Consider the following 115,343-nt stretch of genomic DNA (forward strand, 5'->3'; position numbering starts at 1 on the left):
CAACCCGGCAGTCTGCGCACCCGACGACGAAACGCAGGGTGGAATGATGACTATATGAGCCAGCTTTTAACCTGCGTCCGCGAAAACTGCCGGATGGCAGTCCTCTAAATTTGATGCGTACGCCCTGGATATATAGTAGCTCTGCCTACGCCGAGCAACTTACCAATTTCTGCTACTGTTTTATCCTGCTGTAGATAGAGCGTTTTGGCTGCTTGAGCTTTGGATAAAGCTTCTTTAGATAAGCCTTTAGGGCGGCCGCCCTGACGTCCTCTAGCACGAGCTGCCGTGAGTCCGGCTCTTGTCCGTTCACGGATGATATCTCGCTCAAACTCGGCCAAAGATGCAAACAAGTTGAACATAAGCCGGCCTTGGGCAGTAGTCGTGTCTAAGTGGTCCTGCAGGCTAATGAAGTGCACACTCTGCTGCTGAAAACTGGTAACTAGTGTAACTAACTCTTTCAGCGAGCGCCCCAGTCGATCAAGTTTCCATACGACGAGTGTATCGCCAGATCGCAGCTGGGTTAGCAGACGCTGTAGGGCGGGACGATCTTTTCCAGAAGATGCTTTTTCCTGCACTACCTCAGCGCAGCCGTAGGCGTTCAGAGCGTCGGTTTGCAAATGCAACTGCTGATCTGCAGTACTCACGCGGGCGTAGCCAAAAATCATCTGAAATATTCTCAAGAAGTCAACGAGCACTAAGATAACGAGCCATTGATTATTGAGAACAAGAGATGAGACATAATCTGGGCAAGCTGTGCGACAGCATTAAGATAGCAGGTAGGGTGCTACAAAAACGTCCGTATTTTGAGACAGGCGCTCACGATGAAATAGCCTAACATATCGTCGTTACAAACAGATATTTTAGTCACTTAATCTACCCAGTACACTCGCCAATCGATCTCCTTACTTAGTACGTACCGAAAGTTTTAGTGGCAGCATAGGTCCACAGCCGTCATACTTCCATTAGAACTCATTAGGCTTGACACAACCTATAAGCAGGTTATTACAGCAATTGAATAAGCTGTGTGAACAATCAATTACAGCCAAATAATTTTATTATTCCTATATAACATATTATTTCGCCCGTACTATTGATGATATATCACTGTAGTATCTCTCTAAAATATTAGAATACACTTATATGTATTTCCGCTCCTCGACGCTTGACGACTTGTTACATCAAGCTATTACAGAACTTCTTGCGCTACCTATTAGTGTGAAATCTACGCGGGGAAACTCCAGCGAACTTTTAGGCGTCATGCTACATCTGGAAAACCCACTGGCTCGCTTGAGTAGAACAGAGACTAAGGGAAAGCCATTTAGCGCTATAGGTGAGTTGCTTTGGTATCTCTCAGCTAGTGATGATGCTAATTTTATATCCTATTATATCGAAGCGTACAAGGACGAAACTGTGGATGGCAAAACTATACACGGTGCCTACGGCCCTCGTCTATTCAATTTCCGGAATCAGTACAATCAAGTGCAAAACGTGCTTGATATTCTGAGAAGAAAGCCTTCGACTAGGCAGGCAGTAATCCAGCTACTTGATGCCTCAGACATCGCAGCCAAGCGCAAGGAAGTCCCCTGCACCTGCACCCTACAATTTTTTGTAAGAGAGCAGAAACTTCACATGCTTACACACATGCGTTCTAACGACGCATTTAAAGGATTACCGCATGACGTTTTTGCATTTACCATGATGCAAGAAATGTTAGCACGTGAGCTTTCATTGCAGCTAGGTGATTATAAGCATTTCGTAGGCAGTTTACACTTATATGAATCTGATATAAACAAAGCCAAGGAGTATTTATCAGAAGGGTATCAATCTGCTTCCGGTGATTTATTCATGCCCAGTATTCCTGATGCACAGCCTTTAGCTGTACTCCCCTACCTCCTCGAAGTGGAACAGGAAATTAGAAATGGAAATATCATAAATCTAGACAATATTAATGTAAACGATTACTGGAAAGATATTATTAGATTATTATTAGTATTTAGATTAATTAAGAATAAAAATAAGGATAAAAATAATTTTCATAATATCATCGAAGAAATGAACACTGATGTATATAATACGTATATTTATAAAAGAGTTGAAGCAATAGAACGACATGAACAAATTCAACATAGAAATAGAAAATTTGATCAAAAAAATGAATAGCATTGAATTTAATAATTCAAGTGCTATTACATTAGCTTGCCCGGTGCCCTATTTCGGCAATATACATAACGCTAAAATTGCAACCGTCGGTATCAATCCCAGCAATTTAGAATTTCTAGATAACAACAACATAGAGTTAGGCAGGTGGAATAGAAGATTTCCTACCCTTACCTCACTAGGACTATCTAGCTGGGCTAACGCTAATGAGAGACATTTTGATCTGATAGAAGAGTCTTGTACGAATTACTTCAAAAGCAATCCATATGATATGTGGTTTAAGAAATTAGATCACATTATATCTGGCTCTAATTACTCATATTATTTTCCACTGGAAAATGCTTGTCATTTAGATTTGATTCCTTATGCCACAAAACAAAAGTGGTCAGAACTCAGCAACGCACAGCGAAACTACTTAATTCATATCAGTGGTGACATTATCAGATCAATGATAAATAAGTCATCCGTCACTCATCTTATATTGAATGGAAAAACTGTAATTAATCTATTTAGCCAGATGTTTAATATTGAATTAACAGAATTGCCTATGGTAAACTGGAGTTTACCTAGGAAAACGACTGATAACGTCAAAGGAATAAGTTACGTTGGCATCTTACGAACAACTAATAAGGACCTCACTAATCGAGATATTATAGTTTTAGGTTACAACCATAACATTCAAAGCAGTTTCGGTGTAACCTCACAGGTTCAAAAAGAGATTCGAAATTGGGTTTCCCATAATGTTATCACAGGATATGAGGCTGAAAGACAAGTCGCTTGCTAATGAATTACGAGAGAAGCTTACCAGCTTCTCTCACAAACCTCTTCTGGGCATTCAGTCATCAGAAAAGCTTAACTGCCTGATAGGGCAACTCGTGGATAGCGTTAGAAGAGTAAAATATGTTACTACTATACTTCGGCGAGACGTAACGGATGCAGTAGCTGACCCTAACAGTATCGCTTTTGACCCTATTAAAGCTGCTGTTTGGCATATCACGCATGGTGATGTCAATGAAGCATTCTGGTTGTCATTTTTATCCGTGCACTTTGGCAAGCACAAAGACAGTGAGTGGAATTTGGCAAAGGCTGTCTATGGGGCACTTGGTTCTTCGCGCATTTGGACGTGGAACAAAGTCAGCACCGACCTTGAGGCCTTCTTACTCTGGCTAGCAGAAAATGCAGATCAGATTAAAGCTCAAGGCAGCTTCGGCAACCACCGTAAATACGAAAGCATTTCACCTCGCAGAGCACATGGAACGGCGGACACAATTGCTGGATATATCCGTTGGGTAGGAGACGATGCTGATCACCGTTCCCTTGTACAACGTGCAATAACAGAGGCAGGAGATAATCCGCGTGAGCTATTCAAATACTTATACAAATCGATGAGCTCTGTACCTCGTTTTGGCCGGATTGCCAAATTTGACTTCTTGTCCCTTCTGGGCAAACTACAGCTCATGCCTATTGAGCCAGATTCAACTTATATGAATGAAGCCACAGGTCCCTTACGAGGTGCCCGCTTGCTATTCGATGATGATCTAAATTCTACTTCATCCCCAAATGCTTTAAACGCTGTACTCCATCAACTGGAAGCCCACTTAGGGCTGCCCTTTGGCATGCAAGTCCTCGAAGACGCTATTTGTAACTGGCAGAAGTCACCCGCACATTATCACCACTTCAGAGGATGAGAAGATAAAGTCTCATAGTTTTCAGGCCTAAACTTAAAACCCCTTTCCATTTTGTCCGAAGAAGTTACGGTGTGACTGCACCCACTTCTTGAAACCCCGAAGGCCTCCACGCCTCCGGGGTTTCGCCATTTATAGGCAACCGACGTTGACGAGGTGGATACTGTGCGTTAAGTATAACACACAGAAATCCGCATTTATGGTCTATAAATGCGGATTTCTGTGTGTTTACTAATGATTTATAAGAGGTGCATTATAGCATCTGCGACTCAGGTGGAAGCGGGTGCTTGCTCAACGGATTCCACGAACTTGACGAGCGCAGTAACGTTCCTAAAAATCAGAAAGCTTTCCTCTCGATTCAGTAGTGTATTATCGTGGGCCAAGCTGTCATTGTTACGTACCGCATTGAATGAGGACAGCAGAGTGATGGAATATTTCAGAATGTTCAGTGACATTTCTGACTTAATTTTTCCTGCTGCACGCAGCCCATTTACATACTTCCCAAATACAGCGTTTAATGGCTCATCCTTATTGGTGGAAACACCATGCTTGTAACACAACTGCCGGAAGTATTTGATTAGGAAGGTGTGTAGCCGGTCTAAGCCTACAGCTGGCTCGCCTTTTTCAATACTTTCTACTACTTGACGAGCCAGTAGTTTGAAATTATCATCGTAGGTAACAGCCTTTAGTTCCTGAAGATGCTCAGTACCTTCGACACCTAACAATCGCTCGCAGGTCTGCGTGGACGCTGTAAACGCTTGTTGCTCTTCCTCGGAAATCTCCTCGCCCATGACTTGCTGGGTATGAGTCCAGAACTCCGGAACGGCCGCCAGCAAATCCCTAGTCAAAGTCCCAACAACATGATCAGATTCTAAGCGCCAGAATTCCCGAAGCCTGTTGGCCTTTGATACGCCCTTTGCGCTGTATTTCTCATCCTGAATATCCAACCCTACACTGTCAGCAACCAGGGATCGTAGTGTACCATTTGTAAAGCCTAGCACGAAACCAGTACTCATACGGAACAGCTTTTCGAGTTTATTTTTTTCTACGATCCCAAGGCTGGACATACGCAAGCATAATCAGATTAGGCCAACGGGGCCGACCCAAATCTAGTCATTAGATGACACCTTCCGGTTATTGGGTAATCGCGCGTCCTGCTTGTTGAGCTTGAAGAAATTACTGCACGTAGGCTGGCACTGAATAAGTGCCTTATAGCCTTTACATAAGAACTACCTCCCCAATTGCAAGCACATCTATTGGGCAACTAAGACAATTCTTTTATTATACAGCCTTTACTAATTCTCCCACTGATATCTTCTCTTATAGGTATTCAGCTGTTTAGGCGTTATACGTTTACTAAACTGTAATTGTCCTACTACTATACCAGGCGAGACCCCTACTTCCATAGAAAAGCCGACTATCCCTTTTTTAGTTAATGGAATTCTTTGCATTCTCTGCCGAAACTGTTCTGGGATCAATACTTCAGCAGAAAACCTGTTAGCCTCATCCTCTCGATGATCTAAGAAGTCTTCTGCTTCTCCCTCTAAGAAAAGGTTATTCCCATGAAGCAATAGGTGCCCTGCTTCATGGAAGAACGTAAACCAAAATTGATCGTCAGAGAGGTACCGAAAGCTCAATTGCATCACGGCTTTATCTGCGCTAATAAACTTGGTTGCTCCGCTAGCAAAACATCCAGTGGGCGTACGTACAACAACTACTGCTACCCCACATGTCGCACACAGATCAATTAGCTTTGGCAAGAATACACCTGGGTCTTTCTGGCGCGTCAACTTGCGGATTTCTGATAAAATATTCCTAAAAGCTATCGCATTCCAAGGTTGGCAATTAATGTGAGCAGCTTGTATTTCTCCTTGCCGTATCCAAGCTGCAGTAGCTGCATACCTTTCTTTAAAAGCTAAACTTTTACGGAATAATGCAGTACCTAATTCAGCTTTATACTTTGCATCCCATGATTCGATATTATCGACATCAAAAAACGAGATTAAATCCGAGAATTTATCTCCTACTTGACTTAGCCAGCCAAACTTGAGCATATCTCTGACTGGTAGTTGGCTCACCCAAACCTTTCGTTCTAACTGCTGAACTGAAATAATAGCCTCTTGGTATTGCAGCTCACGCTTAATCCAAAACTCAGTTGAAGCACCTAAATAGCTTGAAAGTTTATTAGCAATGTCGCGGGTAACCGATCTACTCCCTTGCAGTAACTCATTAGCATGCAAAATTGATAAATTCATCATTGCAGCAAAAGCACTTGGTGGAATTTCCTGCTCTTCAAGTATAGCTGCTATTGTATTACCGGGTGGGGAAACCCAATTAGGGCTAAAATTACTTAATTTATTCATCACCCTTGAACATCAATGATTATTAATTTACGAACTTTTTCCCAATTTATAATACCACTCAACAAAGTTGGTGTTTTGATCGGATTGCAGCCAACTAATAACTTATAGCCGTTTGCAAGATTGATCTGATATTTCTGGCCTGCCGAACCTAATATTTCTGTAGGACTTCCAAATGGCAAATCAAAAATATTATTAGCGGCCATTAAATCAGACAACATACTCTGTAAAGATTTAGCTACTGAAACGCCTAAAATTTCTTCAGCAAATAGTTTATCCTCGCAGATTTTTCTCATATGTATACTATCGAAAGCTAATTCCAATGCATTGCAGTTTAAGGGTAGATGCCTCTAATGCAGATGTATTAATCCGGTGAGTTTCGGCTTTGTCTGCGATACTCATCTAGAGTGGGGTCACCCTCTGTTGCAACACGAATAGCCATCACAGCTACTTGGATTGCCTCTTTGACTACGCGATCCCATGACTCATCTAGTAAGGCTTTAGCCAGTTCGCCTACTTCTTCTGTTAGGGCGGTCATGCTGCCTTGTGGGTTGGGAAATTTAAGCCGCGCGCGGGCTAACTCTTCGTGAATAGCAGTGAAAACTGCTGCATCAGGCACTTTTTTTGTCATGGACGAAACGGATTGCTTGGCCAAAAGTAAGACTTCTTTCGCTAGCCAAGATAGAGAGGGTGAAGCATCTACAGAATTAAATGTTGTAGGCATAATCTGCTATATACAATAGTATAAATGAGACACAATTAGAGTATCCCTAGTCTTACGAGGTCATGCTGAATCGCTGAAAACGCCTATTTGCATTGATTTTGCGATGATTAGCTACTACTACAGATTCATACCAAAATGGCATGGCTTATACACCCTACAATCAGAGAGTGCAAGCGATATGGTGCTACTCCGTAACATTAAGGAATCGCCTAAGCCTGGATTAAAATAATTCAGACGCTCATACAAGTATCGCCTTGGGAACAGGTAATGCCTAGTCTTCAAACATTCTCTTAAGTGTTACGTGTTACCGGTCAGCACTAGTATGGTGGAGATAAAGCATATAGTAACAGACGTTACATGGCGCTAACGCACCTCAAAGTAATATTCTAGTAGTCTGCTTTTTTATCCTTTGCTGTAGACTTAACAGCAGGTTCGTTCTTTGATAACTTACCTAGGCTGAATGATCCTTTTATAAATACATTAAATTTATCTCCTATTCCATCGACGCCTACACCAATCATAGAGGGAAAATTAAAATTATTATATACAACTGCCTCATCCATTACATTGAACATTACACCGGGACGCAATTTTGTATTTTTAGTAATATTTGATTGCATTACCAAATACGGGATAGCATTAAGTTTCCACAAAAAAACCGGATATGAAACAGTAAATCTAACTTGATTTACATTGTTTTTTAAAGTCCCATACCTCCCTTTGAATTCATTAGCAGCCACAATATTAGGTGTTGCAATAGCAGGCCCGATATCTTGAAACTGCATTAAATCATCATCGTTCCAAGTTCTTTTATAAGCAAAACGAAGTGAGACTATCCTTCTAAAGTGCCACTTGGAATTACTCTGTTGTTCTTTATAGAAGTAGTTATAGTTTGCTTCAAACCCCAGCGTCCATGGGTATTCTTTTGATACTTTTTCAGTCTTAGAGTTATAAAAATTGAAATTATCAAAGCTTCCAATAACACCAAACCCAAGAGTAATCGTCCCGCCCGTTCTATCAAGTTTATAAATGGTATCAATCGCAGACTGATATCCTAATTTCAATTGAAGCCCAGGTGTTTTTAAGACCTGAGTTAGAACTGGCGTTTCACCGGAATTAAGTAAAGAAATACGTGTAGAAACACCTCGAAGTTTATACATAGTAGTAACTGTATCTCTAGAATCATTTGTATAAAAATAACGAACCCGCCATCTTGGCCAAGAAAATGCCAAACTTAATGGTTCATCAGAATCGATATCAACACGATAATTCTTCAAAGCATAGTAATTAAAGACAGTCTCTCCCTTACTATCAATGCCAAGTTCTTGAGCATTCGCTTGAAAGCAAATAAAAAAAACAATCCAAAAAACATGTAAAAATTTTCTCATGGATTTATATTTTTTTTGAGTGTTTTTGCGAACACAACAAATGCTAATTAATATTTTGTATATATTGTTTAATCTATAAAAACATCTACTTCAATTATTTTAGTTGATATATTTTTGAACCATAATTCTTGAAGTTGCACCATTTCATTAACAATCAATGAAGCTTCACTTTCAGAAAATTTATAAAAATTCATTAGATACGAAATACTATTATAATCATTTCCACCCTCAATTTCCTTATAATTAAATCCCATTTCTTTTAAATTTAAACAAACCAATGATAAACCTATCACAAAATGCGAAGGAATAAGAGCTAATTCTCTCAAGAAATTAGAAACTCCCGCTGCCCAATTTGTAATAGGAACCACCACATCTAAGTTATTTCTTAATTCGATTAAGGGCCTATTTGCTTCCAACAATTTACCTATATACAAAATTTCATCATGCCGCTTTGAATAACTCAATGCACGACACATTGCAAATGCAATTTCAATCTTTATACATTCAACTTCTTCGCAACTTATTTTTCTTGTTTTATCAAATATAAAACCAGTAAAAATATCCTTCGATTTAAGTTTACTAAGTACTTCTGTTGCAGAAATACCGTCATTAAAATTATCATAAGCATTTTCTGATAAAATCGATACAGGTTTTCTTAATATCAAATTATCGGTAGCCATATTTAATTTTAAAATATCGTCCAAAGCATCAACAATAAATTGAACAGCTAAAGCGGCATTTTTCAACGATGATTCCACCTTTTTACCAGAGATGGGTTCTTGGCTTTTAAGGATATCTGTAAAGGCACTTGCATGACCGTAGCCTATGTCTAACTGGATATGACCTTTCCAAGATTCGAAGAAACCTGGCAAGTTATACGATGTTTCAACTTGGTTGTAGAAGTCACAGCATTGTTTATAATATGATGCTGTAGATTCTTGGAAGTATGCTACCATAATATGTGCAAGCCAGTCATCTTCAGCAAGTCGCAACATCTGCTGATCAATTGCTATTGATGAAGGTAGAGGCACGTAGTTTTTAACATCATCAGAAGTTATACCTAAACGTTTATCATTGATCATATAATAATATTCACAATGAGGATACTCCTCTAAAGCGCTTTCTAAGAAAACTTTTCGTACATCTGGACGGCTAGAGAAAGCAGCACATCTTGAAGCCGTAACTCCAGCCGATCTTGACAAATGATAATTATGAAGCACCCAAGCAATAAACCCACTCTCACTTAATTCTCCATTGCGCAACTTATCCCATATAGGGTGCGAATAATATAAGGCATGCCAAATTGTAGACATAATCTCGAATACCTCTAGCACTTCATATAATTTATATATTTCCTTACGCTTGTGCGCAAACATTCCTATTTCTTTAAACAAATTTAATAAATTGGCAACCTCTGTATCATTAATATCAACTATACTGGCAAGATATCTTTTAGCAACAAAGTCATTCATACCCTCAACGGTATCTAACTTCCTTTTAGGCACCTGGAATTGCCAGAAAGCATAATCTAAATATATTGTTTCCAATTTCTCATGTACGACTACAGATTTACGCAGGTATTCCATGATTAGTCTTTGACAATTAGGTTAATTTATCAATGCCATTTTCGCAGTCAATTCGCTATAACGACCTTTTTTCTAACTCAACTTTGGTTCTCAGTACATATATTGATCGTACAGTGTACCTGTTTTTATAGTGGCGTTTCCAACCGTGTACTGGGTTAATGGAGCATCATAGCATAGGCTTCAACCTGAGACTATTCATATCTGCATTAACTCATTCCAGTGGAATGTTTAAGCAGTCTCAGGCTGAAGCCCATATTACATTGTGTACACTGTTGTTTCTCGGGGCCGGTTAAAAACAAACTCTGCTGTTTACCGAACAACCGAAGACGACACCTGCACTATCACCTTAGCAATAGTGCCTTCGGGAAGTTGAAGTACTTCCATGATGCTTCGTAGCTTTTCAGGCGACTTGTGGATATCGCTAGCGATTCCCGACAGTTTCATAGAAACTGTCGGCACCTCAGATTCTCGTGTCCGAAATTCGATCTGGGTGGTTGACTCATTTTCCTTAGATTCCATAGTAGTAAGATGTTATAGTGATTTATAATTATATATATATTTTTTATAATTATCAAGATTTTGAGAGTATTTCTAGTAATGAAATCTTGTTCTGACTAGCAGTGGTATGTTATTCCAGTATGTGTACTAAGGCGATGTGCATGGTTTGCGTAGTCGACAACATTCAATGTGTGTGCTATGCATCCAAAAGGCGCTCACCGACAATAGGTACTCTGTCACCTCTACTTGCTACCTCGCAACTTTAAGCCTGCACCAACAACAGTATAATTTTTAATGACCATAACTATAATGCATACTTGGACTTCTGTTACGCGCACTTGCTATGTTCCTCTAGCCTCGATCAATTTCCCAAACAAGGTTCTCATTAGCCTTAATTATTACTTCGCTATTCTCAAGATGCATTCCAAAATCCTTTGAAATGACGGTTCTCATTAGTCATGCGTAGGTTGGCAAGAATTACTGATTCATACCAAAATGGCACGTCATGCATATCTCGCATTAAAGGAGTACTAGTAATATGGTGCTGCTTCATAATGCTAACGAACCGTCTAGGCCAATCTTCAAGTAACCACGAAGCCTGCAAAAGCATTGTTCTCCGAGCTGCTAGTGACCAGTCTTCTAGCATTCTTTCTCGGGCGTTAGGAATTACTACAGGTCCAAGCTCCGCTCTAGTATGGTGACATAAGGCTTCTTGCAATGAGCGGTACATAGCGCTGTTGCCCCCCAACACTGTAGCTAATCGGCGTAAAACCACGAAGTATAGGTGTGGAAAGGGTACAGTTGGCTTCCATCCCTGACGCAGAATGCGATACCATTCATGCTGTGCAGTAATAACGGTTTTAGGCGCTGCTTCTGCTGTTGTTGCGAGATTGAATCCGCAGTGGAAGCAGTAGGAAAGTGGTCTATCTGCTAATGCAGATTTGTGTCCTAGCTCTCGTCGAAAAAAGATAATAGGTTGCTCACACTGAGGACATCGATCCTGCAAGTAGAGCTTGCAGCGAGGACAGGCAATACTAATAGCTAAGCGCCATCGGGTACGGAAATAAGGTACTGGTCCATCGCGACGCAGACAACCTGGACAAAATAACAGACCATGTCGCCGCCGGGTGCGGTGATAGATGCCTAAAGGCAAAACCCACTCCGTGTTTCCATATGCATTGTGGTGCACGTAGAGCTGTCCTTCGTAACGTGTAATTAAGAGTTGAAAGAGACGCCGCGGGCGTATACCCGTATACCGGCTGATTCCGTGCAGTAATTGAGGTGAAGCGCTTCGATCAATATCCCGATTCCAGACACTAATGGCCGGAAACAACAATTTACAGAAGGTGTATACCTTAGTATAGTGAGTATCGGCTAGACGCGTTAGCCAGCTGGAGAGCAGTTCATCAGGAAACGGTGCTGTCACCAAGGGCAGGCGTACGCTTCTCATCCTACAAGGGTGCTAGCGGCTGGGGGAAGCCAGCCGCCGAGAGGCATTTTCTCAATCTGTTTGACTTGTGCTAAGCTGATACACTCTTGCCCCGTGACAACCGCGTGAACTGCCAAGCGCTTAAGCCACTTAACAAGGCCACCGATGGTGCCTTGGCTTAGTGCTAAGAGTTTAGCGGCCAAGGGCAGGTCTATTAAATTGGAGGGTTTACGTAAAGGGAACAAACGCTCTAGACTGGATAATAGACGAAGATATTCGTCGTCCATTTTCCATCTAGGCAATTCTAGCCGATCGCAACGATCATGCATCTGCTCATCATGCATAATTACGTTTTGCGCTGTACGAATGCCCGCCAACACTAATGGAATACGCACATCATTCGAAAGTGCTTTCAGCATGTTAAGTACTTCCCGCTGCTTAGTTTGGGTGCAAGCAAGCACGTGTTGTACCTCGTCTAAAATGAGGACGCGCACTTGCAAATCACTTAGCAGGCGTTTAACAAGATGCTGTTTGGCATCAACTCGCCCTTGCTCTGCATAGGGAGCGTGCAAGGCAACCAAGATTGCATGATATAACCTACGTTCATCTGGCACCGCTGGTGCCTGCAGGTATAGCACCGGCCATGCTTGCGGCTGCAGACTAGGTTGCTTCCTCGGCTGAAATTGAGGCTTATTTGCGTTCGCATAGTATTGTAACAGCCTTGTTTTTCCATTCCCAGTATCCCCATACAAAAGCAGGTTCGGCATTCGATCGACCGCAGGATGTGCTTGCAGGAAAGCCAAGTAATCAAGTACATGCTGCGCAAGTGTATAAACAACCCACTTGTCCACTAAAATAGCGCGGATACGTTCGGCATCTGGTTTATCCAGCCAATCAGCAGTAGAAGAGTTCAGATGCTCCATCGTCTATTTTTTCAAAAGGTCGAATGGTATTTTCCTTGTTTAAAACCGCAATATTGGTCACCACACCGACAGCTTCTTCTGGTGTTTCGGACGGTGTGGTAGCGTCGTTCTTGGCTCTTACTTCCTGCCTATGCCGGCGCTGGGAGAGCGTCATAGGCTTTTTTGTACTTGCTTTCCGGCCTTGGGCTCGTTGCTGTACCTGGAGTTCCTGAGTGTGTATAGCCTGGATTTCTTTCAGCAATAAATTTCCTGATACACGTTCTGCTGTGGATAGCTTGTCTTTTACTCGTCGTAATGCTTCACGTTTGGTGTAAACAGAGAAATCACCGCTGGCCATGTCAGCCAAAGGAATCTTATGGTATTCACGCGTATTAGGATCCAGAAAATAAACACAACTTACATTGCGCGGGTCTAATCGAAATACATATTTGCGACCTGCGGCATTTACAGGGGTTTCACCTACTCCATATATATAGCTACTTAAGACCGGATCATAGTACTCTAGGTGCCCTATGCGGACGCCATAGCGCTGAATAGTTCGTTCCACATAGGGCATAAAGTCTAGCTTGACTTGCAACTCGTTTGCTAGCCGATTAGGAATTGGGCAGCCTGGATGATCGCGATTGCCCAGCATGCCCTGTCTATAACAGTCGAGTGGGCTTTGCCTCAGTTCTGAATGTATCCGTTGGTGATAGAGGCAAACGATGTATGTCCCAATCCACCGTTGGAAATCAGTAAGAGTGAAAATGGCGCATTTACTAGGCCGATAAACCTTACTCTTATTTTTGCTTTTGAAATAAGCACCTGGCAAATGACGAATCCGCCATTTTAGGGTTTTGAAAAGTCGTTCGATATGCCCTCCATAGTTTGGCTGGCGAGGCGGCCGGAATTGCAGTTGAATTCCGTACTGTTCACAAGCGCGCGCCAGCACAGAACCCCGGAATTCCTTTGCATTGTCGGTATACAGAATCTGCATTGTTCCCCAACAAGGCCAGGCCCCATCAATATCGTGACCTGCTAGCCACGTTTCTTTAGGCAACAAAGCATGGGCTAGACATAAGCCCGTTCCACAAGAGCCAGGTGTCTCAAACCCTAGATGAAACCCCACCACCATACGTGAATACACGTCTAAGGCTAATGTCAGCCAAGGGCGACATAATGAACGTCCTGTATCTTCATCTATGAGCAGAATATTTAATAAGCTATGATCTAATTCGACGACATGTAACGGATAATTTGCTTCTAGTGTGTTTTGCCGAATATGTCCTAATTGCTCACGCGCTGTTTGACGCCCTAACCGGCGTTGAATACTTAGCTTTCTTCCTAGGGCCTTAATACGTCGATGTACTGTTGGCATAGAAGGAGCAATTATTCCCTCAAGTGCGCACCGCAGTTTAATTTGCTCTAGTGTATAAGTTACAGAAGCCTGCTGCTCAGTATAGTAATATTTTTGAAGACACTCTTGTAGAATTTGCTCAGCCCGGACGGCTAATCGCGATTTTTTTTCCCTCTTTCCTTTCTGTCGCAAAAGGCCAGGCAAGCCGCTTTGATGATAAGCATGAATCCAGCGGCGTAGAGTAGCGGTGCTTACGTTGTGACGTTGCACTGTATCCGTCAAGACATGCGCAGGTATCCGAATCCCTAATAGTGGTTGAATAATAGCAAAACGCTTGAGCGCTATATTCCGATCAGCTTCCTTAACGAATTGATATGCGTCACATTCTGCTCCACTTGGTGCGTCTATGGGACACACATCGGCTATGCACACGCGCACGAGTTGCTCTGTTGGCAGTTCAATAAGAACCTCCTGCAAATTGAGTACACGGTTAAGTTTAACCACTTGACCTTTGTACTTACAAGTAGTTCCAGGAGTAAGTGAAACCACAGCCATAGTCAGCCCTCCTTACTGGCACCTGTCTCCCCTTTGCTGCACACGATGCCACGTATAAATGAGCAGCCAAACTGTAATTATAATTTACTATTATTTTCTGATTAAATACAATGACTTTCTCTGACCATTGTTACATTTAATTCCACACAATGTGGCGTTTATGATCAAAAAATGTGATTACATCATTCAGATAATCGGTCAATTTTGATCATTATATGTGTGATTTTACAAATCCGCAGCCGGGGGAAATCTCGCTGGCCCACAACGGCGTGCTGTTCCTGGATGAGTTACCGGAGTTTAAGCGTACCGTATTGGAAGTAATGCGGCAACCTTTGGAAGAGCGCCGGGTGACAATATCGCGGGCTAAGCTCAGCATTGACTTTCCAGCCAACTTCATGTTGATAGCCAGCATGAACCCCTGCCCCTGTGGATATTATAATCACCCGGAGAAAGAATGTGTGTGTGGGCCCGGCGTTGTGCAGCGCTACCTAAATAAAGTAAGTGGCCCGCTGCTCGACCGCATTGATCTGCACGTGGAGGTAACGCCCGTTACGTTTGATCAGATGACGGAAACGCGGCGCTCAGAAAACAGCCAAGACATTCAACTACGCGTAGAAAAGGCCCGAAAACAGCAGGCAGCGCGCTTTCATGAGTTTTCCGATATCCACTCCAATGCCATGATGCCGTCGCAGATGGTGAAGGATATCTGCCGGATTGATCAGGCGGGGCTTTCGCTGCTCAAAACCGCCATGGAGCGTTTAGGCCTCTCGGCTCGGGCCTACGACCGCATCCTGAAAGTAGCCCGCACTATTGCTGACCTTGCTGGCGCTGAGGAAATCCGTATCGAGCACCTGGCCGAAGCCATTCAATACCGCAGCTTAGACCGCGAAGGGTGGGCCGGGTAAGTAAAATTTTGAAGTGGTGGATTTTATGTTTCAGTAGTGAGCCTGACGTAGTCTAAGCCACTTTCACAGCAAAGTCACTCATTTACTGTCTTCACCCATTCACTATACCTACCACTTCACGAATTCACCCTTAGCTTTGCAGGGCTATGTATAAAGCTCTGCTGAAACCCCTGTTCTTCCAGCTCGATGCCGAACGGGCCCACCATTTGGTATTCGATAATCTGAAGCGGGCGCACCAGTTGCCAGGCACAGCGTCCTTGATGCGAAGCTTGTACGACTTTCGCCACCCTGGGCTGGAGCGTGAGGTCTTCGGCCTTAAGTTTCGCAACCCGGTAGGCCTAGCGGCTGGGTTTGACAAGAATGCGCTGCTCACGGATGAGCTGGCGGCCCTGGGGTTTGGGTTTGTAGAGATTGGGACGGTTACGCCGCGGCCCCAGCCCGGCAACCCAACGCCGCGCTTGTTCCGACTGCCGCAAGATGAGGCTTTGGTAAACCGCATGGGCTTCAATAACGAAGGTGCCGCCGCCGCCGCTGTCCGCCTGCGCCAGCGCCGCTCTGACATAATTATTGGAGGCAACATCGGGAAGAACAAAGACACGCCTAATGACCAGGCTGCTCAGGATTACGTGGCTTGTGTAGAGGCTCTGCACGAAGTGGTAGATTACTTCGTAGTGAATGTTTCCTCACCGAATACACCTAACCTGCGGCAGTTGCAGGAGCGCGAGCCGCTGATTCAGCTGCTGCAGCAGGTACAGGCACGGAACCAATCGTTGCCCCAGCCTAGGCCACTGCTGCTAAAGATTGCGCCTGATCTAACAGACGGGCAGCTCGACGATATTCTGCTTATTGCCCGAGAGACTCAACTGAGTGGCCTAGTAGCCACCAATACCACCATCAGTCGCGACGATTTACAAACGCCCGCCGGACAAGTGGCCGCCTTAGGGGCTGGTGGGGTGAGCGGCCGCCCACTGCGCCGCCGTGCTACGGAGGTAATCCAGTATTTGCACCGCAATAGCCAAGGTGAGCTGCCTATCATCGGGGTAGGCGGGATTCACTCAGCGCAGGATGCGCAGGAGAAGTTGGCAGCCGGCGCCTCCTTAATTCAGCTTTATACGGGCTTTATCTATGAAGGCCCGAGTTTGGTAAAGCGAATAAACCAGGCGCTGGTGCCAGCTTGACAAAGCCATCTACTTGCCGTAGCTTAGTTGATAGTCAGTTTCACCTTTAATCAACTACTAGTTATGGGCAAAGGAGACATCAAGACCAAGAAAGGCAAACGCACCAACGGCAGCTACGGAGTACACCGCAAGAAACGGCGCGCCGCCAAGGCCGGGCCCCCAAAACCCGCTGATAAAAAGTAACACGAACGCCCTGAGCCACGCCTGGTCTCAGGGCGTTTGTGTTTGCTGGGCACTTTTACTAGCCTACGCAGCCAGTGGGCGGTAGCGGCACTGCATCCAGATCAGAATAGGGACCAATACCAGCGTAGGCCACAGGAAGTTGAGCGGAAAGGGAATGAACTTCAGGCTAGTTACCGAGAATGCCGAAACCGCGGCAATATAGGAGCCCACAAAGCCCGAAATGTGGTTTCGCAGCCATTGCCCGGCAGGCCATGGCCCAGGGTGCAAATAGCTTCGTAGCTGCCGGAGGGTCGTCATCAGGCCGATGCCGCCAAACACCAGAGGCACGGGATTAAAAGGCCGACTTAGTATTCCGTAGGCTAGGGTACCAGCAAAAAGCAACAGGCCTACTGTTACTATACCCCAATCATACACCGCTGGCTTTTGGTCGAGGCCCATGCGCTTGTGGTACAACGAGCGGTAACCGAACTGTGCCAAATATAAGCTGAATACGCCCGTTAATAGCAGAAAAGTGAGACTATTGAGGCTCGCGGAGATAATAGCCGTGGTGCCGGCCACCAGCATGGCCCAGAAGAAAACACGCCCCCAAAGTCGGTGAGCGGGCCCTCCTTTCCGAACGGCCAGTGCAACGGGAGCCACAAAGAAACCGGTGAAACCAGCCGCAATGTGCAGCCATCGATTCAGATGCAGAAACGTTTCCATGAAGCGCAAGATGTTGAGGCGGAGTTTTGAAGAACGTCCTCAAGATTGCGCGTGCAGTGCCCACTTCAAACTCCCTGTTCCTCAACCAGCATTGTGATTGGTTGAACTGTCTTTTCTGCTCACTGAACTGTTTTGCTCGCTACAGCCGCACACCCAACCGGCACTCTATTACGTCGGCAGCACCACGGTGTACTTTCAGATCAATGTTGCCGAACAGATGCTCTGTAAATTGGTATTTCAAGCCCAGGCGCTCGTAGTAAAACTTGTTGGACTTGTAGGGATTGTAGACATAGAAACCCAACTGTGACACAAACGCCAACCGACCGAAAAGCAGCTCATGCCCAAAGTAGGCACCCGCTTTCTTCACATCCGGCAGCTTCTCGGTGGCGCGGGCAGTGTCGCGCAGCTCGGCGCGAAGGCTCCGGTCGTAAAATCCCTCTAGGCCTACTACGAGGTTGCTTTTGCGATTCACGCGGCGGCCGGCAGCAATAGTGACTGAGTTCACCCAATACTTGTTGCGGTCCGTTTCGTTGCGCTGCTTCACGCCGGCCGTACCGCTTATTTCCACAAAGTTGCGGCCCAAATCAGGTGGGGCAATAGCCGACTCTCCAATGGGTAAAGGAGCAAAGGGGCGTTGCTGATGGTAGTTGAGGCCAAGCAGCACCGTGGGCAGATTAATACCGAAGTTGGGTTTGGTGGTAGCCCCGTTGGAATAGTGGTTGAGCCCCACACCCAGTAACAGGCCTAGATGCTCTGATAGGGCCACATCGTACTCAAGCCGCGTTTGGATAGTAGCGTTGAGGCGGGAGCTGACAATGGTATTCTTATGGTTGGTTTCCTGATTGTAGCGGATGGGGAAATAGCCTAGGCCAGTCCCAATACGGAAGTTGAGCTCCTGCCGCTGCGTGCGTAAAAATGACTTATTGATATACACAGTAGCGGCATACGACTTACCCAGTACCGGATTGTGGTAGTCGTAGTAGACGAAGGCCATGCCCACCTTGGGGTAGCGGTACCAGGCATGCCACGGTGCTGAGCCGTTAGTTTGCCGCTGCAGATTCAGCTCCACTCCCGTGGGGTGCGAAATTGCGAGGTGCTTAACGGCAGGTGTGTGCGCAAGTATAAAGCTCCCCTGCGCGTAAGCTCCCAGTACCAAGGGCCCTTCGGGCGGCAGAGGCCTAGTACGCTGCTCCTGAGCATAGCCTACGCAGGTAGTTGCGAGTAGGCCACTCAAAAGCAATACAAGTCGAATCGTCATAGAAAACATGAGGCAAGCAGGCCAAAATTAACGAAATCAGCCTGATCAGTAGTGAAAGCTCACGTTTCACTAGCTCTCGATAAAGTACTACTACTGTTGAGATTGTCTAATAAAGATGATATTGAATAGACTTTTACTACTAATAAAAACCTGGCTCATCCGCAACCCTGGCCTACTGCTTTACGGTATGACACCCTGTGAACCACGAAGAATGTGGCTGCATCGGTCCGTGAAGTGGTCAGTATAAGTGTCTTCCCCATCCCCATCCCCATGAAAAAAATTGCAGCTCTCACTTTGGCTTTAGCTTCGGCTGCCTCATTAGCTCATGCCCAAGACGCCGGCGGCTTCCGCATTGGTCTGAAGGCTGGTGGTACGTACTCTAACGTATCAGGTGATGACGTAACTCAGTTTACTGGGCCTAATTACGAAACAAGCATTGGCAAGTATAAAATCGGTTACAATGGAGGTATTGCACTCCAAATTCCATTAAGCAGCGACGGGTTCTTCTCTTTTGCGCCCGAGCTTTTGTACAACCGTAAAGGCTATCAGATTGAGTCTGACGCGAAGAACGTAGCTGCTAACATTGAAAAGCAGGAATATGAGCAACAGCGTGTACTACATTACCTCGACTTACCTCTCTTAGCCCGCATTAACGCTGGTGGGTTGTTCTTCGAGCTTGGCCCACAGGTAAGCTACCTGTTTGGCTCGCGCACCAAGACCCAGGTTACTACTAAATACACCGACGGAACGAAGGATAAATCAGAAGATCGGAGCGATTTTGTGGATTACCTAGGCGGCATCCGGAACGAGAAGTACAAGGGTGACCTCTCGAACGTAGACATTAGCGGCGTAGCGGGTATTGGCTTCCAGAGCGAAGCAGGTGTGAGCGTAGGCTTGCGGTATGCCCGCGGCTTCAACTCCCTCATCGACAGCAAAGACACCGACAACGAGCCCAAAGCATTCAACAATGCTTTCACGCTGCAGTTGGGTTACTTGCTTCCTACCAAATAGATGGCTAGGCCTGATTAAAACCGGAGCCACTTCCTCAAGGGAGTGGCTCCGGTTTTTTATAACCACCCTGCTAGTTCACGGTTCTTAGTAAGCATTACTCGCTATCACTATCTACTCCGCCCTTTCACACTTCTTTTCTATCACATCATGAAAAAAACAGCCTTTGTAGCTGGTGCGCTGTTGGCAGCGGCTACGCTTACCTCCTCTGCAGTACACGCCCAAGGTGTGCGGCTTGGCATTAAGGGAGGTGCTAACCTCTCCAACCTTTCCGGCGACCTCACAGACGAGGATCGGTTTGAGAATAAGTTCGGCTTTCATGGCGGGCTGATGCTCAATGTAGGCCTCATTAATGATGGTTTCCTGTCGCTGCAGCCGGAAGTGCTGTTCTCACAGAAGGGCTTTAAGTACGCCGACAGCCAGTTTAACATCGGCGGAAACACCGTTAAGTACGAAGGTGACCGAACCTACAATTACATTGATGTTCCGGTGCTATTGAAAGTTAATGCCGGCGGGTTCTTTGTGGAGGCTGGCCCCCAGTATAGCTACCTGCTGAAAGTGAAGGACGATTCCAAAGTCTCGATCAACGGCAATACCGCCACGCAGCGCAGTGGTACCAGCGACTTGAGCAACGTGAATCGGAATGAAATTGGGTACGCTGCTGGCCTAGGCTTTCAATCAGATGCTGGCTTGCTGCTAGGCCTACGCTACAATGGCTCTTTCACGGATTTTGGTAAGGATGGCTACCAAGACAATGATTTACGCAACGCCCGTAACTCTGTTTTCCAACTATCTCTGGGTTACTTGATTCCCAGTAAATAAGCCTTCCCCATTTACCTAGTAAAAGGCCCTACTCATGGCAGAGTAGGGCCTTTTGCATGTGAAGCTGGAGGGTAGTTGGCATACTTTTAGTTTATGCTGGTTCCGTGCACATTTTTCACCTTTAACTTCTGCTGCACTATGAACCGTAAACTGCTTACCATTGCTGCCTTGCTCACCGTAGCTGCAGCTTCTTCTGCTCAAGCTCAGGGCGTGCGTCTGGGCCTGCGTGCCGGCGCCAACTACTCTAACTTGGCAGGCAACGTAAAAAACGAAAACACCTACAACAATAAGTTCGGCTTCCTGGGTGGCGTGATGCTGAATGCCGACGTAACCGGCGACGGATTCTTCTCCATCCAGCCTGAGGTTTTGTATTCACAAAAAGGCTTCGAAAACAAGCCTACCGAATACACCAATACCATTCTGGGTGTAGGCTACACGGAGAAGCGCGAGGGCAAGGTGAACTACAATTACCTCGACGTGCCGGTGCTGCTGAAGATAAACGCTGGTGGCCTGATCGTAGAAGCTGGTCCGCAGTACTCTTACCTGCTGAGCGCCAACGACGAAACGAAAATCACCCGCACGCGCCAGCCCAACGGTACTCCTAACGTTATAGAAGCACAGGATAAGAAAGATGTAAGCGGCTTTAAGCGCAGCGAGTTGGGTTATGTAGCCGGTGTAGGCTACCAAGCCGACAATGGCCTGAGCCTGAACCTACGTTACACCGGCGCCTTCAGCGACTTCGTGAAGAGCGACAACGGCACCTACTTCAACGGCGACCTGGCCAACGCTCGTCACTCAGCCGTGCAGCTTTCGCTGGGTTATTTGATTCCGAGCAAATAACGCTTTGTAGGCCTGTTATTTCCTGCCGCCCGACTCCTACAAAGGAGTCGGGCGGTTGCATTTTCGTCCCTACCTCATGGTATGACAGGCACGCCACGAACTACAAAGGGAAGTATTTCAGTGTAGTTTCGCAGCCGTATCACCGCGTTTTTTGAGTATGTCTATGAAGAAAGTAGTTCTCTCCGCAATGCTTTTAGCAGGCCTAGCAGGTACTGCACAGGCACAAAGCAATGTATCATTGGGGCTAAAGGCCGGGGCCACTCTCTCCGATTTCACGGGCGAGCAAGCTTCCGCGTATAAAAGTATAGTGGGGTTTAACGTGGGAGTTTTTGCCAACATTGGTTTCACGCGCATGCTGGCTTTTCAGCCGGAAATCATGTACTCCCGCAAAGGCGCTAAGCTCGAAACTCCAGACATCACTACCCACCTCGACTATGTGGATGTACCGTTGGTATTTCACGTGAATGCCGACGGCTTGTTCTTTGAAGCCGGTCCGCAGGTAGGTTTCTTGGTGTCGGCCAAGAACAAAACTAGCAACGTCAGCACTGATGTAAAGCCCACCTTCAATACAGTGGATGCTGGCTACGTGTTTGGGCTCGGTTATCAACGCAAAACAGGCCTAGGTGTTGGGCTGCGCTACAATGGTGGCTTCACCAATGTGGTTAAGTCTTACACCGTAGGTAATACCAAAGTGCAAGACAACATCCGCAACAGCGCTTTCCAGCTGTACCTGACGTATTCGCTGAACGGACGCTAACAGTAGCAGAGGCATTTAATAGTACAGATTAAGAACTTATTCCTTAACCTGAGGAAGCTCATCCGTCATGAAGATTGTACTACTTTCGCGCATTCATATATATAAATCTTAATTAAGATGAAGAGAATCTTTTTGATTCTGTTAGGAACTGCTGGTTTAGCAGTAGGAGGCTACGCCCAGGGTGCACGCGTTGGCGTGAAAGCAGGTGCTAGCCTAACTAATTTTGTGGGCAAAGATTCTGACGGCTATGATGGCAAATTCGGTTTCCACGGTGGCGTGGTAGCTGAGCTTGGCCTCACCGACAATTTTGCTATTCAGCCTGAAGTATTGTATTCTATGAAGGGCGCTAAATTCGGTGACCTTGCAGAAGATCTACGCTTCAACCAAACCTACATTGATGTTCCGGTGCTACTCAAAGTGAAAGCCGATGGACTCTTTTTTGAGGCTGGCCCACAAGTAGGCTTTTTGGTGGGTTCTAAGCTCAAAGGCGAATCTGCGTCAGTAGACAGCAAAGACGCTTTTAACAAGGTAGACTTTGGCTATGCTGCAGGGCTTGGCTATGAAATCAGTAACGGCCCTATGATTGGGTTACGATACAACGCTGGCATCAACAAAGTGGGCAAAGACGCGAATGTAAATGGGGTTACTTTTGAGGCCGGCGAAGTACGCAACAGTGCTTTCCAGCTGTACCTGGGCTTCATGTTCGGGGGTAAATAGTTACCACGTTACACAGTAGCCACAAAAGAGGCTCGTCTGACAGCAGACGAGCCTCTTTTTGTGCTTCTAGGCCACTTGCTACTTCGCAGCGGCTGCCGCGTAGTTGCGGTAGAAATGCGGAATGGTTTCAATACCCTTCAGGAAGTTGAACACGCCGTAATGCTCATTGGGTGAGTGAATGGCGTCCGAATCAAGGCCAAATCCGAGTAGCACAGAATCTAGGCCTAGTTCAGTTTTGAACATGGCCACAATGGGGATAGAACCGCCGCCACGCGTAGGAATGGGGCGCTTGCCGAAAGTAGTTTCCATGGCGTCGGCAGCCGCTTTGTAGGCCACTGAGTCGGTTGGGGTTACTACGGGCTCACCGCCATGGTGGGGCCGTACTACTACCGTTACGCCGCTGGGCGCAATGCTCTCAAAGTGCTTCTGGAAAATTTCCGTTATTTCCTCAGAGGTCTGGTGAGGCACCAGGCGCATCGAGATTTTGGCAAAAGCCTTGGAGGCAATAACCGTTTTGGCGCCCTCACCGGTGTAGCCACCCCAAATGCCGTTAACGTCCAGCGTGGGCCGGATACCAATGCGCTCAACGGTGGTATATCCGGCTTCGCCGTAAGTATCGGGCAGTCCGATGCTCTGCTTGAACTCTTCGTCGGAGTGGGGCACGCGGTTAAGTTCGGCGCGCTCCTCCTCGCTTAGCACGGCTACTTTATCGTAGAAAGCAGGAATGGTGATGTGGTTGTTTTCATCGTGCAGAGAGGCAATCATCTTGCAAAGCACGTTGATGGGGTTAGCCACTGCGCCACCGTATAGGCCGGAGTGCAGGTCGCGGTTGGGGCCAGTTACCTGTACTTCGTGGTAGCTCAGGCCGCGTAGGCCTACCTCAATGCTGGGCTGGTCGTTGCTGAGGATGCCAGTGTCAGAAATCAAGATCACATCGGCCTTGAGCTTCTCCTTGTTTTCGCGCACGAAGATGGCTAGGTTGTTTGAGCCGATTTCTTCTTCGCCCTCAATCATCACCTTCACGTTGCAGGGCACGCCACCGTCCTGCTGCATCATTTCGAAGGCCTTTACGTGCATATATACCTGGCCTTTGTCGTCGCAGGCGCCGCGGGCGTAGATCTTACCGTCTTTAATAACCGGCTCGAAGGGCCCGGAAGTCCAAAGCTCATACGGGTCGGCGGGCTGCACATCGTAGTGGCCATACACGAGTACCGTGGGCAGCGCGGGGTCAATGATTTTTTCGCCGTACACGATAGGGTTGCCAGCTGTAGGGCACAGCTCTACTTTCTCTAAGCCTACTTCCTCGAAGCGGGCCTTCAGGTATTCAGCGGCATGCAATACGTCGCCATGAAACTTAGGATCAGCGGAAACCGATGGGATGCGGAGCCAGTCCATCAGTTCACTCAAAAAACGCTCTTGGTTCTGTTCGAGGTAAGAAGCCATGCGGCGGTGGGGTTAGTTGGAAATGCGAGGGTAAAGGTAGTAGGACAGGCCTAGAATAGTACGTAGGTCAGTACCTGAACTGTGCTTCGCTATTATTAGTGTTGTAATGGTACCCAGTCATTTTTTATAAAGAACACACTACCGAAATGGCGAGATTCGAACACTAGATAAAAGTGTCCCTTTTGCCGATAAACAGTAGGGTTAGAAGCAAGAATATGGTGAGTGGGTTGCTTCATTCTCACAACTAACCGGTGCGAGCTGTAAGGTTTAACAGTGGAAATCTCGCCGAGATACGTTTTAATGACAGTACTTCCATTCGTCTGATGAAAGGTAATTCGATCATCACTTGTGATTTCAAAGCGGAAGTGGTTGTACTGCCAATCAGCTTGCCTACCAGGAAACTTACTACGATCAATTACATACTGACCATAATAGTCTTCTTTTTCTAGTTCACTTTTGGGCGTAAAGAGGTGAATTAGCCAAGCCAAGGCTATCAATCCAAACACGACGCCCCACAAACCAACTAGTACCTTAAGAAAAAATGGTTTTTCTGTAGCGACTGCTAACCAAATTAAACTCGCTGTTCCAGGTAATAGGACCAAGAAGAAGAAAAGGTTAAACCCAAACCCCATAAGTATTATTATTCAAAGATAGCTGGGCCGCAACCTACAGGAATACAGTTTACTTACTTCTTATCCCACGGCATTGGCACGCGGCTTTCCGTGCCGGCACGTAAGCGGCCGATATTAGCGCGGTGGGTGTACACCAGTAGCACCGCCAGCACGAAGCCAAACCACACTAGCAACTGATTGTCGGGCCGGAACTGGGGTAGTAGCTGCAGCACGGCAAACGTCACGCCGGCCGTCATGCTGCTCAAGGATACGTAGCGCGAAATTAGCAGCGTGACGATAAACACCAGAATACATACGCCTACTGTAGCCGGCGCGATGGCCAGCATCATGCCCAGTACGGTAGCCACGCCTTTGCCGCCCCGGAAGCCCGCGTAAATTGGGTAAATGTGGCCTAGCACGGCCAACACCCCGCAGGCAATCTGGTAGTACAGCAGTTGCTCCGGCAGAATGGCCCCCTGATTCAGCATCACGGAAGCCAGCGAGGTGGCAGCCCAACCCTTCAGCACGTCAATGGCCATGACGAAGGAACCTGGTTTCTTCCCCAGCACCCTAAAGGTGTTGGTGGCGCCGGAGTTGCCAGACCCATGTTCCCGAATATCAATCCCGAAAAACAGGCGCCCCACCCATAAGGCGGTCGGGATGGAGCCAATAAGGTAGGCGGCCACTAAGAGGCCTAGAACGAGGGGGAGATTCATGCAGGAGGTGAGTAGAAATCGAGCTATGGGGTAAAGATACGGTTCTGATGTCGCGGCGTTGGCCGGAAGAGTTGCCGGCTGGCTGAATGTTCTGCTAGTGGGCCTGACTCCTGGCCCCCTCTCCTTCTGAGCGGAAATTCAACCTCTAGCTGTTGGCGCTGCATCTACAACTACTAGATTTTACTTGCCCCACGTCGGCACGTCATCCTGACGAAGGAAGGACCTTAGTACGTGAGCACAAGACGCTAGGCCAGTCGTTCTATCGTGAGAAGCCTCTTGCTTCATCAGGATGACTTACCGACGTGTAATACAGACGTCAACCACTGGCCTAGCGCTATAAAAAGGAACCGCCCCGCCAGAAGCTCTGGCGGGGCGGTTGTTTGAGGGGTTATTCTTCGCCGAAGGGGTCGTTGGCGTCCTTCTTCTTTTTCTTCTTCGACTCCTTTTTGGTGTCTTCCGCAGGAGCGTCAGCTGGCGGCGTAGTTTCTACTACCTCATCCTTTTTCTTCTTTTTCTTACCAGTGTCGGCAGGTTCGGCCTCTACGGGAGTGGCAGCTTCCACGGGCTCGTCCTTCTTCTTTTTCTTCTTGCCGGTGTCTTCAGCAGGAGCGGCACCAGCATCCGACTGCATGGCTTCTTCTACAGGGTCGAGCTTCTTCTTTTTCTTCTTCGAGTTGCCTTCCATGTTATCGAAGTTGCCGGTGCTCACGGGCTGTGTGGTATTCACCTTGCGCTTGCCCGACTCCTTCAGGTAGTCTTTGCGGAAGTGGTTGAGGAAGGTTTGCACCTCCTGATCATCTCCCAGGAAGAAGCCGTACTGCGTGGCGGTGTTGTAGTCGCCTTTCGCTTTCAGACCAATGATTTCGTCGAAAGAGCCGTGTTGAGCTTTGGCCAGCATCACGTTGTTGGAGTACTTGAGGTAGTACCAGGTTTGGGGCTCGGCCTCTAGGTACAGCTCTACCGCATCGCCAGTGCTTTCCTTCTTGATTTCAATGTAGCCGTCGATCAGTGCATTGATGTCCTTCTTGCCTACACTCACTAGGCCTATCTTGCCCACAGAGTACCACGCCCGCATCTTGTCGTTCCAGCGGAGGTTTACTTGGTTCAGTACTACCGTGTGCAGGAACTTCGGCGACACCTTCTGTAGGGGTGTGTAGCCACCTTTGCGGGTGCTGTATTCCTGAGCGCCTTTGTTACCAATGAACTCCGCCATTTTGTAGAGCTGCGCCTGAGAGCCAGTTAGTGCTTCTGGCAAGCCCTTAGCGTTGGTAGCTAAGTCGTTACCCATGGCTTCCACTGCTTTTTCGGGCAGTACAATATCAAAGGCCATGAAGGTATCGAGGTCGTAGATGGCACTGTCAGGCTTAGCGTAGCCTAGGCCTGCAGCAGTCAGCGTGTAGTCTTTATTGGAATTGATCAGGTTAATCTTACCCCGGAAGTTCATGGCACCGGTAGAGTCGTTCAGCGTCAGCACCGAGCCCTCGTAGATGTCAGGGTTGGTGATTTCGTGCTGGCTGATACCATACACCCGCTTCTTTTGGTCGTAGCTCAACGTGCCATCAACCTGGAAGATATTCTGGTCGGTTACGCCTGGCTTCGTGTTAACGAACAGTGGGTACACCTTACCTGAATTCTCCGACAGGAATAAGCCAGAGAGCATGGGAGTACCGTCCTCCGACTTTGGCTCATTGAGCTTAATCCGGATGCCTTTGGGGTCAATGCTATCCTGAACGGCGAACCACTCTGAGGCCCCGGCATTCTTCACAAATTCCAGCTTGGCCTGGCCATCAAAGGTGAAGCCCCGCTTCTGAGAGTTCATCTTCACGGCTCCGCGGTAAGCAATGCGGGGCGCCAGGTGAAACTTGTCGGTGGCCGCAATGGTGGCCACCGCGGTAGTTGGGGGCGCAACCGGCGAATCGTCCGGTCCATTTCCACGCTTCAACAACGATTTGCCCAGCTTGCTGGCTTTCGCCCCATTCATTGCCAGGGCTGCAGAGTCGGCCCTGAAGTTGGTGAATTTGATAGCAAATGAGTCGGCAGAGGCGTTCTTGTAGTTATACAGCGCGTTGCCCGTGAACGACGTGCGCGAATCAATCTTGATTTCGCCCTTGTACAGCGCATGATACTTGTGCAGGGTATCCATTACAATACCTGCGTTCTGGAAGCCGCGCATTTCAGCATTAGGCAGCACGTACACCTTGCTCGAATCGGGCATGATCCAGGCATCGGCGGCGGCAATGTGCGGAACGCCACCAGCTACCAGACGGTAACGGCTTAGGTCGTACTTACCCGTAGCGGCCTGAAACTTCAAGCCGCGCTGCTCTGGCTTGGTGCTGTAGAAGTATGAGCGCGAAGAGTCGGCGCCAGCTTCTACGCTGAGCTGCACAATCTTCTTTTTGAAGTCCCACTTACCACCCGAAAGTGTGGTGCGGTACTGCGAATAGGGCAGCTCAATACTAGACTTGTTGTCGCCGGCTTCGCGGGCAAACTCCGTGTTACCGGCTTTCAGATCATAGGTAAAGGCCACGTTGTTGGCCGTTAGAGCCGGCTTGTTTACCTCTGCTGACTTAACGCTTAGCGTGGCATTTTTACCTGTGTAGCGAGTGGGCTTGAAGACAAAGCCCGCCGAGCGTATAAACGACTGCGGACCATCCATGCCGCCGTTGCCGTATAGGCCACCCGGCGTATACGTCAGGGTGCCTTTGAAGGCGTACGTAGCATCGTACATCTTCAGGCCCTGCCCTTGCTGGCTGCTCAGGTACATAGAGTCCTGCTTCACGGCCCACTTCATTTGGTAGCCTGGCTGCAGCGTCACCTTGGCAAACTCAGTTCCGCTCAGCGGACCAGGGGTAATGAGACCCGCCTTGCCCACCGTCACAACGGAGTCTTTGTAGAAAACAAACTGGTCGCTGGTGAAGTCGCCGGTCAGGTATTTGATGTTACCAATACCTTGCAGACCCCGGTTGCTCATGGTCACTTTGTTGAACAAGCGCCCTTTGTTGCCATACAGCGGGAAGCCCTCCTTAGGCAGATTGTACACGAAACCAAGCGAGCCATCTTCCTGCAGTGAAAGCTTGGTTTTGAAGTCGGGCATAATGCCGCCCGATACAAATGTTCCCTTGAACCCTACTGCTCCTCGGTTCTTATTATTGAGCGAGTCGAGCCTGAAAGGCGGAATATCGAAGTACATCGTGGTATCGTAGGCACCGCCCAGTACCTCAGGCTTATCGAAGAATACGTAGGCCCCAGTGCTGGCATCAAAGGACGGATAAGCCCCCAGCTTCTTGCGGCCCGACTTATTGTTAGGCGCATTAATGTAAAGCTTACCCGAGGAGGTCTTCTTCTTGTTGGTGAGGGTGAAGTCCGTGTCCTTACGGGCTTTCATTACGGAGCCCTTCGAGCCTTTGCCCTTCACGATGATGGAGTCAATCTTCACCAGATCAATGAAGAAGCCATCGTAATCAAACTTAAACTCTTTGCCCTTGAAGATAAAGGCTGAGGCTACTACGGTGCCGTTAAACAACACACCGCGGTTTTTCTGAATGCGGATAACGCTGGAGTCTGGCTTCACAAACACCGTCACGGAGTCGTCGGAGAAGTTAAAGCGGTCAACGCCGCGCACCAGCAGGTCGTTAGTAGCCAGGTTTAGCGTGGCATTCTTGCCCGAAGGCGACAACGACTTGATAGCAATGTGGTCGTAGTCTTTCTTGCCCCGCGAGGAGTTTACGTAGTGCGAAGCCTTTGGGAGCAAGACTACCTGATCGGTTTGCGGGTACCACTTCACGTATCCGTCGCGCGCCAAGCCCGACATTGCCGAGCGCAGATTCTCGGGGCTAATCTTCAGCGCCGTCACCATGTCCTGAATAGTAAACAGGCGGGTGTTTTCGTGGCTCTGGCTGTAGCCCACTACCATTTGCAGAGGGTGCATCTTGTTGATGGACTTAATCTGCTGATAGCGGGTGTTGGTGTAAAATTCTTTCGATTCGAAGTTGGCAGTAACTTGATTTTTAGCCGTCAGAATAGAGAAATCGATGTTAGACGTCCGTAGCGGCCAGGTGAGCAGCTCGGTCGTGATTTCCATCTGGTGGTATGAGTCATAGTAGGGAGTATTCTTGTACATCCCTTCCTCGCGAGTGAGCTGCAGCACCTGCGGCCTCTTTGAGTACTTCAGCTTTACCCCAGGGTGCGTTAGCGAGTCCTGCTTGTCCTGGAAGATAGTAACGGCCGCGCGTTGGCTGCTGATGATCGAGTCGCCGAGTTCATAGGAAAGCGAAGCGGCCTTGAACTTAGGCTTACCATCTACTTCTACAATAATCCGCGACAACGCCCCATCGAGTGAGGCCGACATAGCCCGGGTGCCCGCCAGCGTAAAGCCACCGTAATAGCGAATATTTTCGCCAATGTTCTTTACCCGGGCGTCGTTGGTGTTCGAAATAAAACGCGGGTAGCCGGTATCCGAAGTAGGGGTTTTGCGCTTGAGGCTGCGGTAGGCCAGCCAGCCCTTCACGGGCGCTTCTAGCACAGCCGGATAGGTAAGTGTGGCGGGCTGGGCTGTGAATTCTGCCTTGGAAATATCAAAGTTATAGCTCGCCAGATCTGCCGTAACGGGGTTATTGTTTATCTGCCAGCCGTACTGGCCGCCATAGCCCACAAACCGGTTTTGCGGGGTGATGGCGCCACTGGTTTTGTGAATGATAACGGAGTCGCCGGCCGCGGCCATGAACAAGTCAGCATCCTTCAGAATAAGTACCGGGCCGCGGGTAGTAGGGGCCACATACGTGTCGTAGGTGGGTGCTAGGCTAGGGGCAGCAGCGGTGCCCGCATCGTCGGCGCCCCACATGTCGCCCGAGTCCCACCCGTCGGCCGCTTTTTTCTTGGCTGTGGCTTTGGTGTTGAGTGGCTTGGTTACAACTGCCGCCGAAGCTGGGGCCGCTGGCGCCACTGGAGGCGCCATGGAAGGCATATCGGTCTCGTTATAGGCGTAGCTGAAGGTACCACCATCTACGCGCAGCTTGTTGTAGCGCGAGCGGTAGAGATACTTGGTTTGCAGAAACTGCGCCGAGTTCATCAGAAACTTCTCCACCTCCGGCGCTTGCTCCCGCGTCAAGGCTTTGCCCACCACGTTCAGGAACTCCGTCATCTGGGCATCCGAGAAGTTCTGTACCTGAGTTCCCGCCGTAATAGACGTAAAGAACGCCTCAAAGTGGGGTTTGGCTTTGAACTTGCGCGCCAGCATCTGCTGCGACAGCGCCACAATGTAGGCCTGTTGGGTGGCCGTGAGGCGGTTACTAGCCCATACCTCCTGCAAACGAGCAGCGGCGGCCTTGCCTGATGCCACATTGGCGGTGGCCATCATTGACTGCACATCCACCATAAATTGCTGAGGGTCACTACTCAGCTTACCCGTGAAACGGGGAAGTGCAGGAGCCGCCGGGGCCGCTCCTGCGGGTTGTTTAGAGGGTTGGGATTTGGTCTGCTGCGCCCACGCCGGAGCACTCAATCCCAGCAGCAGCGCGCATACCCATTTAAAAGTAAAATGCTTCATACTAAGTCCGTCAGCGCCTAATTAATCGCCTACAATTTCGACAAAACCCTGCACTTTCCGCCATCTTCTCCCCTATCCCTCCAACAATCATACCCCACCTGAATTTTATACTATTTCCAGAGCACTTTCTTGGAACCTGGCAGCAAAACAAAAGGCCGGCTCCTCAGAACCAGCCTTTTAACACTGCAAACGCTATATATATTTCTCCGTGCAGAGGTGGCGCTTTTTCTAGACTGGCTGGCGGAACACGGCCGATACCCAATGGTTCTGTGTGCGGTGGCTTTCGTACTGGAAGCCGGCCTTTTCTGCGGCCTCCCGGATAAGCGGAAGGTCCTCCTCGTAGAAGCCCGAAAACAGGATGGGGCCGCCCGGCTTGAGGTATTGGGCGTAGGCTGGCATATCCTCAAGCAGCACGTTGCGGTTGATATTGGCCAAGATAATATCGAACGGCGCTTCTCCTTCTAGGGCAGTTACGTCGCCGAGGCGGGCTTCCACTTTGTCCTGCACGTTGTTTTCGGCAGCGTTATCGGCGGCATTCTCGGCAGTCCAGGGCTCCACATCCACGGCCAGCACGTAGTCGGCGCCCAGGTGCACGGCCATCACGGCCAAGATGCCGGTGCCGCAGCCCATGTCCAGCACGCGCTTGCCCTGGTGGTCGATGTCGAGTTGGTTGGTAATCATGAGGGCCGTGGTGTCGTGGTGGCCGGTGCCGAAAGACATGCGCGGCATAATCACGATTTCGTAGGCCAGGTCGGGGCGAGCCTCGTGGAAGGGCGCCCGCACCGATACCTTATCGGCAATAACCAGGGGTTGGAAGTTCTTTTCCCACTCGGCGTTCCAGTTCTGGCGCGTGATGACGCGGTGCGTGTAGCCCACTTCGCCCAGGCCTTCGTAGCGGCTCATGATTTCGGCTACGTGGTCGTGGTTAAACACGTCTTCGGTGGTGTAGGCGCAGAAGCCTTCGTCGTTGTCTTCGAAGGTATCGAAGCCAAGTTCAGCCATTTCGGCTACCAGAATATCAGATAGCTCGCGGGGAGCTTTTACGGTTACTTCTACAAAGTCCATGTGGAGCGGCAAGTGGTATCAAGAGAAAAGGAAATTGCCGCCCATCAAATCAGGACGGCAATTCCGGCGCAAAAATACAGATTTGGACTGGAGCTACTGGCCTAGGCTTTCAAGTCATGCCACAGTTGGCGGCGTAGGTCTCCCTCATTGCGCAGTACGCGCCGCACGGGCACCCAAGCAGTAAGTGTAACTACCGCCGCCAATGCAATGCGCGCCCACCACCACGGCATGAAAAACAGTGCTGCTCCAAATACTATACTTAGCAGGTTTATTAAGTTAGATGCATTACCTCGCATGTTAGCAAGGTCTAAGCTCTTGCCTATGGCCTTCGCCTTGTACAAACTACCCCACAGGCCTAACGCTAGCAACGTTGCGGCAGCTAATGGTAGTAGGCCTAATAACGGCCATCGATGTTGGGGAAATAGCGCTATGAGTAGTGTTACTGACACTAAACAATCTAGCAACAACACCGGGCCTACCAGCCGTATGTATAAGAGCAGTAGTCGCTTTGTAAGGCCTAAGCGAACAATTTCATTTGCCGTTACGGCTCCTATGGCTCCAAAGAGATTGTTATTGACATACGTAAAGCCAATGGTTGGCAGGAAGGACATCCAAAATACACCATTTAGCGGATCGCCATGGCGGCCAGCGGTCATTCTACTGCAGATGACAAGAATTATTAGTTTGAAGACCAGAGCAATAGATAGCGCCGGCCAGCACTTGCGCAGGTAGGCTTTCCACTCGGGTGATAGGCGAGCTAGGAGCTGGTTTTCGGGTTTACTTTCCGGGGCCGTGGTTAGGTAACGGGCGCTAAACTTTTCGCCTAGGCCACCCAGCGCTACACCCCACAACACCAGTGGGCCGGCTACTGCCAATACGGCCAGGGCGGTTGTAGCAAGCGGTTGCGCCACCAGCGTACTCAGCCAACCGGCCGCGGCCAACAGGCACAGCACATTAAGGGCAAACAGCGGGTGGCGCCAGCGGCCTATGGATAGCAGCAGCCGCAGATTGAAACTGGCGGTACCGGCACTCAGCAGCACCAATAAGTTGAGGCCTAATGGGCGCCACGCGTGCGGGGCACCCGCCAGCGCTACCAACAGAAACAGCAGCAGGATGACCCGGCGCACCGTAACCAAGTCCAGCAGAAACGCCGTGAGCAGGTTGAGCCTCCCCGACACCGGGAAGTGGTCGGGCAAGGGGCGCTGCACGGGTCTATATGATGGCATGAAGTCTACCAGCAGTGCCGAGACGTAGAAAATGCCGTTGAGCGCCACCACTAGCTTCTGGGCAAAGCTGCTAGGTATGGCGTTATCGTGGTTGAGCATGAACGCTAGGCCTGCCCCGTATAGCACGCAGATAAGCGCCAAAAAGATGAGGGCGGCGCGGCCTTCGCCAGCATCGGGCCAGAGCACGGCTTTGAGGCGGCGGCCCAGCAGGTAGGGCAAAAAGTGGCCTAGCGTTCCGTTGTGAGCCATGTTAGGTCTTGAGCGGAGGTGGAAGCTGGGTGCAGCAACTGGAGCAGGGCATCGTTGAGGTAGGCTTCGCGGCCCTGCAAGAAATCCGCCATGGGGCCCCAGTACTTCACCTCGCTGTCATCGAGAATCAACAGGTGCGTGGCTATCTTCTCCATGTGAGCCAGATTGTGGGAGGAAATAAACGTGAGACACTGGCCACGGTAGCTCCCCAGTAGCTCCAGCATGCGTTCAGCCGAGAAAATGTCGAGACCGTTTAGGGGCTCATCCAGAATGAGCAGTTCGGGGCGGTGCAGCAAGCACGAGGCCACGGCCACTTTCTGCTTCATACCCGTGGAGAAGGAGCTGAGCCGCTTGCGCCGCACGGTGTCGTACTCCTCCAGCAAGTGGCCTAGCAGGCTGTTGATGCGGGTGCTGGCATCGGGCAGTTCGTAGATGCGGGCCACAAACTGCAGGTATTCTTCTGCCGTGAGCTGCTCTACTAAGTGCCCTTGGTTGATGAGTGCCCCAATCTGCCGCTTTACGGCCACCGGGAAAGTTTCACCCAGCACTTGCCCATTCAGGCGTATTTCGCCGCTAGTAGGCAGTAGCACGTTGGTGAGCAGGTTAAACAGGGTGCTTTTACCGGCGCCATTACGACCCAGTACCCCCACGCAATAGCCAGTTTGCGCCGTGAGCGAAACGTTCCGCAGTACGGTTTTGGGCCCGAAGGATTTCGTTAGCTGATGAAGCTCTAATTCCATAGATGCCAAATAGAATACAGAAGATAGGATAAGCCTGGCAGCACCTGCGGCCAGGCTGCGGAAAGGTACTAGAATGTTAAGCGGGTTTAGCCATGCCCGTAAGGAAACCGCTAGGCCACTACCCACAGATTCAGCAACAAAAAAGCCCTTCTCACCATGAGAAGGGCTATCTGATGTGCTGTAGTAAGGCTACTGCTTCCGGCACCCGGCGTAGGTGCGCGACTTGGTAAACTGAATACTGAAGTCGGCTAGGTTGCGGTTGTCGGTGACAAACAAGGAGTAGTCGGCGAAGTTGGGCGAATCAGTAAGGTACCAGAGGCCTACCTTATCGGCGAAGAGCTTGCTGGTTTCCTTAAACACCATCAGGTCGGCAAAATCGGCCTCTGGCTCCATGTAAACTGAGCCGAAGCAGCGGCTTTGCCGGCGCGGATCGGTTTCCAGGTACACCGTGCCGAAGACGCGGCAAGGATCAATGGAACTAACCGAGGAGGCGACTAATGGCACGCGCGGAGCCGGCTGAAACGGATTCAGGGCCAGCAGGCCGGCAAGGAGCAGGGAAGAGAGCATAAGCAAGTAATCAGGAGCCTTTGCTGCTGGACAATTATCTGGCCGGGTTTAGTTCGATTGCCGGGCCAGGCCACTCCTTGAACTGTCCTTGAGACCGCAGGGAGGAATCTGAGACAACCGTATTACAGATTCCCCAGGTTCCTCCCTGCGGTCGGAATGACGGTTCAGAAACAGGCCTAGAACGACTTGATGATATCAGTAAAGTCGCGGGACTTGAGCGAGGCGCCGCCGATGAGGCCACCGTCTACGTCGGGCTGGCTGAACAGCTCACGAGCGTTTTGGGCATTGGCCGAGCCGCCGTAGAGAATGGTTGTATTGAGAGCAGCTTCGGCGTCGTAGGCGCGGGCAATTTGCTCCCGAATGAAGGCGTGCACCTCCTGAGCCTGGGCGCTGGTGGCGGTTTTGCCGGTCCCGATGGCCCAAATAGGTTCGTAGGCTATTACCACCTGATCGAACTCCTCGTTGGAGAGGTGGAACAGGCCATCTTTCAGCTGCTTGCTGATGAAGTTGAAGGTTTCGTCGGCTTCACGGGTTTCTAACGACTCACCCACGCAGAAAATCGGCTTCAGGCCGGCAGCCAGGGCAGCTTTGAGCTTCTGGCTCAACAGCTCATCGTCCTCACGGAAGTACTGACGGCGCTCGGAGTGGCCTAGAATCACGTACTCCACTCCTACCGATTGCAGCATGCGAGCCGATACCTCGCCGGTGTAAGCGCCGCTGTCTTTCTGGTGGCAGTTCTGCGCGCCTAAGTGAATCAGGCCGCCCTCGGGCAGGTGCTTGCTGATGGTAGACAGAAATGGGAAGGGCGGGCACACCACTACCTCCACATTGGAGCCAGTCACTTCGTCCTGCACCATGTTTACGATTTCGGAAATCAGTGCTTGGCCATCCTGGAGGGTGGTATTCATCTTCCAGTTACCGGCCACAATATTCTTACGCATAGCGGAAAGGATTGAGGTTGGGAGTTGGCGCGCAAGTTAGGAACATTGCACAGTGCGTAATGAACAATAAGGAATCAGCCGGGCGATACATGCGCCCAGCAGTTGATTTGTTACTTACTGCTTACTGCGGCTCTATTGCCCCACCAGGATAGGCCTAGGCCCAACACGGCAACTATAATGGCGGCTGCTAGAGCCATCCAAGCCAACACCTCAGTGTCGGGGGCCGAGCGGCGGGCTACGTAAATGCCTAACAAGCCCCAGGCCACAGTGGCGGGGTAGGCCAGCTCCGTAAAGCGGCGCGTAACGTTTAGGGCCAGCCCCGCCGTGATGCCCACCAGCACAATAGCTAGCTGCAGGGCTACCTCCTCGTCGGGATGCCATTTAGTGCCCAAGGCTAGAGTCACGTTCACGACGGTGGCCACTGAAATCCAGCCCAGGTACAGCCCAAATGGGATGCTACTATACCAGGGCGAGCTTGCGCGGCGCACCAGCTGGCGGGCCCGGCCATATACTACGGCCAGGCTGGCCAAAATGCCCAACATAACCAGCATGCTGGGTACTATCAGCTCGTACGCAAACACCACCAGCCATAGGCCGGTCAGCACATTGGCCCACACCAGCGGGCGGGCTACGGCGTCGGGTAGAGGGTTGCGGCGCTGGGCGGGCAGCAGTTGCCATACCGCGTACAGCAACAGGCTCAGGAAAATCAGGCCCCAAATGCTAAAGGCGTAGCCCGCAGGCGTGAGGGGTGTGGGGTACTTGTAAGAAACCTGCGCGTTGGTTTGCCCATTGAAAGGGAAGCGCTGCGAAACAAAGTTGATAGCAATGTTGCCAACAATAGCGGCGGCAACGGCCCAGCGCCAGGCCCTACCAGTGGTAGGAGCTGTAAGAGCAACAAAGGCAGGTTCAAGAGGAGCAGACATGAGCAAAGGAATCGGGATACGACTGCAAGTACGCACAGAAGCCACTACTCCGGCCATTGTTCAACCGAGGTAGTGGCTTCTGTGCTCTGCTTCATCTTATGTGGCTAGGCCACTACTGCAAAGTAGCAGATCGTCTTTTTGCTGCCTGCCTGCTAACAATAGCTCTAGGCAATGAGGCCATGACTGACGGCGTAGCGCATGAGCGCGGCGGTGTTTTTCACCTGGGTTTTCTCAATGATATTCTGGCGGTGGGTTTCAATGGTGCGCTTGCTGGTGAACAGCTTCTCGGCTATCTCGGCGTTGGTAAAGCCCTCGGCCAGCAGCTGCAGCACTTCTCTTTCGCGCTCGGTTAGGTCGCCGGGGCGGCGCTTAGTACCGGGAATAACCTCGGCGCCAGGCCGTTTTACCAGCCGCTGCAATAGGCTTAAGCCCATTTCGGTGCACATAAAAGGCCGCCCGGTAGCTACCATCCTGATGGCGTATACAAACTCCCGGCTTTCGGCGTTTTTCATTACGTACCCAGCCGCACCCGACTGCATCATGCGGTATACGTCGCTCTCATTGCCCAGCATCGACAGCACCAACACCCGCACCTCAGGAAACTGCTTCTGCAACAGCGGCATCGTGGCAAAGCCATCCAGTACGGGCATGGCCACATCCATCAGCACGACGTCGGTGGGTGTATCGGCCAGCAGTTCCAATAGGCTCTGTCCGTTATCAGTCTGCCCCACTACTTCAATATCGGGCTCGTGAGCAAGTAAAGCTTGGATGCCATTCCGCACGATAGGATGGTCATCCACCAGAAGTACGCGGATCATAGTTACAACACACTTAGTTCACCCTCTCTTGGCACTACCAAGCTCTACTCAAAAGAACGGAGGGGCACCAAGGTAGTACGTAACCGCGATTTTTTGGATGAGCTTGGCTCTCTGAGTTGTGGGCACTGAAACTACTCCTATCCATTCTCAGCCCACCTTTTCACAATAAAGTTTTGTACCCCGCTCATCAGCAACTTGAAAAGCAATCGGTTGGCGGCTACCTCTTCAGGCTTTCCTCCTATTCTCATTCGGCGTAATTTTATATATCATATCATAGTACAAACTAGCGTGGGCCTGACGCAATAGCACTGTACGCCCCGGCTACTTTACAAAACCAGCTTTGTCCTGAAGGGCCTCCATAGCTACCACTAGGTACACTAATGGCGCATTCCAGTTGATGGCTACCTCATTGGAAGCATACGAGCAGACTGCGTCGGCATAGGCCCGTTCAGCATCCTTGAATGGGTACTGGCACCCATCTTGCCGGCCGGGGTTGGGGCCGCCAACTAAAAAGCCCGGCAGGGGCTGCGCAATGCCATCGGCCTCGGAAAGGCGATGATGCGGGTGCTGGGGCGTTTTAGTACCATAGCCCGTCACGAAGGAATACCCCGTGGCATTACGCCCGAGCAGATAGTCGAGGTTGGTGAGGGCGCAGCGCAGGTACTGCTTGTCGCCGCTGAGGCGGTAGGCCTGGATGAGCGCAATACCTTGGTTGGCGGCCGTAGCATTGCTGCCCCAGATGAAGTTGGCGGTGCTCTTGGTCATGGCCGTTTGGTAGGGCTGCTGCTCGTAGCCCGCTTTCACCTCATCGGCCAACGCCAGTATATTTTTGCGCATCGTAGGCCACTGCTGAGCCATTGCTGGCAGCTGGCTCTGGAACCGGGCCAGCGTGTAGTACCCCAGCTCCTGCACCTGGTTCCAGGAAGGTAGCTTGGCTGCTTCCGTTAGCGCCGGCTGCAACGCTTGGTAATACTGGGGCTGGCGGGTGGTAACATACAGTTCGGCGGCAGCCCACAGCTGCTCATCGCGCACGTCCTGGTCGCCGTATTCGCCGGTGCTGATGTCGGGGTCCACCTGCTTATTGATTTCAGCCTGCCGATACAGCACCTGCGGGTTTGCCTGCGCCCACTGCCAGGCGCGCACGGAGGCCTGCAGGCAAGAGTCGGCGAGGCCGGGCAATTGGCGTGGGAACTGCTTCAGAATGCGGCTGGCCTGGGCCGTCACCGCCGCAAAGTCTAGTGCGGCGGCAGTGCTTTTCTGTACTACATAGCGCGGCTTGGTAGTTTGCACGGGCATCTCCATGCCATCGAAAGCCGCGTTGGTGAGCTTGTGATACACGCCTCCATCGTTGGGGTCCTGCATGGTCAGCATCCAGCGTAGGTTCCAGAGGGCCTCATCCAGCACATCGGGCAGGGCGTTGGCACTCTCCGGCACCTCTTCCCGAAACTTGCTGCAGTACTCCGGGAAGTCTTCGTAGAGCGAAAACAGCGTGCCCATGGTAATGCCCGAGTTAACGATGTACTTGTTGTAGTCGCCGGCATCGTACCAGCCCCGAGGTGCCGATAGTACCGTGCCAGCGGGCCGCTGGGTAGTAGCAGCGGAGGCATGCACCATCACCTGCGTATCGGGGTGGCCTAGGGGGCGGCTCCAGCGGCCAGCGTACTGAGCTGGCAGCGGCGTAGAAACGCGCTGGTAGTAGTAGCTCTTCAGAGCGGCGCGGGCCACACCTTCGTGCACCCGCGGCTGTATCTTGAACGCATAAGACACCCGCCCACCCGCGTCGCGCAGCACGTAGGTACCCGGCGTGGTAAAAGCCGAAAAGTCGGCCACTCTCACATTCTCGCCCGTTACCTGACTATGCTGCTCAGCGCTGGTTGTTCCTGTAAACAAGGGCCGCGCTGAGTTGGGGGCAGTAATTGAGAACTTCCCCGGCTTTGCGCCCACCAATGCTGCCACTTTAGGCGCTTTCGGATAAAACCCAACTTGGTTGAGCCGAATACTATCGGTGGCATTTTGAGCCAGGAGCGGCTGGCTGTATAGGCCTAGCGTGGCTGCGCCAAGTAACAGTGCGCGCAGGAATTGGTGAGTAAGCATATAAGTAGGTATAGATCGGCAAAAGATAAGGATAGCGAAATAAAAAAGTCGCCCTACCAAGAGGAGCGACTTTCTTATTCATCTGATGATTTGAGCTTTCCCGCCAGCTCCTCTGCCAACCTGCTAGGCCAGTCTGTGGAGGCTATTTCTTCTTCGCTGCTTTTTTACGAGCCGCAGGTGCTGGCGCGGGCTGCCGAACTGACGACTTGCGAACCACCAGCGTTGTGGGGAGTACCACACTGTGGTTATTAGCTATTGCCTGGTCGCTGGGCTGCTGCAATTGCTCCAGTAGAATATCAATCACGTTTTTGGCAATGCTCTCCACTGGCTGGGCAATCACGGTGATGGCCGGCGTGTAGAGCCGGAACAGGTCGTGGTCGTCGTAAGAAATTACGGCCAGGTCCTGAGGAATTTGCAGCTGCAGGCGGGAAATGGCCTCTAGCCCGTATATACTGAGGTAGTTAGTAGAGAATATAACGGCATCGCAGGTGCTGTTATCCTTAATGAAGCCGTGGATATCGGCAATGAGTTGCTCTGAATCTTTAGAGGCAGCTACCCGCTTTATCAATGGCGGTAACTGTCGTTCTTCCAGCGCCCTGACATACCCGTTCAGGCGCGCCTCCATTTGGGTTTGGGTTGAATCAGTGGTAACGAAGGCAATGTTCATGAAGCCTTGCTCTAGCAGGTGCAGGGTGGCCTCGTAGGTACCCTGGGCGCCGTCCACCACAATGTAGTTCGTGACGAGGTCGGGCAGGAAACGGTCGAAGAGCACCGTGGGCGTTTGCTCCCGCAAAATGGCGCTTACCTCCTCTTCAATTCCTTCAGAAGGCACAATGATAAAACCATCCACGTGCCGCTCCCGGAACATGCTGATCAGCTCCTTGCTTTTCGCGGGGTCGTTGTCGGTGCTGCAGTAAATAATGCGGTAGCCCCGCTCGAAGGCCTGCTTTTCAATCAGCCAAGCCACTGTGGCGAAGAATGGATTGGAAATATCTTCTACTACCAGCCCAATTACGTGTGTTTTGCCCGTGCGCAGGCTTTTGGCCAAGTGGTTGGGCTTGTACCCTACCTCCTGCACGTACTTAAGCACCCGCTCCGCCACGGCATCGCTAATTCGGCTCTGCTTGGCTTTCCCGTTCAACACCAGTGATACCGTTGCAATGGATACTTCCAAGTGATTGGCTATATCGTTGATCAACGTCCGTTTCTTCACTTTGCTCATGTTGGGGTATTCAAGGTACTTACCTCTCAAAGGTAGAATAACTCCTCACACCTTTCGTAGTGGCCTAGTCTTAGCGGAGCACTGGGCTTAACTCTGATCCACAGGATCTTTTTACTCTCTGATGCCCTGGTCGCGGGTATCCATCGGCATTTTATCCTATCTTTTCCAGCACTTTACCCTTACCAATAATTTTCTGGGATATAACGGGTTGATTCAACTAAGAACTTTCTCGCCTATGCTTCTACCTCCTGCTGCGCCTTTAAACAATAGCAGCCTTCAGCTCATAATCTCTTTCCTTGCTAAAACCTTTTACCAAGGATAAAAAAGAACTTACTACTTTAGAAGCAGTGGCTGGGGAGGTGTAGCCTGAGAGCAACACGCCTACTCGCCACTAGCCGACCTCCTAGCTCCTTTCCCTAGTGCCTCATCTCCCATCCATGCACTTACCTTTCTCCTTGCGGCGCATATTCGGCAGCGGACTTGTACTGCTCTTGTTTGCCACGCACACAATGGCGCAAACTGCCGCAAGCCGCGGCAAAACCACTACTCTGCTCAACACCGGCTGGCGCTTTAAGCAGGCTAGCAAGGAAAACTGGGCGCCCGCAACCGTGCCCGGCTGCGTGCACACCGATCTGCTGGCGACCAAACAAATTGATGACCCACTGTACCGCGACAACGAGCTGAAGCAGCAGTGGATTGGCAAAACCGATTGGGAGTACGAAACCACCTTTACCGTGCCCGCCGCCACGCTGCAGCGCAGCAACTTAGAGCTGGTATTTAAAGGCCTCGATACCTACGCTGACGTCACTCTCAATAACGTCGGCGTTCTGCACACCGATAATATGTTTCGGGAATGGCGCGCCAACGTGAAGCCCCAGCTAAAAGCCGGCGAGAACCGTCTGCACATCCGGTTTCGCTCCCCACTGAATGAGGTGGCTGGCCTACCCGCCAAGTACGGCTATAACCTGTACGCGGGTAACGATGAGCAAGCCATGGGCTTTGTGGGCGACAAAGGACCCGCCCTGAGCCCCTATACCCGCAAAGCTCCCTACCAGTACGGCTGGGACTGGGGTCCGCGCTTCGTAACGTCGGGCATTTGGCAGCCGGTGCAGCTGGAGGCCTGGGACGCGGCCAAGCTCACGGACCTTCACGTAATTCAGCGCCAGATCAGCCCGCAAGCGGCTCAGCTAGGCCTAGAGGTAGAGTATGAGGCCACCGCTTCGGCCGCCAAGCAGGAAGCCACGCTGGTTATTGAAACTATTGGCCCTGATGGTAAGGCTGTGGGGCAACGCTCAGAGCAGAAGGTTACACTGCAGCCTAACCGCCACACCCTCACGGCCGAGCTGCAGTTAAGCAACCCGCAGCTGTGGTACCCTGCTGGCTATGGCGCCCAGGCGCTGTACTCCTTCCGGGCGCAGCTGCTGCAGAACGGCCAGCCCCTGGATGAAGCTACCACCCGTACTGGCCTACGCACCCTGCAGCTGCGCCGCGAGCACGACCAGTACGGTAAATCCTTTGAGTTTATAGTAAACGGCATCCCCATTTTCGTCAAGGGGGTCAACTGGATTCCGGCCGAAATTTTTCCAACTCGCGTAACTCCTGCCCGGTACCACCAGCTGCTGCAAGCCGCCAAAGACTGTAACATGAATATGGTGCGAGTGTGGGGCGGCGGTATTTATGAAAACCAGTATTTCTATGACACCTGCGACGAGCTAGGCCTATTGGTGTGGCAAGACTTTATGTTTGCCTGCTCCTTCTACCCCGGCAACCAGGAGTTCGTGGACAATGTGCGCGCCGAAGCCACCTACCAGGTAAAGCGCCTGCGCGACCACCCGAGCATCTCGATTTGGGTGGGCAACAATGAAAATGAAATAGCCTGGCAGCAGTGGGGCATTCCGGAGAAAATGGGCGCACACAAGCTGGAAGTGTGGAGCAACTACCTCAAGCTTTACCGCGACCTGCTGCCCACAGTATTGCAGGAGCAGGACCCCAGCCGGCCCTATATGTCGTCGAGCCCCTCGGCGGAGTTTGAGGATATGGCCGGTTCCCAAACCAACGGCGACATGCACTATTGGGATGTGTGGGGCGGTACCGCCCCCCTCTCCGACTACGAAAAGCAGGTGCCGCGCTTCATGAGCGAGTACGGTTTTCAGTCGTTTCCGGAGCTGAAATCAGTGAAGGAATTCACCGTTGAGGCCGACCATGACATCACGTCTGCGGTGATGAAGGAGCACCAGCGCAGCGCGGCGGGCAACCCGCGCCTGAAGGAGTATTTGCTGCGCGACTACAAGGAGCCGAAGAACTTTGAGTCGTTTCTGTACGTGAGCCAGGTGCTGCAGGCCCAGGCCATCAAACTAGCGGCGGAGCACCTGCGCCGCAACCGCCCCCGTACCATGGGCTCCATGTACTGGCAGCTAGACGACTGCTGGGGCGTGGCCTCTTGGTCTTCCATCGACTACTACGGCCGCTGGAAAGCGCTGCAATATTACGCCAAACGCTTCTACTCCCCAGTGCTGGTGAGCCCCCATGAAGAGGGCGACAACGTGCGCTTCTACGTGGTGTCAGACAAAACCACTGCTACGCCGGGTCAGCTGCAAGTCCGCCTCCAGGATTTCAACGGCCGCACGCTATTCAGCCAAACCCAGAGCCTGCAAATCGAGCCTCTTACCAGCAAAGCGTACCTGGATATACCGCGGGCTAAGCTCCTGGGCAAGCAAGACCCCAAGCGGGTAGTGCTGAGCTGTGAGCTGCGGGTAGGTGGCGAGGTGGTGAGCACCAATACCCACTACTTTGCGCTGCCCAAAGACTTGCAGTTGCCTAACAGCAAGGTTGAGGCCGATTGGAAACAAACCAACGACAGCACCTTCCAGGTAACGCTCCAGAGCAAAACCCTGGCCCGCGCCGTGATGCTCACCCTAGCGCAGGCCGATGGCTTCTTTGCTGATAACTACTTCGACTTGTTGCCCGGCGAGAAGAAGACCCTCACCTTCCAGAGCAAGGCTCCTATTACGGTGGCAGAGCTGCGGCGCCAGCTGGTAGCGCGCTCGTTGGTTGATGCTTTTTAAGTATGAAACGCAGGATGTTGCCCTCAGCTTTTAACTACGAAGCCGTTGTGGCACACAGAAGCCCTAGGCAACTGCCCTCTGCAAAACAGGTACTTTACGCACCACAACGCTAGCTCCACGTGGTCCCTGGGGCTAAGCTGCGGGGCAGCAACTAGACTTTACTTCCTTTCCACTTCCCACCAACTCTATTCAATCTTCATGGCCTCGCCTTCTCCTACCACATTGCCCCCTATCTCCGCGGCCGGCACGGGCACGCAGCAGCGCTATACTTCGGCCCTGAGTGCCGTTACTACGCTGTTCTTTCTCTGGGGCTTTATTACCTGTCTGAACGACATTTTGATTCCCTACCTGAAGGCTATTTTTCAGCTTTCGTTTGCCCAGGCCAACCTGATTAACCTGTGCTTCTTTGGGGCGTACTTTCTGGTGAGCATTCCGGCGGGCAAGCTGGTGAGCCGGGTAGGCTACAAGCGCGGCATGCTGATTGGCTTCGGAGTAGCTGCCGTTGGTGCGTACCTATTTTACCCTGCGGCAACGCAGCGCGTTTATGGCCTGTTTCTAGGAGCCCTTTTCGTGCTGGCCTCTGGCATTACGGTTCTGCAAGTAGCCGCCAACCCCTACGTAGCTATCCTGGGCCCACCCGAGTCGGCTTCTTCGCGCCTCACGCTCACGCAGGCTTTCAACTCGTTGGGCACCACCTTAGCACCGCTACTGGGCAGCGCCCTGATTTTGAGCCGCCTGCCTAAACTAGATACGGCGGCTAGCGCAGCCTCTATTGATGTAACGGCGGTCCAGACGCCTTATCTTATTATTGGCTCAGCCTTGCTACTCATCAGCCTACTTCTGAGCCGGGTTAATCTGCCGCAAATTGTGCTTGCTACCGATGAAGTAGCCGCCGTTGATGCCAGCTCAACGCGGGCTTGGCACTACCGCCACTTGGTGCTGGGCGTACTGGGCATTTTTGCCTACGTAGGCGCTGAGGTAGCCATTGGCTCGCACATCGTTAACTACCTGGCCCTCCCCGACGTGCTAGGCCTAGACCCCGAAGCGGCGGGCAAACGCGTGACATTCTACTGGGGCGCGGCCATGGTAGGCCGCTTTATGGGTGCTTACCTACTCAACAAGATATCACCAGCCAAGCTACTCGCTTTCAACGCCGTGTGTGCAGTAGCTCTCATTCTTATCTCGATTAACACGTCGGGAGAAGTGGCCATGTATAGCCTGTTGGCTGTAGGCCTGATGAACTCTATTATGTGGCCCGTGATTTTCCCGCTGGCACTAGCTGGCTTGGGCCGCCACACCGAAGAAGGCTCGGGCCTGCTGTGTACTGCCGTGGTAGGCGGCGCAGTAGTGCCCATGCTTTTTGGCCTCATCGCCGACCATAGTGGCCTACGCCTGGCCCTGTTGCTGCCAGCATTGTGCTACCTGTATATCGTGTGGTATGGCCTGCGGGGCAGCCGTCGTACGGCAGTAGCTTAGCAGAAAAGAGGCCTATTTATGCCGGGTTACGGGAAATTAATTAGTCCATTTTGCGTCCAGTGTTGTTCTTTGGCACTGGCGCATTACGCCTTTCCCCTAACGCCCTGACTCATGTCGTCTTCCAGAAAGCAGCAAATCTCTCTTCGAGACTTAGCTAAACATCTGAATTTATCTACCTCCACTGTATCGCGGGCCCTAGCTGACCACCGCGACATCAGTGAGGCCACTAAAGACCGGGTGCGCCAAATGGCGCAAGAGCTTAATTACCGCCCGAATCAGCTGGCTGCCGCCTTACGCAAGGGCCACAGCAAAACGCTGGGCGTAATTGTGCCCCACATTAAAGGCTACTTCTTTCCGGCCGTTATGAATGGCATCGAGAAAGTAGCCACCCGGGAGGGTTTCAACGTGCTTCTGTGCCAGTCGAACGAAGACTCGGCCCGGGAAAAGCGCAACATTGAGGCCCTGCTGGCGGCGCAGGTAGAAGGTATTCTGGTGTCGGTATCGGCTACCACCCAAATGGATTTGAAACACTTTGAGCAGGTACGCCAGCAGGGAGTACCGCTCGTGTTTTTTGATCGAGTGCCGGACCTGCCCCAAAGTATGGCCGTTATTCTCGATGACTTTCAGGGAGCATACCAAGCCGTGCGCCACCTCATTGAGCAAGGCTGCACGCGCATTGCCCACTTGGCCGGCCCTCAGCACCTGAACACCAGCCGCAACCGCTTTCTCGGGTACAAAGCTGCCCTGGAAGCGCATGGGCTGCCTTATCAAGAGGAAGAGCAAGTATACTCTCTCCCAGCTCTCACGCATGAGGCTGGTCGCTTGGGCATGCAGCACCTGCTGGCCCTTGATCCGCCCCTTGATGGGGTATTTGCCGCCTATGCCATTCCCTCAGTAGGGGCTCTGGAAGTGCTGCGCGAAAAGGGCATCCGGGTGCCGCAGGATATTGCTTTTGCCTGCTTCAGCAATGAGCCTTTCACCACCATGACCCAGCCCCAGATGACGGTAGTAGACCAGCGAGCTGAGCAAATGGGCGAAACAGCCGTGCGCCTGTTTTTGCAACTACTCAAACGCGGCCCAGCTTACATGCCCCCGCACCTCATTCTAAAGCCAGAGCTCATTATCCGCGACTCGTCCCTGCATCTTTCCCACGAACCGCGTGAGCCGCGCTAACCACTAGTCATCCTACCCGAATGGCCTAGGCCACTCACCGGGTTTCTCTTACTCTTTCTCCCATTCCTTTCTTTCAACCGCTTATGAGTTCTGACCTGTCTAAGCAAGAGCTGTTTCAGCAAACTGAGCAACGCCTAAGCCAGCAAGGCTTCGGCATCACGAAACAAGACCAAACGCGCCCCTGGGGTGGCTTCTTTGTGCTGGATGAAGACCAGGCTCAAGAGTTTGCCAACACCTATTTCGATGGCCTATCGGTAGAGAACCTGCGCATTTCGGGTAAGTTGAGCCCGAAGATTCTGCTGGTAGCACCTCACCAGCGCCTCTCGTGGCAGTACCACCACCGCCGCGCCGAAATCTGGCGCGTGGTGAGTGGCACCGTAGGCGTTATCACCAGCCCCACCGATGAAGAAGGCGAGCTGAAAACCTACGGCCCGGGCGAGCAAATTGTGCTGCAACAAGGCGAGCGGCACCGCCTGATAGGCCTAGACGACTGGGGCACCATTGCCGAAATCTGGCAGCACACCGACGCCCAGCAACCCTCCGACGAGGAAGACATTGTGCGCGTGCAGGACGACTTCGGCCGCTAAACTATAAGCTACCAGGCTGATCCTGGGCAGGAGCCCGCAAGCTCATTTATAATACAAAAAGGTGGCCTACCAGCGTAGGCCACCTTTTTGTTTTGCATAGTGGCCTAGGCCACTTACAACTTCTCCGCCAGAAACCGAGCCGTGTGGTTGGTGTCCTTCAGCTTCACCATTTCTTCGGGGGTACCCTCGAACAGCAGGTGGCCACCGTTGATGCCACCTTCGGGGCCGAGGTCAATCACCCAGTCGGCACACTTGATGATGTCCATGTTGTGCTCGATGATGAGGACCGAGTTGCCTTGCTCCACCAACGCGTTCAGCGCCTTCATCAGCTTATTGATGTCGTGGAAATGTAGGCCAGTGCTGGGCTCATCGAAGATGAACAGGATCTTATCATTCTGCAGGGTGTTACCCTTAGTCAGGAACGAGGCCAGCTTCACGCGCTGGGCTTCCCCGCCCGAAAGTGTGTTAGCCGACTGGCCTAGGCGGATATAGCCGAGGCCCACATCGTCGAGGGGCTTGAGGCGCTCTACAATTTTGGGCTGATCCTTGAAGAACTGGATGCTGTCCTCAATGGTCATTTCCAGCACCTCGTTGATGCTCTTCTCCTGAAACTTCACGTCCAGAATATCCTGCTTGAACTTGCGGCCCTCGCAGGCTTCGCAGGTCAGGTAGATATCGGCCATGAACTGCATCTCAATCTTCACTTGGCCCTCACCCTGGCACACTTCGCAGCGACCGCCTTCAATATTGAAGCTGAAGTGCGACGGCTTAAAGCCGCGGGCCTTGGCCAGCTGCTGATCGGCAAACAGGCTCCGGATTGCGTCGTAGGCCTTTACGTAGGTGACTGGGTTAGAGCGGCTGCTCTTGCCGATGGGGTTCTGGTCCACGAACTCCACGTGGGTCACCTGCCCGTTTACGCCCGTGAGGCGGTCGAACTTGCCGGTGGCCTCGCCTGCCCCGCCGCCGAGCTGCTTGAGCAGGGCCGGCGCCAAAATGCGACGGATCAGCGTAGACTTGCCCGAGCCTGACACACCCGTTACTACCGTCATCACGTTCAGCGGGAACTTCACTGATACGTTTTTGAGGTTGTTCTCGCGGGCGCCGGTTAGCTCCAGCGCATTGCGCCAGGGGCGGCGGGTTGTAGGCACCACCACTTCCATCTTACCGCTCAGGTACTGGCCAGTGTACGACTTTATGTCCTTGAGAATATCCTCGTAGGTGCCCTGGAACTGCAGAATACCGCCACCGCTGCCCGCTTCGGGGCCAATGTCGATGATCTGGTCAGCTTCCTCCATAATCTTCTCCTCGTGCTCCACCACAATCACGGTGTTGCCGAGCTGCTGCAAGGAGCGCAGCACCCCAATCAGTTGTTCGGCATCCTTGGGATGTAATCCTATGCTGGGCTCATCAAGAATATACATGGAGCCCACTAGCGCCGAGCCCAGCGACGTAGCCAGCGAAATGCGCTGACTCTCGCCGCCCGACAGCGTGCTGCTCAACCGGTTCAGGGTGAGGTAGCCCAGGCCTACTCGGTTCAGATACTCCAGGCGGTTCGTTACTTCCGTTACCAGGCGCTCGGCTACTTTAGCTTCGTGCTCCGGCAAATCCAGGTTCTGGAAGAATTCCAGGGCCCGGCTCACGGGCAGCAACACCAGATCGGTAATGCTCTGACCTTGAATTTTGACATACTGGGCATCTTTACGCAGGCGCGTACCGCGGCAGTCGGGGCAGGTGGTGCGGCCCCGGTAGCGGCTTTGCAGCACGCGGTACTGAATTTTGTGGGTTTGAGTAGCTACCCACTTGAAGTAGGAATCGAGGCCTTCGAAGTATTTGTTCCCCTTCCAGAGCAGGTTGCGCTCGGCTTCGCTCAGCTCGTTGTAGGGCCGGTGAATGGGGAAATCGAAGCGGATGCCGTTTTTGAGCAAGGGCTTTAGCCACTCGCTTTGCTTATCAGTGCGCCAGGGAGCAATGGCCCCCTCGTACACCGTCATGGTCTTATCCGGAATAACCAGGTCCTCATCAATGCCCAGCACTGAGCCAAAACCTTCGCAGGTCTGGCAGGCACCGTAGGGGTTGTTGAAGGAGAAGAAGTTGACGCTGGGCTCCTCAAATACTTCGCCGTCCAGCTCAAACCGGTCGGAGAAGGTGCGGGTTTCGTCGTCGAGCTTTACTATGCAGGTACCGTGGCCCTCGAAGAAGGAGGTTTGCACAGAATCCGAGAGGCGGAACATCAGGTCCTCGTCGCCGGGCTGAATCACGGCGCGGTCAATCATGATGAACACGTCACCTTTTACCTCCGGTTGGCCTTCGGCAATCAGCTCTTCAATGAAAGCCGTTTCGCCGTTTATCACCATACGGCTGTAGCCTTTCTGCAGCAGCAGGTCCAGCTCTTTGCTCATGGGGCGGCCATCCTCACTGGGCAGCAGCGGGGAGAGCAACATCACACGGGTGCCTTCGGGCAGATGCATGAGGTAATCTACCACGTCGGCCACGTTATCCTTGCGCACCTGCTCGCCGCTGATGGGCGAGTACGTACGGCCCACGCGGGCGAAGAGCAGCTTGAGGTAGTCGTAAATCTCGGTGCTAGTGCCTACGGTGGAGCGGTTATTCTTGATGCTGACCTTCTGCTCGATGGCAATGGCCGGCGAAATGCCCCGGATGTAATCTACGTCGGGCTTATCCATGCGGCCCAGAAACTGGCGTGCGTAGCTGCTAAGACTCTCTACGTACATCCGCTGCCCTTCGGCATACAGCGTGTCAAAGGCCAGCGACGACTTGCCCGAGCCCGACAGGCCCGTAACCACAATAAACTTATTGCGCGGCAGCGCTACGCTCAGGTTTTTCAGGTTGTGCACCCGAGCGTTTTTTATCAGAATAAACTCGCGAGGGTCGAGCTGGTCAATGGGGTCGGCCGCGGGGGCGGCTACTTGCAGAACGGAGTTGTCGGCCATAGGTCGGTAAACAACGACGGCCGGGGGTTTGGTTTCAGGCCGCAGTAGTTTGAGTTGACGAAGGTACGGCGGGAGTAGCTGGCAACGTACAGCAAGCGTGAGTTATGGCAGGAAGCTATTAAGTACTACCCTGCAACAAGGGTAATTAATAATACCTACACTTCTATCTTGCGCTACGAAAACAATCTGTATTCGCTTAAGGAACTCTTAACATTTTAAACTTGGTAGATATTGAAATCCAAATTTACTTTTTAGGCATATTTAATTCCAATTCTTTCACCTCTATGTACAAGTTCGTCTCTTTCCCTACTTTGGGATTTATTAACTAACTAGACTAGCAAGGACAAAATACCTCTCTATTTTGTTGTTGGGCTTATGCTATTTGCTGCAGTTTGGCTAATTTTTGGAGAACTTCGAACAAAAGTAATTGTAGTTAAACTGGATTTCGACAGTATCATATCATCTATTTTTTGGCATTGGCACAGAAGAAGAATTTTCATTTGAATATCTTGATGGATTCGCTACTGCACTTCTTCCTTCGCAATGCGGCACTCACGAATACTTGTATATGATGAACGGCAACAAAAAAGTTATTAAGTTGTCAGGATTCTATCACGGAAATTATTCCGAGTTAAAATTAGAAATCAGCCGGAACAGCAAGTTTTTGGGCCATTAAAGATTTAGCTACTTAACCGAGCTTAAATAAATATTCATTTAAAACACTAGTACAACATCATGGATGGGTTCGCAGATAATTTTATGATTGCCTTTGTGTTGTTTATGTTATGCAATTTTATTTCTAGGCTGATAAATGAAAAGGCTAATAAAAAACTTGAACCAGAGCAAAAACTAATCTTATTAGAGCTGTTTTCTGGAGACAGAACTATCAGATTTGGCTTGTTAATAGCCATTATGGTTTTGTATTTCGCAATTCTTAGATTCACCAATCTAAATCCAGAAATAACATACACGGCATACATCGTAATATTGACCCTATTTGTCATTGTAACCGGCTTTCGATCTTACATAAAACTTAAAAACAATAGTTTTTCCGCATCTTATATAAGATCATATATCACCTCAACCACCATAAGCTTTGCAGGAATGATCATCTTCCTTTTAGCTATAATATAAAAGCGCATCGATCTATTGAGCGTTAGTAAAATGGGCTAGATGGTTTGTTGCAGCAGCTCATTGCCACCGGGAGCAACACAGACACCAATACCTTTGGCCAGCCAGATTGCGGGCTCACTACTTGGGCTAGTTGGTATACCGCCGGAGTTACGTTAGAAATTGAAGCTTCTACCGGAGTATAATTAACTCAGGAGCCTTGCCGATAAGAGACGATACTCCATTCACTAGCTTCCTCACCTCTAGCTTTTAACGAGTATGTGCTACCATGTCATAGATCACAGGCAGCAGCAAATTGCCGGCTAAGCTTGGTCTTAAGGCATAACCACTCTAACATATTTCTGTTTAATTAGATGTTTGTCTAAATATCTTACTAACATTACGCCATCACTTCACCATCCTTATTTTCAAGTATCTACCATTATGCTCTTGATTACCCGCCGCTTGTTCTGCAGTATCGCCGTAATTACGGCTACTACCCTTAGTGCCTCTGCCCAAGCTCCGACGCCACTTACTGGCAATTGGTCGGGGAATATTGCGGCCACTGACTTTATTTTTCACATTATGGAGCCAGCTAGCGGCCCCAAAACCGCTACCCTGGATATTCCGGCGCAGGGGGCACAAGGAATCCCGCTGCAGTTTGCTACCACCTCCGATAGCGTGTATTTGCGGCTGCCCCAGTTCAAGGCCCAGTTTGCCGGCCGCCGCGGCACCAATCCTCAGCAGCTCCCGGGCGAGTGGCAACAGAACGGCCAGCGCTTCCCAGTAACCCTGACACGGGCGGCCGAGGGCGCGGTAGCAGCGCCCCGCCGGCCCCAAACGCCCAAGGCCCCTTTCCCTTACTTATCTACTGATATCTCTTTTCCTAACGCCCAAGCCGGCATTAAGCTAGCAGGCACCTTCACCGTGCCACAGGGTAAAGGCCCGTTTCCGGCCGTAGTACTGCTGACCGGCTCGGGCCCCGAAGACCGCAACTCCACAGTTTATGGTCATCAGCCCTTTGCTGTGCTGGCCGATTACCTTACCCGCCGTGGCATTGCCGTGCTGCGCTTCGATGACCGGGGAGTAGGTAAATCGGAAGGCTCCTTGGTAACTGCCTCGGCGGCCGACTATGCCACTGATGCTGCCGCAGCCATGGTTTGGCTTCGCGCCCAGCCTAGCATTGATAAGAAGCATGTAGGCCTAGCTGGCCATAGCGAAGGTGGCACCGCTGCTATCATGGCCGCTACTCAGAAAGCCGGCCCCGACTTTCTGGTACTGCTAGCCGCACCAGGCCTCCCCGGCGACGAGATGATTGTGCAGCAGGTCTTGGCTATAAATCGACTGAAAACCCAGGATGCGGCCACCTTAGCGGCGCTTGAAAAACAACAGCGGCAGTTGTTAAACATCATTAGGCAAAACCCCGACAATGAGAAAGCTCATGCTCTTCTGCGCGATTTGCTGAACCCTACCCATTCTACGGATCCGCAAGTAGTGGCCGCCGTCAATAGGAACCTAGTACAGCTAACCTCACCAGAGTACCGCCATATTCTGGCCGACGAGCCCAGCAAGACCCTCCCGCTCGTGCACTGCCCTGTGCTAGCCTTGGGTGGTTCTAAGGATATACAAGTAGTCGGCACTCCCCACTTGGCAGCCATTGAGCAAGGCTTAAAGGCCGGTGGCAACCACGACGTAACCGTCCGAGAGTTGCCGGGTCTCAACCACTTATTTCAAACCGCTACCACGGGCAGCGTAGCTGAATACGCTACCATTGAAGAAACCTTCTCCCCCACCGCCTTACAAATCATCGGCGACTGGGTGACGCAGCACACGCGCAAGTAAATTTCGCGTAGGTCACCCATAACAGCAACGGCTGACGGCTAGCAGGCTTACCACCTGCCGGCCGTCAGCCGTTGCTGCTTTTCTAGGCCACTTACTTTATTAGGTAAGGCCCCACCACGCGCTTCCAAATGGCATAGCCCGCGGGTGTCATATGGAGGTTATCTTCTACGTATAGCTCTGGGCGGGGCTGACCGTTTTTGCCTAACATCGGCTTACCCACATCCACAAACCGCCAGTTCTTTGGATGTTTCTTGATGTACTGCCGAATTAACGTATTAGCCTGCTGCATTTGAGGATACAGCGCCCAGCGGGAGGGACTTGGCTTGATAGACAGATATACTGCCGGCGTAGTAGGCAGTTTAGCTCGCATCAGGCTGTCGAAGGTTAAGAATGACTGATACACCTGCTGCGGGGTAGCACCAGCCTCAATGTCGTTGTCGCCCTCATAGAGTACTACTTGCCGCGGGCGGTAAGCCACTACCAACTTATCGAAGAAATACAGCGCATCGGGGAAGCGGGAGCCACCAAAGCCACGGTTCAGCACCGGACGGCCGGCAAAGTCCTTACCCAACGTTTCCCATTTTCTGATAGAGGAGCTGCCGTAGAACAGAATAGGCCTAGCAGGCGGAGGCTGGAGACTGTCTTGGCGGGCAAACTCCCGTAACTCCCCCGTCCATTGGGTTGGGTTAATCGGCGGCGCTGTAGAGGTCTGGGCTTGACTCGTTAACCTAAGTAACGATAGGCCTACAAGCAGACCTGCATAGTGAGAGCGAAAAAATGCACCGAGCATAAGTAGACTACTAGAGTTCTAAGAGCCGCCGCTAGGCCACTCACTGCAAAAGTAAGGTCTACGAACACAGTCCGGCATCAGTTAAGTATATCCACTACAGTCGAGCTTTGCGGTCTGCTAGGCCAGGTTACCACTTGTGTATAGGAGTATATTAATATCCTTGCTATAAAACGTAAGCGGTGGAGCAGATGCCTAAGATAAATTTCCGGCTTTTTTGATATGTATAAGCACTTACTGCAGCTTGACCAAAACCTTCATTAGCAACTCTGCGTCAGGTTTGGTATTTTCCGTTCTTAGTGTGCCAATAGACGGTACAATGTCATCATTGGATTTGATTTTATGAAGAAAGCTCTACACGCGCTTGTCCTTCTTTTGCTCACTTTCTGGCTTCCCTTTGTAGCCATAGCCGGCGACACTCCTACCGCCGTTCTCAACGGTAAGTGGAAGGGCCCGCTTAAGGTCCCGGGTGGTACGCTTGATCTTATCATCACCCTAGTACCGCTTTCCAACGGCACCTACTACGCTGCTCTAGATGCGCCTCAGCAGCGCATCAGCCGGATGCCGGCGGAAGTGGAGCTCAAAGGCACTGATCTCACCATCCGGATTGAGCAGGCGGGTAGCCGCTTTGTGGGTAAAGTAAAGGATGGTGGAGCCCATCTAACGGGTACTTGGACGCAGCCGGGCCTTTCAGTGCCGCTGGTACTTACGCGAGTAGTGGCATCGGCGGCACCTCTCGCCACGGGCAGCAAAATGCGCCTTACCCCTCCTTACCGCGAGGAAGAAGTGATTTTCACGAATGCCGACGCCAAAATCCGGCTCTCGGGCACGCTCACGATTCCGGCCGGCCCGGGCCCCTTTCCAGCTGTAGCCCTGCTTTCTGATTCTGGCCCCCAAGACCGCGACGCGGAGCAGTACGACTACCGCATGTTTGGCATTCTGGCCGACCACCTCACCCGCCGCGGCATTGCTGTATTGCGCTTCGATGACCGGGGGGTGGGCAAATCGCAGGGCAATTACCTTACCGCTACTACCATTGATTTGATGGGTGATGCGCAAGCAGCCATGACGTTCCTGCGGGCTCGCAACCTGATCAATCCCGAGCAAATTGGCCTTATTGGTCATGGCGAGGGCGCTAACGTAGCGCTATTGGCGGCCGCTCAACCAGGACCTAGTAAGCCTGCTTTTGTGGTTTCGCTGGCCGGCTACGGACTTACTGGCCGCAATGTGCTAGTGCGCCAGCAGCTAGAAATCCTGCGGCTTATAGGCGCTAATCCTGCCCAGGTAAAGGCTGCCCTTGAGTTTCATGAGCGCGTAATTGACATCGTGCGCCAGACACCTAACGACAACCAGGCCCGCGGCAAAGTGGCCGCCAACCTGCGCCTCAACAACACCGACTTAGACCCGCAAATGGCGCGGGCTCGGGCTGCCCAGCTCACCTCGCCTTGGTCGCGTTACTTCCTCGACTTTGATCCAAGCCAGAAGCTACCTGATGTGACCTGCCCAGTACTAACCCTCAACGGTACCGCCGACTTGCAGGTAGACCCAGAACACAACCTTCCTATTCTAAAGAAAGGCCTCAGGAATGCCAAGGTGAAGTCGGATAGAATATCAGGCGTGAACCACTGGTTCCAGCCCGAAACCAAAGACTGGCCGCTGGTCAACGGGGTACAGCAGCCTACCTTCTCGCCTAAAACTCTAGATATAGTGCGCGAGTGGATATTCGACAACACCACCCGCCCGGCTCCTAGGCCTATCACAAATAGCGTCGACACAACGCCTAAACCCAAGAAAGAGAAAGTCAGCAAGAAGGTAGACAAAGCAGCTCAGGCCAGCCGCTAAGCTGCTTCTATTCTTCAAACAAACAGGGGCTCCCGCTTAGCGGGAGCCCCTGTTTGTTTTCCGTCTAACTAGCTAATTACATGCGTATGGCCAGTGGCCTAGAAGAATCATTGTAGCTATTCATACCGCTCATGTCCGTTCCAATCTTTCTCGATTTACTAGACCTTTCGCTTTTAGCTTGATTATTTCAAAAGATTTTGTTAACAACTACCTACTTATCCACACAGTTATCCACATTAAGCAGGTAAATACTTCTCTCTGTCGGAGCACTATGTAAGCTGCCTAGGCCTTAGCTGGCTGCGGAGTCATATCAAGCTTGCGCAGCTTATCCGCTTTGAATGCAGTAGCGGCCACCACTATCATGGTCATGATGCCCCCGAAGATGACGGAAGGTACTACCCCCATCAGCTTCGCCGCTGCTCCTGACTCAAAGGAGCCAATTTCGTTGGATGAGCCAATGAAAATGTTGTTTACCGCGGATACGCGGCCCTTCATATGCTCTGGGGTAAAGGTGTGCAGCAGCGTGGAGCGCACAATTACTGAAACAGAATCAAACACCCCCGTTAAGAAGAGTAAGAACAAGGACAGCCAGAAATTAGTGGACAAGGCAAAGCAAATGGTAGCTAATCCGAAGCCTCCTACAGCCCACAACAGCTTGCGGCCCGCGTGCCGACGGAGCGGGAAATACGTCAGGAAGGCCGCCATCAGCACCGACCCCACGGCGGGGGCTGCTTCTAAGTGGCCTAGGCCTGCCGCCCCTACCTTCAGAATGTCCACGGCGAAGACCGGCAGTAGCGCCACAGCTCCCCCAAACAACACAGCAAACAGGTCTAGCGACAGCGCCGCGAGTACTAGCTGGTTGCTCCAAATGAAGCGTAGGCCACTCAGCACGCTGTCTTGCAGGCCTAGCCGTTCGCCTACTAACTCCGGTAGTGGCCTAGAAGCAATAGCAATAAACTGCGCCAGCGCTACTACCAGCAATCCGGTAGCTACTAAGTACGAGTTGCCTACCCCGAGATGCGCAATAAGGTAGCCGCCCGCCGCCGGGCCTAGTACGGCAGCCGCTTGGTAGGTGGTGCTATTCCAGGTAATGGCGTTAGCTAGCTTATCCCGACTGGGCAGCAGTTGGGGCATAAAGGAAAAGAGCGCCGGGCCGAGAAAACCACGGGCTATACCGCTCACGAAAATCACGCTATAAAGCGGCAGCGTGAACAATGCGCCCTTGGTCAGCAATGGTAAACCTACTGGCGAGGCAAAGAAAGACAGTGCTGCCGCACACAGCACCAACGCCGCTACCGTCACCACAATAATATTTTTCCGGCGTACTGAGTCGGCTACGTGGCCAGCATAGAGCGATACGGCAATGCTGGGAATGGCTTCAGTAAGGCCGATGAGGCCCAGGGCTAAGGGGTCGTTGGTGAGTTTGAATATCTGCCAGCTCACCACCAGCCCCTGAATGCGGGTGGCTACCGTGAGAAGGATACGGGCAGAAATAAGACGGCGAAAATCAGGAATCCGCAGCGCGGCGTATGGGTCGTGGCGAGTAGCCGAATCAGGAGCAGACATAGCAAGAAGCCGAGGTAAAGCGACTGGGCACAAAGGTAGCCCCAAACCCGGGGCCGGAAGCTGGACGTTGGGAATTTCACCGGCCCTGCCTCTAGGCCACCCTCGGGTCAGTGGTAGGCCATTCAGACGTTGGGGCCGTATACACGGGGGTGTTTCCCGCCTCCCTGATGCGCCATGCCCCTGCCCATGTCTGACTCTACTTCGTTATCTCCGCCTGATTCCGTTGAGCTGCACTACCGCAACGACCTCCAAATTCTGACTGCCCGCTGGCTACGCCCTATTCCGGCACCCGAACTTGTGCAGAGTTACGAAGCAGCTTTATCCAAGGCCAAGCAGCACCGCGCCCGTTACTGGCTGCTAGACGTACGAGGCCGGGGCCCAGCCTCTGAAGACGATACTGAGTGGGTACTGACGGAGTTCTTTCCGCGCCTTCACGAGCAACTGGGTGGCCGGGTCTACGTGTGCTTCTTGTTAGCAGCCTCTCAACTTAGCGCCGCAGAGCAGGAAGAAGGTGCTCCGCTCGTCGCGAACGAGCAGTACCACGTACGCCTGTTCACGGCAGAGGCGCCTGCCCTGGCTTGGCTAAGCAGGCGTCAGGACTATGAAAGCGCTTAGGCTAGGCCTGCGTTTGCCAGTTATTTCCTACTTACCTCTCTCCTTCCCATGTCTGCTTCGTCTGTATTGCCTCGTCTGCTCTTCTGTGGCAGCCTATTGCTAGCCGCTGCTACCTCTAATCGTGCTGCTGCTCAGTCTATCAACTCCACTGTTCCAACTGTCGATCTGAAAGATGGGGCTTATCGCCGCAATGGCTTGGTGATGCGCCTGCAGGCCGGACAGGCCAGCCGTCTTTCTGCCCCTATGCAGTTCGATAATGGACTAACGCTCCGTCCCGATGGCATCATGGTGAGTAAGAACGGCACCCGCCAGCTTCTGGAAGAAGGCAAGGCGCTCAACATGCAGGGCCAGATCGTAAATCTGCGCGACGATATGAAGACCGCCGCTGACATTGAACGCCACGACCAGCAAGTAACCGGCGCCAAACCGACGGTAGTTTCTATGCCTGCGCCAAGCCAAACAGTGGCCCCGGAAGTGCTGGCTGCACTAAGCCGCACCGAGGCGCGGCTTGCCACGCTCCAACAATTAACTGTGCTATTGAATGAGCGTACTTCCAGCACGGGCAGCACCGCTTCGCAGACTCAAGCTCTGGACACCCGCATTCGAGAGCTTAACGCCAAACTTCGGCCCTAGGCCTCTTCTCCGTTCTGAACTAATGAAGCCCGTTTTGGCGGGCTTTTTGCTTTTTTAAATTTTTTCTACTTGATTATCAGATAAGATTTAGTGCTTTTGAAACATTAAATACTGTATTTAAAATATTTAATCCTTTGGTTTTCAATTACTAAAAATATTTTTTCAAGAAGCTGGTTACCCATTGTGTTTCGCCTGCCAGTTTTCTACATTTGATTTTAGCAAGCGCCCTTCATTTTTCCTTCATTCAGAGTCTTCACACCGCAACTGCATTCTATGGCCTAAAGCTCTACGCCCCTAAATTCTCGTAGCCTTTATGGAAACCATGCAGCCGAGCGACTCTGCTCTGATATCGCGTTACATTGCTGGGCAGGAAGAAGCGTTTGCTCAACTGCTCGATCGTCACAAATCCCGGGTGTTTACTACTATCATGCTTATCGTGCGCGATGAGGATGTAGCTGAAGACCTCTTACAGGATACCTTCATCAAGGCTATCCACACCATGAAAAGCGGGCGGTATAATGAGGAAGGAAAATTCTCTTCCTGGATTTGCCGTATTGCCCATAATTTAGCCATTGACTTCTTCCGTCGGGAAAAACGTAGTCCTTTGTTGAATCTGGACACAACAAGTCATGCCTTTAATTCGTTGTCGTTGGCAGAAGAGGGTGCCGAAGCTATTCTCACGCGGGAGGAAACTCACGCGCGGCTTCGGGAGCTGATTCAGGAGCTGCCCACGGCGCAGAAAGAAGTCCTGATCATGCGTCATTACGGCGACATGAGCTTTCAGGAAATTGCCGACGCGACGGGGGTGAGCATTAACACTGCGTTAGGGCGTATGCGCTACGCGCTCATCAATCTGCGGAAGAAGATGGCCGCACAACCCGTTTTCTATGATCAAAACCTTACCCCACGAGAAACTGCTCCGGTACGTATACAACGAATTGCCGGCTGATCAGCAACAAGAAGTAGAACAGTCGTTGCAGCACGACCCGGAATTGGCTGCTACCTGCGCCGATATTCTGCTGGCCCAGCGCTTGCTCGACGGCGTGCAGCGGACTCCTAGTAAAAAGACTACTGATTCTATTCTGCAGTACTCCCGCACCTTCCTGAAAGCGGGATAAGAGAAAGGGGAAGTATCCTATCATCCTGCGATACCTAGTCCGCGGCTCACTCCAGAGCCAGCAACTAGGCGTCGCAGGATGACGTGTTTTTGCCGTTTCTTTGCGGCTCTCTTTATTCTGCCCGCTGTATGCGCAAACCTGAGCGGTTCCGCCACTTCCTCGATTATTTCACCACCCATTTTCCGGAGCCGGAAACGGAGCTGGTGTACTCCAACCCCTACGAGCTCATTGTGGCCGTGGTGCTTAGTGCCCAGTGCACCGATAAGCGGGTAAATCAGGTAATGCCAGCCCTGCTGGAGCAGTTTCCCACGCCCGAGCATTTAGCGGCTGCCACACCCGAAGAAGTATTTCCCTTTATCCGGAGTGTTTCTTACCCCAACAACAAGGCGAAGCACCTGGCTGGTCTGGGTCGCTTGCTAGTGTCAGAATTTGGCGGTGAAGTACCCAGCACCATCGAGGAGTTGCAACGCCTGCCCGGAGTAGGCCGCAAAACGGCGAACGTGGTAGTTTCGGTCATTTACAACCAGCCCGCTATGGCTGTGGATACGCACGTGTTCCGGGTTTCGCATCGGCTAGGCCTGGTGTCACGCACAGCCACTACGCCACTGGCAGTGGAGAAAGAGTTGGTGAGGTATATCCCTGAAGCCTTAATCCCCAAAGCTCATCACTGGCTTATTTTGCACGGGCGCTATATCTGCGTGGCCCGTAACCCTAAATGCGGCATTTGCCCACTCAAAAGCTGGTGCAAGTACTATGCTGACGTAGTAGTGAAAGCAGCTTCAACTCCTAAAAAAGGCCTTTTAAAGGGCATAGACCCGGCTACCCTATCGCCTGAGAGCACAACATAGTTTATAACTGGTTATAGACAGTATAAAAACCAATAAGCATAGTTTCATACACGACAGACCGCATTTAGCGAGCTGCTGCCTGCTCCAAAACTCGCTGCATTTCAACCGCTAACTGCTGCCGGTCAAACGCCTCGTAGGCCACTCGTTTTCCGGCCTCTCCGGCCAGTTGGCGCTGCTTATTGTCCTGCAAGATATTGGCTACTCGGCTTGCCAAGGCTGGGGCATCGCCGGCCAGGGAGAACCAGCCGCAACGGTGGTGTTCAACTAGCTCTTTCGTCCAGCCCTGGTTCGTGACGATGACGGGAGTGCCCACTGCTAGGCTATCATAGAACTTCGCCGGAGAGTTGCTATCCAGCACAGGTAGGCCTAGAAACGACACGACTGATACCTCTGCTAGCCGAAACCACTTAAATACCTCATGCCTGGGTTGAGGCGGCACTACCCGGATAGCCGAGCAGCGTACTGCCGCCTCGCGCAAACGTGGCTCATCAAACCCATGCCCCATGAACAACCACACTACGTCAGGCATGCGAGGCGCCAGTTGCTCAGCAGCGGCAATGAGCGTCGGGATATCGTTGGCTCGCCCAAACGTGCCGGCGTAAAGCACTACCCGGCGGCCCACTAGGTTGTGCTCCGCCCGTAGCACGTTCGTGGCTTCAGGAGTAGCCTGAGCGGCCAAATCCAGGTCGGTGCCGTTCCAGATAGTCGTGACTTTATGCTCAGGCAGGCCTAGGCCACGCACGTAGCTCGTCATGTCAGGGGAAAGCGTTACCGTGTGCCGCGCCGACTCATATAGCCCCTTCTCTAGTGCAAACAGGCGCTGCTGGGCCAGCTTACTCGGCACTGCTCCCATGGCAATAGGGAACGATGGCCATAAATCTTGCACTTCAAACACCCATGGCACCCGCCGCCACCGCGCTACCTGCGCTGCTGCCCACGCCGCCGTGAGTGGCGTACTAATTCCCCAGATGACATCGGGCTTATCTATTTTGAGTCCTTCTTTGAACGCATACGCCGCGTACTGCCCGAAGGATAATACGCGGCGTGCTACGCCCATGCGGTTCTCATAGGCCACATCCGCAGCCCGCATTTCCACACCTTCTGGCAGCCAGGGATACTGCTGCGTCAGGCGCTGCGGCTCCCAGGTGCGTGTGGTAATAAGCGTGACGCGGTGGCTTTGGGCAATGTGCTTCAGCAGCGAGTAATGCCGACTGGTGGCGGGGCAGTCGGGGTTTGTGTGATACTGGCTGAAGACGGCAATGTGCACGAGCGGTCAGGCTAACGGAATAAAAGAGAACCGCACCGAGGTGCTACTACTCAAGTGGCCTAGCGCTCCGCACGGCGTGGCTTGGGCCGGTACTTCGACTCCGTTAGGATGCGCTGGGAGTTCTTTTCAGCCATCAGCTGCTTGAGTGTTACGTTAGGATGCTCGCTCATGTATTTGCGCACAATCTGCCAGCCCACCCAGGCCCCTACCCTACCGGGGCAGGTTTTATCAATTTCGGGGATGTTGGGCCGCTCGCCCACGTATTTCTGAATGGTAAAAGGAGCGGTGTTGTACAGTAGGTTCTTCTCGATGAAGTGCGCCCAAATCTTACCCTCGTTGAAAGCTACCCCAGCCATTTCCTTATCGGTATAACCTATCAGCAGGGAATCAGGCGTGCAAGGCAGCACCTTTTCCGCGAAGTACAGCGACTTGCCGAACTGCACCATCTCGCCCAGCATAGTTTGGTTGGTGAGCTGCTTTTGGTTGTATTTGCTGCTGATAGCCAGCGCTACCGTGGGTACCACGTAGGGCTTGGTGTAGCGGCGCAGGATATATCCGGGAACGTTAGGACGGTAAGCTGCTTTCGGCCCCACGAAGAAGTCAGTGCTAATCACTAGCAAGCTGTCATTCACAAACAGGTCTTGGCTGAGTCCGCTCACAAACGTCTTAACTGGCGGCACCTTGAAGTCGGGAAAGTAAAAGCGGATGTGCTGAAACATTGGCTTCAGGTCGGCGGCTAACGCGCCTGTATCCTGAAAGGCACTATCAGCTTGGTGGCCTAGCTTCTGTAGCCCAGGGTTGGTTGCCAGACGAGCCAATGTGTTGCTAAGCACTCCGGCTGGATACTGGCTGCTTTGCAAGAATTGCCGGGCAAATAGGCCGTTCTGGGCAATAAAGGCGCTGGCGTTAGCGGGCGTCTTAATTTGAAAAAAGGGCTTTTCTAACCGCTCAATCTGTAGCGGCACATCAATTTTCGCAACGTCTGGGTTTATTTCGCACTTCTCCGTTTTAGAGGTGCAATTAGGCAAAGCCAGCATCGTTAAACTCAGGACGGCCGCCAGCCAGGGGCGTATACGGGCAGGAATGTGCATCGCGCTTCTATCTTTACGGCGAAATTAGCCAAAACGAAACGGCGAAAGGCTGTCTTTCGTGTTTTGCTCATCGTACTTCTGCATTTGATATGAAAAAAGCACTGCTCGCCCTCTTTTGCATCGGCGCTTCGGCCGGGGCTGCATCCGCGCAAGTTGAAATAGGTCTTAAGGTGTCGCCATCTATTACGAGCCTTCGCACTGACTCACCAGCCCAACTTGGCTTTCAGAAAGATGGCAGTAAAATAGGCTTCGGCGGCGGCTTGGTAGTTGACTACTTCTTCGGCCAGAATTACGCCTTCAGCACTGGCCTACAGCTTACTGGCAAGGGTGGCAAATTCCTGTTCCTGGACCCCACTACGGGCCGACGGGTAGAGCAGAAACTAGGTATTCAGTACTTGGAGCTGCCCGTAACTATGAAGTTGTTCACTAACGATATTGCCACTGATACCAAGTTATATTTCCAGCTGGGTGGCACCCTAGGCGGCGCCATTGCAGCTAAGATTGATGGCAACAAGCGTTACACTGATCCTGCTACCGGCAAGGAAACCAAAGCCCTCGACCACGTTATTATTCCCGACGCAGCCGTATTGCTAGGCTTCGGTACTGAGTATCAGGTCGGCCAGAGCACTAAAGTATTTGCTGGCGTGAGCTACCACCGCGGCCTCGTCAACATTGAGAAATATTACGACAAGCAGCGTAACTTCTCGGAAGTGGTCTTCAAGAATAGCGAGGTTGCGCTGGACCTAGGCATCAAGTTCTAGGCCACACCGGTCGTCAAACAAAAAGCCCGCGTTGCTCTCAGCAGCGCGGGCTTTTCTTCTATCAGGAGGAGTTTTCTCGCAGAAAAAATCCGTCAGTCAATTATTTCAATTTCCCGGTCCTGCAACCGGCTCATGGCCGCCGCGGCTGAGTGCAGCTCGATTTCCTCGCCTTGCTCATCCTCAATGCGGTAATCTGTGAGGCCTAGACTAGTGTCTTTCATCACTTTTACCCACTTATAATACTTCAAATACCATTTCATCTGTCTGCTTACCAAACCTTTGGTGTAGTAAGCGTGCAGGAATGGGTGCACATTGAGCGTAATGCCCGACTGATTCTGGGTTATCAGCAGGTCCTCAATGCTATTTTCGATTTCGTCGGTTACCAGGATAGACGCCGAAATCTTACCCGTGCCGCCGCAGGTGGGGCAAACCTCACCGGTCACGATGTTTTCAACAGGCCGAACGCGCTGTCGGGTAATCTGAAGTAGGCCAAATTTGGTGATGGGTAGAATTGTGAAGCGCGCTTTGTCGTGCTTCATGATGTCGCGCACGGCATCTTCTACCTTCTTGCGGCTCTCCGCCGACTTCATATCAATGAAATCGACGACGATGATGCCGCCCATATCGCGCAGCCGGAGCTGGCGGGCTACTTCTCGGGCGGCCGCGAGGTTCACGTGCAGGGCTGTGGCCTCTTGGTCGCCTTCTTGGTTGCTCTTGTTACCGGAGTTCACGTCGATGACGTGGAGGGCTTCGGTATGCTCGATAACGAGGTATCCGCCACCGGGAACCGTTACGGTTTTGCCAAACAAGGTCTTGAGCTGTTTCTCAATACCTTGACTTTCAAACACCTTCACTTTGCCGGTGTGTAGCTTCAGCAGGCCAAGCTTGTCGGGCGCAATCTGCTGCAGGTAACTCCGCATTTCCTCGTACATGGGAGCCGCATCTACCGTGATGGCATCAAACGACTCGTTGAGCATGTCGCGCAACATGGAGCTCGTGCGACCTAGCTCACCCAGCACCTTATCATTCGGCTTGGCCGTACGCAGGGTTTGGAAGAGCTTGTCCCACTTCTCCACCATGTTTTGCATATCCTTGTCGAGCTCAGCCACCTCGCGGCCTTCGGCCACGGTGCGGATGATTACGCCAAAATTGTCGGGCTTAATGGAAGCAATGAGCCGCTTGAGCCGCTCCCGTTCCGATTTGCTGACGATTTTCTTGGATACGCTGATGGTATTGGAAAAAGGCACCAGTACCAGATACCGGCCAGCCATGGATATATCCGTGGAGAGGCGCGGGCCCTTGGTAGAAATAGGCTCCTTAACAATCTGAACCAGCATTTGCTGGCCCTTCTTAAGCGTGTTATCGATTTTACCGACTTTGTCGAGCGTCCCGTCAAACTGGAAAGTCTTCAGGGGCCCAACGGTTATTTTCTGCGATTGAACGCCTTTTACCCACTTTGTTAGGGAAGGATAATTCTCTCCCAGGTCGCCGTAGTGTAAAAAGGCATCCTTTTGATACCCAATGTCAATGAACGCGGCGTTCAGACCGGGCATAACTTTCTTGACCGTGCCCAGGAAAATGTCACCAACTGAGTAAGCGGTGTCGTTGCGGTCGAAATGATATTCGATGAGCCGCTTGTCCTGTAGCAGGGCAATCCGTTCTCCGTCCTGAGTAGAATTAATGATTAATTCGTTACTCAATGGATTAAGCGGTTAGAGTAGTATCTGGCAAGCCTGGCCTAGCGGTTATGCATTCCCCCGAAACCCGCAAAGGGAAGCCAGCGCACAAGGCACCGGCTTCCCTTTCGAGCCACGGGGAAAGCGAACATCTGGCCACTCTCTGGATACTAAGTGAGAGATAGAAGAGTGCCTTTCTAAGCTAGAAAAGCACCTACGAGCAAACCCCGGGAGGATTACTTCTTCTTGTGACGGTTCTTGCGCAGACGCTTCTTCCGCTTGTGAGTGGCAATCTTATGACGCTTTCTCTTTTTACCGCAAGGCATGATGTTGTGGGTTAGATGAGTGAATTGATTTGATTTCTTTTATTGTTGACTGCTCCTGTTCAGGTACTGATGCGGATACACCAGTTGCCTGCTTCGGAACAGCTAACAGTACTATTGCAGCTTCTGAAGTTGCTCATCTACTGAAGCGGCTAGGCCCGGATCAGTGCTGAGACTCTTGGCTTTTTGGAAAGCCTGACGGGCTCCCTCTTTCACGCCAGTTTGGGCTAACGCGACGCCAAGATAAAACTGTCCGTTGACGTTTTCAGGATTTACTTTAGTTAGCTCTTGAAAACGTTCAACCGCTTTGTCGAACTGATTGCTCTGAATAGCCAGCAAACCAAGGTTATACAGCACCTTTTCGTTGCGCGGATCCACGGCCAGCACTTCGCGCAGCAACGTGATACCCTGCACCGGGTTAGAGCTAGCCATCAGAGCCATACCTAGGTTGGTTTTGGCGTCGAGGTTGTCGGGGTTATTCTTCAATACTCTCCCGTACAGTTCCTCACACTTGGCACCCAGCATTTTCTGCCGCTCCTCGGTAGTTGCAAAGCTATACGCTTCGAAGTACTGGTCAGCAGCCCGCTTCCAGGCCTGCTCGCCGGGACGAGTCAGGGCCACCTGCTCCAAATAGTAGCCGGCGCTGTCAAAACGCTCAACGCCTTTGTACTTGTCGGCCAGTTCAGTAGCCAGCCGCAGCTTAGCGCCCAATTCTGCTTCCGCGTTGTACTTGGCAAGCAGCGTATTGATTTCTTGGCGTTTAGCCGGAGCCACCGTCATGTGCGGCTGCTCAGCAGTTGCACCTTCTGGTTTGCCCATGGCATCTACAGAAGCCGTAGAGGGAGCAGCTGCGCCATTATCGCGGTTGGCTGTACGGGCGGCGTCCTGAGCAAGTTCACCTTTTCCTACTTTGGGCTTCACAATCACCTTGGGCAGCAAAAACAAACCGGCCACAAGGGCCACCGCCAAAGCGAGAAGTATTAGTTGATGCTTAGAGGAGTTACGCGCCATTAGCAGGGAAAAACGCAGACCGCCGGGCCTCCGGAAAAGGACGCCCGGCGGCACTGCCGACATCGAATAATAAAAGCGACTTAGGCGTTAGCCAGTGCTTTGATTTTCTTGCTGTTCTTGATCTTGCCGATGAAGGTCTTGGACGGCTTAAAGCTCGGGATGAAGTGCTCGTCGATGATGATCGACGTGTTTTTCGAGATGTTGCGGGCTACTTTCTTCGCGCGTTTTTTGTTAACGAAGCTGCCAAAGCCGCGCACGTAGATGTTGTTGCCATCGGCCATCGAATCCTTCACAACTTTGAAGAAGGCTTCTACGGTAGCCGAAACGTCTGCTTTCTCAATGCCGGTTTTGTCAGCAATTTCGGCGATTACTTCTGCTTTAGTCACGCTGGTAAGTGTACTAGGGAGGTGAAAAAAAATGTGCTTGGCAAATGTTGCCTTCCTCAAAACGTAAGCACTTGCCCGGTAAGGCGTTGCTTATGTTTTGAGGGGCACAAAGGTAACCCCCTTTTTTGGTTTTACAACAGATTTCGCAGCATTCGCTACCGCTTCCTAGGTTGCATCCAACTATTTCTTTCTCAAAGCCTTGAGTTCAATTCTTTCTACCTCCTCCCATCCGTGGTTTGCACAACGTTTATTGGACTGGTACCCGCGCCACCGCCGCGACCTACCCTGGCGGAACACTCGCGACCCATATGCCATCTGGCTTTCGGAAGTTATTCTGCAGCAAACGCGTGTGAAGCAAGGCTTGCCGTATTACCTCGATTTCATCACCTCCTACCCTACCGTACAGGAGCTAGCGGCTGCCCCACAAGATGAGGTGCTGCGGCACTGGCAGGGGTTAGGCTATTATTCCCGGGCCCGGAACATGCATCATACTGCCCAGCAGGTAGCCGGAGAATACAACGGACAATTTCCCGGCTCCTATGTTGAGCTGCTGAAGCTACGTGGCGTAGGCCAGTATACGGCCGCTGCTATTGCCTCCTTTGCCTACGATGAGCAAGTAGCTGTGCTCGATGGCAACGTATTTCGGGTGCTGGCCCGCGTGTTTGGGGTTACGCAGGATATTGCTGCCCCCGCCAGTCGCAAAATCTTCCAGCAGCTCGCCGATAAGCTCATCCCGGCTGACCAGCCCGCGGAGTTCAACCAAGCTATCATGGAGTTTGGCGCTATTCAGTGCACTCCTGCTAAGCCCGACTGCCTGTTTTGCCCACTCCAGACCGAGTGCTACGCTTTCCAGCACGGCCTGGTGCAGGAGCTTCCCGTTAAGAGTAAGGCCAAAGCCGCCCGCACCCGCTACTTCCATTACCTGGTACTGCGCCACAACGACACGTTATATATGAAGAAGCGCGGCCCGAAGGATATCTGGGAAGGCTTGTACGACTTTGCGCTACAAGAAACCGATTCGGCGGAGCTACCTGCAGCTTCAATCGTGGACGCCATAGAAGGCTTGGGCGGCCGCCTTGCTATCAACCTAGCCGAAGAGCCTACTACTGCCATGCGCCATATTCTAAGCCATCAGAAAGTAGAGGCTCGTTTTCACCCAGTTTGGTTGTCGGAGCCCTTGGTGCCGGAGGCAGCCGTGGCAGCCGGCTTAGTGGCCTACAATGCTCTAGATATTGAGCGGTTACCTAAGCCCGTCATCATCACTAATTATATTAGCAATACCCGTTTTTAACATGCCAATTATATTGGAATTCAAGGGTGTTTTTTGTATCTTTATACCTGACAATTATCTCTCTTTCCCCTTCTAACGACTAGTTATTTACACCATGGCAAGCGTCAACAAAGTCATTCTCATAGGCCACTTAGGCAAGGACCCTGAGGTTCGTCATCTAGAAGGTGGCAACTCAGTGGCTAACTTCACCATGGCCACCAACGAGTACTATAAAGACAAGCAAGGCAACCGCGTAGAGCGTACAGAGTGGCACAACATTGCTGCGTGGCGCAACCTGGCCGAGCTGTCGGAAAAGTACCTGCGCAAGGGTCATCAAGTGTATGTGGAGGGCCGCATCCGGACTCGTCAGTACCAGGATAAGGACAACCAAACTCGCTACATCACAGAAATCATTGCGGAGGAAATCACCATGCTGGGCAATGGTCGTGCTGCTGGCGCAGAAGCTCAACCGGCCAACACAGCCGCTGCTCCTGCCGAAGAGCCTACCACTTTTCGTCAGGAACCAGAACTCAATCAATTGCCGTTTTAATGGCCTAGCGCCTTGCATTTCTTTAGCCCCGGCTTGGTGCCGGGGCTTTTTGCGTGATAAGAGCAATACCTACCGCGCTAGGCCTGTTGGATTAGCCTCCTTTCAAAAACACCGACAACTGACCTAGCCGCGTTGTACTGCTTCGCGCTACAAGTGTGCTACCTTTGAGTATTCATCTGATTTGCTTGGCATGGCCGATTTTCGAATTCTGCGCGGATGGGGCGCTGTGCTTACGCTGCTAGGCCTAGCGGCGAGTTGTACCTCTGCTCCTGACTTTACGCCCAAGCCGAAAGGCTATAACCGTATTGATTTGCCCCCGCACGCCTACCAGCAGTTGGCGCCCGGCCATCCGTACACGTTCCAGTACTCGCGCTACGCCAAAATCCTGCGTGATTCCTCTTATCTGGCACAGCCGCACTGGATCAATGTGTACTACCCGCAATTGCACGCCAACGTGCAGATTACGTACGCCGACCTTCAGCGCAACAAGCAGCTTAGCAATAAGCTGCTGGAGGACGCCCGCAAGCTTACCAGCAAGCATCAGATTAAGGCTACGGCTATTGATGAGAGCGTGCTAAAAACCCCCAACGGCATGCGAGTAGCCGTGTTTGAGCTGCAGGGCGATGTACCCAGCCAGTTTCAGTTTTACACCACCGATAGCACCAAGAACTTCTTCCGAGGCGCCCTTTACTTCCGGACGGCTACCGCTAACGACTCCCTGGCACCGGTCATTGACTACGTGAAGAAAGATATTGTGCAGCTGCTCAATACGCTAAAATATCAGTAAAGGAGCCTGTGAAGTGTGCTTCAGGTGGCCTAGATTCAAGTCTTTTCAACCGTTAGCTGCCAAGTGGCCTACAGCTTGCTGCTGATTCATGAGTAATTTCTTTCAAACCAAACTTGAGTATCTGCGCGGAGTAGGATTGCAGCGGGCTCAGCTCTTGCAGAAAGAGCTAGGCCTCTTCACCTACGGCGACCTTATTCAGCGGTATCCATTCCGCTACCTCGACCGCACTCAGTTTTATAATATCTGCGACCTGCACGACGACCTTCCCTTCGTGCAGGTAAAGGGCATTCTGCGCAACCGTGAGGTGGTGGGCGAAGGCCCCAAGAAGCGCATGGTAGCCAAAATTGCCGATGCCAGCGGTGAATTGGACCTAGTATGGTTCAAGGGCGTGAATTATCTGGAGAAGATCATCAAGAATCACCAGGAGTACATTGTGTTCGGCAAGCCCACAATGTTCAACAGCCGCCCGCAGATGGCCCATCCGGAGCTGGAAGAGGTGACGGAGGCCAAAGCCGGCCAGAGTTTCCTGCAGCCCGTTTACAATACCACCGAGAAGCTCAAGAACTATCACCGCGTCGATAGCAAGGCAATTGGCCGGATGGTTTCGGATCTGCTCAAGATTGCCCTGCCTCAAGTACACGAAAACCTCTCCCAGGAACTGATTCGGCAGTACGGACTAATGGATAAGGCCACTGCCTACCAGCAGATCCATTTCCCGCAGAGCACCGATCTGCTACAAGCGGCGCGGTTCCGGCTGAAGTTTGAGGAGCTCTTTTACGTGCAGCTTAAGCTCCTGCGCCAGAAAACCCAGCGCAAGGTGGAGCTGGCGGGCCAAATCTTCAAGGAGGTACCCTCTCTGGTTCACTTCTACAAGAACGTGATGCCTTTTGACCTCACTGGAGCCCAAAAGCGCGTAATACACGACATCTATAAAGATTTCTGCTCCGGCAAGCAGATGAACCGGCTGCTCCAGGGCGACGTGGGCTCGGGCAAAACAATTGTGGCCTTCATCAGCATGCTCATGGCCGCCGACAACGGCGCACAAAGTTGCCTGATGGCCCCCACCGAGATTCTGGCTGACCAGCATTACGTAGGCCTCAAGGAATACGCAGATTTGCTGGGCCTACGCATCGGCAAGCTTACGGGCAGCACCCGCACCGCCGAGCGCCGCGTGCTGCACGAGCAGCTACGTTCTGGCGAGATGCACATGCTGGTGGGCACCCATGCCCTGCTGGAAGACGTGGTGCAGTTTCGCAACCTAGGCCTCACCATTATGGATGAGCAGCACCGCTTTGGTGTGGCCCAGCGCTCTAAACTCTGGCAAAAGAACCCACACGTGATTCCGCACGTGCTCGTGATGACGGCCACGCCCATACCGCGCACCCTGGCCATGACGCTCTACGGTGACCTAGACGTATCGGTGATTGATGAGCTACCGGCAGGCCGTAAGCCCATCGTTACGGTGCACCGTTTTGATGCTAATAGGCTCAAAGTATTCCAATTCCTGCGTGACCAGATTAACGTGGGCCGGCAGGTCTATATCGTGTATCCGCTGATTGAGGAAAGCGAGGCCATGGCTGATTACAAAGACCTCATGGATGGCTACGAGAGCATTGCCCGTGCCTTCCCCGAGTTTCAGATCAGCATTGTGCACGGGCGCATGAGTGCCGCTGAGAAAGACGCTGAGATGCAGCGCTTTGTGAAGAAGGAAACCCAGATTATGGTAGCTACTACCGTTATTGAGGTAGGCGTGAACGTGCCCAACGCCTCCGTAATGGTAATTGAAAGTACCGAGCGGTTTGGCCTCTCTCAGCTGCATCAGCTACGCGGCCGCGTGGGCCGGGGCGCCGAGCAGAGCTACTGCATTTTAATGTCGGGCTACAAGTTGAGCAAAGACTCTCGCACCCGCATCGAGACAATGGTGCGCACCAATAACGGGTTTGAAATTGCCGACATCGACTTGAAGCTGCGTGGGCCCGGTGACCTAATGGGAACTCAACAAAGCGGGGTGCTAGACCTGCTCATCGCCGACTTAGCCAAGGATGGGCGCATCCTCACTGAGTCGAGGGCGGCAGCGCAGGCGTTACTGAATGAAGACCCTGGCCTAGAGCGTCCAGATAATCAGCCTATCCGGCGGCACATTGAAAGTTTGCCCGCCACAGCCGTTAACTGGAGCCGCATCAGCTAACCCTAGGTTAATAGCTCACCCTCCTATTGCCATTTAGGGTAGTCACAACAACGGCTTGCTGAGGGGTCTCCTCAGCAAGCCGTTGTTGTTATAAAAGTTTCAGGCACAAAAAAGGCGACCCTAATAAGTCGCCTGCCGAAAAACTACTTTAATGTAAGAGTGGTAGCACTCGACGTGTGCCACAAATTTCTATCCGTTTCGGGGCTTGTGCTTTTTGGTACTGATTGACCAATGAAGTAAGAAGCACTCCGAACGGGAGCTTGAATAGCCGAGCGAGCTGACTTAGCAGCAGTGTCGATTAGCACATTCGACTCCTTGGAAAGCTTACCGATGACGACGAGAGAAACTAGTAAGAAAAGGCGTAGTAAAGATTTCATAGCGTTCGTGCGGATAGTAAGTGGGCTACACGCAAGCAATTTTGAGGCCAGTTGGGCCGATGAGAAAGAAATACGCTGATGTAAACGGAACTTTTTGTTCCTCTTCACCTGCTTTACGGCTAGTATATGGAGGGGCCTACTGTCCAGTTCAACATGAAATATCCAATAAGAAGGATATATAATTAAACCAAAATATTCCCTCTATTATTCTAACACATTGACATTTTCTACTGCAAAGAAACGGTATTTATATCAGTAAATGACCTTCTTTAGCGTTAAGAAAGAGTGAAGAATTAACCCGGAGGACCGACTGCCCTGCAAGATCGACGGCATATACGGAGTCCCGCAGAAGTTGGATACCTTTGGAGAGTACATTTTTCATATTTTTTTCCTGTTCCTCCTAATTGACTATATCTGTGCGTTTTTCTTCTGCTGTAACCACTAGTATTCTACTGCTAGGCCTGCTTGGCGGCCCGCCTGTAGTACTAGCTCAGAAAGTCAAGTCGGCTCCGTTTAGCTATGTGCCGGAACAATCCGAAGATCGATACAACCAGCGGGTACTACGCAAAACGTTTCCTTTATCTGCTGGGGGCTTTGTTATCCTGGCGCATAAATCAGCCACTGAGTATGCAGTGGAACGCTACGATGCTGATTTGAAACGCACCTGGAGTACCGCCTTACCTATCACTGCGGAACAGGCAATAGATGGCTTTGCCATCTCCGGGAGCCAAGCCACTGTCATTGTCCACCAGAAGAGCGGACCTTCACAAACCCTTTCGGCGCTAACCTTTGAGTTAACCTCCGGCCAAAAGGGCCCGCTCAAGAAATTATTGGAAACTAGTGCCCGTGACCGGCGGCCGGGAGTGGCTTTTTCTCCGGATGGTACTAAACTGGTAGCTTGGCGTTACCTCACCCGCGATGTTCAGATTCGGGCCATCAATGCTTCAGTGTATGATGAGAAGTTGGTTAAGCTGAAAGAACGTACCTACGACTTTCACGACCAAGGCGGCTTCTTCTCTACCACTGTTCACATTGGCAACGATGGCACACAATACGTTACGCTAGTAGCCGACGATATGAAGAAGCTCTCGGTGCGGCGCTATCTAAACGCGTCGCCCGATATCAAAGTGATGTCGGTTGCCGTGGGCGGCACGTTTGGGGGCAAAGTCGTAAACGTATTCGATTCGCGCTTTTCATTACAGAGCGACAACACCTTGTATGCTGCGGCTATCTGCAATGAGCGAGAAACGGGCGTTTACCACAGCCTTAAAATGGTAAAGTTTGATTTCAACGGCGACGGTGACATGAAATTCGCGCCGGAATTCAAGTTTACTCCTGAGTATTTGGCTGCCGCTAACAAAGCCACCACCGCCAGTGCCAAACGCCTCGAAGACATCTATCTGACCGATTTATTGCTTACCGACGAGAAACAGTTGGTAGTATTAGCTGAGAAAAAATATGAGGAAGGCGGCGAAGTATCGCCGGGCCATACCCGTGAGCTGCACCTCTTTGGGTACAACGAGTACCAAGCGCCCACTTGGCACAGCATTATTGCTAAGGATCAGGTAGCGCCGGCGGCCGAGGGCTTTAGCAGCATTAGCTACCGCGCTGCCGTTTTTGGGCAGGATGTGCAGTTCGTCACGTGGGAGAAAATCAAGAATAAGTCCGACCTCTACTTACGGCGCGTCAATGCTCAAACGGGCGTTGTGCAGGAACCTAAGGCGCTAGGCCTAAACGTAGCCGCCGACCAGAACCCATCTTACGTAAAGGATTTTACCACTTGGCTTGACCCTAAAACGATTATTGGCGTAAGTCGCCCAAATAAGAAATCCGCCGCGCTGATGCTCAATAAGATTGTAGTAAAGTAGCTGCTAGGCCAGTATAGGCGATAGAAAAGCCCCTGCTTCTCACTGAAGCAGGGGCTTTTCTATCGCCTATACTGGCGCTTATGGGAAAATACCCAGCGACTGATAGCTCACGCCAATCTTCTCGATAGCCGCATAGAAAGCTGCTGTGCGTAGGTCCGTAATACCTTCTACCTCATCCATCACCTTCCGGATAGACTGGTAAGCGGTAATCATGGTATCCTCTAGGCCAGAACGTACGAGGTCAATTTCGTCGGCGCCGTGCACAATCTGTTGGCGCTCCTCGGGGGTAATGGCTTTACCGGTAGTACGCTCAATGGTAGCTACCAAGCGGCGCATAGCTCCTTCCTCGGCCCGCTTACCCATCCGGCCAAAGCGCACATTAGAAAGATTCTTGAGCCACTCAAAGTACGAAACCGTTACACCGCCAGCATTGAGGTACAGGTCGGGTAAGATGACAATGCCGCGCTGCAGCAGAATCTTTTCGGCTGCCTGGGTAGTGGGTCCGTTAGCTCCCTCAGCAATTATTTTAGCCTTGATGTTGGCCGCATTACCTTCATGAATCTGGTTTTCTAGAGCTGCCGGAATGAGTACGTCGCACTCATACTCCAGCAGATCTAGTGATTCGGCTACATCTTTAGCGCCTGGGAAACCCAGAATAGAACCCGTTTCCTGACGATGTTTGAACACTGCTTCTACATCTAGGCCAGTCTCGCTGTAGATGCCGCCTTCGCGCTCCGCAATACCGGTTATCAGCGCTCCATCTTGCTGACAGAAGTGTGCAGCGTAGTAGCCCACGTTGCCCAGCCCTTGCACAATCATGCGTTTTCCAGCAACCCCACTACTGAGGCCTACCTTCTTGAGAATCGGCTCATCTAGTAGTAGCTCCCGCAGACCGTAGAACACGCCTAGGCCAGTTGCCTCGGTCCGCCCGCGGATGCCCCCCTGGCCTACGGGCTTACCTGTTACGCAGCCTAGGGCGCTGGTATCGCCATACTTAAAGGTCATATAGGTATCGGCAATCCAAGCCATTTCCCGGCCGCCGGTACCATAATCGGGCGCTGGCACGTCCATGCCCGGCCCGATGAGGTTTTTCTTAATCAACTCTGTAGCATAGCGGCGCGTTACGCGCTCCAGCACGTTTACGGGCGTAGTGCGGGGGTTGATTTTCACTCCACCCTTAGCTCCTCCAAACGGTACATCTACTAAGGCACACTTAAAGGTCATGAGCGTAGCCAGCGCCATTACTTCCTCCTCATCTACATACACGCTGTAGCGGATGCCGCCTTTGCTGGGCAGCTTGTGGTGGCTGTGCTGCACCCGAATGCCTTCGAACACCTGCACATGACCATCTATCTCTACCGGGAAGTTAACCTTGTAAATGCTGTTGCACGCCCGAATTTGGGCAATGATGCCGGGGTCTAGCTTCGAGAAACTCGCTGCATGGTCGTAAAACCGCAGCACACTTTCATAAAAGTCTTTACCCTGTACCTGTTCGTTAGCCATGTAGGTATGGAAATGAAGGTGGGAGTATCTTCCTGCAAACGCATAGCCCAACAATCCGTTGCGCCAAAAAACAACAAAGCCGCCCCTGCAGGAGGAGCGGCTTTGGTTAAAGGAGCACGCGGAGCTAAATCGTGCAATCCAAGAAATCCAGCTAAATCCGTGATTTAGTAGGCGTACTCGTTAGCAGCAATCAGCACGTCGGCAATGCGACGACGGGCTTCTTTAGCGTTGTAGAGGTCGGCCTTGGTGAAGCGCTTCAGACCCATAGCCAAGAGGCGCTGCTCGTCACCTTCCGTCATAGAGGCAATGGCGTCTTTGCCGAACTTGTTTACCTGGTCTACCGTGTCGGCGAGGTATACGCGGGCAATGTCGATCTGCGTAGCCAGGGCTTCTTCGCCTTTGGTGCTAGCCTCCTTCTCCACGCGTAGTAGCGTGCTTTCGGCGGTGTAGACTTTGATAGCCATGTCGGCAATGTTCATCAGTACTTCCTGCTCTTTAGCGAGCGAGTTCATGTACTTCTGCACAGCCGTGCCAGCTACCATCAAAATAGCCTTCTTTAGCTTCTGAATGGTTTTCTTCTCAGCAGCAAACAGCCCGGTTTCTTCTTCCAGGTTGAAATCCGGAATAGCCATTAGCTCCTGCTGCACGGCCTGGGCGGGGCCCATCAAATCCAGCTCGCCTTTCATGGCCTTCTTCAGGATCATGTCAACGGCCAGCATGCGGTTGATTTCGTTCGTGCCCTCGAAGATGCGGTTAATGCGCGAGTCGCGGTAGGCACGGTCCATGGGGTAGTCGGCCGAGAAGCCGTAGCCACCATACACCTGCACGCCTTCATCTACCACATAGTCGAGTACTTCCGAGCCTTCTACTTTCAGAATAGCGCACTCCACGGCAAACTCGCGAGCGGCACCCAGCAGGGCCTCATTATGGCTCTGGCCTTTGGCCAGCAGCTCCTGCTCCATACGGGCAATGTCCATACCGGCGCGGTAGATAGCCGACTCTACAGCGTAAATCCGCACGGCCTGCTGGGCCAGCTTGTGCTTGATAGCGCCAAACTTAGCGATGGGCAGCTTGAACTGCACCCGCTCGTTAGCATATTTAATGCTCAACGTCGAGGCCATTTTGGTAGCACCCAAGCAAGCAGCAGCCAGCTTAATGCGGCCGATGTTCAGGATGTTGAAGGCAATGAGGTGGCCTTTGCCAATTTCACCCAGTACGGCAGACTTCGGCACCTTGACATCCGACAAGAACACCTGACGGGTGGACGAGCCCTTAATGCCCATCTTGTGCTCCTCGTTGCCGAGGCTCAGGCCGGGCGTGTTGCGCTCCACAATAAAGCCGGTGAACTTGTCGCCGTCAACCTGCGCAAACACGATGAATACGTCGGCGAAACCACCATTCGTAATCCACATTTTCTGACCGTTCAGCACGTAGAACTCGCCGTCTTCGGTCGGAATAGCTTTGGTTTTAGCGCCAAGAGCATCCGAGCCAGAGCCGGGCTCCGTGAGGCAGTAGGCACCCATCAGCTCACCGCTGGTCAGGCCGGGCAGGTACTTAGCCTTCTGCTCTTCGTTGCCGAAGTACAGAATGGGCAGCATAGCAATACCCGTGTGAGCCGCGAAAGCAACCGGGAACGAGTGGCCACCACCCACGCCTTCGGTTACGCGCAGGGAGGTAGTGAAGTCCATGTCTAGTCCGCCGTACTGCTCCGGGATGCTCACCCCGAACAGGCCTAGCTGACCAGCTTTCTCCATTAGGCCGCGCATCAGGCCTTCTTCGTGGTTATCGAGGCGCTCCAGCAGGGGCTGCACTTCTTTCTCCACGAAGTCCAGGGCCGTCTGGTGCATCATGTTCTGCTCCTCCGAAAAATCGGCGGGGGTAAATACGTCCTGAGCGTCGGTTTCTTTGATGATGAACTCGCCGCCTTTCACAAGCTTGTTGGTTACTTCCATGACCGGGTGAGATGTAGGGGTTGGAAAAATCGATGTCGAAAAGAGAAAGAAGTGCTCGGCATACCTACTATTAAGCTGCCATAAGCCCCTTCTATGTGGGATACCGAAAGATAACAAATTATGTTATGCTTGCCGAGTACTTTCCGAAAAAGAAACCCCGCAGGTCGGGGTTTCTAATCTTTAGAAGCAGAACAGCTTACATAAGTATCTGGTTCTGAAAATGGAGCGTATCCGGCAGTCGGTGTCGTGGGTCAAGTGAGTTTTCCGGTAGAAAAACGCTGCCACGTTTTCCGAGAGACGCACGCCACCGACAGCCGGATACGCTGCCTGCTTACTTCAGCAATTCGTAGATGCCAGCTACGCCCTGGCCGCCGCCTACGCAGGCGGTAACCATGCCATACTTCTGGCCCCGCTCGCGCAGCTCATGGAAAAGCTGAATGCTGAGCTTGGCGCCGGAGCAGCCCAGTGGGTGGCCTAGCGCAATAGCGCCGCCGTTCACGTTCAGCTTGCTCTCGTCAATATCAAGCTCGCGGGTGATAGCAATCGACTGGGAAGCGAAGGCCTCGTTCAGTTCAATCAGGTCGATGTCCTGAAGCTTCATGCCAGCTTGCTTCAGCGCCTTCGGAATAGCCTTGATAGGGCCCATACCCATGATGCGTGGGTCAATGCCCTCAGTTGCGTAGGTAATCATGCGGGCAATAGGCTCCAGATTTAGCTCTTTCACCATACGCTCCGACATGACCAGCACGAAAGCCGCGCCATCGGAAGTCTGAGAAGAGTTACCAGCCGTTACGGAGCCGTTGGCGGCAAACACTGGCTTCAGCTTGGCCAGCGCTTCCAGCGACGTATCGGCGCGTGGGCCTTCGTCGGTGTCGACTACATAGGAGCGGGTTTTCTTCTTACCAGTGGCTTGGTCGAGGTAGGTTTCCTCTACCGTAATGGGCACAATTTGCGACTTGAACTTACCTTCCTGAATAGCCTTAATGGCTTTCTGGTGCGAGTTGTAAGCAAACTGGTCCTGATCCTCACGCGACACTTTGTAGTCCTGCGCTACGGCTTCGGCGGTCAGGCCCATGCCGAGGTAGTAGTCGGGGTGCTGCTGGGCCAGTTTGTAGTTCGGCACTGTTTTCCAGCCCACGGTGGGCACCATGCTCATGCTCTCGGTGCCACCGGCCACGATGCAGTCGGCCATGCCGGCCGTGATTTTGCTGGCGGCCATGGCAATGGTTTCCACGCCGGAACCACAGTAGCGGTTCACGATGAGGCCCGATACGTTCATGGGCAGGGCCAGCAGCGAAATCAGGCGACCCATTTGCAGGCCTTGCTCGGCTTCCGGCACTGCATTGCCCACCATTACATCGTCGATGCGAGTAGGATCAAGGGCAGGCACGGAGGCTACTAGGTGCTTGATGACATCGGCGGCGAGGTCATCGGGGCGGGTGAAGCGGAAACCGCCGCGGGTGGCTTTGCCAACGGCCGTGCGGTAACCAGCTACGATATATGCATTCATTGTTGTGAGTCTTGAAGAAAGTAGTGGGATTAGAGCTAGTATAGACCTAGTTCACCATCTCAGTTGAAGAGGCTGAGGGTAGTAGATTACCTATAGAACAACGCTATCTATAGCTTTCGTTCTAGGCCAGTCAACCACCCCTAGCCCCTCCTCATTTTGAGGAGGGAACTAGTTGTTAGCTCTAGTTTCTCAAGGGTTTGCCGGTAGTCAAAATTGACTGAATCCGCTCAAGCGTTTTCCGTTCGCCGGTAAGGCTGAGGAAGGCTTCGCGCTCCAGATCCAGCAGGTACTGCTCCGATACTTCAGTTGGGCTGCTTAGGTCGCCGCCGCACATGATGTAGGCCAGTTTGTTGGCAATCTTCACGTCGTGGTCGGAGATGTAGCGGCCTTCCTTCATGGCGTGCACACCGGTCATGAACATGGCAAGGGCCCCTTTACCGTGCACCTTAATGTTGGTTTTCTGGGTAGGCTGGGTGTAGCCATCCTCAGCCAACTCAATAGCGGCAGCTTTAGCTTGGGCAATTACGCGGTTGCTGTTCACCACTACCTCGTCGCCACGGCGCAGGAAGCCCAGGTCAAAGGCTTCGGCAGCGGAAGTGGAAACTTTAGCGGTGCTGATGGTCATGAAGCTATTGCGGAGCAGGTTAAATTCTGGCTCGCCTTCTTCATACTTGGCTGCGGTGCGCAAAGTCATTTCCTTAGTGCCGCCGCCGCCGGGAATCAGTCCTACGCCAAATTCCACGAGACCCATGTAGGTTTCGGCACCCGCTACCACCCGGTCGCAGTGCAGGTTCAGCTCACAGCCGCCGCCCAGGGCGAGGCCATGCGGAGCACCTACTACCGGAATGCTGCTGTAGCGCATGCGCATCATAGCCTGCTGGAACTGAGCAATCATCAGGTTTAGCTCGTCGTACTCCTGATCCAGCGCAAACATATACACTAGGCCTAGGTTGGCACCGGCGGAGAAGTTCGGTCCGTCGTTGCCTACTACTAGGCCCCGGAAATCTTTCTCAGCCAGTTCCACGCCTTTCATCAGGCCCTGAATTACATCGGAGCCCAGCGCGTTCATCTTGCTGTGGAACTCCACGTTCAGGATGCCGTCGCCAAGGTCGAGTACCGAAGCACCAGCGTTTTTCCACAACACTTTGCCGGTGGCGCGTAGGTTGTCGAGGATGATGAAGTTCTCAACGCCCGGAATGGCTTTGTAGGCCTTGCTCTCAATGTCGTAGAACTGCTTTACGCCTTGCTCGCTCACCTTGTAGAAGGTAGCGTTGCCGGCGGCCAGCATTTCTTCCACCCAGGGAGCAACGGTCTTACCTTCGGCTTGCGCCAGTTCTAGCCCTTTCTGCAGGCCTAGGGCATCCCAGGTTTCAAACGGCCCCATTTCCCAGCCGAAGCCAGCGCGCAGGGCGTCGTCAATTTTGTAGAGCGAGTCGGTGATTTCCGGAATCCGGTTGCTCACGTAGGCAAACAGGCCCGCAAACGTCTTGCGGTAGAAGTCAGCGGCTTTGTCTTTGCCCGCTACCAGCACCTTGAAGCGGTCAGCTAGCTTCTCAATGGGCTTGGTGGTTTCCAGCGTGGCAAACTTCACTTTGGCGCTGGGCTTATATTCCAGCGAAGCGAGGTCAAGCGCCTGGATTTCCGACTTGCCGCCTTCGCCACGTACCTTCTTATAGAAACCCTGGCCGGTTTTGTCGCCTAGCCACTTGTTCTCGGCCATCTTCTTGATGAAGTCTGGCAACTGGAATACGGCTTTGGCTTCGTCGTTGGGCAGGTTCTGGGCTAGGCCGTTAGCCACATTGATCATCGTATCCAGGCCTACCACGTCCGAAGTGCGGAACGTGGCCGACTTGGCGTGACCGATAACTGGGCCGGTGAGTTTGTCCACTTCCTCTACCGAGAGGCCTAGCTGGCTCATCACCTGCACCACATCCATAATGGCAAATACGCCCACACGGTTGGCAATGAAAGCCGGGGTGTCTTTGGCCAGTACGGTGGTTTTGCCCAGGTACAGGTCGCCGTAGTGCATCAGGAAATCAACTACCGCCTGGTCCGTGTCGGGGGTCGGGATGATTTCAAGGAGCTTCAGGTAGCGCGGCGGGTTGAAGAAGTGCGTGCCGCAGAAGTATTTCTTGAAGTCGTCGGAGCGGCCCTCCGTCATCATATGAATCGGGATGCCGCTGGTATTCGAAGTAATCAGCGTGCCGGGCTTGCGGTATTGCTCCACGCGCTCAAACAGGCTCTTTTTAATATCGAGGCGCTCCACTACTACCTCAATCGTCCAGTCGCAGGTGGCAATGTCCTTGAGGTTGTCGTCGAAGTTGCCGGTTTTTATGCGGCTGGCGTCCTGCTTACGGTAGAGCGGCGAGGGATTGGCCGCCACGGCTGCCTGCAAGGAGCTATTTACAATGCGGTTCTTCACCGCCGGGTTGTCCAGCTTCAGACCTTTGGCTTCTTCGGCGGGCAGCAGCTCCTTGGGCGCGATGTCGAGCAGCAGCACCTGCACACCGATGTTGGCGAAGTGGCACGCAATGCGCGAGCCCATCACACCGGAGCCCAGTACGGCTACTTTTTTGATGGTACGATTCATTCTTGGGGAGGAATGAGTGGGTGAGAAATGAAAGAATCAGAAAGTGAACCTGCAGGTCAAACTACTCGTCATGCCGAGTTTATAGCCACACGGCGGTTCCGTGCCAGATGAGTTGCAGACCAGCAAAAACTCCGAGCGCTGGCCTAGGCCGGCGACTCGGAGCGCAGGGGTTTGGGTTTGAAGTCGTCGTAGAGGGTTTTGCCCTCAATCATGCCCGTGATCTGGGCCACTACTTTGAAGAACACGTTGAGCTCGTTCTGCGGAATTTTCTCGCGCACCTTTAGATTGAAATGGCGCACGGTTTGACGAGAAATTTCCTTGCCGCGCAGCCCTTCCTCGGTGAGGAAAATGCGCACCGAGCGTTTGTCTTGGGTATCAGCCTGTTTATAAATCAACCCCTTCTCCTCCATGCTGCGTAGAATACGGGTCAGGGAACGAGTTTCAAGCCCCAATAAAGGCGCTATCTTGGTGGCAGGCGTACCATTCTCTTGGTCGATGTTCAGCAGCACGAAGCCAATGCTCGTGGTGATGTCGTGCTTAGCCGCCTGCGTGTTGTACATGCGCGAAATGGCATGCCAGGCAACTTTGATGTTATAATCGACGGTTTCTTCGGGTGTCATGGGTGAGGGAAGCAAGTCCGGTAAACATACAGAAATATGTTATGCTTGCATACTAAGTTATGCAAAAAAAGTTTAGCCTCCCTGATCATACTTTGTCTGATCAGGGAGGCTAAACTTTTATTAGAACCTTATATGGCTATCGGTGCGCTTCCTGATGGTAGAGGCTCTCGATGATGTCTTTGTTGTTTGCAGTAATGATTTTGCGTTTCACCTTCATGGTTGGGGTCATTTCTCCGGTTTCTACGGTCCAGAGATGAGGTAGCAGCACCACTTTCTTCACCTGCTCCCACTGCGCAAAGCCGCTGTTGTACTTATGCACTAGGTCTTGGTACATCTTTACCACTTTCTCGTTCTTGACGAGCTCTTCGTTCGAGCCGTTGCAATCCACACCGTTGCGCTTGCACCAGCCTTTCAAATCGTCGAAGGATGGAATAACCAAGGCTGAAGGAAATTTCTGGCCGTCGCCAACTACCATGCACTGCTCCACCAGTGGCGACTCTTTCAGCTTGCTCTCGATAACCTGAGGAGCAATGTACTTGCCGCCAGACGTCTTAAACATCTCCTTTTTGCGGTCGGTAATTTTGAGGAACCGGCCTTCTACAATCTCTCCGATGTCGCCGGTATGAAACCAGCCCTCCTCGTCGAACTCCTTGGCCGTGAGTTCGGGCTGATTGTAGTAGCCTTTCATCACCGACTCCGACTTCGTCAGAATCTCGCCATCGGCAGCAATCTTCACCTCCGTGTTGTCGATGATGGGACCTACGGTGCCAATCATATTGTTTTCGGGCTCGTAGCCACCTACAGCAATTACTGGCGAGGTTTCAGTCAGGCCGTAGCCCTCCATCACCGGAATACCAGCCGACCAGAACACGCGGGCCAATCGGGGCTGCAAGGCACCACCGCCGCTCACAATACAGCGCAGGTTACCTCCCAACGCTTCGCGCCACTTGCTAAAAATGAGCTTATTCGCTAGCGTAAGCTGCGTGTTGTACAGAAAGCCGTGGTCCTTCTGGTTGTCGTACTTCAAGCCAAGGTTAAGAGCCCAGAAGAACAATTGCTTCTTCACTCCTTCCAGTTCATGGCCCTTGGCTACGATCTTATCATACACTTTTTCCAAGAGCCGCGGCACGGTAGTGAAGATTTCGGGCTTCACTTCGCGTAGGTTGTCGGCAATGGTTTCCATGCTCTCGGCGTAGTAGATGCTCACGCCGTTGATGAGGTAGATGTGAGTAACCATGCGCTCGAAGATGTGGCAGAGTGGTAGGAAACTCAGTGCCTTGTCGTTCTTCGTGACGGGCACGAACCGTTGGGCATTGCGGCAATTGCTGAGAATATTATTATGGGTCAGCATCACACCTTTAGGTTGGCCAGTGGTGCCCGAGGTATAGATAAGCGTCAGCAGGTCGTTGGGCTGCACGGCGGCTTTCAGGGGCTCCAAGTCGGCAGGGTTGCCTTGCTTGCCCAGGTCCAGTAGTTCTGAAAAGTGCCGGGCTCCTTCCACTTTATCAAAGGTGAAGACGTTCTCCTGCGGAATATCCAGCCCTTGGGTAGCCTCGCGCACCTTGTCCAGCAGCTTCTTATCCGACACGAAAACAGCTTTTACGCCCGCGTCAGAGAAGATGTATTTATAGTCTTCTACCGTAATGCTGGGGTACATGGGCACGCTGGTAGCGCCTAGTTGGGCAATGCCAAAATCCGCGAACATCCACTCGGGGCGGTTCATGGAGATGATGGCCACTTTATCATCTTTACCAATACCGAGGCTGCGCAAGCCCAGGCTTACCTGGTTCACTTTTTCCACTGCCGCATCGGTGCTAACGGGAGTGTACTGCCCATTACTCTTGGCAGCGAAACAGTCGGGTTTGTTGTACTTCTGCTGTAACTGGGGCAGAATGTCGAAGGTGCGACGAATGTCCATACGGAGAGAGGGCACGGTGGTGGGAGAGGCAATTAGAGACGGCTCGCAGTTCCTGTAACGTAGTGGCTAAATAAGCCAAACAGGAACCGCTGCTTAAATAACTACTTTTTTTACGGTAAAGCTCCACTACCCCGCCGAAACTACATAGGCCTATGGCTGCCTTTTATGTAGCTTTGTACACGTCCGCACCTTCCGCGCCCGATGAATCTGGCCATATTTTTTGATCCGCTCCGCGAAGAGCTGATTTCTGCTTCGTCTTCCACTACTACGCTGGCTGCGTACGTTACCCCCTTTCTGGATACCTTCCCGGATTGGCGCGCGGCCGACCTAGCATTCATTGGCCTAGATGAGTGGCGGGGCAGTGCGGCCGGTGCTCCCGCCTCCCACGGAGCCGATGCCATACGGAGCCACTTTTACCAGCTACAGAAAGGATCAGGCTCTGTACGCCTAGTAGACTTAGGCAACCTGCGCCCCGGCCTTACCCTAGAGGATACCTACCACCGGCTGCGCGAAATTATTGCCGCCTTGCTGGAGCACAACACGGTTCCTATCCTAGTAGGCGGCTCTCACGACCTAGATTACGGGCAGTTTCTGGCCTACGAGACGCTGGACCGGGCAGTGAGCTTTGCTACCGTAGATGCCCGCGTGGATATGGGAGAGCAGGATGGTATGCCGCCCGAAAAAAATCACCTGCGCCGCATGCTGATGCACGAGCCCAGCTTCCTGTTCAACTTCGCGCAGCTGGCTCACCAACAATACCTCGTGGCGCCCGATGTACTAGCCGCCTTAGAGAAGCTGCACTTTGAAACACTGCGCGTAGGCCAGGTCCGCGACGACATCCGGCAGGCAGAGCCGCTGCTGCGCCAAGCCGACTTCGTAAGCTTCGATGTAGCCGCCCTCCGCTGGAATGATGCCCCGGGCTATTACCCTCCCAACCCGTTTGGGCTCACCAATGAGGAAGCAGCCAAGCTGGCCTGGTACGCCGGCCACAACGACCAGCTTAGTTCCTTCGGCCTTTATGGCTACCGCCCCGACCATGACCAGCATGGCCTAGCCGCTATGGCCCTGGCTACTATGCTCTGGTATTTTGTGGAAGGCTACTACCACCGCCGCGGCGAAACTGATTTCCAGAGCAAGCGCTTTATACGTTACGCCGTAGGCCTGCCAGGTACTCCGGCTAAGCTGGTTTTCTACAAAGGGAAACGCACCGAAAAATGGTGGCTGGAAGTAGAGAGCCTCGCCGATAGTGACATTAAACGCATTGTTCCCTGCAGCTACCAAGACTATTTGCGCGCCGCTCAGGGAGATTTACCTAACCGCTGGATTCTGACGCAGGCCCTGCTGGGCTAGCTGCTTGCCGCATCAAGTTGCCACCGTTTTCCTGCGCCGGGTCTAGGCCTGTTTCTATGAGTGAAGTATCACCTGCGGCTGACCCCGCTTTGCCCGTGTATAGCCGCACCCAGCTTGCCCTGCGCAATGGCCAGGACCGCGACGAGGTATGGGTGGCCTACCAGGGCTTGATTTACGACGTTAGTCGCTCCCGCCTCTGGAAGCGCGGCAACCATTACGAGCACTGGGCCGGGCAGGATCTGACCAAGGAACTTGACCACGATGCGCCGCACACCCCTCACGTCTTCGATAAGTTTACCATTATCGGGCGGCTCGTATAACTCCACATGCCTCTGGAGCGCCACCTTCACTTGAACTACTCCCCACCTTTCCCTGCATGAGCACCACTGAAACTCCTTCCCTCTTCAATAATCTCGAAACGCTTTCCACCCAAGAAATCTTAATGGGCATCAATAGCGTTGATCAGACCGTGCCGCAGGCAGTAGCGCAAGCACTGCCGCAGATTGATGCGCTAGTGGAAGCCACCGTAGCGCGGCTAGGCCAGGGGGGCCGCCTGTTTTACATTGGCGCTGGTACCAGTGGCCGCTTGGGCATACTGGATGCCTCAGAGTGCCCGCCTACTTTTGGCGTGCCGCAGGGAGTAGTTATTGGCTTGATTGCCGGCGGCGACACGGCCATTCGAAAGGCAGTAGAGAATGCCGAAGACGATGTCAACCAAGCCTGGCAAGACTTACTGGCCTACAACATCAATGAGCAAGATATAGTGGTAGGTATTGCTGCGTCGGGTCGCACGCCCTACGTGATAGGTGGCCTAGAGCAAGCCCGTCAACGCGGTATTGCTACGGGTTGTATCGTGTGCAACGCAGGCTCGACCGTGGCCTCCGTCGCTGAGTTTGCGGTAGAAGTGGTAACCGGGCCGGAGTTTGTGACGGGCAGCACCCGCATGAAAGCCGGCACCGCCCAGAAATTGGTACTCAACATGCTTACCACTGCCACCTTTATTCGGTTGGGCCGCGTGAAAGGCAACAAAATGGTAGACATGCAACTCTCCAACGCCAAGCTGGTTGACCGGGGCGAGCGGATGCTGATGGACGAGCTTCAGATTTCGCAAACGGAGGCGGCAGACCTGCTCCGGCAGCATGGGTCCGTACGGGCGGCGCTGGAGGCGCGGCAACAGCAGTAATGCCATGAATGAGTTAGCGGCACGGCTTTCTTATCAATGCGGAAACCCGGTCGGTTTATCTGGAGTTTAGGGCTAAGGAGCAACTCTTGCGGCTGCTCTGTAACGGCACAAGCGTAAGCATGTGCTTTAATTTTTCCTAAGCCCGCTTACGCCTATGCATACCATTGAGCCGCACTACGCCTGGATGGAGCAGTACTCGGCCTCCGAAGACCCCCGCTCTCCCCTCTTCGAGGCCGAAAACAGTCTCGATAGCTACGTCAACACCATCTACGGCTATTACATCCACCCGCAGTGGGATAGTATCGATTCTGATACGCTGTTCCTGAAAATTCTCTTCGTGGATTACGAGTTAGGCATCGCCGTAATCGAGTTTATCGGGGAATGGAACGATGCTATTGAGAATGATATCATGCACCTCAAGCGCAATATCATAGATATGATGACGCACGAGGGTATCCGCAAATTCATTCTCATCGGGGAAAACGTCTTCAACTTTCACGGTTCCGAAGACGACTACTACGAGGAGTGGTTTGAGGACGTGGAGGATGGCTGGATTGCGGCCGTTAACTTTCAGGAGCACGTAATCCGCGAAATGCGCCAGTATAACCTCGACAGCTATATCAACTTTGGGGGGCAGCTCGATGAACTCCCTTGGCGGACATACGCCCCGCGCAAGCTATTCAACGTAGTAGACGGCCTATTACAGCGACGGTTAGGGTAGGGTATTGCCCCTTTAAATAGAGCACAAAAAAAGGCTTCCCATTGCTGGGAAGCCTTTTTTGCGTCTAAGACGCGCTCAAATTACTGAGCGGGAGTCGTAGCAGGAGCCGTAGTGGTAGCAGGAGCGTCGGTAGCGTCAGCTGCATCTTCCATTTTGTCGGCAGTAGCGTCAGCTGAGTCACGAACGGCATCAGCCTTCTCTTCCATAGCGTCAGCCTTAGCTTCGCCAGCGTTTTCTACGTTGTCAGCAGCTTGCTCGGTAGCATCTTCTTTCTTGCTGTCGCAAGCGGTGAACGAGAACGAAGCGGCAGCCAGGGCGAGGAACAGTACTTTTTTCATGATGGGGGTTGTTTGAAAATGGTATGTCTGATTGAAAGGACTTCACTGTAATCAGGAGAGAGTGCCAGTGAAATTCGGGTCTTTATACTCGACGCTACCAAAGGTAACCCGACAGTAGAAAAAGTTTTTTTATGCTGTTATTTCAACGCAAAAGTGGCCTAGCACCTCCTCTGAAGGATGTTCTAGGCCACTTAGCTTATACACCGCAAAAATTATTTTTTCCGGAAGACGATACCAATTGGCGTACCCTCAAATCCGAAGTTCTCGCGTAGGCGGTTCTCCAGGTAACGCGTGTAGCTCTCCTTCACGTACTGCGGCAGGTTGCAGAAGAACGCAAACACTGGGTTGTGCGTGGGCAGCTGGGTTACGTACTTAATGCGCACCATTTTACCCTTCGTGATGGGCGGCGGATATTTCTCAATCTCGCGCAGCATCACTTCGTTCAGCTCTGAGGTAGGTACTTTCTTACGCTTGTTGTTGTACACTTCTACGGCCGTTTCAATGGCCTTGTGCACACGCTGCTTAGTGAGTACCGAGGTGAAAATGATGGGCGGATACGCAATAGGCGCAATCTTCTCACGGATTTTCTCCTCAAATTCCTTCGCCGTATTCGTCTCCTTATTCTCAATCAGGTCCCACTTATTCACCAGAATCACAATGCCTTTCCGGTTTTTGTCGGCTAGGCCTATGATGTTTACGTCCTGGGCCTCAATACCGCGGGTAGCGTCCAGCATCACAATGCATACGTCTGACTCTTCCAGTGCCCGAATAGAGCGCAGTACAGAGTAGAACTCTACGTCTTCATGCACTTTGGTTTTACGGCGTAGCCCAGCCGTATCTACCAGAATGAACTCGTTACCGAAGGCATTGTAGCGCGCCTGGATAGAGTCGCGGGTGGTGCCAGCAATATCGGTTACAATGCTGCGGTCGGTGCCCAAGAGCAAGTTCACGAACGAAGATTTACCCACATTTGGGCGGCCTACTACAGCAATTTTTGGAATTCCGGCATCGGGTTCTTCAACGCCTTCTTCTTCAAAGTGCGCCACTACGGTATCGAGCAAGTCGCCGGTACCGGAGCCACTTTGGCTGCTAATAGGGAAGATTTCACCATCGCCAACGCCTAACGTGTAGAACTCGCCAGCGGCGTGGATTCGAGCGTTAGTATCGGCCTTGTTGGCGACAATATAAATAGGCTTCTTGCCCTGGTAGCGGCGCAGCACATCGGCAAATTCCTCATCCAAGTGATGAACGCCGGCATCTACGTCTACCATGAATAGCACTACGTCGGCCTCATCAATAGCCAGCTTTACCTGCTTATTGATTTCGCCTTCGAAAATATCTTCGGAATTGTGCACGTACCCGCCCGTATCAATTACGGTGTAGTACTTGCCGGTCCACTCGCCGTAGCCGTAGTGCCGGTCGCGCGTCACACCCGACTCGTTGTCCATGATGGCCTTGCGCTGGCCTACGAGGCGGTTAAATAGAGTAGACTTGCCCACATTGGGGCGGCCTACGATGGCAATCGTATTTTTCATTGTGTCTGACTCCAGCCGCCGGCCCGACCATGTTCGGCAGTGCCCGGAGTAGTTAAGTGAAGGATGGTCGGAATGAGATGGAGTTGTGAAAAGTAGATTGTGAACTGATAGGTAGGTGGCCTAGTAGGTACCGCCAAAACATCAATTCAAAACTTCACCTTTCACAACTTCGCTATTGATTATAGCCAAAGCGGCTCAGCGCTTTGGGGTCGGTGCGCCAGTTTTCGTTGACTTTCACGTGAATCTCGAGGAAGACTTTCTTCTGGAAGAACTTTTCCATCTCCTCTCGGGCCCACGTGCCTACTTTTTTCAGCGCCGCGCCTTGTTGGCCGATAATGATGCCTTTCTGACTGGCGCGCTCTACGTAAATAACCGAGCGCATCCGGATGATGTCTTCGTCTTCTTTGAACTCCTCAATTTCTACCTCACAGCTGTAAGGCACCTCTTTTTTGTAGAGCTTAAAGATTTTCTCCCGAATCATCTCGGCAGCAAAGAACCGTTCGGGCTTATCGGTTAGTTCATCTTTGGGGTAATATGGAGGATGTACTGGCAGATACCCCAGAACCAAATCCAGCAGTTCACCGGTCCCAAACTTTTCTAAAGCCGAGATGGGCAACACACGGGCCGCATTAGGCAAATGCTCGCGCCAGTACTCTACCTTAGCTTCCACCTCGGCCTGGTCGGCCTGGTCAATTTTATTGACGAGCAGCAAAATAGGCGTGTCTACCATTTTGCGCAGGCGCTCCACTACTGGTTCCTCATCGTGCTTCTCGTAGATATCCGTCACGAACAGAATCACGTCGGCGTCTTCCAGCGACGAGTACACGAACGACATCATAGCGTTGTGCAGCTCGTATTTGGGCTGAATGATGCCGGGCGTATCGGAGTAGACGAGCTGAAAATCATCTCCGTTAAGAATACCCAGGATGCGGTGGCGCGTGGTCTGGGCCTTGCTGGTGACGATGCTGAGCCGCTCGCCCATCAGGGCGTTCATAAGCGTAGACTTGCCCACATTAGGCTTGCCGATAATGCTCACAAAGCCAGCGCGGTGCGGAGTTGGTTCGGTATTCACTTCAGAATCTGAAAATTGGCCTGCAAAGGTACGACTTTCCGGCGGCTAGGCCACCCTATGCTTTAAACATCAGTGGAGGCAAGATTGTCTGTACCACAAAGTGAAAGATGATATAAGTCAGGTTTCACTTTGTGCAACGTTCCCGACCTTTGTAGCTCCGTAAAGGAGCTTATCTGCTTTCTCTTACGTTTCCGACGACTCGCCTCACCAGTACCTACGGCGTTATAGTATTCTATGCCCACCACTCCCTCTTCTACTAAAGGCCGCATCGGCGTCCTGCTTGTGAACCTCGGTACGCCCGACTCGCCCCAAACTGGCGATGTACGCCGCTACCTCAACGAATTCCTGACGGATGCCCGCGTGATTGACATGCCCGCCGCCGTGCGTTACCCCCTATTCCGTGGCTTAGTAGTGCCACTGCGGGCACCCAAGTCAGCTAAAATCTATCAGCAGCTCTGGACGGAGCGGGGCTCTCCCCTTCTGTATCATGGCCTAGACCTGCAGAAGCTAGTGCAGGAAACATTGGGTAAAGACTATCTCGTGGCGTTTGGCATGCGCTACCAGAAACCCAGCATTGAAAGCGCCCTGCAGCAGCTGCGCGATGCCGCCGTTGACCGCATTATTGTATTGCCCTTATTTCCGCAGTATGCTGCCGCTAGCACCGGCTCAGTGCAGGAGAAGGTGATGGAAATTGTGAGCAAGTGGTGGGTAGTACCTAGCATTAGCTTCATCAGCACCTTTGTAGAGATTCCGGGCTTCACTGGCACATTCGCCACGTTGGGCAAGGAAGAGATGGCCAAGCACCACTACGACCACGTAGTGTTTAGCTACCACGGCATTCCGGAGCGCCATGTGCTCAAAGGCAGCCACAATGGCTATTGCAAGCTGGGCAACTGCTGCAATAGCTACAATAAGAACAACCGCTACTGCTACCGCGCGCAGTGCTTTGAGACGTCACGCTTGCTAGGTGCGGCTCTAGGCCTCTCTCCCGATCAATATACCACTACATTCCAGAGCCGCTTGCAAAGCCGCCTTCGCGACCCTTGGCTGCAGCCCTACACCGATGAGGTTATCAAGGAGTTCCCAGCCAAAGGCATTAAAAATGTATTGGCCTTCTCCCCTGCCTTCGTAGCCGATTGTCTTGAAACGACTATTGAAGTAGGCGAAGAGTTCAAGGAAATATTTGAAGAGGCTGGCGGCGAGCATTGGCAACTGGTGCCTTCCCTCAACTCGCACCCACAGTGGGTAGAGACTGTAGCTGAAATGATCCGCCAGAATTAAAGAATTAAATCAAGCAAAAAGGCCACTGCACTAGTGCAGTGGCCTTTTTTATTCTTCTAACTGTTGGTTCCGACGCCGGAATGCGTCTGCCGCAGCTGGTCGGCGTCCCTGATAGAAGTTTTGCTCATTGTAGCCTGGCTGGTCATAGAAATGCTGAACCGATGCAGCGGGTAAGGGCAGGTTCAGTGCCCGCAGCATTGCTTCCTCATACGCTCTCGTAATTTGAATTTCAGTGTAAGGCGGGTACTCCAGCACCGTTTCACTATTGAGAGAGGGCACAAACACATTGTCACCCTCCTCGTCTAACGCAGCAACACCGATGGGCAACAGAATATGGCGCTCATACTTGTTCACGTTGAGGCTGGAAGAAAGCTCTACATCCAGATAGCGCACTTTGAGCGCCTCCAGCTCTACTATCAGCTCGTGCACTTCACCAAAAGGTTTACCATCGCTCCCGCGTACGGTCCAACCGCGTACATCCGGGCTGCCGTCGGCCACTTCAAAATCGGATAAGTCGCGTAAGCGGCGCAAGTGCATGCCCTCACCGGAAGGAATAGGATCAGTTGTGGTTTCCATAGCTAGTATCTATGTGGTGAGAAGTGCAAATATTATTGGGCTGGTTGATTCAGCGCCCGAACTATTTCGGCGGCTCGGCTCAGAAAATCTCGCACCTGCTGCTGCTCTTGCGCAGTATTAGTTCTTCCGCTTAACGCGTTAGCCCGATTCACTAACTCGCCAGCGTCGGCTTCCAGTGCTGGGTAGGCTTTCTGTTGCATTGCTTTAATCAAGTTGGCAGCCGCTACATAACCTGGCCGCAAGCTAGTGCCTTGCTCCTGCAAGCGGCTAGTAGCACTAGTGAGGTCGTCGCGCTTCTCGCTGACAGTGGCATCACGCAGGTCGTCGCGGTCGGCCAGAGGGCGCAGAGAGGCCATGAGCATCTCTAGGCCACGGCGGCCATAGTTCGGCGCCGACGCATCGGACGCCGCAAAAGCAGCTAGCTCATCGGGTGAGCCGCCGGGCTCCTCAGTAGCCATGTCAGCTACAGCAGGGTCATTAGTAGGCCTAGGAGCCGTTTCAGCGCCTGTAGTAGAGTCGGGCGCTGGTTCCGGGCTCGGGACTGCGGGTGCAGTGGTAACCGGCTGGTCACTATCGGCCCTGAATACATAATACCCGACGGCAGCTAGGCCTAGCAGCACCAGGAGAATGAGTAGCCAAGGGCTTGGGGAAGACTTTTTCCGTTGGATATTGATATCAGCCATAGAACAGGTAAAAGGAGTTGCCCAATCATACGGACGCCACCCCAAATACGATACGCTGCCAGTTGCTTGGCACCCTTAGTTGCATTGCTGCTGCTAATGACCGTTTACATACGAGGTTTATTGCTCAGCTATTTTATGGTTTACTGTATCTGTAATCCATAAAATTAAAAAGCCCCACTACTGAGTAATAGTGGGGCTTTTGTCTTAGTGTAATACGCTACTAGATTTTCAGCGGCTCTTTTCGGTACATCTTTGCTAGCTGCTCTACGGCGTAATCCACTTCTTCGGCAGTATTATACTTACTCATTGAGAAGCGGATAGCGCCTCGATTCTGATCAGCTCCCAGGGCGTTCAGCACGTGCGACCCCGCGTTGGCTCCACTAGTACAAGCTGATCCTCCCGAAACCGATACCCTATTGATATCAAGATTGAAAAGCAGCATCTCATTCATGTCGGAGGGAGGTAGGCTTACATTTAGCACTGTATACAAGCTCTGACTAGCCTCTGCAGAAGTACCATTGAAGGTCACTCCTTCTATTTCAGCACGTAGCTTCTGAATAAACCGGTCTTTCAAGCCCTGAATATGGTGCTGATGTTCCGCCATGCCACGGCAGGCAATTTCCAGCGCTTTCGCTAGGCCTACAATGCCGTACACGTTTTCAGTACCGGCTCGCTGGTTGCGCTCTTGCGAGCCGCCATGAATCAGCGAATCGACCAGTACGCCTGAACGTCTATACAGGAAGCCTACACCCTTTGGGCCGTGAAATTTGTGCGCAGACCCAACCAGAAAATCAGTCTTTACTTTCTGCACATCCAGCTGGTAGTGGCCCATCGTCTGTACTGTATCAGTATGGAACACTGCATCGTGGCAATGGCAGATTTCCCCAATTGTCTGGATATCGTTGAGGTTACCAATTTCATTGTTAGCGTGCATCAAACTCACAAATGTGCGCCCCTGATGAGCAGTGAGCAGTTCTTCGAGATGCTCTAAGTCTAGGCGTCCCTGCTCGTCGTGCCGCACGTAACTCAACTGAATGTCGCCGGCCTTTTCCAGCGCCTGCAGTGTGTGTAACACGGCATGATGCTCTAGCGGGGACGTTATTGCGTGCCGTAGGCCTAGCGTACGGATGCTTCCAAAGGCCGCATAATTATCGGCTTCTGTTCCGCAAGAAGTGAACACAATTTCTGCAGGAGCCGCATTAATCAGATGCGCAATGGTTTTGCGTGCATTCTCAATAGCTGCTCGTACCTGTCGCCCGTGCCCGTGAATACTGCTGGGGTTACCAAAATGGTCACGCATAAAGGGCAGCATGGCATCTAGCACCTCTGGGTCTAGGGGCGTGGTAGCGGCATTATCGAAATACACAGTCATGGGCAAAACAGCTAAACGGAAAGGAATCAGCGGAAAACTTTACAAAAATAAAGGATTCCAGCGGGGTAGCCGGAATCCTTTATGGTGTTAGTCAGTAGTTGCTACCCCTTTATTACGAGATAAGTAATATCGCCTCAGCTTTGTTGAACAGAAGTCAACTAAACTCCTGCTTCGCTCTACTGGTTGATAATTTCTTTGATATCACCAATAATCTTATTGGCTAAGTGGTCTGCTGTGGCATTAGAGTCTGACTCCGCATATATGCGAATAATAGGCTCCGTATTTGATTTGCGCAGGTGCACCCACTCCTTATCGAACTCAATCTTTACGCCATCAATAGTATTGATCGGTTGCTTGGCGTAACGCTTCTGCATTTGCACCAATACTTCATCCGTATTGATTTCAGGCGTTAGCTCTATCTTATTTTTAGAAATAAAATAGTTGGGGTACGAGGCACGCAAACGAGTCATAGTAAGACCTGTGTTTGCCAAATGACTCAAGAACAAGGCAATGCCAACCAAGGAATCACGGCCATAGTGTAACTCAGGATAGATGATGCCACCGTTACCCTCACCACCGATAACGGCGTTTGTTTCCTTCATCTTATTTACCACGTTCACTTCGCCAACTGCCGCCGCCGCGTAGCTTCCACCTTGCTTCTCCGTCACATCACGCAGGGCCCGCGTGCTGCTCAGGTTACTAACCGTGTTACCGCCGCCATTCTGCTGCAAAACATAATCAGAAACTGCCACCAGGGTATACTCTTCCCCGAACATCGTACCATCCTCGTTTACGAGTGCTAAGCGGTCAACGTCCGGATCCACAACAATTCCGACATCGAATCCGCCCTTGGCCAGAATCCGGGAAATATCGCGTAGGTTCTCGGGTAGCGGCTCCGGGTTGTGCGCAAAGTCCCCGGTAGGTTCGCAGTACAGTTTTTCAATCACTTCTACCCCCAGTGCTTCTAAAAGCATAGGTACCGCAAAGCCACCAGTGGAGTTAACCGCATCTACTACCACCCGAAAGTTGCGGGCTTTGATAGCTTCCTTATTTACTAAGGGCAGCTGCAGAATGGCCTCAATGTGCTGCTGCAGAAAAGTCTCGTCGGTGGTGTAGTGGCCTAGCTTCGTTACCGGAGCAAAGTCGAACGCCTCAGAGTCGCCCAGCGCTAATACCAGCTTACCATCCTCATCTGAGATAAACTCGCCTTTGCTGTTCAGCAATTTCAGCGCATTCCACTGTTTGGGATTGTGCGAAGCCGTTAAAATGATGCCCCCACCGGCCTGTTTCGCGGGCACTGCCATTTCAACGGTAGGGGTTGTACTCAGCCCCAGATCAATTACGTGAATACCGAGCCCCTGCAGAGTAGCCGAAACTAAACGGCTCACCATATCCCCAGACAAGCGGGCATCTCGGCCAATGACGATAGTATTATTATTGGTTTGATTGAGTACCCACGTTCCGAAAGCCGCAGCATACTTCACAACGTCAATGGGCGTCAAGCCTTCACCAGCTGCACCGCCAATGGTCCCTCGGATGCCCGAAATTGATTTTATTAATGCCACAGTTCTGATCTATTTTGGATTGCGCAAAAGTAGCTAATGCCCCCTGCTTTCCCTACAAAAGTTGTAGTAGGCTTAGATGCTCACGCCCTAGATTATTCAGCATGGCAGATGGTATCTATAAGGTTTCTATAAAAGAATTTAGCGTGCGCGCCAGAAAACGTATATTTGACTTAATGGAATACAATACTGCCGACCGCCGCACGGCCCAGTTAGCTGCCTTTAGTCGCCTCCTCGATGTGCTTGACCGCCTTCGCGCAGAGTGCCCTTGGGACCGTAAACAGACTTTGCAGAGTCTGCGTCACTTGACTATTGAAGAAACCTATGAGTTAGGTGATGCTATCCTGCGTAATGATCTGCCTGACCTCAAGAAAGAGTTAGGTGATGTAATGCTGCACTTGACTTTCTATGCCAAGATTGCCAGCGAGCAGGGCGCCTTCGATATTGCCGATGTGTTGAACGCTCAGTGTGAAAAGCTGATTTTTCGCCATCCGCATATTTATGGTGACACTCAGGCGGAAACGGAAGATGACGTCAAACGCAATTGGGAGCAGCTAAAACTGCAGGAAAAAGGCAACACATCTGTACTAGGGGGCGTACCTGTGTCGTTACCTGCTTTAGTAAAGGCCATGCGCATCCAAGAAAAGGCTCGTGGCGCGGGCTTCGACTGGGAAAAACCAGAGCAGGTATGGGAAAAAGTACAGGAGGAGTTAGGAGAATTCTCCGAAGAATTTGCTCATGAAGATCCTGCTACTATCAATCAAGAGCGTGCAACTGCTGAATTTGGAGATTTACTTTTCTCACTAATCAACTTCGCTCGCCATGCTGGCATCAATCCCGAGGAAGCACTAGAACGCACAAATCGTAAGTTCATTCAGCGGTTCCAATATCTTGAAACTGAAGCAAATCGTGACGGCCACAGCCTGAAAGATTTAACTCTTACTCAGATGGATCGTTACTGGGAACAAGCAAAAAAGTTGTCGGGTAACCAACCGGAAGATACCGCAATAAAATAGCCTTTTTTTGGGCTATGAAGCGTTTAAAAGCTTCTAAAGCCATTTTTCATTTGGCGGCACACATGTTTTTACTTAGGTTTGCCAAGGCTAGACCTACTTTTGGAACAGGCCCCGCACACGAGCAGACCCATGTTTTTGAGACCTAATCTGGTCGAGCGTGAGGGTGAGCGGGGCTTCTCTGTCTGTAGGCTTGTCAGACCAATTGTTCACTTTTTTACTTCAACTTCAACCTTTCACCAACAACCCACTAATTCTCCGGAACAATGGAACAAAAGAATGCCATGAACAAGCCCGCGGCTCGGCCCGCCGCTGCTGCTGCGCCGCAAGGTGAAGCCAAGGGTGGTGGTTCGTCACTATTTGCCGTATTCGCCATCATTTTGGCTTTTGTAGTAAGCGTAATCGTTTTCATTTTCGTCCTCGGTGACGGCAGCCACTTCCAAGGTGGTAACCACGAAAACAACCCCCTACCCGGCGACTACTTTGGTGTAGTATACAAAGGTGGTCCGGTAGTACCTGTACTGATTACCATGTTCCTGTGCGTAATCATCTTCTCTATCGAGCGTGCTCTGACTCTAGGCCGTGCTAAAGGCAGCAAGAGCATCGAGTCGTTCGTTCGTACCATCCGTCAGAAGCTGAACGTAAACGACATCACAGGTGCAATTGCTACCTGCGATCAGCAGAAAGGCTCGGTAGCTAACGTTGTAAAGGCCGGTCTGGTGAAATACCAGGAGATGGCTCGCGAGCGTCACATGGAGAAAGACCAGAAAGTACTGGCCATCCAGAAGGAAATCGAAGAATCGACGGCTCTGGAGTTGCCGATGCTGGAGAAAAACCTGGTTATCATCTCGACACTGGCTTCTATCGCAACGCTGGTAGGTCTGATTGGTACGGTACTGGGTATGATCAAGGCCTTCTCGGCTCTGGCACAAGGTGGTGCTCCTGACGCAGTAGGTCTGGCTAACGGTATCTCGGAAGCTCTGATCAACACGGCACTGGGTATCAGCACCTCTGCTCTGGCTATCGTAGCTTACAACTTCTTCACCAGCAAGATTGACGAGCTGACCTATAGCATCGACGAAGCTGGTTTCAGCATCATCCAGACCTTCTCGGCTCAACACGGCGCGACTGAACACAACACCACTGTGTAATTACCTAGTGCAGTAGTGCACTAATACACAGGTTCATTCGTTTCTGAATTAAGCCACCTAATTACATCAGCAATGCCTAAAGTAAAGCCTCACAGAACCTCACCATCGTTGGATATGACTCCGATGGTAGACTTGGCCTTTTTGCTGGTGACCTTCTTCATGCTCACCACGAAATTTGCCCCGGAAGAGGCAGTAGTGGTGGACACGCCTTCCTCTACTTCAGAGCTCCGTTTGCCCGAATCTCACGTAATTACGATTGCAGTAGATAAAGACAAGCGCGTGTTCTTTGGTATGGATGACGACGAAATCAAGGCTGATTTGCTTAAGCAGGTTGGAGCCAAATACGGGGTAAGCTTTACCGCCGCTCAGGTTCAAGCCTTCCGAGGCGTTGCCTCTAGCTTCGGCACTCCTATCGAAAAGCTGCCTGCTCTCCTTAATCTGGACAGCGAACAGCGTAAGTCTTATAAGCAGGAAGGTATTCCTTCTGATTCGCTTAATAACCAACTTATCGAGTGGATTGTGACCGCGCAGTCGCTTAGTCGTAAGCAGTTCAGTAAGCCCGCTTACATTGCCATTAAAGGCGATGGTAACGCAGACGTACCGACCGTGAAGAAAGTCATCAGCCTGATGCAGGACAAGAACATTAACCGGTTCAACCTAATTACCGACCTCGAAACCAAACCGGTGGCCGGTAAGTAATCCGCACAGACATGGCAGAAATCCAACAACAAGCCTCCGGAGGCGGAAAAGGCGGAAAAAAGCGGGCCAAGAAAATGTCGACTAAAATCGACATGACACCCATGGTGGACTTGGCCTTCCTGCTCCTCACCTTTTTCATGCTCACTACTACGTTCAGCAAGCCTACCGTCATGCAGGTAACCATGCCGGTTAAGGAAAAAGAACCTAACAAGGACCCAGTAGTGCTTAAAGCGTCAGATGCTTTTACAGTTCTACTGGGTGAGAACAACAAGCTCTATTATTACGAAGGACTGCTGGATGCTACCACAAAGCCTGAGTTAAAACTGAGCAGTTACGATGCCAATGGCATCCGTAAGATTTTGTTGGACCGTCATCGGGCTAATCCTGGTACTGTAGTACTGATTAAGCCAGACGATAAGTCGAACTACAAGAACATGGTGGATATCCTCGACGAAATGAACATCACCGACCAAAAGAAATATGCGTTGGTTGACATTTCGAAAGCGGATCAGGACCTGATTAAAACTTCTGGGTTATGATGGACAACACGCAGTTGGCCAAAGCTTCCCTCGACGACATCGTCTTTGAGGGTCGCAATAAGGCCTATGGAGCCTACGTAATCCGGCGCGTGTATGGTAAGCACGTCACTAGAGCAGTACTTCTTGCAGTTGCTTTTTTCGCTATTATGATTGCGTTTCCCCTTTTGGCGCGCATGATGAAGAAGGAAGAAGTGGTGAAAGATGATGCAATGCTGAAGGTGAACGAGCTGATGGAAGCACCTCCGCTGGATGCTACAAAGCCCCCACCCCCACCTCCGCCGCCACCAGACGCGCCGCCGCCACCACCGCCAAAGCTCTCTACTGTTAAGTTCACTCCTCCTGTTGTAAAGAAGGATGAGGAAGTGAAAAAGGTAGAAGAGATTCCTGATCAGGAAGATCTGAAAGAGAAAACGGTGGCTACCGAGACCGTTAAGGGCAACACCGACAACCCAGCCGACTTGGCTGGGTTGGAGCCCGGTGAAGGCACGAAAGCGGTAGAAGAAGTAGTTGAAAGCAAGCCTTACACCTACGTAGAGCAAATGCCGGTTTTCCCCGGTGGTACGGAAGCTTTGTTGGCTTACATTGGTAAGAACATCAAGTATCCAGCCATGGCGCTACGCAACCAGGTTGAAGGACGAGTGTTTATCAAGTTCGTAGTAGGTGCCGATGGCTCCGTTACGAATGCTGAAGTTCAGAAAGGTATTGGTGCTGGTTGCGATGAAGAGTCGCTCCGCGTTATCAAGAACCTTCCGAAGTTCACGCCTGGTAAGCAGAATGGTCGTGCAGTACCCGTTTACTACACAGTTCCAGTAACTTTCGCTATCAAGTAATATCTGGCTACCGTCGGATATACATCAATCCCCGAATCAGGTTTACGCTTGGTTCGGGGATTTTTTTATTGTATAAAAAATATATAGTCGGCTCGCATACTATATAATTAGCAGCCTGCGTTCAGTGATTGAAAGCCAGCGGATAGTGAGTGGATTAGCAGGGAGCTGTGGCTTGGGAAATTGTATAGGCCATTGTTCACTTTATTTATATAGCCATGACTAACACCACGCACACCCCCCTTATTTCCTTCGACGATATCGTTTTCGAAGGACGCAACAAGGCATACGGAGCCTATGTGCTACGCCGCATTTATGGCCGCCATCTATATACAGCCGTGTTGTTAGCGACTGCACTTACTGCTCTGCTTATTGCATTCCCCATTTTAATTCAGCGTATCTGGCCTAGCAAGACAGTGGCAGCAGACATTATCGAGTTGCCTCAACCGGTTATACAGTTGCAAGACATTGTCATTCCCAAGCCTGAGGTTACTCCCCCGCCAGCTGCTCAACAGCAAAGGGTGATAGTTCGGCCTCCTGCGGAGGTTGTACCAACTGTGGTCCCAGATGCCTTGGCAAAGCCTACTGAGGACAAGCCGCAAACCACCACTGACCAGGAAGGGCCAGCAGTAGTAGGCCCAGTAGCTATTGATGGACCTGGCCTAGGAGAAAAAGTAGGTATAGGTTCAGGCAAAGACACTTTTGCTACTCCTACAGCTCCTGCTGAAATGAAGCCATTCATTCACGTAGAAGAGATGCCAGACTTCGTAGGAGGTCAAGCTGCTCTAGCCAAGTACTTGCAGCGGCATCTGCGGTATCCTGCTTCAGCTTTACGGTCTAGCATCTCAGGACGAGTTTTCGTAGCCTTTACTGTCAATTCTGATGGCACCATCAAGGATGTAGAAATTTTGAAGGGCCTAGGCTACGGCACTGATGAGGAGGCCACACGGGTTATTGGTTCAATGCCTGCTTGGAAGCCAGGCCGCCAAAATAACAGGGCAGTTCCGGTTCGCTATACATTGCCAATTACCTTCCGCTATGAATAATCTTAGCAGATAGTCGCAAACTGGCGGCTAAGTATTAAGGAAGCTTAATTGTCATAAAAACAGCTCTACTAAGCTTGATTTGCTGGAATCAAGCTTAGTAGAGCTGTTTTTATGAAAATATTTCAACAGTAACCTCGTTTGGTTTAGCTCATAATCGAACAAATAAGAGGTTTAATTATGTTTGTTGAATATCATCTTGTTTACCTTGTCTCCTCTTATGCTCGACTTAACACCAACCGAAGAGCGTTTAGGCACTAGTTCCAAACAGCGTTTCACCCATTACTTTATGCTAGTAATGGCCTTAATTTATATGGGCCTAGGCATTTTCTTATGGACTGAGGTTGCTAGTGTTCTAACCATTTCTACTGGCAAGCGCCAGTTGCTCGGAGCTGTCTTTGTGATTTACGGAATCATTAGATTTGTCCGCACCTATCAACAACACTTCAAAAAACGTGATACCGATGCACGCTAATTTCCGAGTAGCCGGCGCCATATTAGCCTTTAGTGGGCTGTTGTCTGGCTGCAATAGTGGGGGTTCTTCTGCATCTACCGCAGCGGCCACTGACACGCCTACTAGCGGAACTATACGCGTTGGAGTAGACGAGACGTTTGAGCCTATTCTGAAATCCCAGGTTGATACCTTTCAGAAACTGTATCCGGGCGCTCACATACAAGCCGTATACAAGCCGGAACAGCAAGTACTTCAATCTTTCTTAGCGGATAGTACCCGCTTGGCTATAGTTTCCCGTGACCTTACAGCGCAGGAGAAAGGGGTGTTGGAAAGACTTCAGCTTTCTCCTCGCACCATCCGAATTGGGGTGGATGGTGTGGCTATTATTGTGCACCCCAGCAATCCAGACTCGTTGTTGACTTTGCCTCAGCTACGAACCATTTTTACCGGGCAACAACAGCAATGGTCTCAGGTAGATGGTAAGAACAAGTTGGGCGCTATTACCATCGTATTTGACAACAACAACTCTAGTACTGCGCGTTTCGTGCAGGACTCGGTTACGCGAGGAGCAGCCTTGACCAAAGCGGCTTTTGCTTCTAAATCGAACCCTGCGCTAATAGATTACGTTGCTACTCATCCAAACGCTATTGGCGTAATTGGCGTCAACTGGATCAGTGACCGGGATGATGCTTCAGTACAAAAATTTTTGAAGCGAGTACGCGTTGTGGGTGTAAGCCCCAAAGCAACTGGCTCAACCCCGGATGACTACGTACAGCCTTACCAGGCCTATTTAGCTCAAAAGACTTATCCGCTGCGGCGGGAGCTATACGTTATCAGTCGGGAGGCCCGTGCAGGACTTGGCACCGGTTTTGCCTCTTTCGTAGCTGGTAACAAAGGTCAACTTATAATGCTGAAATCAGGCTTGATGCCTGCCACCGGCCAAGTAAGGCTTATCGAAGTCAAGTCAAAGTAGCCTTTTTACCTCCTTCCTTTCTACACGCTTTTTCACTAAATCTCTTGCTCATGAACTTCAAGCCCTGGAAGCTTACGCTCCTCGCTGCCTTGTCTGTTTCCGGCTCCGCCGCTCTTGCTCAGAATACCTCAAGTGTCCAAAAGGCTATTGATTTAGAGCGTTACGGTGAGGCCCGTGCCGCATTGCTTAAGCAAGGTGGCTCTACTGAGTCAAACTTTGAATTGGGTCGTCTTTACCAATTCCGAGACATGCCTGACTCGGCAGCTTATTACTTCAACCGCATTCCGCTGAATCAAAAAGATCCAGTTTCATTGGTAGCCGCTGGTCGTGCTGCCTTGGCACAGGGGAAAACTGCCGAAGCAGAGATTCAATTTGATAATGCTGTGAAGGCCTCTAAAGGCAAAGATGCCAAGGTGTACACGATGATAGCTCAGGCCTATGCAGAGTCTGACATCAAAGATGTTACGAAGGCGCTAACCTATGTTGACGCTGCCCAGAAGCTCAATAAAGGCAAAGACGATCCAGCGTTGATGATTGCCCGCGGCGACATCTACCTCAAGACTGATCAAGGCGGTGGCGAAGCCATGAACAGCTACGAGCGCGCTACGATGGCTGATCCGAACAACGCAAAAGCTTATGTTCGTAAAGGTCAATTGAACATGCGTGCCCGTACTTACAACGAGGCTAAGACTAACTTGGACAAGGCCATTAGCATTGACCCTAGCTATGCTCCTGCCTACAACGCTCTGGCAGAGACGTATTACTTCGCAGGTCGTTACGATGATGCTCTGGCACAATTCCAGAAGTACTCTTCGTTAGCGGAAAAGTCATCTACCACTGATGCCAAGTATGCTTCTTTCCTCTACCTGACGAAGAAGTATCCAGAGGCTCTTGCTGAGGTTGACAAGGTTCTGGCTAAAAATCCGAATGATTTGACCATGAACCGTCTGAAAGCCTACTCCCTATACGAGACAGGCAAGAACGACGAGGCTTTGGCTGCCATGCAGAAATACATGCAGGTTGCTAGCGCCAGCAACAAAGTAATTACCGAAGACAACGTGTACTACGGTAAGATGCTGATTAAAGGCGGTAAGACGACTGAGGGTGCTTCTATCATCAAGAAGGCTATTGACGCTGACCCGAAAAAAGCAGCAGAGCTGCAAAACGAGCTAGCTCAGGCTTACATTGCTGCCAAGGACTATCCTAACGCCATTTCTACGTACCGCGCACGTATGAAGGCAACCAATGGTGGTGAGCTAACTGATAAGGTGTATCTGGCCCGAGCCTACGAACTCAACAACCAGTATGCCCAAGCTGATAGCCTCTATGGTTTGGTTCTTACTGAGCGCCCTACCTATGTTCCCGGTTACCAGATGCGCGCTCGTGCTAATGCTAACATCGATAAAGACTCTAAGCAGGGCTTAGCAAAGCCTTACTATGAGAAGTATATTGAGGTAGCATCTGGTGCTGATGCAGCCAAGTACAAGACTGGCCTGATTGAGGCTAATAAGTACTTGGGCTCGTATTACCTCTTCACCAAGAACGATAAAACGGCTTCGCTTCCCTATTGGCAGCAAGTTCTCGCTCTTGATCCAGCAGACCAGCAGGCTAAAACTGCAGTAAGCGAAATCACTAAGCCCGCTTCTAAGGCTCCTGTGAAGCGCAAATAATCTGCTTCTACAAGCATACAAAAAGCCCCGTCATAGAACTATGACGGGGCTTTTTGTATGCTTGTAGAAGCCACTCTTGATGAGCCCTCGCTCTTACTCTTCAGCGTATTGCTCCCAAGCTGCCAGGAGCGCTTTGAAATCAGCAGGCAACTCGGCCTCAAAATGCAGTTGCTGATGTGTAGTGGGGTGTACAAATCCTAAAGATTTGGCGTGCAACGCCTGACGCGGCATTAATTCTAGTGCCTTCTCCGCAAATGCTTTATAAGCGCCCGTGCGTTGCCCATACACAACCTTGTCACCTCCATAGGTAGCATCTCCAAATAGAGGGTGGCCTATGTGCTTCATATGCGCCCTAATTTGGTGAGTACGCCCTGTTTCCAGATTGCATTGCAACAGCGCCACTTTCCCAAATGAGCGAAGCACTTTGTAATGCGTAACTGCATGCTTACCCTGGTCCCCTTCGGGATACACGGCCTGTACCTTACGGTCTTTCAAGCTACGCCCGATATGTCCTCTAATAGTCCCAGCTGGCTCTTTAGGAACTCCCCAAACCAACGCTAAGTAGGTACGCTCAATAGTATGGTGAAAGAACTGCTGCGAAAGATGCGTCATGGCCCATTCTGTCTTGCCAATGACTAGTAACCCAGAGGTATCTTTGTCGATGCGGTGCACTAGGCCAGGTCGAATCTCCCCGTTGCGCCCTGTAGGCAGGTTTTGCAGGTGATAGGCGAGGCCATTAACCAAAGTACCCTGCCAGTTACCAAAGGCAGGATGTACTACTAGGCCAGCAGGCTTGTTCACAATAAGCAGTTCGCTATCCTCATAGCGTATGTCGAGCTCCATGGGCTCGGGTACTACCTTAAATTCCCGAGGTGGCTCTGGCAGCGTAATCGTAATTACATCAAGGGGCTTTACTCGATAGTTTGACTTTACTACTCGGTCGTTGACTTGAACAGCCTCTGCCCGTATTGCATTTTGAATGCGGTTGCGAGAAGTATTGGCTAAGCGGTTGAGCAGAAATTTATCTAAGCGTAATAACTCCTGGCCTTTATCGGCCCGTATGCGGTGGTGCTCATATAGCTCATCTCCTCCTTCCCCTTCTTCGTCAAGATCAGGAGGCAAAAGCGGGCTTTGGTTCTCTTCTATATCGTCAGGCTCCGGCATTTTTAAACGCAAATAGTCGTGAAGGCTTCTATAAACACAAACAGCCGAGGCCTAGGCCTCGGCTGTTTGTGTTTATAAGCACGCTTGCTTATTTCTTGCTCTTGGTTTTGGTCTTGCTGGGTGCTGCTGGAGCTACAGTGGAAGTAGCAGTAGGAGCGGTAACTTTAGGTGCAGCTTGTGCGGCGCCCGGAGTGATACCCATCTTTTTCAGAATCAGGTCCGACACGTCACCTTCCTTAGGACCGTGCAACAGCACTGGGCTAGCGCCATCGGAGTTCAGGATGTAAGTGTAGCCATTTTCTTGTGCTACGGCATCAATGTTCTTCTGGAGCTTGTCGAGCGCAGGTTTCAGCAGGGCCTGCTGCTTTTGCTGGAGGGAATTTTCAGCATTCTGCTGAAACTCCTGAATCGACTGCTGCATGTTCTGCAGTTCACGCTCTTTATCAGTACGTACTACGTCGGTCATGGTAGCAGCCCCTTTCTGGTAAGCTTCCCCTTTCGTACGGAATTCAGTAGCCTTAGCGTCCAGCTGGTTTTTAAGCTGGGTGCTATAATCTTTCAGCTGAGACTCAATCTGCTTGCTCTCGGGCATCTGGCTTAGCACGTACTCAACGCTGGTATAGCCAATTTTCAGCGGTGCGGCCGTTTGAGCCATAGAAGCCGTAGCCGTAGTGAAAGTAAGAGCGGCAACAGCCAATGCAACGCGGAATTTGTTCATGATGGTCATTAAAAGAAAAAGGTCAGAGAGTAAGATGTTACAAAGTTACTTTTTTCGGCTTGCCGGACGCGGAGCCGTGCGAGCTGGCGTCTTGGGCCGGACGGTAGCATCTTCTGCTACTGTCTCATCGGCGCCGGCTGGTGCCTGAGGAGTAGCTACCGTATTAACCGTGCCTTTCTGAGCTGCTTGGTTGCGCTCCGGCGAAGCTAGGCCTAATTCTTCCAACACAAACTCCGTGTAATCATGAGCGGGATTTGTGTATAGCATCGTTAGGTCGCCAGACTTATCAAATACAATGGCCAGTTGCTTCTTCTTAGCTACTTTCTCAATAGCCTCGAACACCTGGTCTTGTACTGGCTTAGTCAGCTCTTGCCGCTTTTTGAAAAGCTGCCCTTCAAAGCCGAAGATCTTGTTTTGGTAGGCTTTAATATCCTGTTCCTTCTTCAAGATTTCGTCCTGACGCTTCTTCTTCATCGGCTCTGTTAGAACGACTTCTTCCGCTTGATAATTCCGGTAGAGCTTATCAAGATCCTTTTTTTGACTTTCAATGTCTTTCTGCCAGTTGGCCGATAACGTATTCAGCTCTTGCTGAGCCTGTCCGTAGGCCGGCATCTTGCCCATAATAAATTCGGAATCAACATAACCGAACTTCTGGGCCTGCGCTGCCGGAGCCAGTACACACAGCAGCAGGGCTGCCATCATCCACGTCAGTAACTTACGCATTGAGAATGAAGGATAGGTAGCCAGCTGGTGCTCCGTTGGGCTTAGCGGATTTGCTGACCAATGATGAAGTGAAAACGCCCTGATGTTTGCTTTTGACCTGCCGAGTAAACAGGCACGTTATCGAAGCCCCAGCCATAGTCAAAGCCAAGCAAACCAAATGCTGACATGAAGATACGAGCTCCTAGGCCTGCTGAGCGGTACAACTTATATGGGTTATAGTCGGTGTACTTCTCGAACGAGTTACCTGCCTCCGCAAAGCCTAGAACATAGACAGTTGCAGCTGGGTTCAAGCTCACTGGATAACGCATTTCCAGCACGTACTTATTGTATACCACGCCACCATTCGAATCATTACGTGAAGCAGGCAGCGACTCTGTGCTGTTGGGGTCATCATAGCCACGTAGACCTACATATTCGGTACCTACTAGGAAGTTAGAAGCACCACCATAGCCTAGGCCAGATCCACCCAGTTTAAACCGTTCAAACGGCCCAATCTGACGGCTGCTATTGTAGCTACCAATAAAGCCAAAGTGTGCCCGGGTGTTCAACACCAGCTTTCCTACCAGCGGGGAGAACCAGGAGGCATCGAACATCCACTTATGGAACTCAACCCACTCATTCACGTTCGGATGCGAACCTTTGAAGATGGAGTAAGGCGGTGTTAGGTTCACACTTAACGACAGCGTTGAGCCCCGACGAGTAAAGGTGGGGTTATCAATGCTATTGCGCGCCAGGGTAGTGTTGAACGTGAAGTTGTTCGCGTTACCGTTGTTGAAATTCTCGAAGTACGTGTAGTTCTGCAGCTTGTACTGGCTGAACGACAACGAATTGCTTAGCGTAAAGTAGTCGTCGGGCCAGCGTAGACGACGGCCTAAGCTCACAGATGCGCTATTTACTTTAATTGAGCTACCTGTCTTGGGGTCAAAGTTGGTACCCAAGCGCTGGATGCTCTTGTTAAGGCTAAAAGAGAACGAGTTTGGCTTACGACCGCCCAACCAAGGCTCGGTGAAAGAGAAGGAGTATGCTTGATACTGCAGACCATTAGCCTGCACGTTCAGCGCCAAGCGCTGGCCATCACCCGCGGGAACAGGAGTCCAGTTACGCAAGCTACTAGCTTTGCGCAGGGAGAAGTTGTTAAATACTAGGCCTACCGTACCAATAAAGCCGGCGTAGCCACCCCAGCCACCCGAGAGAGTAATCTGGTCAGAAGGCTTCTCTTCTACCGTGTAATTGATGTCTACAGTTCCATCGGCTTGATTTGGCACGGGGTTCATGCCAATCTTCTCGGGGTCGAAGTAGCCAAGGGTGGCTATTTCACGCTGGGAGCGAATCAGTTGCTCACGGCTAAATTTGTCACCAGGCAAGGTGTATAACGCCCGACGCACCACGTGGTCAGAGGTTTTAGTATTGCCCGCGATGTTAATCTCCTTGATCCGCGCTTGCACCCCTTCGGTTATGCGCATCTCGATATCAATCGAGTCGCCTTCTACCTTGGTTTCTACAGGCTCAATCTGGAAGAATAAGTAACCATCATTCATGTAGAGCGAGGTTACATCTTGGCCCGTAGGGTTATAGTTCAGGCGCTTATCAAGCGTTTCCTTGCTATATACGCTTCCCTCCTTGATGGCTAGCACCGAAGCCAACGTCTTGTCGTCGTACAGGTAGTTGCCGTTCCAAGTAATGTGACGGAAGTAGTACTTCGGCCCTTCATCAACCCGCACAGTCAAGGTCAAGCCCTTGTTATCACGGGCTAATGAGTCGGATACTACTACAGCATCACGGTAGCCTTGAGCATTGTAGAAGTCGATAAGCTTCTTCTTATCCTCTTCAAACTCTGTGCGCTGAAACTTACCGGAGTTAAAGAACTTGGGAAATTTCTTCTCCTTGGTTTTCTTGAACTTGCCTTTCAGTGTCCCGTCTTTGAAAGCCTGGTTGCCTTCAAATACAATATCATGGATACGCACTTTGGCACCCTTATCTACCTTGATATCGAGCAGTACGCTGTTGGAAAGAGACGAATCAGGCACCTGTACGATGTTCACTTTCGCATCTAGGAAGCCTTTGTTCGTGTAGAACTTCCGCACTTGGGTTTTGGTGTTGCTCAGTAGTGCGTCCGTTACCACCTTACCCCGAATAAGCTTAATCTTATTCTTTAGCTCGTCTGCCTGGCTTTTACCAATGCCCGTAAATTCGAACTTCGAAAGGCGAGGGCGCTCCTTTAGATTAAAATCCAGGAAAACGCGCTGCCCTTCAATATGGTCGATGCTTACGCTCACGTCCCCAAGAATGCCCTGGTCCCAAAGTCTGCGAATAGCCTTGCCTACTTCCTCACCAGGAATAGTAATTGGGTCGCCAATCTTTAGGCCAGTTAGGCCAATGAGTGTATTAGCATCGAGGTAACGTGCCCCGCTGATAGTAATTCCGCCCAATGTATAGCGCTTAGCTTCTCCTTCAGCCGCAGCCCCAGGAGCAGTCTGCGCCAAGGCAGCCTCGCTGGCGGCTACTCCCAAGGATAGGGTGATAGCTAAGGCCCGAAAAATTTTATGGTACGAAGAACTCATTTTCTGCTGTTACGAAACGGTTAGCTGCTCACTGGTTTTGCCGAAGCGTCGCTCTCGCTGCTGATAAGCGAGTAGAGCGTCATAGAAATGCTCCCGTCGGAAATCGGGCCACAGCAGATCCGTAATGTATAGCTCGGTGTAGGCCAGTTGCCACAGCAAAAAGTTGCTGATGCGCTGCTCTCCACTGGTGCGGATAAGCAACTCTGGATCGGGAATACCTTTAGTTGAAAGATAACCTGCAATGGTTTGCTCCGTAATACTTGCTGCATTCACATTGCCGGCTGCTACATCTGCTGCTAGCTTCTGCGCGGCTTGGGTTATGTCCCAACGCCCGCTGTAGCTAAGAGCCAACACAAGGGTCATTTGGTTGCCTGCTTTGGTTAATTCTATTGCCTCAGCAAGCTCGCGCTGGCAGGAATCAGGTAGACTTTCAATTTGCCCAATGGCCTGCAGACGGATGTTGTTTTTCAACAGCGTTGCAGTTTCCTGCCGGATGGTATGAACCAGCAGCTGCATCAAAGCCATTACTTCATGGGCCGGACGCGCCCAGTTTTCCGTAGAAAAAGCGTAAAGCGTTAGATACTGCACACCAATTTCGGCCGCAGATTCTACTGTTTCACGTACCGCCTTGATAGCGCTCTGGTGGCCAAAAATGCGGAGCCCGCCCTTCTGCTTGGCCCAACGACCATTGCCGTCCATAATGACGGCGACGTGTACGGGAATATTCTGGGAGTTAATCTCGGACCGAGAGGCCATTGTTACTTTTTGCGTAAAGAGGCTGCAAGGTACGCAAATGGTTGCATAAGCTTGACCCCTACCTTTAAACGTTCGATCTATCCTTCACATTGCACAGAAGCCCCTGACACCTCGGCATTGCTTGCTGCGTGTCAGGGGCTTCTATTTTCGAGCGTCTTTCGGAGCCTATCTATTCTTTTTGTTTTTCTGAATATCTAGAGTGCCTTCAGGACACCGGATTTTATAGAAAGTGTAAGAGATGCTCAGGCCGTTGTAAAAGTACCAGTCCTTATCATTAGGATTGCCTAGCACTCGCACGTCAGAGCTAGCCGTCGGCAGATCTTTACCATTGTACCGATCAATGTTATCAGTAAAAGTTTTGCGTGCTCCCGCTTCTAGTCCCAAGTTCCAATGCTGAGACAGCGCATATTTGAAGCCTAGGCCAGCGGGTATAGCTACTCCTACTAGGCTATTGTATTCGCTATTAGCAATGCCCCGGCCTATTACTCTCGTGTGTGCATAGAACCCTGCAATGCCTACGAATACATACGGTGTGAAATGGACTTTATCCTTCCGGTTATGGAAGTCAAAGAAGTTGTACTCTAGTGCACCTGAAACTTCCCACAAGCTACCTTTCAGGTTAGCATTCCGATACGCTGCGAGCGGAGCAGTATCATTATTCACTCCTTTTACGGTTTCATCGGCAGCGCGTAACAGGCCACCGGTGATTGCTCCTCTTAGCGTTACTGGTGCGGAGATATCCTTGCGGTAGAAAGCAGTAAAGGCTGGCCGGTTATTCCGAAACTGGTAACGAGGCGACAATTCTCCCTTATAGCTTAGTCCGCCTAGGCCTATGCCAACTTCACTTGTGTTTTGTGCTACGGCTGAATGAACAAAAAAAACACTCCCTGCTTGCGCAAGGCAAACAAGGAGTGCTTTGATAGGAGTCGATTGCGTCATTAGACTGGCTGTTGATTGATTAGGACAGCCAGTGACTGCTGGCTATCGGAACTTGGGGCTTTTTACTTTCGGAGCGAGAATATAGTTTACCGATACACCCAAAGTAGTGTACCAATCTTTCTCATTGCTTTTACCGCGCATCTCGCCACCTTGAGCAGTACGGTCGTATGTGCCTGGGAAGTTGCGAGTGATATCCCAACCGAAGTACTGTGACTGAGCAGAGCGAAGTGCATCACGGTTAGGAGCGTAGTTACCGCTTACATCATCCAGGTAGTCGGTGAAGGTTTTGCGGAAACCAAGTTCTAGACCTAGGTCAAAGCTCTTATTGAGCTTGTAACGAGCACCTGCACCGAAAGGAATCACAAATTGAGTCAGGCTGTAACCCTTGTCTTGAGCTTCAGTTCTTAACGGCTGCAAAGCCACAATATTGCCATTGGCATCAGTAGCCTTTGGGTTGTGGTGAATAACACCCACGCCCCCAAACAAGTAAGGAACAAAGTCAGGGCGCTTGAGGTAGTTGTTACGGTTCTCAATCAGGTCGAAGATACCTACTGCCGACAGTTCCAGAATGTCGTTACGGAAGTTCATATTCCGGTTGTAGCGGAACTTGGCATCCGGATCGTTCTGGTCAGCGGCTTTAGCGTCATCACCCGTAATGCGGCCGTAAGCAAGAGCAGCACGCACCGAGATACGAGGAGCAAAGCGGCGGGTGAACGATAGACCCAGGTTAGGGCGAGTAGCACCGGCCCGGAAGCTAGGAATGCTAGGCTTCGGCGTGATGTCACCGAAGTAGTTCATGGCGTTAAGGCTAACTCCAACGGAGTTGTACTGCTTCCGCTTACTAAATTGCTGCGCACTCGCATCCGTAGCTACTAGTGCCAAGACTAGTAACAGGGCCAAAGTGTGTGTGAAGAATTGCTTCATATTGAGCGAGAGTTAGAAATATTCTGAGGTAGCTGAAAGCAAGTTGTCAATTGGACACGGTCGCAGTCAGTGACAAAAGTAGAGGTTGAGGGGAACTAAAAAAATATTAAGATGAAAAACTATATTATTAAACCGGGATACCCGCCGGATTTCGTCTATCTAGGCCCCAATTTAGCTTACTACGTAAGGTACTCAGGAAGTTGACATGGTTGAGCTTCACTAGGCGGGCATTAAAATTCTCACGACGTACGGCAATCTGCACATTGGCTTCTACCGTGACGGAGCGAGAATCAAGCGACAGCAAAAAGTTGTTGCTTCTGCCCTCAATCTCAAATGATATAACACTCCGGTCAGACACGATAAGCGGCCGCACGTTTAGATTGTGGGGGCATACGGGAGCGATAATAAAATTGTTCGTTTGTGGTAGCATTACTGGCCCACCACAGCTCAAAGAATAGCCCGTCGAGCCCGTGGGTGTTGATACAATTAGTCCATCGGCCCAGTAGGAGTTGAGGTACTCGCCATCAATGTAGGTATGCACTACAATCATAGATGAGGTATCTCGCTTAAGGATACTGAACTCGTTAAGGCCAAAGTTGATAGCACCAAAGGCCTCTGGATCAGTATCAACCCGAATCAGGCTACGGTCTTCCAAGACAAAGTGTCCTTTGAATAAGGAATCAATGGCCTGTGGAATATTTTCGGGGGCAATAGTAGCAAGGAAGCCTAATCGCCCGGTATTGATGCCAAGAATAGGAATCTGCAGACTTCCAACATACGTCACTGTGTCTAGCAGGGTACCATCGCCACCGATGCTTAGTACAAAACGGACACCGTGCAGAGAGTCGCCGCGGCGGAAAGTGGTAATGCCGGCCGGAATTTGAACGTGCTGGCTTAGGTACGTATAGAAGGCCTCCACAATCATCACCTCAGACTGCCGCCGTACCAGATCTTCCAGCAGAACTTGCAAAAATGGAGCGAGGGCGTCGTCGAAAGGTTTGCCCAGAATGGCTATTTTCATAACAAAATGTTAACCCGCACCTATACAGGTAGCGGAGTTAAATGGGAAACGCGGTGCGAAAAAAGAAGCCGCCTTGGCCCTCTACGTTACGTGTATACTCCAACGTGAATACCCAATCATAATACGTAGCCAAGTGTAGGCCTAGGCCAGCGGAAGCTAGCATACGGTTAGGCAGCCGATTGGTAACAGATGCTACAGCTGGGTTTCGTACGTACCCCACGTCGGCAAAGGTATTCAAATACAGCGCCAACGGAATGGAATTGATTTTGGCGTTATTAATTCCGTTCAGCTTCACCCTGCCGGCATCAAATAACCGATAGGTTACTCCTTGCTGCACTAACCCGTAGTGACGACCCTCAATTACGTACGCATCATAGCCACGCACTAGCACTTCATAGCCGAAGGCGCGGTTATCAGCGTAGGCCACTTGTTGCGCTAGGCGGGCTCTCCCCTGCACTCCCACGCTGTAGTAAAACGGGCCACCAAGCGCTACATATTTGGCATAATGCCCCCAGAAGGTGGTGATATTAGGACTGCCGCCCGTAAGAAAACTTCGGTAGGCCACTCCTACTTCCGCAAACTGCCCAGTAAGTGGATAAGCAAAGGTATTGCGTTGGTTAAGAGTACTTACTAGACTTACCTCGACATACTGGCGTTGCGTTCTGCCCAAGTAATAGCTAGGGTTGCGTTTGTAAAGCGAGTCTGAGATCCGCTCGTGATGGTAGGATACATCTAGTGCGGTGCGATGCTGGACGGTGCGGCGCCAGCGAATACCGGCAATAGCATACTGACGCTCAATAGGAAATTCGTCTTCCTGGCGGTAGTTGACGAGCCGGTCGCGGAAGGTGGCATAGTCCAAGGCGTGACTTTGGTAGTAGGAGAAGCCACCTCCAAAGCCAATACGACGGCGCTTGCCGTAGCCTGGGGCTTCATAGAAGAGCTCATACTTGCGGTTGAAGCCCAACTGAATGTTTGCTAACACTTGCTCGTTCCGGCCACGAAAATTTTTTCGTACGACATGCACGCCGTAATCAAGGCGACTCCAGCGGTCGGAACGGTCGAGCCAGGAGCGGAAATTACGGTCAGCGAGGGAGAAGATGGGTATGGGGAACGTGTACCAGCGCTCTTGCACGCTAAAAAGTACCGTTAGGCTACCCTCCCGACACACCGCTTGCACCAGCACGTGGTGAAACAACTGCAGATTAAACAGACGCCTTCGGTTGAGTTCCAGTCGACGCGCCAGCGTTTCTGTAACTAGCGAATCTCCCTCATGGAAATCTAGCTCGGCCCGTAGTACTCGCTCCTTGGTTACGGCATTGCCAACGAACAGAATATTGCTTATCCGCACCGCAGTATATCCTGGGCACTGTACACTTATTAAGCTGTCAAGCGTAGTTTGGCGTAGCGAGTCAGGTGGTAGGCCAGTATGGGCCATAGCGGAGAAGCCAACCAACCAGAAGGCAAGAAAACACAGCAGTCTCTTTACTCGGGATGAGTAGCAGACTGGCGGAGGTTCTGCAGGCATTAGAGGCTCAGGTACTTGAGCAGGGCATCAAACCGCTCCTGCTCGTCTTCGCTGACTTCGGCAGTGCCACTAAACTGTGCTGTAATAGAGTAGCCGAAGCGTTCTAGCGTGGCGATGATGCGCGTCAGATTGGGGGTATTAAGCTTCAGCGTCAGACGAATCTTATACTGATCGTGCTCGTCCTGCGCTACGTGGGCGCTCATAATCTTTGCGTTGTTCTCTTCTACGTACCGGCTAATCTGGCTCAAAGAATAGTCACGTTCCTCCATGGCCAGCACCAATATCCCCTGCTGACCAGTAGCCACGGGCACTTTGCCAAAAGCAGCCAGTGAGTCGCTCACCGTTACTACGCCAAGGTATTCCTGTTGGTCGTCGAGCACAGGTACCAACTGCACACGGTTTTGCACCGCAACTTCAATAATGGAATAAAAATGCTGGTCGCGCTGTACATGCACCTCCGCGTAGCCAAAAGGCACATCAGATAGTAACTGATCAGGCCTATCCTGATCAATCAGGTCCGCTTCAGTAATCAGGCCGC

Annotated in this window: 97 protein-coding genes and 1 pseudogene (1 of these 98 running past the window's edge); 42 read left to right on the forward strand and 56 right to left on the reverse strand. The window is 51.5% G+C overall.

The window, feature by feature from the left end; all coding sequences use genetic code 11:
* Positions 1–104: 104 nt before the first annotated feature.
* Entirely contained in the window at positions 105–680 is a 576-nt protein-coding gene (locus tag EU557_RS19120; protein ID WP_245326329.1) for a recombinase family protein, read from the reverse strand.
* A gap of 460 nt (positions 681–1,140) precedes the next feature.
* Here EU557_RS19120 and EU557_RS19125 point away from each other — a divergent pair, with 460 nt between their 5' ends.
* The 3 genes from EU557_RS19125 to EU557_RS19135 are packed head-to-tail and all read left to right on the forward strand — an operon-like array spanning position 1,141 to position 3,845.
* Entirely contained in the window at positions 1,141–2,160 is a 1,020-nt protein-coding gene (locus EU557_RS19125; protein ID WP_135532092.1) for a thymidylate synthase, read from the forward strand.
* Positions 2,111–2,941, forward strand: a complete 831-nt coding sequence (locus tag EU557_RS19130) for a hypothetical protein (protein ID WP_135532093.1) — start codon at positions 2,111–2,113, stop codon at positions 2,939–2,941. Before EU557_RS19125 ends, EU557_RS19130 begins: the two co-directional genes overlap by 50 nt.
* Positions 2,913–3,845: an alpha-glutamyl/putrescinyl thymine pyrophosphorylase clade 3 protein gene (locus EU557_RS19135; RefSeq protein ID WP_135532094.1), complete on the forward strand. Its 933-nt coding sequence runs from the start codon at positions 2,913–2,915 to the stop codon at positions 3,843–3,845. Before EU557_RS19130 ends, EU557_RS19135 begins: the two co-directional genes overlap by 29 nt.
* A 266-nt stretch (positions 3,846–4,111) precedes the next feature.
* Here EU557_RS19135 and EU557_RS19140 read toward each other — a convergent pair whose 3' ends face one another.
* From EU557_RS19140 to EU557_RS19180, 9 genes are all read right to left on the reverse strand, one after another.
* Positions 4,112–4,909 (reverse strand): abortive infection family protein, encoded by a 798-nt coding sequence (locus EU557_RS19140; protein WP_135532095.1) that lies wholly within the window; start codon positions 4,907–4,909, stop codon positions 4,112–4,114.
* Positions 4,910–5,137: 228 nt separating this feature from the next.
* Positions 5,138–6,205, reverse strand: coding sequence for an ImmA/IrrE family metallo-endopeptidase (locus EU557_RS19145; RefSeq protein WP_135532096.1), 1,068 nt, complete (start codon positions 6,203–6,205; stop codon positions 5,138–5,140).
* The gene (locus EU557_RS19150; RefSeq protein ID WP_135532097.1) at positions 6,205–6,498 is read right to left on the reverse strand and encodes a hypothetical protein; all 294 of its coding nucleotides are present in this window, start codon (positions 6,496–6,498) and stop codon (positions 6,205–6,207) included. The genes EU557_RS19145 and EU557_RS19150 overlap by 1 nt, the downstream gene beginning before the upstream one ends.
* Positions 6,499–6,566: 68 nt before the next feature.
* Entirely contained in the window at positions 6,567–6,857 is a 291-nt protein-coding gene (locus EU557_RS19155; RefSeq protein WP_167855277.1) for a nucleoside triphosphate pyrophosphohydrolase family protein, read from the reverse strand.
* Between the two features lie 455 nt (positions 6,858–7,312).
* Complete coding sequence (locus tag EU557_RS19160) at positions 7,313–8,314, reverse strand: hypothetical protein (protein WP_135532099.1); 1,002 nt, start codon at positions 8,312–8,314, stop codon at positions 7,313–7,315.
* A 68-nt stretch (positions 8,315–8,382) separates the two neighbouring features.
* The gene (locus EU557_RS19165) at positions 8,383–9,900 is read right to left on the reverse strand and encodes a thiaminase II/PqqC family protein (protein WP_135532100.1); all 1,518 of its coding nucleotides are present in this window, start codon (positions 9,898–9,900) and stop codon (positions 8,383–8,385) included.
* Positions 9,901–10,810: 910 nt separating this feature from the next.
* On the reverse strand, positions 10,811–11,848 hold the full coding sequence (locus EU557_RS26135; RefSeq protein WP_135532101.1) for a TniQ family protein: 1,038 nt from the start codon (positions 11,846–11,848) through the stop codon (positions 10,811–10,813).
* Complete coding sequence (locus EU557_RS19175; protein ID WP_135532102.1) at positions 11,845–12,750, reverse strand: TniB family NTP-binding protein; 906 nt, start codon at positions 12,748–12,750, stop codon at positions 11,845–11,847. The genes EU557_RS26135 and EU557_RS19175 overlap by 4 nt, the downstream gene beginning before the upstream one ends.
* Positions 12,722–14,641, reverse strand: a complete 1,920-nt coding sequence (locus EU557_RS19180; protein ID WP_135532103.1) for a Mu transposase C-terminal domain-containing protein — start codon at positions 14,639–14,641, stop codon at positions 12,722–12,724. The genes EU557_RS19175 and EU557_RS19180 overlap by 29 nt, the downstream gene beginning before the upstream one ends.
* Positions 14,642–14,871: 230 nt before the next feature.
* On the opposite strand from EU557_RS19180, the pseudogene EU557_RS19185 reads away from it, so the two are divergent.
* The 3 genes and pseudogenes from EU557_RS19185 to EU557_RS19195 all read left to right on the forward strand — a co-directional run.
* Positions 14,872–15,546 (forward strand): annotated as a pseudogene (locus EU557_RS19185) (YifB family Mg chelatase-like AAA ATPase); the annotation flags it as partial.
* A 146-nt stretch (positions 15,547–15,692) separates the two neighbouring features.
* Positions 15,693–16,724 (forward strand): quinone-dependent dihydroorotate dehydrogenase, encoded by a 1,032-nt coding sequence (locus EU557_RS19190; protein ID WP_135532104.1) that lies wholly within the window; start codon positions 15,693–15,695, stop codon positions 16,722–16,724.
* 63 nt (positions 16,725–16,787) lie between these two features.
* Entirely contained in the window at positions 16,788–16,907 is a 120-nt protein-coding gene (locus EU557_RS19195; protein ID WP_135532105.1) for a 30S ribosomal protein THX, read from the forward strand.
* Positions 16,908–16,970: 63 nt separating this feature from the next.
* Here EU557_RS19195 and EU557_RS19200 read toward each other — a convergent pair whose 3' ends face one another.
* Positions 16,971–17,609, reverse strand: coding sequence for a DUF2306 domain-containing protein (locus EU557_RS19200; RefSeq protein WP_135532106.1), 639 nt, complete (start codon positions 17,607–17,609; stop codon positions 16,971–16,973).
* A 139-nt stretch (positions 17,610–17,748) separates the two neighbouring features.
* Positions 17,749–18,867 carry an acyloxyacyl hydrolase gene (locus EU557_RS19205; protein WP_167855279.1) on the reverse strand — a complete coding sequence of 373 codons (1,119 nt, stop codon included), beginning with the start codon at positions 18,865–18,867 and terminating at the stop codon, positions 17,749–17,751.
* Between the two features lie 270 nt (positions 18,868–19,137).
* Here EU557_RS19205 and EU557_RS19210 point away from each other — a divergent pair, with 270 nt between their 5' ends.
* The 5 genes from EU557_RS19210 (at position 19,138) to EU557_RS19230 (ending at position 23,011) form a co-directional block, all read left to right on the forward strand.
* Positions 19,138–19,878, forward strand: coding sequence for a porin family protein (locus tag EU557_RS19210; RefSeq protein WP_135532108.1), 741 nt, complete (start codon positions 19,138–19,140; stop codon positions 19,876–19,878).
* 147 nt (positions 19,879–20,025) lie between these two features.
* Complete coding sequence (locus EU557_RS19215; RefSeq protein ID WP_135532109.1) at positions 20,026–20,697, forward strand: porin family protein; 672 nt, start codon at positions 20,026–20,028, stop codon at positions 20,695–20,697.
* 138 nt (positions 20,698–20,835) lie between these two features.
* The gene (locus tag EU557_RS19220) at positions 20,836–21,537 is read left to right on the forward strand and encodes a porin family protein (protein ID WP_135532110.1); all 702 of its coding nucleotides are present in this window, start codon (positions 20,836–20,838) and stop codon (positions 21,535–21,537) included.
* Between the two features lie 163 nt (positions 21,538–21,700).
* A complete protein-coding gene (locus EU557_RS19225) occupies positions 21,701–22,294 on the forward strand; it encodes a porin family protein (RefSeq protein WP_167855280.1) in 594 nt (197 codons plus the stop codon).
* Between the two features lie 117 nt (positions 22,295–22,411).
* Positions 22,412–23,011, forward strand: coding sequence for a porin family protein (locus tag EU557_RS19230; RefSeq protein ID WP_135532112.1), 600 nt, complete (start codon positions 22,412–22,414; stop codon positions 23,009–23,011).
* Between the two features lie 78 nt (positions 23,012–23,089).
* Here EU557_RS19230 and EU557_RS19235 read toward each other — a convergent pair whose 3' ends face one another.
* From EU557_RS19235 to EU557_RS19295, 13 genes are all read right to left on the reverse strand, one after another.
* A complete protein-coding gene (locus tag EU557_RS19235; protein WP_135532113.1) occupies positions 23,090–24,454 on the reverse strand; it encodes a dipeptidase in 1,365 nt (454 codons plus the stop codon).
* Between the two features lie 95 nt (positions 24,455–24,549).
* Positions 24,550–25,056, reverse strand: coding sequence for a hypothetical protein (locus EU557_RS19240; RefSeq protein WP_210116090.1), 507 nt, complete (start codon positions 25,054–25,056; stop codon positions 24,550–24,552).
* Positions 25,057–25,139: 83 nt separating this feature from the next.
* Positions 25,140–25,781 (reverse strand): glycerol-3-phosphate 1-O-acyltransferase PlsY, encoded by a 642-nt coding sequence (gene plsY / locus EU557_RS19245; RefSeq protein WP_135532115.1) that lies wholly within the window; start codon positions 25,779–25,781, stop codon positions 25,140–25,142.
* Between the two features lie 388 nt (positions 25,782–26,169).
* Entirely contained in the window at positions 26,170–31,326 is a 5,157-nt protein-coding gene (locus EU557_RS19250) for a hypothetical protein (protein WP_135532116.1), read from the reverse strand.
* 228 nt (positions 31,327–31,554) lie between these two features.
* Positions 31,555–32,391 (reverse strand): 50S ribosomal protein L11 methyltransferase, encoded by an 837-nt coding sequence (gene prmA, locus EU557_RS19255; RefSeq protein ID WP_135532117.1) that lies wholly within the window; start codon positions 32,389–32,391, stop codon positions 31,555–31,557.
* A gap of 101 nt (positions 32,392–32,492) precedes the next feature.
* Entirely contained in the window at positions 32,493–33,866 is a 1,374-nt protein-coding gene (locus tag EU557_RS19260; protein WP_135532118.1) for a hypothetical protein, read from the reverse strand.
* On the reverse strand, positions 33,845–34,606 hold the full coding sequence (locus EU557_RS19265) for an ABC transporter ATP-binding protein (protein WP_135532119.1): 762 nt from the start codon (positions 34,604–34,606) through the stop codon (positions 33,845–33,847). Before EU557_RS19265 ends, EU557_RS19260 begins: the two co-directional genes overlap by 22 nt.
* Before the next feature lie 189 nt (positions 34,607–34,795).
* Entirely contained in the window at positions 34,796–35,173 is a 378-nt protein-coding gene (locus EU557_RS19270; protein ID WP_245326330.1) for a 7(1) septoil knot domain-containing protein, read from the reverse strand.
* Positions 35,174–35,349: 176 nt separating this feature from the next.
* Complete coding sequence (gene tpiA / locus EU557_RS19275) at positions 35,350–36,114, reverse strand: triose-phosphate isomerase (protein ID WP_135532120.1); 765 nt, start codon at positions 36,112–36,114, stop codon at positions 35,350–35,352.
* Between the two features lie 110 nt (positions 36,115–36,224).
* Positions 36,225–37,037: a tryptophan-rich sensory protein gene (locus EU557_RS19280; protein WP_135532121.1), complete on the reverse strand. Its 813-nt coding sequence runs from the start codon at positions 37,035–37,037 to the stop codon at positions 36,225–36,227.
* Between the two features lie 164 nt (positions 37,038–37,201).
* Positions 37,202–37,855, reverse strand: a complete 654-nt coding sequence (locus EU557_RS19285; protein WP_135532122.1) for a response regulator — start codon at positions 37,853–37,855, stop codon at positions 37,202–37,204.
* Positions 37,856–38,176: 321 nt separating this feature from the next.
* Entirely contained in the window at positions 38,177–39,949 is a 1,773-nt protein-coding gene (locus tag EU557_RS19290) for a glycoside hydrolase family 9 protein (RefSeq protein ID WP_135532123.1), read from the reverse strand.
* A gap of 142 nt (positions 39,950–40,091) precedes the next feature.
* Complete coding sequence (locus EU557_RS19295) at positions 40,092–41,171, reverse strand: LacI family DNA-binding transcriptional regulator (protein ID WP_135532124.1); 1,080 nt, start codon at positions 41,169–41,171, stop codon at positions 40,092–40,094.
* Between the two features lie 437 nt (positions 41,172–41,608).
* Here EU557_RS19295 and EU557_RS19300 point away from each other — a divergent pair, with 437 nt between their 5' ends.
* The 4 genes from EU557_RS19300 to EU557_RS19315 all read left to right on the forward strand — a co-directional run bounded on the left by EU557_RS19300 (position 41,609) and on the right by EU557_RS19315 (position 47,472).
* On the forward strand, positions 41,609–44,236 hold the full coding sequence (locus tag EU557_RS19300; protein WP_135532125.1) for a beta-mannosidase: 2,628 nt from the start codon (positions 41,609–41,611) through the stop codon (positions 44,234–44,236).
* A gap of 198 nt (positions 44,237–44,434) precedes the next feature.
* Positions 44,435–45,712 carry a sugar MFS transporter gene (locus EU557_RS19305; protein WP_135532126.1) on the forward strand — a complete coding sequence of 426 codons (1,278 nt, stop codon included), beginning with the start codon at positions 44,435–44,437 and terminating at the stop codon, positions 45,710–45,712.
* A 111-nt stretch (positions 45,713–45,823) separates the two neighbouring features.
* Positions 45,824–46,885 (forward strand): LacI family DNA-binding transcriptional regulator, encoded by a 1,062-nt coding sequence (locus tag EU557_RS19310; protein WP_135532127.1) that lies wholly within the window; start codon positions 45,824–45,826, stop codon positions 46,883–46,885.
* A gap of 83 nt (positions 46,886–46,968) precedes the next feature.
* The gene (locus tag EU557_RS19315) at positions 46,969–47,472 is read left to right on the forward strand and encodes a cupin domain-containing protein (RefSeq protein WP_135532128.1); all 504 of its coding nucleotides are present in this window, start codon (positions 46,969–46,971) and stop codon (positions 47,470–47,472) included.
* A 113-nt stretch (positions 47,473–47,585) separates the two neighbouring features.
* Here the strand turns inward: EU557_RS19315 and uvrA are convergent, their stop codons facing one another.
* Positions 47,586–50,423: an excinuclease ABC subunit UvrA gene (uvrA, locus tag EU557_RS19320; protein ID WP_135532129.1), complete on the reverse strand. Its 2,838-nt coding sequence runs from the start codon at positions 50,421–50,423 to the stop codon at positions 47,586–47,588.
* Positions 50,424–51,977: 1,554 nt separating this feature from the next.
* Between uvrA and EU557_RS19325 the strand changes: the two genes are divergently transcribed.
* Positions 51,978–53,375: an alpha/beta hydrolase family protein gene (locus tag EU557_RS19325; RefSeq protein WP_135532130.1), complete on the forward strand. Its 1,398-nt coding sequence runs from the start codon at positions 51,978–51,980 to the stop codon at positions 53,373–53,375.
* A 91-nt stretch (positions 53,376–53,466) separates the two neighbouring features.
* Here the strand turns inward: EU557_RS19325 and EU557_RS19330 are convergent, their stop codons facing one another.
* Positions 53,467–54,165, reverse strand: coding sequence for an SGNH/GDSL hydrolase family protein (locus EU557_RS19330; protein WP_135532131.1), 699 nt, complete (start codon positions 54,163–54,165; stop codon positions 53,467–53,469).
* A 339-nt stretch (positions 54,166–54,504) separates the two neighbouring features.
* Between EU557_RS19330 and EU557_RS19335 the strand changes: the two genes are divergently transcribed.
* On the forward strand, positions 54,505–56,004 hold the full coding sequence (locus EU557_RS19335; RefSeq protein WP_135532132.1) for an alpha/beta hydrolase family protein: 1,500 nt from the start codon (positions 54,505–54,507) through the stop codon (positions 56,002–56,004).
* Between the two features lie 282 nt (positions 56,005–56,286).
* On the opposite strand, the gene EU557_RS19340 is transcribed toward EU557_RS19335, so the two are convergent.
* Positions 56,287–57,570, reverse strand: coding sequence for an MFS transporter (locus EU557_RS19340; protein ID WP_135532133.1), 1,284 nt, complete (start codon positions 57,568–57,570; stop codon positions 56,287–56,289).
* 186 nt (positions 57,571–57,756) lie between these two features.
* On the opposite strand from EU557_RS19340, the gene EU557_RS19345 reads away from it, so the two are divergent.
* From EU557_RS19345 to nth, 5 genes are all read left to right on the forward strand, one after another.
* Positions 57,757–58,185: a hypothetical protein gene (locus EU557_RS19345; RefSeq protein ID WP_135532134.1), complete on the forward strand. Its 429-nt coding sequence runs from the start codon at positions 57,757–57,759 to the stop codon at positions 58,183–58,185.
* 48 nt (positions 58,186–58,233) lie between these two features.
* Entirely contained in the window at positions 58,234–58,818 is a 585-nt protein-coding gene (locus EU557_RS19350) for a DUF6799 domain-containing protein (RefSeq protein WP_135532135.1), read from the forward strand.
* A 313-nt stretch (positions 58,819–59,131) separates the two neighbouring features.
* Positions 59,132–59,767 carry an RNA polymerase sigma factor gene (locus EU557_RS19355; protein WP_135532136.1) on the forward strand — a complete coding sequence of 212 codons (636 nt, stop codon included), beginning with the start codon at positions 59,132–59,134 and terminating at the stop codon, positions 59,765–59,767.
* Positions 59,706–59,936 carry an anti-sigma factor gene (locus EU557_RS19360; protein WP_135532137.1) on the forward strand — a complete coding sequence of 77 codons (231 nt, stop codon included), beginning with the start codon at positions 59,706–59,708 and terminating at the stop codon, positions 59,934–59,936. The genes EU557_RS19355 and EU557_RS19360 overlap by 62 nt, the downstream gene beginning before the upstream one ends.
* Positions 59,937–60,064: 128 nt before the next feature.
* Entirely contained in the window at positions 60,065–60,784 is a 720-nt protein-coding gene (gene nth / locus EU557_RS19365) for an endonuclease III (RefSeq protein ID WP_135532138.1), read from the forward strand.
* 64 nt (positions 60,785–60,848) lie between these two features.
* Here nth and EU557_RS19370 read toward each other — a convergent pair whose 3' ends face one another.
* Positions 60,849–62,051, reverse strand: coding sequence for a glycosyltransferase family 4 protein (locus tag EU557_RS19370; protein ID WP_135532139.1), 1,203 nt, complete (start codon positions 62,049–62,051; stop codon positions 60,849–60,851).
* 59 nt (positions 62,052–62,110) lie between these two features.
* Positions 62,111–63,088: a gliding motility lipoprotein GldB gene (gene gldB, locus EU557_RS19375; RefSeq protein WP_281062610.1), complete on the reverse strand. Its 978-nt coding sequence runs from the start codon at positions 63,086–63,088 to the stop codon at positions 62,111–62,113.
* A gap of 143 nt (positions 63,089–63,231) precedes the next feature.
* Between gldB and EU557_RS19380 the strand changes: the two genes are divergently transcribed.
* Positions 63,232–63,903, forward strand: coding sequence for a porin family protein (locus EU557_RS19380; RefSeq protein ID WP_135532141.1), 672 nt, complete (start codon positions 63,232–63,234; stop codon positions 63,901–63,903).
* 92 nt (positions 63,904–63,995) lie between these two features.
* Here EU557_RS19380 and EU557_RS19385 read toward each other — a convergent pair whose 3' ends face one another.
* From EU557_RS19385 to EU557_RS19395, 3 genes are all read right to left on the reverse strand, one after another.
* Positions 63,996–65,603 carry an Rne/Rng family ribonuclease gene (locus EU557_RS19385; protein ID WP_135532142.1) on the reverse strand — a complete coding sequence of 536 codons (1,608 nt, stop codon included), beginning with the start codon at positions 65,601–65,603 and terminating at the stop codon, positions 63,996–63,998.
* Positions 65,604–66,016: 413 nt separating this feature from the next.
* Entirely contained in the window at positions 66,017–66,865 is an 849-nt protein-coding gene (locus tag EU557_RS19390) for a tetratricopeptide repeat protein (RefSeq protein WP_245326342.1), read from the reverse strand.
* A gap of 128 nt (positions 66,866–66,993) precedes the next feature.
* Positions 66,994–67,299, reverse strand: coding sequence for an HU family DNA-binding protein (locus EU557_RS19395; protein WP_088845445.1), 306 nt, complete (start codon positions 67,297–67,299; stop codon positions 66,994–66,996).
* A gap of 199 nt (positions 67,300–67,498) precedes the next feature.
* On the opposite strand from EU557_RS19395, the gene mutY reads away from it, so the two are divergent.
* From mutY to EU557_RS19420, 5 genes are all read left to right on the forward strand, one after another.
* Positions 67,499–68,590, forward strand: a complete 1,092-nt coding sequence (gene mutY, locus EU557_RS19400) for an A/G-specific adenine glycosylase (RefSeq protein ID WP_135532144.1) — start codon at positions 67,499–67,501, stop codon at positions 68,588–68,590.
* Positions 68,591–68,684: 94 nt separating this feature from the next.
* A complete protein-coding gene (locus tag EU557_RS19405; RefSeq protein ID WP_135532145.1) occupies positions 68,685–69,119 on the forward strand; it encodes a single-stranded DNA-binding protein in 435 nt (144 codons plus the stop codon).
* A 190-nt stretch (positions 69,120–69,309) separates the two neighbouring features.
* Entirely contained in the window at positions 69,310–69,906 is a 597-nt protein-coding gene (gene gldD / locus EU557_RS19410; RefSeq protein ID WP_135532146.1) for a gliding motility lipoprotein GldD, read from the forward strand.
* Between the two features lie 88 nt (positions 69,907–69,994).
* Positions 69,995–72,094 (forward strand): ATP-dependent DNA helicase RecG, encoded by a 2,100-nt coding sequence (recG, locus tag EU557_RS19415; RefSeq protein ID WP_135532147.1) that lies wholly within the window; start codon positions 69,995–69,997, stop codon positions 72,092–72,094.
* A gap of 793 nt (positions 72,095–72,887) precedes the next feature.
* On the forward strand, positions 72,888–74,339 hold the full coding sequence (locus EU557_RS19420; RefSeq protein WP_135532148.1) for a hypothetical protein: 1,452 nt from the start codon (positions 72,888–72,890) through the stop codon (positions 74,337–74,339).
* A gap of 78 nt (positions 74,340–74,417) precedes the next feature.
* On the opposite strand, the gene EU557_RS19425 is transcribed toward EU557_RS19420, so the two are convergent.
* The 6 genes from EU557_RS19425 to EU557_RS19450 form a co-directional block, all read right to left on the reverse strand.
* On the reverse strand, positions 74,418–75,842 hold the full coding sequence (locus EU557_RS19425) for a Glu/Leu/Phe/Val family dehydrogenase (RefSeq protein ID WP_135532149.1): 1,425 nt from the start codon (positions 75,840–75,842) through the stop codon (positions 74,418–74,420).
* Between the two features lie 164 nt (positions 75,843–76,006).
* Positions 76,007–77,794, reverse strand: a complete 1,788-nt coding sequence (locus tag EU557_RS19430; RefSeq protein ID WP_135532150.1) for an acyl-CoA dehydrogenase family protein — start codon at positions 77,792–77,794, stop codon at positions 76,007–76,009.
* 331 nt (positions 77,795–78,125) lie between these two features.
* Positions 78,126–79,304: an acetyl-CoA C-acyltransferase gene (locus EU557_RS19435; protein WP_135532151.1), complete on the reverse strand. Its 1,179-nt coding sequence runs from the start codon at positions 79,302–79,304 to the stop codon at positions 78,126–78,128.
* Positions 79,305–79,485: 181 nt separating this feature from the next.
* Positions 79,486–81,894, reverse strand: a complete 2,409-nt coding sequence (locus tag EU557_RS19440; protein WP_135532152.1) for a 3-hydroxyacyl-CoA dehydrogenase/enoyl-CoA hydratase family protein — start codon at positions 81,892–81,894, stop codon at positions 79,486–79,488.
* Between the two features lie 143 nt (positions 81,895–82,037).
* Positions 82,038–82,514, reverse strand: a complete 477-nt coding sequence (locus EU557_RS19445; protein WP_135532153.1) for a MarR family winged helix-turn-helix transcriptional regulator — start codon at positions 82,512–82,514, stop codon at positions 82,038–82,040.
* A gap of 136 nt (positions 82,515–82,650) precedes the next feature.
* Positions 82,651–84,432: an AMP-dependent synthetase/ligase gene (locus EU557_RS19450; protein WP_135532458.1), complete on the reverse strand. Its 1,782-nt coding sequence runs from the start codon at positions 84,430–84,432 to the stop codon at positions 82,651–82,653.
* A 201-nt stretch (positions 84,433–84,633) separates the two neighbouring features.
* On the opposite strand from EU557_RS19450, the gene EU557_RS19455 reads away from it, so the two are divergent.
* The 4 genes from EU557_RS19455 (at position 84,634) to EU557_RS19470 (ending at position 87,686) form a co-directional block, all read left to right on the forward strand.
* Entirely contained in the window at positions 84,634–85,782 is a 1,149-nt protein-coding gene (locus EU557_RS19455; RefSeq protein ID WP_135532154.1) for a formimidoylglutamase, read from the forward strand.
* A gap of 56 nt (positions 85,783–85,838) precedes the next feature.
* The gene (locus EU557_RS19460; protein ID WP_210116092.1) at positions 85,839–86,102 is read left to right on the forward strand and encodes a cytochrome b5 domain-containing protein; all 264 of its coding nucleotides are present in this window, start codon (positions 85,839–85,841) and stop codon (positions 86,100–86,102) included.
* Positions 86,103–86,158: 56 nt separating this feature from the next.
* Positions 86,159–86,965 (forward strand): N-acetylmuramic acid 6-phosphate etherase, encoded by an 807-nt coding sequence (gene murQ, locus EU557_RS19465; protein ID WP_135532155.1) that lies wholly within the window; start codon positions 86,159–86,161, stop codon positions 86,963–86,965.
* A 154-nt stretch (positions 86,966–87,119) separates the two neighbouring features.
* Positions 87,120–87,686: a hypothetical protein gene (locus EU557_RS19470; protein ID WP_135532156.1), complete on the forward strand. Its 567-nt coding sequence runs from the start codon at positions 87,120–87,122 to the stop codon at positions 87,684–87,686.
* An 80-nt stretch (positions 87,687–87,766) separates the two neighbouring features.
* Here the strand turns inward: EU557_RS19470 and EU557_RS19475 are convergent, their stop codons facing one another.
* From EU557_RS19475 to era, 3 genes are all read right to left on the reverse strand, one after another.
* On the reverse strand, positions 87,767–88,024 hold the full coding sequence (locus tag EU557_RS19475) for a hypothetical protein (RefSeq protein ID WP_088845429.1): 258 nt from the start codon (positions 88,022–88,024) through the stop codon (positions 87,767–87,769).
* Between the two features lie 212 nt (positions 88,025–88,236).
* The gene (gene der / locus EU557_RS19480) at positions 88,237–89,559 is read right to left on the reverse strand and encodes a ribosome biogenesis GTPase Der (protein ID WP_135532157.1); all 1,323 of its coding nucleotides are present in this window, start codon (positions 89,557–89,559) and stop codon (positions 88,237–88,239) included.
* A 172-nt stretch (positions 89,560–89,731) separates the two neighbouring features.
* Complete coding sequence (gene era / locus EU557_RS19485) at positions 89,732–90,631, reverse strand: GTPase Era (protein ID WP_135532158.1); 900 nt, start codon at positions 90,629–90,631, stop codon at positions 89,732–89,734.
* Positions 90,632–90,865: 234 nt separating this feature from the next.
* On the opposite strand from era, the gene hemH reads away from it, so the two are divergent.
* Positions 90,866–91,912, forward strand: coding sequence for a ferrochelatase (gene hemH, locus EU557_RS19490; protein WP_135532159.1), 1,047 nt, complete (start codon positions 90,866–90,868; stop codon positions 91,910–91,912).
* Positions 91,913–91,960: 48 nt separating this feature from the next.
* Here hemH and EU557_RS19495 read toward each other — a convergent pair whose 3' ends face one another.
* From EU557_RS19495 to glmM, 4 genes are all read right to left on the reverse strand, one after another.
* Entirely contained in the window at positions 91,961–92,488 is a 528-nt protein-coding gene (locus EU557_RS19495) for a PRC-barrel domain-containing protein (protein ID WP_135532160.1), read from the reverse strand.
* A 32-nt stretch (positions 92,489–92,520) separates the two neighbouring features.
* Positions 92,521–93,171: a hypothetical protein gene (locus EU557_RS19500; RefSeq protein ID WP_135532161.1), complete on the reverse strand. Its 651-nt coding sequence runs from the start codon at positions 93,169–93,171 to the stop codon at positions 92,521–92,523.
* Between the two features lie 220 nt (positions 93,172–93,391).
* Positions 93,392–94,543 carry a cysteine desulfurase family protein gene (locus EU557_RS19505; protein ID WP_135532162.1) on the reverse strand — a complete coding sequence of 384 codons (1,152 nt, stop codon included), beginning with the start codon at positions 94,541–94,543 and terminating at the stop codon, positions 93,392–93,394.
* Positions 94,544–94,719: 176 nt separating this feature from the next.
* Positions 94,720–96,108 carry a phosphoglucosamine mutase gene (gene glmM, locus EU557_RS19510; RefSeq protein WP_135532163.1) on the reverse strand — a complete coding sequence of 463 codons (1,389 nt, stop codon included), beginning with the start codon at positions 96,106–96,108 and terminating at the stop codon, positions 94,720–94,722.
* A 173-nt stretch (positions 96,109–96,281) separates the two neighbouring features.
* On the opposite strand from glmM, the gene mazG reads away from it, so the two are divergent.
* From mazG to EU557_RS19555, 9 genes are all read left to right on the forward strand, one after another.
* Positions 96,282–97,121 (forward strand): nucleoside triphosphate pyrophosphohydrolase, encoded by an 840-nt coding sequence (mazG, locus tag EU557_RS19515; RefSeq protein WP_135532460.1) that lies wholly within the window; start codon positions 96,282–96,284, stop codon positions 97,119–97,121.
* 281 nt (positions 97,122–97,402) lie between these two features.
* The gene (locus EU557_RS19520; RefSeq protein ID WP_210116101.1) at positions 97,403–98,269 is read left to right on the forward strand and encodes a MotA/TolQ/ExbB proton channel family protein; all 867 of its coding nucleotides are present in this window, start codon (positions 97,403–97,405) and stop codon (positions 98,267–98,269) included.
* Positions 98,270–98,341: 72 nt separating this feature from the next.
* Positions 98,342–98,968: an ExbD/TolR family protein gene (locus EU557_RS19525; protein WP_135532165.1), complete on the forward strand. Its 627-nt coding sequence runs from the start codon at positions 98,342–98,344 to the stop codon at positions 98,966–98,968.
* Positions 98,969–98,979: 11 nt separating this feature from the next.
* Positions 98,980–99,507 (forward strand): ExbD/TolR family protein, encoded by a 528-nt coding sequence (locus tag EU557_RS19530; RefSeq protein WP_135532166.1) that lies wholly within the window; start codon positions 98,980–98,982, stop codon positions 99,505–99,507.
* Positions 99,504–100,337: an energy transducer TonB gene (locus EU557_RS19535; protein ID WP_245326332.1), complete on the forward strand. Its 834-nt coding sequence runs from the start codon at positions 99,504–99,506 to the stop codon at positions 100,335–100,337. Before EU557_RS19530 ends, EU557_RS19535 begins: the two co-directional genes overlap by 4 nt.
* Positions 100,338–100,552: 215 nt before the next feature.
* Positions 100,553–101,380, forward strand: coding sequence for an energy transducer TonB (locus tag EU557_RS19540; RefSeq protein WP_135532167.1), 828 nt, complete (start codon positions 100,553–100,555; stop codon positions 101,378–101,380).
* Positions 101,381–101,597: 217 nt separating this feature from the next.
* Positions 101,598–101,852: a hypothetical protein gene (locus EU557_RS19545; protein WP_135532168.1), complete on the forward strand. Its 255-nt coding sequence runs from the start codon at positions 101,598–101,600 to the stop codon at positions 101,850–101,852.
* The gene (locus tag EU557_RS19550) at positions 101,842–102,804 is read left to right on the forward strand and encodes a PstS family phosphate ABC transporter substrate-binding protein (RefSeq protein WP_135532169.1); all 963 of its coding nucleotides are present in this window, start codon (positions 101,842–101,844) and stop codon (positions 102,802–102,804) included. Before EU557_RS19545 ends, EU557_RS19550 begins: the two co-directional genes overlap by 11 nt.
* 50 nt (positions 102,805–102,854) lie before the next feature.
* Positions 102,855–104,474 carry a tetratricopeptide repeat protein gene (locus tag EU557_RS19555; protein WP_135532170.1) on the forward strand — a complete coding sequence of 540 codons (1,620 nt, stop codon included), beginning with the start codon at positions 102,855–102,857 and terminating at the stop codon, positions 104,472–104,474.
* A 93-nt stretch (positions 104,475–104,567) separates the two neighbouring features.
* On the opposite strand, the gene EU557_RS19560 is transcribed toward EU557_RS19555, so the two are convergent.
* The 10 genes from EU557_RS19560 to EU557_RS19605 all read right to left on the reverse strand — a co-directional run.
* Positions 104,568–105,596: an RluA family pseudouridine synthase gene (locus EU557_RS19560; RefSeq protein ID WP_245326333.1), complete on the reverse strand. Its 1,029-nt coding sequence runs from the start codon at positions 105,594–105,596 to the stop codon at positions 104,568–104,570.
* Between the two features lie 130 nt (positions 105,597–105,726).
* Entirely contained in the window at positions 105,727–106,356 is a 630-nt protein-coding gene (locus EU557_RS19565) for an OmpH/Skp family outer membrane protein (protein ID WP_245326334.1), read from the reverse strand.
* Between the two features lie 45 nt (positions 106,357–106,401).
* Positions 106,402–107,079, reverse strand: a complete 678-nt coding sequence (locus tag EU557_RS19570; protein ID WP_135532173.1) for an OmpH/Skp family outer membrane protein — start codon at positions 107,077–107,079, stop codon at positions 106,402–106,404.
* Positions 107,080–107,120: 41 nt separating this feature from the next.
* On the reverse strand, positions 107,121–109,640 hold the full coding sequence (bamA, locus tag EU557_RS19575; RefSeq protein WP_135532174.1) for an outer membrane protein assembly factor BamA: 2,520 nt from the start codon (positions 109,638–109,640) through the stop codon (positions 107,121–107,123).
* Between the two features lie 9 nt (positions 109,641–109,649).
* Positions 109,650–110,396 carry an undecaprenyl pyrophosphate synthase gene (locus tag EU557_RS19580; protein ID WP_135532175.1) on the reverse strand — a complete coding sequence of 249 codons (747 nt, stop codon included), beginning with the start codon at positions 110,394–110,396 and terminating at the stop codon, positions 109,650–109,652.
* A gap of 165 nt (positions 110,397–110,561) precedes the next feature.
* A complete protein-coding gene (gene porG, locus EU557_RS19585; protein WP_135532176.1) occupies positions 110,562–111,335 on the reverse strand; it encodes a type IX secretion system protein PorG in 774 nt (257 codons plus the stop codon).
* Positions 111,336–111,377: 42 nt separating this feature from the next.
* On the reverse strand, positions 111,378–112,259 hold the full coding sequence (locus tag EU557_RS19590; RefSeq protein WP_135532177.1) for a DUF6089 family protein: 882 nt from the start codon (positions 112,257–112,259) through the stop codon (positions 111,378–111,380).
* A gap of 127 nt (positions 112,260–112,386) precedes the next feature.
* Entirely contained in the window at positions 112,387–113,280 is an 894-nt protein-coding gene (locus tag EU557_RS19595; protein WP_135532178.1) for an NAD kinase, read from the reverse strand.
* Between the two features lie 37 nt (positions 113,281–113,317).
* Positions 113,318–114,628, reverse strand: coding sequence for a POTRA domain-containing protein (locus EU557_RS19600; protein WP_167855283.1), 1,311 nt, complete (start codon positions 114,626–114,628; stop codon positions 113,318–113,320).
* Between the two features lie 176 nt (positions 114,629–114,804).
* On the reverse strand, positions 114,805–115,343 hold the 3' portion of the coding sequence (locus EU557_RS19605) for a CBS domain-containing protein (protein ID WP_135532180.1). It continues 139 nt past the right edge of the window; the window shows 539 of its 678 coding nt (coding positions 140–678); the start codon falls outside the window, past its right edge — the gene reads right to left on this strand; the stop codon is at positions 114,805–114,807.

This window comes from Hymenobacter wooponensis, assembly GCF_004745865.1.
GTDB classification, from domain to species: Bacteria; Bacteroidota; Bacteroidia; order Cytophagales; family Hymenobacteraceae; genus Hymenobacter; species Hymenobacter wooponensis.

Excerpts from the sequence above, each read along its gene's own strand:
- hemH (WP_135532159.1), top strand. The coding sequence starts at position 90,866 with ATGCCCACCACTCCCTCTTCTACTAAAGGCCGCATCGGCGTCCTGCTT.
- EU557_RS19440 (WP_135532152.1), bottom strand. The coding sequence starts at position 81,894 with ATGAATCGTACCATCAAAAAAGTAGCCGTACTGGGCTCCGGTGTGATG.
- EU557_RS19125 (WP_135532092.1), top strand. The coding sequence starts at position 1,141 with ATGTATTTCCGCTCCTCGACGCTTGACGACTTGTTACATCAAGCTATT.
- EU557_RS26135 (WP_135532101.1), bottom strand. The coding sequence starts at position 11,848 with ATGAGAAGCGTACGCCTGCCCTTGGTGACAGCACCGTTTCCTGATGAA.
- EU557_RS19450 (WP_135532458.1), bottom strand. The coding sequence starts at position 84,432 with ATGGACATTCGTCGCACCTTCGACATTCTGCCCCAGTTACAGCAGAAG.
- nth (WP_135532138.1), top strand. The coding sequence starts at position 60,065 with ATGCGCAAACCTGAGCGGTTCCGCCACTTCCTCGATTATTTCACCACC.
- EU557_RS19475 (WP_088845429.1), bottom strand. The coding sequence starts at position 88,024 with ATGAAAAAAGTACTGTTCCTCGCCCTGGCTGCCGCTTCGTTCTCGTTC.
- mazG (WP_135532460.1), top strand. The coding sequence starts at position 96,282 with ATGGAATACAATACTGCCGACCGCCGCACGGCCCAGTTAGCTGCCTTT.
- der (WP_135532157.1), bottom strand. The coding sequence starts at position 89,559 with ATGAAAAATACGATTGCCATCGTAGGCCGCCCCAATGTGGGCAAGTCT.
- EU557_RS19495 (WP_135532160.1), bottom strand. The coding sequence starts at position 92,488 with ATGGAAACCACAACTGATCCTATTCCTTCCGGTGAGGGCATGCACTTG.
- bamA (WP_135532174.1), bottom strand. The coding sequence starts at position 109,640 with ATGAGTTCTTCGTACCATAAAATTTTTCGGGCCTTAGCTATCACCCTA.
- EU557_RS19200 (WP_135532106.1), bottom strand. The coding sequence starts at position 17,609 with ATGGAAACGTTTCTGCATCTGAATCGATGGCTGCACATTGCGGCTGGT.
- EU557_RS19280 (WP_135532121.1), bottom strand. The coding sequence starts at position 37,037 with ATGTCTGCTCCTCTTGAACCTGCCTTTGTTGCTCTTACAGCTCCTACC.
- EU557_RS19355 (WP_135532136.1), top strand. The coding sequence starts at position 59,132 with ATGGAAACCATGCAGCCGAGCGACTCTGCTCTGATATCGCGTTACATT.
- EU557_RS19130 (WP_135532093.1), top strand. The coding sequence starts at position 2,111 with ATGAACAAATTCAACATAGAAATAGAAAATTTGATCAAAAAAATGAAT.
- EU557_RS19225 (WP_167855280.1), top strand. The coding sequence starts at position 21,701 with ATGAAGAAAGTAGTTCTCTCCGCAATGCTTTTAGCAGGCCTAGCAGGT.
- EU557_RS19145 (WP_135532096.1), bottom strand. The coding sequence starts at position 6,205 with ATGAATAAATTAAGTAATTTTAGCCCTAATTGGGTTTCCCCACCCGGT.
- EU557_RS19295 (WP_135532124.1), bottom strand. The coding sequence starts at position 41,171 with ATGAGCAAAGTGAAGAAACGGACGTTGATCAACGATATAGCCAATCAC.
- EU557_RS19340 (WP_135532133.1), bottom strand. The coding sequence starts at position 57,570 with ATGTCTGCTCCTGATTCGGCTACTCGCCACGACCCATACGCCGCGCTG.
- gldB (WP_281062610.1), bottom strand. The coding sequence starts at position 63,088 with ATGCTGGCTTTGCCTAATTGCACCTCTAAAACGGAGAAGTGCGAAATA.
- gldD (WP_135532146.1), top strand. The coding sequence starts at position 69,310 with ATGGCCGATTTTCGAATTCTGCGCGGATGGGGCGCTGTGCTTACGCTG.
- EU557_RS19270 (WP_245326330.1), bottom strand. The coding sequence starts at position 35,173 with ATGCTCTCTTCCCTGCTCCTTGCCGGCCTGCTGGCCCTGAATCCGTTT.
- EU557_RS19215 (WP_135532109.1), top strand. The coding sequence starts at position 20,026 with ATGAAAAAAACAGCCTTTGTAGCTGGTGCGCTGTTGGCAGCGGCTACG.
- recG (WP_135532147.1), top strand. The coding sequence starts at position 69,995 with ATGAGTAATTTCTTTCAAACCAAACTTGAGTATCTGCGCGGAGTAGGA.
- EU557_RS19190 (WP_135532104.1), top strand. The coding sequence starts at position 15,693 with ATGTATAAAGCTCTGCTGAAACCCCTGTTCTTCCAGCTCGATGCCGAA.
- EU557_RS19595 (WP_135532178.1), bottom strand. The coding sequence starts at position 113,280 with ATGAAAATAGCCATTCTGGGCAAACCTTTCGACGACGCCCTCGCTCCA.
- EU557_RS19325 (WP_135532130.1), top strand. The coding sequence starts at position 51,978 with ATGCTCTTGATTACCCGCCGCTTGTTCTGCAGTATCGCCGTAATTACG.
- EU557_RS19525 (WP_135532165.1), top strand. The coding sequence starts at position 98,342 with ATGCCTAAAGTAAAGCCTCACAGAACCTCACCATCGTTGGATATGACT.
- EU557_RS19310 (WP_135532127.1), top strand. The coding sequence starts at position 45,824 with ATGTCGTCTTCCAGAAAGCAGCAAATCTCTCTTCGAGACTTAGCTAAA.
- EU557_RS19290 (WP_135532123.1), bottom strand. The coding sequence starts at position 39,949 with ATGCTTACTCACCAATTCCTGCGCGCACTGTTACTTGGCGCAGCCACG.
- EU557_RS19470 (WP_135532156.1), top strand. The coding sequence starts at position 87,120 with ATGCATACCATTGAGCCGCACTACGCCTGGATGGAGCAGTACTCGGCC.
- EU557_RS19235 (WP_135532113.1), bottom strand. The coding sequence starts at position 24,454 with ATGGCTTCTTACCTCGAACAGAACCAAGAGCGTTTTTTGAGTGAACTG.
- EU557_RS19535 (WP_245326332.1), top strand. The coding sequence starts at position 99,504 with ATGATGGACAACACGCAGTTGGCCAAAGCTTCCCTCGACGACATCGTC.
- EU557_RS19265 (WP_135532119.1), bottom strand. The coding sequence starts at position 34,606 with ATGGAATTAGAGCTTCATCAGCTAACGAAATCCTTCGGGCCCAAAACC.
- EU557_RS19220 (WP_135532110.1), top strand. The coding sequence starts at position 20,836 with ATGAACCGTAAACTGCTTACCATTGCTGCCTTGCTCACCGTAGCTGCA.
- EU557_RS19305 (WP_135532126.1), top strand. The coding sequence starts at position 44,435 with ATGGCCTCGCCTTCTCCTACCACATTGCCCCCTATCTCCGCGGCCGGC.
- EU557_RS19460 (WP_210116092.1), top strand. The coding sequence starts at position 85,839 with ATGAGTGAAGTATCACCTGCGGCTGACCCCGCTTTGCCCGTGTATAGC.
- EU557_RS19545 (WP_135532168.1), top strand. The coding sequence starts at position 101,598 with ATGCTCGACTTAACACCAACCGAAGAGCGTTTAGGCACTAGTTCCAAA.
- EU557_RS19445 (WP_135532153.1), bottom strand. The coding sequence starts at position 82,514 with ATGACACCCGAAGAAACCGTCGATTATAACATCAAAGTTGCCTGGCAT.
- EU557_RS19430 (WP_135532150.1), bottom strand. The coding sequence starts at position 77,794 with ATGGAAGTAACCAACAAGCTTGTGAAAGGCGGCGAGTTCATCATCAAA.
- EU557_RS19230 (WP_135532112.1), top strand. The coding sequence starts at position 22,412 with ATGAAGAGAATCTTTTTGATTCTGTTAGGAACTGCTGGTTTAGCAGTA.
- EU557_RS19455 (WP_135532154.1), top strand. The coding sequence starts at position 84,634 with ATGAATCTGGCCATATTTTTTGATCCGCTCCGCGAAGAGCTGATTTCT.
- plsY (WP_135532115.1), bottom strand. The coding sequence starts at position 25,781 with ATGAATCTCCCCCTCGTTCTAGGCCTCTTAGTGGCCGCCTACCTTATT.
- EU557_RS19425 (WP_135532149.1), bottom strand. The coding sequence starts at position 75,842 with ATGGCTAACGAACAGGTACAGGGTAAAGACTTTTATGAAAGTGTGCTG.
- EU557_RS19540 (WP_135532167.1), top strand. The coding sequence starts at position 100,553 with ATGACTAACACCACGCACACCCCCCTTATTTCCTTCGACGATATCGTT.
- tpiA (WP_135532120.1), bottom strand. The coding sequence starts at position 36,114 with ATGCGTAAGAATATTGTGGCCGGTAACTGGAAGATGAATACCACCCTC.
- EU557_RS19530 (WP_135532166.1), top strand. The coding sequence starts at position 98,980 with ATGGCAGAAATCCAACAACAAGCCTCCGGAGGCGGAAAAGGCGGAAAA.
- EU557_RS19250 (WP_135532116.1), bottom strand. The coding sequence starts at position 31,326 with ATGAAGCATTTTACTTTTAAATGGGTATGCGCGCTGCTGCTGGGATTG.
- EU557_RS19590 (WP_135532177.1), bottom strand. The coding sequence starts at position 112,259 with ATGAAGCAATTCTTCACACACACTTTGGCCCTGTTACTAGTCTTGGCA.
- EU557_RS19505 (WP_135532162.1), bottom strand. The coding sequence starts at position 94,543 with ATGACTGTGTATTTCGATAATGCCGCTACCACGCCCCTAGACCCAGAG.
- EU557_RS19380 (WP_135532141.1), top strand. The coding sequence starts at position 63,232 with ATGAAAAAAGCACTGCTCGCCCTCTTTTGCATCGGCGCTTCGGCCGGG.
- EU557_RS19300 (WP_135532125.1), top strand. The coding sequence starts at position 41,609 with ATGCACTTACCTTTCTCCTTGCGGCGCATATTCGGCAGCGGACTTGTA.
- prmA (WP_135532117.1), bottom strand. The coding sequence starts at position 32,391 with ATGGACTTTGTAGAAGTAACCGTAAAAGCTCCCCGCGAGCTATCTGAT.
- EU557_RS19570 (WP_135532173.1), bottom strand. The coding sequence starts at position 107,079 with ATGCGTAAGTTACTGACGTGGATGATGGCAGCCCTGCTGCTGTGTGTA.
- EU557_RS19345 (WP_135532134.1), top strand. The coding sequence starts at position 57,757 with ATGTCTGACTCTACTTCGTTATCTCCGCCTGATTCCGTTGAGCTGCAC.
- EU557_RS19175 (WP_135532102.1), bottom strand. The coding sequence starts at position 12,750 with ATGGAGCATCTGAACTCTTCTACTGCTGATTGGCTGGATAAACCAGAT.
- porG (WP_135532176.1), bottom strand. The coding sequence starts at position 111,335 with ATGACGCAATCGACTCCTATCAAAGCACTCCTTGTTTGCCTTGCGCAA.
- EU557_RS19550 (WP_135532169.1), top strand. The coding sequence starts at position 101,842 with ATGCACGCTAATTTCCGAGTAGCCGGCGCCATATTAGCCTTTAGTGGG.
- EU557_RS19210 (WP_135532108.1), top strand. The coding sequence starts at position 19,138 with ATGAAAAAAATTGCAGCTCTCACTTTGGCTTTAGCTTCGGCTGCCTCA.
- EU557_RS19150 (WP_135532097.1), bottom strand. The coding sequence starts at position 6,498 with ATGAGAAAAATCTGCGAGGATAAACTATTTGCTGAAGAAATTTTAGGC.
- murQ (WP_135532155.1), top strand. The coding sequence starts at position 86,159 with ATGAGCACCACTGAAACTCCTTCCCTCTTCAATAATCTCGAAACGCTT.
- EU557_RS19330 (WP_135532131.1), bottom strand. The coding sequence starts at position 54,165 with ATGCTCGGTGCATTTTTTCGCTCTCACTATGCAGGTCTGCTTGTAGGC.
- EU557_RS19140 (WP_135532095.1), bottom strand. The coding sequence starts at position 4,909 with ATGTCCAGCCTTGGGATCGTAGAAAAAAATAAACTCGAAAAGCTGTTC.
- EU557_RS19135 (WP_135532094.1), top strand. The coding sequence starts at position 2,913 with ATGAGGCTGAAAGACAAGTCGCTTGCTAATGAATTACGAGAGAAGCTT.
- EU557_RS19335 (WP_135532132.1), top strand. The coding sequence starts at position 54,505 with ATGAAGAAAGCTCTACACGCGCTTGTCCTTCTTTTGCTCACTTTCTGG.
- EU557_RS19565 (WP_245326334.1), bottom strand. The coding sequence starts at position 106,356 with ATGAACAAATTCCGCGTTGCATTGGCTGTTGCCGCTCTTACTTTCACT.
- EU557_RS19360 (WP_135532137.1), top strand. The coding sequence starts at position 59,706 with ATGATCAAAACCTTACCCCACGAGAAACTGCTCCGGTACGTATACAAC.
- EU557_RS19180 (WP_135532103.1), bottom strand. The coding sequence starts at position 14,641 with ATGGCTGTGGTTTCACTTACTCCTGGAACTACTTGTAAGTACAAAGGT.
- uvrA (WP_135532129.1), bottom strand. The coding sequence starts at position 50,423 with ATGGCCGACAACTCCGTTCTGCAAGTAGCCGCCCCCGCGGCCGACCCC.
- EU557_RS19205 (WP_167855279.1), bottom strand. The coding sequence starts at position 18,867 with ATGACGATTCGACTTGTATTGCTTTTGAGTGGCCTACTCGCAACTACC.
- EU557_RS19580 (WP_135532175.1), bottom strand. The coding sequence starts at position 110,396 with ATGGCCTCTCGGTCCGAGATTAACTCCCAGAATATTCCCGTACACGTC.
- EU557_RS19195 (WP_135532105.1), top strand. The coding sequence starts at position 16,788 with ATGGGCAAAGGAGACATCAAGACCAAGAAAGGCAAACGCACCAACGGC.
- EU557_RS19405 (WP_135532145.1), top strand. The coding sequence starts at position 68,685 with ATGGCAAGCGTCAACAAAGTCATTCTCATAGGCCACTTAGGCAAGGAC.
- EU557_RS19500 (WP_135532161.1), bottom strand. The coding sequence starts at position 93,171 with ATGGCTGATATCAATATCCAACGGAAAAAGTCTTCCCCAAGCCCTTGG.
- EU557_RS19285 (WP_135532122.1), bottom strand. The coding sequence starts at position 37,855 with ATGATCCGCGTACTTCTGGTGGATGACCATCCTATCGTGCGGAATGGC.
- EU557_RS19315 (WP_135532128.1), top strand. The coding sequence starts at position 46,969 with ATGAGTTCTGACCTGTCTAAGCAAGAGCTGTTTCAGCAAACTGAGCAA.
- EU557_RS19165 (WP_135532100.1), bottom strand. The coding sequence starts at position 9,900 with ATGGAATACCTGCGTAAATCTGTAGTCGTACATGAGAAATTGGAAACA.
- EU557_RS19260 (WP_135532118.1), bottom strand. The coding sequence starts at position 33,866 with ATGGCTCACAACGGAACGCTAGGCCACTTTTTGCCCTACCTGCTGGGC.
- EU557_RS19435 (WP_135532151.1), bottom strand. The coding sequence starts at position 79,304 with ATGAATGCATATATCGTAGCTGGTTACCGCACGGCCGTTGGCAAAGCC.
- EU557_RS19160 (WP_135532099.1), bottom strand. The coding sequence starts at position 8,314 with ATGAGAAAATTTTTACATGTTTTTTGGATTGTTTTTTTTATTTGCTTT.
- EU557_RS19555 (WP_135532170.1), top strand. The coding sequence starts at position 102,855 with ATGAACTTCAAGCCCTGGAAGCTTACGCTCCTCGCTGCCTTGTCTGTT.
- EU557_RS19520 (WP_210116101.1), top strand. The coding sequence starts at position 97,403 with ATGAACAAGCCCGCGGCTCGGCCCGCCGCTGCTGCTGCGCCGCAAGGT.
- EU557_RS19350 (WP_135532135.1), top strand. The coding sequence starts at position 58,234 with ATGTCTGCTTCGTCTGTATTGCCTCGTCTGCTCTTCTGTGGCAGCCTA.